This window comes from Mesorhizobium sp. IMUNJ 23232 (assembly GCF_044326205.1).
In the GTDB taxonomy this organism is placed as follows: domain Bacteria; phylum Pseudomonadota; class Alphaproteobacteria; order Rhizobiales; family Rhizobiaceae; genus Kumtagia.
In genome coordinates, this window is sequence record NZ_JBIRCY010000003.1 from 56,416 (window position 1) to 171,758 (window position 115,343).

Sequence of the window (115,343 nt, forward strand, 5' to 3'; positions counted from 1 at the left end):
CATATGAGCCTGCCGAGGCAGCGGTTTTCCGAAACCGTCGTGGCGCATCTGAAGCGCCTGCAACTCGCGCCGGGCGTGCTCGACGCCTACCCGCACGAGCTTTCGGGCGGCATGCGCCAGCGCGTCGCCATCGCGCTCGCCACCGTCTGCCGGCCGGATTTCATCATCGCCGACGAGCCGACGACGGCGCTCGACGTGGTCGTCCAGAAAAGCGTGCTGGAACTGATCCGCGAGGCGCAGCGCGAGATCGGCTCCTCGATGATCTTCGTCACCCACGACATGGCGGTCCACGCCAACATCGCCGATCGGCTCGGCATCATGTATGCCGGGCGACTGGTGGAGGAGGCGCCGACCGCCGAAATTTTCAGAAGCCCGAAGCACCCGTATTCGCAGCACCTGATCGCCAGCCTGCCGCGGATCGGCGACAATTCCGCCCGCCAGGCGCTGAGCGGCGCGCCGCCCAACATGGCCAACCCGCCGGGCGGCTGCCGGTTCCATCCGCGCTGCCCGCTCGCCATGGAGATTTGCAGCGAGCTGAACCCCGAGATGATCGCGACCAGCCAGAACCATCGCGTCGCCTGCCATGCGGTCAATCCCGTGGCCGGCGAGCAACGGGCATCCGGACCGGCGCAACGGATCGGGCTCGTCCAATGACGGGCGCATTGCTCAGCCTCGAAGGGGTCACGAAGGGCTATTCCACCGGCGGGCTGCTGGCGCGCACCGCGTTCAACGCCGTCGACGATGTGAGTTTTGCCCTCAATGCGTCGCAGCCGGAAATCTTCGCCATCATCGGCGAATCCGGCAGCGGCAAGACGACGCTCGCCCGCATGATCCTCAACACGGTCTTCGCCAGCGCCGGCACGATCCGTTTTCGCGACAAGCCGCTGGCGGCGGTGCGCGGCCGCAAGGCGCGGCTCGACTTCATGCGCCAAGTTCAGCCGATCTTCCAGAACCCGTACGAAGCCTTCAACCCGCTGAAGCGCGTCGACCGTTACCTCTACGCCACGGCTTTGCGCCTGGCGCGCGCCGGCAAGGGCGAGGTGGACGGCGTCTGCGACGAGGCGCTGCGAAAAGTCGGCCTGTCGCTGGCGGAAATCCGAGGGCGCTTCCCGCACGAGCTTTCCGGCGGCCAGTTGCAGCGCACCGCTATCGCCCGGGCGCTCATCCCGCGCCCGGCGCTGCTCGTCGCCGACGAGCCGGTCTCGATGGTCGATGCGTCGCTGCGCATGTCGATCGTTTACCTGTTCAAGACGCTGCGCGACGAGCTCGGCATGTCGATCGTCTACATCACCCACGACCTCGCCACCGCCTATTACATCAGCGACCGCATCATCATCATGCAGAAGGGCCGGGTGGTCGAGGCAGGCGATGCCCGCGCGGTGCTCGACAATCCGCAGCATCCGTATTCGAAACTTCTGAAAAGCGCGGTGCTTTCGGCTGACGGCGTGGGAGCCATGGAGCAGGTCACCGCAAGTGCCTCCAATCCGCGTGTCCTGCCCGCTGATATCCCGACGCTCTGAGTCACGACTCTGCCGTGGCGAAACCACGCGGGCAGCACTCATGCGAGTCGCTGTTAATTTTGACCGTCGGCGCCGCCGGTCAAGGCGAATGACCCCTGGTATCAGGACACGGTGAGGTCTTTGAAGCCGAACGCGAACGGCGTGTCGTGAAGCACGGCTTCCATGATTGCCAGCGCCAGCGGGAAGTTTTCGCGGTCAAGCGCATCGAGGCCGGGCGCCGGCTCCAGCCAGGCCGACAGCATGCGGGCGGTGTCGATCCCCTCGACCGTCTCGCCCTTGAGTTCCCCAGTCATCATGTCGGAGACCGTGCGACCGAACCCGAGGCCGTGGCCGAGTTTACTGTTGCGGCCGCCGCCGACGGTCACGTGCAGGTCGCCGATGCCGGCGAGGTCGAACGCCGTTTCCCGCCGCCCGCCAAAACGCTCACACAGCCGCGCCATTTCCAGCGCGGCTTGCGTGAAGGCGGCCGCAGTCGGGTTCTTCGACTGGCCGTCGGCGCGCGCTGCGTCGGGATAGCGTGTCTGCATGGCGGCGACGCCGATGGCATAGAAATTTTTCAGCGCCGCGCAGGCTTCCACGCCGGTGACGTCGTCGCTGGTCGACAGGCGGTAATAGCCGGTCGCCATCAGCTCCGCGAAGGCTTTTGCCGCCGTCTCGCCGTCCGCCGACGCATAGACGCAGGCTGTCGGGTTGCGGTTGGCGAGCTCGCGGGCGATGCAGGGGCCGCCAATGCCGATGAAGGGTTTCATCCCAAGCAGTTGCGACGGCAGGGATTCGGCCAGCGTCGACAGCGAGGCTCCTGCCCTGTCCAGCCCCTTGGTGACGAAAGCGACCGGCCGGCGACGGGTCATCAGTTGGTTGAGGCGACCGACCGCCCAGGGGATGCCTGGGCTGCTGACGCCGACCACGATGATATCGGCCGCCTCGACATGGGCGGCCGTCAGGTCCTTTTCCGCAAGCGGCGTGACGCGGGCCGGCAGCGGATGATCCAGTTTTGGATGCACCCCGCCGGGTTTTTTCATGCGCGCGACAGCCTCGCCGTCGAGCGGCGAGCCGACGAGCAGCACGTCGTGGCCGTTGTCGGCGCCCGGCACTGACAATGCACTTCCCATGACGCCGGCGCCGAGTATCAGGATCGTTGCCATTGGCGGCTCCTATGATTTCTCGTTAAACTACGGCCGCCTTCAGACGGGGGCGTCGCGCTCTACGCAACACCCCTCATCCGACCTCGCTTCGCTCGGCCACCTTCTCCCACAAGGGGAGAAGGGGGAGTTTCGCGTTTACCTCACCGCCAATCTCCTACGTTGGCGATTTGCAGAGGCGGAAATGCCGAGCTCCCCTTCTCCCCCTGTGGGAGAAGGTGGCCGCGCGAAGCGCGGTCGGATGAGGGGTGTTGGACGGAGTGCGACATGACAAACGCTCTTCACCAGTCCCAACGCCGGACCTCAGATGCGCGCCTCCGTCTCGGCGTCGAAGACATGAACCTTGGACGGTGGGATGGTGAAGCGGACCTCGCTGCCCTCCTCGAAACGCAGCGCCTTGTCGACGACTGCGACGAACCGGCCGTCGGGACCCTCGCAGAACAATTGTGCATCGTGGCCGAGGCGTTCGAGCAGCACGGCGCGCGCGGCGACTGGGCCGTCTGTCGCCACGACGACGTCGGTCGGGCGCAGGCCGAGCACGACGCGCTGGCCCGGCTTCACGGCGGAGTTGTCCTCCAGTTGAATGCGGCCGCTCGCGGTATCGACGGCGGGCGCCCCCGCCCCCGTCACCGCCGTGCCGGGCAAAAAGTTGATCGCCGAGGCGCCTATGAAATCAGCCACATATTTGCTGGCCGGCCGGTCGTAGACATCGTCGGGCGTGCCGATCTGCTCGATCTTGCCGGCGCGCATGACGACGATGACGTCGGCCATGGTCATCGCCTCGACCTGATCGTGGGTGACGTAGATGGTCGTGGTCTTCAGCCGGTTGTGGAGTTGCCTGATCTCGGTGCGCATATGCGCTCTCAGCTTGGCGTCCAGGTTCGATAGCGGCTCGTCGAACAGGAACACCGAGGGTTCGCGCACCATGGCGCGGCCCATCGCCACGCGCTGCCGCTGGCCGCCCGAAAGCTGTTTCGGATAGCGCTGCAGGTAGGGCGTGAGATTGAGAATTTCGGCAGCGCGCTCCACCCGCTGCTTGATCTCGGCCGGCGGCATCTTCGCCACTTCGAGGCTGAACGAGATGTTCTCGTAGACCTTCATGGTCGGATAGAGCGCGTAGTTCTGGAACACCATGGCGATGTCGCGGTCGCGCGGGTGCACGTCATTGACCCGCTTGCCGCCGATCAACAGGTCGCCCTCGCTGACGCTCTCCAGGCCGGCGGTCATGCGCAGCAGGGTGGTCTTGCCGCAGCCCGAGGGCCCTAGCAGCACGACGAACTGGCGGTCCTCGATTCGAAACGACACGTCGCGCAGGATGTTGACCGCGCCAAACGATTTGCCGATGCCCTTGTATTCCACTGTCGCCATGAAAAGCGCTCCACCCGTCGTCTGTCGCCGGCCAGTCGGCCGTCAATATTTCTGCCTGGTCGGCGTGATCACGATTTCCTGGACGATCGCCCGCTGCGGCAGTTCGTAGGCGTCGAGGATCAGTTTTGCCACGACATCGGCCGAGATGCCGCCGCCGATCGCCTGCTTGTTGGCCTTGTAGTTGGCGAGCGTGGTCTCGTCGCGCACCCCGTCCAGCACCTCGGTGTCGATGATGCCGGGTGACACCACGATGACGCGCACGTCATGCGGCGCCAGGTATTCGCGCAGGCTTTCCGAGATGGCATGGACGAAGAATTTCGTGCCGCAATAGACGGTATGGTCGGGATAGACCTTTCGGCCGGCGATGGAACTCATCATCACCAGCGTGCCCTGCCGGCGCGCCATCATGCCCGACATCACGGCATGCACGCTGTTCATGACGCCCTTGGTGTTGATGTCGATCATCTCGTCCCAGTCTTCCGGCGGCTGCCGGCCGATGTCGCCCAGCCGGGCGATGCCGGCATTGGCGAACATCATGTCGACTGGTCCGTGTTCGGCTTCCGCATCGGCCACGGCCCTGGCGAGCGCCACGCGGTCACGCACGTCGACCTGGCGGATGACAGCATTGGGCAGGCCGAGCGCGTTCAGGCGGTCCAACCTTCGCGCCATCAGCAAAACCGGATGGCCCGCTGCGGAGAAGGCGCGGGCTGCCGCCTCGCCTATGCCGGAGCTGGCGCCGGTGATCGCGACAAGGGGTTTCTCTGCCATTTCTTACCCTCCCGATGTCAATTTGCGGCCGGAGGCCGTGGCACGCTGGCCACGGCCTCCAGTCCTGGGAGCTATCCCTTCATCACCGCACCGACTTGCGTGGCGATGTCGTCCATGGCCTCCTTCGACGAGCCGTAGCCGCCGGCAAAATATTTGCCGAGCCCGACCGGGATCGTGTCGCTGGAGAGCTGCGCCCATTCGGGCAGGTCCGGCTCCGAGCCCATGTATTTGGCGATGGTCTCGCGCACCACCGGCAGGTGGCGCGTGGTGCCGGCGCCGACGCGGGCATTGGCCTTGACGCGCGGGTCGTCATAGACGCTGGCGCGGGTCGGACCGGTGCCGCCGCCGAGCACGGTGATCAGCGCCTGGGTGTCGGCGCAAGTCGCCCACTGCATGAAGATCCACGCCGCGTCCGGGGCCTTGGAGTATTTCGACACCGCCAGCGACGAGCCGCCCTGGTGGCCGACGCCGGGGATTTCGCCGTAGCCGGTGTCCTTGACGGTGCGCAGCGCGATCGGCTGCGGCGGGATGACCGCCTCGCACAGGCCCGACACCTTTGTCTGCGTCGGGTCGTCGAAATACGGGAAGAACTCGCCCCATGACAGCATCGAGGCTGCGACGCCCTGCGCCACCGCCTGGCCCTGGCCGTCCCAGGTCCAGCCGTCGACGCCCGGAGGCATGGTGGCCTTGAGCTTGGTGTAGTAGTCGAGCGCGGCGATGCCCTGCTCGTCATTGCCGGAGAAGGTGCCGTCGGTGCGGAAGATCGAGCCGCCATGGCCCCACAGCATAGAAGTCCATTCGCATTCCAGCGAATAGTGGCCCGACTTCATCTGGCCGGCGTAGCCGTAGAGGTTCGGACCCTTCTTGTCAGTGATGGCCTCGGAGTTGTTGTAGAGCTCCTCGAAGGTGGTCGGCGCCTTCAGCCCGAGTTCCTCATAGACGTCCTTGCGGTAGATCATGATGAAGATCGGGATGTCGTAGGGCACGCCGACCCAGTGGTCCTCGTATTTGGCGATGCCGTCCACCAGCGCCGGCAGGAAGTCGTCGATGTTGTAGTTCGGCATGGCAAGGTCCGGCTTGACCGAGATCTGCTCGCGCGGGTCGAACACGTCTTGGCTGAAACTCGCCGCCCAGCTCTGGTCGATGTAATAGAGGTCGTAGGTGCCGAGCGAGGAGGCGACGTCGAGCGTCAGCTTCTGCAGCACCTGCTCCAGCGGCAGCACCTCGATCTCGACCTTGATGCCGGTCGCTTCCTCGAAATACTTCTTGAGCTGCGAGTTGATCGCATTGGACGGCGGCGTCGATTCCGTCGCCAGCTTGAGCGTCGTGCCGGCGAACGGTTTGCCGACCTCCTTCAGCCAGGCGATCACCTCCGCCGAGGGCTGTACGGCTTCCTGCGCCTGCGCGCTGGAGACGCCGAGATACGGCCGCGGGCCGAGGCCCATGCCGAGCGCCCCGGCGCCGAGGCCAAGCTTGCCGGCGAGCCGCAGGAAGTCGCGGCGTCCCATCTCGCCACGGACGAGCTTGTCCGTGATCGAAGACAAATAGAGCTTTCTGTCCTTGTCTTTCATTCCTCTTCTCCTCCATTTTCCGGGCGGCGACCTCGCCTCCCGGGTTCATCAACTTCTACCGGCGGATGGACATCCGCCGGATCACTGCTTCAGCGATCCCATGGTGAGGCCGCGCACCAGATGGCGCTGCACCAGCATGATGACGATGAAGGCGGGTACGATCGCGGCCGCGCCAAGGGCTGCCATGTTGCCCCAGGCCGTGCCGATCGACGTCACGAAGGTCGACGACACCACCGGCACCGTCTTGATGCTGGTCTGGGTCAGCGTCAGCACGAACAGGAACTCGGTCCACGAGAAGATGAAGCACAGCACCGCGGTGGCGGCGATGCCGCCCTTGGCCATCGGCAGCACGATGCGCCTGAAGATCGTCCAGCGCGACGCGCCGTCGAGCAGCGCGCTCTCGTCGATCTCGGACGGGATGTCGTCGAAGAAGCTCTTCAGCAGCAGCACGGCGAGCGGCAGGTTCATCAGCCCGTGCACCACGATGATGCCGGTATAGGTGTCGAGCAGGTTGAACTGCTTGAAGATGAAGAACATCGGCACGGCCACCGCCACCGGCGGCATCATGCGTGTCGACAGCACCCAGTTGACGAACTGGTGGCGGCCGCGGAAATCCATGCGCGACAGCGCGTAGGCGGCAAGCGTCGCCACCACGATCGCCAGCACCGTCGACAGCGAGGCGATGACGATCGAATCCCACAGCCGCGGCGCCATGTAGAAATTGCCGCCACCGGGCGTCACCACGTCCTGGTCGCCGAAGCCAAAACCCAGCGAGATGCCGAACACCTGCTCGAAATTGCGCACCGTCGGCGGGAACTCGAAGAATTTCGGCGGCCAGGAGAAAATATCCTTGGCGTTGCGGAAGGCCACCGACGACCAGAAATAGATCGGGAAGAAGAACAGCCCGACCACCAGCCATCCGGCGATGGTGCGCAGCGTCCGCTGTCCGGCACTCATGTGCATGTCACCACCTCACCTTGAAGATTTTGATGAAGAGGTTGGCGAGCACCATGATGATGACCAGGCTCACCAGGCTGAGCGTGGCGCCGTAGCCCCATTTGATGAAGCTGAAGGTCTGCTGCCAAGCGTAGAGGCTGAGGCTGTAGGTGGCGGTGCCAGGCCCGCCCGAAGTCATGACGAAGACGTAATCGAAGACGCGGAACAGGTCGATGCCGCGCAGCAGCACCGCGACCGCGATCACCCGCGACATCATCGGCAGCGTCAGGCGGCGAAACATCTGGAACGACGAGGCGCCGTCGATCATCGCCGCCTCGTAGGGCTCGGCCGGCAGCGAGCGCAGGCCGGCAAGGAAGATCAGCACCATGAACGGCGTCCATTGCCAGATCTCCGCCAGCAGCACCCCAGCGAGCGCCGTCGACGAGGTGGCGAGGATCGGCGTCGTCTTGTCGAGCAGCCCGAGCGAATTGAGGATGTAGGTAAGCGCCCCGAACTGCGGGTCCTCCATCAAGAGGAACATCATGCCGGCGATGGCCGGAGGGATGACGAGGGTCAGCGACAGGATGGCGCGCAACGCGCCGAAACCCGGCAGTTCGTCGTCGAGCAGCAGCGCGATCGCCATGCCGAGCGCCAGCTCGATCACCAGCGCGATGGCGAAATAGGCGAAGGTGACGCCGAGCGAACTCCAGAACCGGGCGTCGTTCCACAGTTGCACCCAGTTGTTGAAGCCGACGAATTGCAGCGCCCGCTTGCGCGGCACGAATTCGTGAAAAGACAGCCAGATGTTGTAGATCAGCGGATAGATGGTGAAGACCACCAGCAGGCTGACCAGCGGCAGCAGCCAGGGCATCGGCGAATCCGAAATCGAGATGCGCTTGACCTGTGCGACGCTCATCCCATGCTCACTCCTCCACAGCCGCCCGGTCCGCTCCTTCGGGGTCCGTTCGGCATCCCATCTTTCTCCGCGCGGCTGCCCGCCCGGTTCACTCCACGTCTCAGCCCGCCTGCTTCAGCAACGATGCCACCATCTGCCTCCTGAAATCCTCCAGCCACGTGTCGAGCGCGGCGATCTGCTCAGCCGTCATATGCAGGCCCGATTTGGTACGCCGCCAGACGATGTCCTCTGCGCTTGCGACATATTCATGGGCGATCAGAAAACGCACCTCGGCCTCGCTGAGCGAGCCGCCGAAGTCGCAGCCGAGATCGGCCGCACTCTTCGCCTTGCCGAGGATGGCGCGTGCCTCGGTGCCGTAATGACGCACCAGCCGCCGCGCTGCGCGCTCGCCGAGAAACGGATAGTCCTGCCTCAGATGCCGGGTGAGCGTATCGGCCCCGTCCACCGGAAAATCGCCGCCGGGCAGCGGTTTCGTCGCCGTCCAGCCGGCGTGCGCAAGCCAGTCGGGAAATACCTCCGCCAGTCTCTCCAGAGCATCCTCGGCTAGGCAGCGGTAGGTGGTGATCTTGCCGCCGAACACCGACAGCAGCGGCGCTTCGTCGTTTCCGGCGTCGAGCGCCAGTACATAGTCGCGCGTCGTCTTCTGCGCGTTCGCCGCGCCGTCGTCGAACAGCGCACGCACGCCCGAATAGCTCCACACCACGTCGTCCGGCGCCAGCGCCTTGCGGAAATACGAGGAGGCCGCTTCGCAGAGATAGGCGATCTCTTCCCCGGAAGCCCGCACCGCGCCCGGCTCCCCGGCAAAGTCGCGGTCGGTGGTGCCGATGAGGGTAAAATCCTCTTCATAGGGAATGGCGAAGAAGATGCGGCCGTCCGGGTTCTGAAAAATGTAGCAGCGGTCGTGTTCGTAGAGCCGTTTGACCACGATATGCGAGCCCTGCACGAGCCGCAGCGCCCCAGGCGCCTTAACCTGCGCGACGGAGGACAGCACGCGTTCGGCCCACGGCCCGGCGGCGTTGACGACGGCGCGGGCCTGGATGGTGTAGGCCGGGCCGCCGTCGGCATCCTGCATCGTCAGCCGCCACAACCCGCTCTCGCGCCTGGCGGCGGTGCAGCGGGTGCGCGTGCGGATGTCGGCGCCCTTGGATTCGGCGTCGCGCGCATTGAGCACCACCAGCCGGTTGTCCTGCACCCAGCAGTCCGAATATTCGAAGCCGACCGACGAGACGTCGTGCAGCGGCGCGCCGAGCGGGTCGCTGGCGAGCCGCAGCGTGCGGGTGGCAGGCAGCAGCTTCCGCCCGCCGAGATGGTCGTAGATGAACAGGCCGAGCCTCAGCAGCCAGGCCGGCCGCAGCCCCTTGCGGTGCGGCAGCACGAAACGCAGCGGCCAGATGATGTGCGGCGCGATCGCCCACAGCCGCTCGCGTTCGGTCAGCGCATGGCGCACCAGCTTGAAGTCGTAATGCTCGAGATATCGCAGCCCGCCATGGATCAGCTTGGTCGAGGCCGACGACGTCGCCGAGCCGAGGTCGCCCTGCTCGCACAGGAACACGCTCAGTCCACGCCCGGCCGCATCGCGCGCAATGCCGCATCCGTTGATGCCGCCGCCGATGATGGCAAGGTCGTAGACGCCCGTCATGCGGCACCTGCCCGCGCGGCGCGCGCCGAAAGCAGCCGGTCGGCCACCTCGACGAAGCCGAAGCCGCCTTCGCGCCTAGTCACGTAGGCCGGCTCGGCCTCCATTTCGCCGCGGAATGTCAGCACGTTGGCCACACCGCAGGCATTGGGGAAGAATCCGAACATCGGCGCGTCGTTGGGGCTGTCGCCGACGAAGACGATGCGGTCACGATCCTGGTCGATGTCGATGCCCAAAATGTCGGCGGCGAAGCGCCGCGACATGGTGAGCTTGTCGTATTGCCCGAACCAGCCGTTGACATGGATGGAGGAGATCTTTGCGACGGCGCCCTCCTCCTCGAAAATCTCGCGGATGCGGACCACGTCGGCCTTGGCCAGCGCCGGCACGTCCTCGCAGAAATCGATGGCGAGATCCGCCTCGCGGTAGAGCTGGTCGGCCGACACCGCCGCGCCCGGCACCTCGCGCAGGATGCGTTCGCGCACCGCCTTCAGCCGCTCGCGGTCCTTCGCACGGGTCTCGGCGTCGATGGCAAAACTGCGGCGCATTTTTCGTGCCGCTGCGTCGTAGGAGAAATAGAAGGCGCCGTTCTCGCCGACCACGCCGGCGACCGGCCACATGCGGGCGATCATGTCGCACCAGCCGGCCGGGCGTCCGGTGATCGGCGCCACCGCGATGCCGGCTCCTGTCAGCGCCTCCAGCGCCTCGTAGGCGCAGGCCGGCAGCCGGCCTTCATGGGTCAGCGTGTCGTCGATATCGGCGAACAGCACCGTGACGCCGGCGGCCGTCTCGATCGGCATGTCGGCGACCGGGCGCATCGCTCAATGCTCCCCGGCCACAAAATCGTCGAGGATGCCGGCATCGGCGGCAAGGTCGAGGAACGAATAACGGTTGCGCATCTCGCGGCAGTGCAGCACCGCCTCGCGGTAGAAATCGACGGGCAGGCCGAGGTCGGCGGCGGTCATCGGCCCTTCGGCGGCGGCCAGCAGCCGGCCCATCTCGTCGACGGGAATGACGAAGGCCGACAGCTCACGCCTGAGATCAGGCCAAAGCGCTTCAAGCTTCGCGTTGATTTCGGCCACGCCCTTCTCGTCGAAAATCTTCGGCTGGATTTCAGCCCAGCATTGTTCGGCCACCCCGGCGCCCATGCGGTGGACCATGCCATCGCGGTCGATTTTTGTCGGCCTGATCACTGGCGGTTTGTCGCTGGAAAGCATGAGGCGCTGCAGCCTACCCATGGTGAGCACGCCGACGCCGACCTGCTGGCCGTGCAGCGTGCCGGGATGGCGGTCGCCCGCAAAACAGTCGATGTAGTGGGAAATCTGGTGCTCGCCCATTGAGCCGTGATGCGACATGCCGGTCATCGACACGCCGAGCCCGCACAGGGTCAGCACACGGTAGAGGTAGCCATGTGCGGCGATGTCGCCCTTGGGCAGCAGGCCGGCGCGGGCGTTCAGCGCCTTCTCGTCCTCGTCCTGGAGCGCGTATGGCGCGGTGGCGTAGAGTGAGCCGAGCAGCCGGTGCGACAGCCACCAGTCCACCTGCGCGACCGAGCGCACCAGGCAGTCGGCGAAGCCGGCGGCGGCAAGATGTTTCGGCGCGGCGGCCGACACGCCGAGATCGACGAAGAAGCCCGCCGGCGCCTGCGACGGCAGCGACACTTTCAGCCCGCTCTCCAGCGTGATCGAGGCGGTTGTCGAGGTGTAGCCGTTCATCGAGCCGGCGGTGCCGAACACGCAGTAGCGGCGGCCATGCTTGGCGGTGACGAATTTGCACAGGTCGTTGATGGTGCCAGAGCCGACGGCGACGACTGCCTCGCTCCGCGCCAGTTTTTCGCTGAGCAAGTCGATATCGGCCACGGCGGCGTGCGGGTGATCAAGGATGATGGTATCGACCGGGCCGAGCTTCGTCAGCGCCTTGGCAACGCGCGCGCCCATCGCGTCGAACGTGTCGGCGTCGGCGACGACGGTGAATTTTTCGCCGAGATCGAGCGCGGCCACCAGATCGGCTTCGGCGCCGTCCAGGCTCTCTTCGATGACGATGCTGTCATAAGGGACGGACGTCGCCTTGCCGGTGTCCGGGCTGACCCAGCGGCCGGCGAGCACGTCGTCGATCAGCGCCGTCCAGCCGCCGATCGGAGCATCGCTCTCCGCGCTTTTTTTCCTTGCCGTTTCCATGCCTGCAATCAGTCTTTTCTCGTCTTGCGGACAAATGACAGCAGGCAATGACAGTTGTCAAGACACAAGACAGAGGTCGTTGACAAATGTTATCGGGATGATCAGATAGGCCATGGCAAACGGCGGGACGGCAGCAAAAACCAGCGGGAATTCCGAGGCGAGATTGCCGACGGAATTCGACGATGCGGTGATGTGGGCGACGTGGCTCTATTATGCCGACCAGATGACGCAGAGCGAGATCGCCAAAAAACTCAACGTGTCGCGCGCCACCATCGTGAACCTTCTCCAGGAGGCCCGCGAACGCGAGATCGTCTCCATCCGGATCAGCCCGCAGGCCTTCGGCCGCACCGCTGTCGCCCGCGCCCTCATGGACAAATTCGGTCTGGACGGCGTCTTCGTCATCCCGAGCGGCGATGAGCAGAACCTCGTCGACCGGCTGGGCGATGCGGGCGCGCGCGTGCTGGCCGAACAGATCGAGGATGGCGACACGGTCGGCGTGGCCTGGGGCCGCACGGTGCTGGCGGTGGCCAACCAGATTTCGCTGCCGAAACCGGCGCGCAATGTGACGGTGGTCCAGGTCGCGGGAAGCTCGACCGGGGAGCCGGAATTCTCAGCGGAATTATGCACGTCGCTGCTGTCGAACCGCATTCAGGCGCGCTGCGTCAACCTTCTGGCGCCGGCGGTGCTGTCGACGCGCGAGTTGAAGGCGATGCTGCTCGCCGAGCCGGTGCTGGTGAAGCAGTTCGAGCTCATCCATTCCACCGACCGCATCCTGTTTGGCGTCGGCGATATCGGTGCGCGCAGCACGGTGCGCGTCTCCGGCATCGCCTCGAAGGCCGAGATCGACACCTATGTCGAGCAGGGAGCCGTCGCGGTCATCATCGGCCGCTTCATCGACACGCATGGCATGCCGATCGGCGGCGACCATGACGACCGCATGGTCGGCATCACGCTGGACGAACTGAAGCAGGTGAAAAGCCGCATCTGCGTGGCTGGCGGCCCGACCAAGACCGCCGCCATCACCGCGACGCTGGAGGCCGGCTACGCCACCCATTTCGTGACGGACATGGCGACGGGAGAAGCTTTGCTGTCCGGCTGAGGAGACGGACCGCGTCATTCGGGAGAGGCGCCGTCGACCGGGAATTGCCCGCCGCGACGGCGCGCGAGGAACGAAGCCGCGAGGAGGAGAACTGCATGCAGCCGCACGAAAATTATGTCGTGGGCATCGATTCATCGACCCAGTCGGTCAAGGCGATCGCCTGGACAGCGGACGGAACGCCGCGCGCCGAAGGCCGCGCGCCGCACGCGATCAGCACGCCCCAACCGCATCTTGCCGAGCAGAATGCCGAGGACTGGTGGACCGCCGCGATCACCGCGCTGACTGCCGTCACCCGGCAGGTCGATCCCCATCGCATCGACGGCATCGCCATCTCCAACCAGCGCGAGACCATGGTGCTTCTCGATGCCGACCGCAAACCGCTCGCCCCCGCGACGCTGTGGCTCGACAGCCGCGCCCGCGCCATGACCAGGGTGCTTTCGGCGGAGATCGGCGGCGAGCGGCTGCACCAAATCTCCGGCAAGCCGGTGGACGTCATCCCCTGCCTCTACCGGCTGCGCCACTTCAGAGAGCACCAGCCGGAACTGCTTGACCGCGCCGCGCAAATCCTGAGCGTGCACGACTTCCTGGTGCAGAAGCTGACGGGCGAAGCGGCGGCAAGCTGGACCAGCGCCGACCCCTTCGGCATCTTCGACATCCACAGCAAGTTATGGTCCAGCGAGATACTCGACCATCTCGACATTCCGCTATCGAAGCTCCCGCCCTTGCACCGGCCAGGTGTTCAGATCGGCCAAGTTACGCCGGCGGCTGCAGCGGCGACCGGGCTGCGGGTCGGAACGCCGGTGTTTGCCGGTGGCGGCGACGGACATAGCGCCGGTCTTGCCGTGGGGGCCACCAGTCCGGGCGTCGCCTATCTCAATCTCGGCACCGCCGTGGTGGGAGGCCTGTGGTCGGCCACGCCGGAGCTCAGCCGCTACTGGCGCACGCTGGTCTCGCCCACCGGCGACGGCTACCTGCTCGAAAGCTGCCAGCGCGCCGGCGCCTATTTCGTCAACTGGATGCTGGACAATTTTGCCGGCGGCCACGAGGACGCGAAAATATTCGAGCGGCTGGAGGCGCAGGCGCAAAAACTGCCCGTCGGCTCCGGCGGGGTCATGGTCTGCTCCTATTTGATGGGCTGCATGGACCCGCACTGGGACGAGAATGCGCGAGCCACCTTCACCGGCATGGGGCCGGAGGCGGGCATGGGCCATCTCTATCGCGCCTCGCTGGAGGCGATCACGCTGGAATTCGCCCGCGCGCTCGAGCAGATGCGCCGCCAGGATGCGAAGGTCGACCGTGTGCTGGTCATCGGCGGCGGCGCGGGCAGCCCGCTGTGGCTGCACATGGTCGCCGACTCCACCGGGCTTCCGGTCATCCGCAGCCTGTCGAACGAGGCCTCGGCGCTGGGCGCCGGCATGTGCGCGGCGATCGGCGCCGGCTGGCACGCCGACTTCGCCGCCGCTACCCGCGAAATGACAAGGGTTGCCGAGCAGATAGACCCCTCGCCTGCGGCATTTGCCGACTGGCAGGCGCTGTCGGCGAGGCAGGCGAAGGTTTATGAGGGCATGAGGCTAGCAGGCTCCGCCTGATCCTTCGGCACCGAGCTATTCCGCCAACCTGATCTGCAGTTTCACGTCGGCCGGCCGCGCTTCGACCGCGCGGTCGAACGCCACGACCGACTCCTCGAACGGGAAGGTGGCCGAGATCAGCGGCTTCAGATCCACGCGGCCCGAACCCATCAGCGCGATGGCGCGGTCGTACTGGTGGGCATAGCGGAACACCGTCTCGATGCGGATTTCCCGGGTCGAGGCGGTCGAGACGTCGAACGGGATCGGCGCCACCGGAAGCCCGACCGCCACCACGACGCCGCCCGGCCGCGGCAGGTCGAGCAGGGTCTCCCAGGCTTTTAGCGACCCGGAGCATTCGAAGACGATGTCGGCGCCCCATCCGTCGGTCAGGCGCTTCACCTCCTCGCCAAGATTCTTCTCGCGGATGTTGATGGGGATGACGCCTTGATAACCGGCGGCGATGTCGAGTTTGGGCTGGGCGAGGTCGGCGACGACGGCGCGGGCGCAGCCGCCGGCAAGTGCTGCGATGGCGACCATGGTGCCGATCGGCCCCGCGCCCAGCACGACGGCGGTGTCGCCCGGCGCGATCTTCGCCTTGGTGGCTGCTTGCATGCCAACAGCGAAGGGCTCCACCATCGCGCCCTCCGCAAAACTGACATTGTCCGGCAGCTTGAATGTATAGTTGGCCGGATGCACGACATAGGGCGTCAGCACGCCGTGGATCGGCGGCGTCGCCCAGAACGTCACGGCGGGATCGATGTTGTAAAGGCCGAGCCGGCTCGCGCGCGAGTTCGGGTCGGGAATGCCGGGCTCCATGCACACGCGGTCGCCGACCTTCAGATGCGTAACGCCTTCGCCAACCGCGACGACGGTTCCGGCGGCCTCGTGGCCGAGCACCATGGGGGCGTTGACGACGAACGGCCCGATGCGGCCATGCGTGTAATAATGCACGTCGGAGCCACACACCCCGACCGTATGAATCTTGATCTTGACCTCGCCGGGGCCGGCCTCCTGCGGCAGATCTATGTCGCGCATCGAAAGCTCGTGCTGGCGTTCGAGGACGAGCGCGCGGACTTTTGCCATTGTTCCGATCCTTTTCAAATCAAGACGCAGCAAGCGTTCTGTTCGTCGTCTTCGCGATTAAATGCAAGCACTTCGTTGGCGGCGATGAGCGGCAGCATGGGTCGGCCCCGCCGCCTGTCCCGGGTGGACATCGATCCCGGTCAGGCGAAGCTGCCTTCCCTAGCCTGGCACGAGATCGGCTCGGGGCGCGCGCATGTGCTGGCGATCGCCACCGCCTTGCGCGACTGCGACGAACGCTCGAAAGCGGTCATGACTTCGAGCGCATGGAAGGCGAGTTCGGCGGAGACACGGTGCGGCCTGCCGGCGGCGAGCGAATCCACCATCTCGGCCGCACCAAGGCCGCGCAGGCCGGCATAACCCGGCACGCCCTGCGTGTAGGGGTGATCGACGGACACCTCCTGCCAATCCGTGTCGCCGGCCCGGAAAATCTCGACTTTTCCTGTGAAATTGTTGGGGTCCGGCGTCACCATCGAGCCTTCCGAGCCATAGATCTCGATCTGGTTGTGCCGGTGCTTGACCACATCGAAGCTGGTGGCGATCGTGACCGTCGCACCGCTCTCGAACTCCATCACGCCGGTCAGATGCGTTGGAACCTCGACCTTGATGATCTCGCCGCGACGCGGCTCTGATTTCACCGTCCGCTCCAAACGCGTGATCTTGGCCGTGCCGAACACCTCGCGCACCGGCCCGAGCAGTGTGATCAGGTTGGTGACATAATAGGGTCCGACATCCAGCATCGGCCCACCGCCACGATGGTAGAAGAAAGCCGGATTGGGGTGCCAGTGCTCGTGGCCGGGCAGGAGCAGCATAGCCGCCGCCGAAACTGGTTTTCCAATGGCCCCCTCGTCGAGAAGCCGGCGCGTCAACTGGTGGCCGCCGCCGAGAAAAGTATCCGGCGCGCAGCCGAGCCTGAGATTGCCGGCCTTGGCAAGGGCCATCAGGTCCTCGGCCTCCTCCATCGAGACGCCGAGCGGCTTTTCCGAATAGACGTGTTTTCCCGCCTGCAAGGCCGCCTTGCTGATCGGATGGTGCGCGACGGGCGTCGTCAGGTTGATGACCAGCCCGATCTCGGGGTCGTCGAGCATTTTGCTCAACGACACGGCTTGCAGCCCGAATTTCTCGGCAAGCTTGCCGGCCGCTTCCTCGCTCATGTCGTGGATCGACTTCACCTCGAAGCCGAAGATTTTCTGCAGCGTGGCGACATAGGTGGCGCTGATGTTGCCCGCACCGACGATGCCGACCTTCATGGAAGTGCTCATCACAAAATCCTGTTCTGCTGGATGGAAATGCCGAGTTCGGCGGCGCGCTCGCCGAGATAGGCCATGCCCAGCCGCATCTCGCCGTCGAATTCGGGTGTGGCCTCGCGAAAATGCGTCCAGTGCGAAGCGCCTGGCGCGTCTTCGAGTTCGAGCGTGATCGGGCCGGCATAGCCGATGGTATCGAGAGCGGCGAAGATCGCCTTCCAGTCGATCTTGCCCCTACCCGGCCGCCAATGGGCGTTGGTGTGGCCTTCATTGTCGGAGAAATGCGTGTTGTAAATGCGCTCTCCCAGCGCCAGCACGACATAGTGCGGCATGTCGCCGGCAGGGAAAATGTGGCTCGGGTCAAAATTGAAGCCGAGATTTTGCGCGCCCGTTCGCTCGATCAGCCTCAGCATGCCCTGCCCCGAACTCACCCAGCGATAGGGATGCGGTTCGATGGCGACGCGGATGCCCGCGCCAGCAGCGATCTCGCAGGCGCCTGCAAAAGCGCCGACCACGACTTCATACTCCGCCGCCCAGTCCCATTGCGGCTCGACCCGCGCCGTCCATTCCTGCGAGGTCGGCCGCTGCAGGATCGGCCTGATGTCGGAACAGAACGGATAGGGCGTCATGGACGTGACGATCGGCGAGCCGAGTTCCGCGACGACTTCGATGCCGCGTTTGAACAGTTCGAGATCGGCACGCGAGGTCGCGGCATCGGCGTCGCGGCTGAACGGCACGTTGCAGAAGACGTTGGTGAGCTTGAGCCCCTCGCTGTCAGCCAGGCTCTTCAATTCCCGGATTTTCTCCGGCGTGTAATAGGCGAGCGTATCGGCCGACCATATCGGCAGCTCGAAACCCTTGCAGCCGGTCCGTGCGAGCCGGCGCAGTGCGTCCTCGTAGGGCGGATTCCAGTCGAAGGTCCAGATCGTGGACCCGAAGAACAATGGACCGACGGCCAATTCGCCCTCCCGTGCGATGTTCTGAAGTCAATGTCCGGATCGCGGCATCCGCGCTCAACGCGCCGCCCAGTTCATCCCCCGCCGCAGGATGGTGCGCATTTCGGGAACCGCAAATTCCGAGGCCTGATGGCCAAGCGACGAGTAAAACACCCTGCCCTTCCCGTATTTCCGCCTCCAGACGACGGGCATGACCACTCCGTCGATCCACCAGGCGTGGTCGCCGGAAAAGGTCGTCGTCGCCAGCACCTCGTTGGAAGGATCGGCGTGCAGATAATATTGCTCGGAGCGGTAGGCGAAGCTGGAAATGCCGTCCATCACCGGGTCGTCCGGCCTTATCACATCGACGCGATAGTCGATGATGTCGCCGGGATGCGCCACCCACTGTCCGCCGACCATGAAGTGGTATTGCACGCAATCGCGGAAGGAATCGGCCATGCCACCATGATGGCCAGCGAGCCCGACGCCGCTTTCGACGGCTGCGGCGAGATTGATTGCCTCCTGTTTCTCGATCTTCGACATGGTGATGATCGGGACGATGAGGCTGAATTCGTGAAGAGAAGGATCGGCGAATACCGCAGTCGTGTTCGCCACATTCACGGAGAAGCCATCCTCGGTGAGCCAGCCCTCGATAATGTGGGCACACTTTTCGGGATCGTGACCTTCCCATCCGCCCCAGACGATCAGTGCCTTGCGCATGTCAAACTCCTCCTTGGGGCGTCATTCCCACCACGATCGAGGCCCTGGCTCAACTGGATTGGCGAACCACGATCTCGGGATCGATCAATGTCACGATGGGCGCCGGGGGCGACGTCTTGCCGATCAGCGACAAGATTCGGTCGACCGCGTGGCGGCTGACCTCGGCGGCGGCATAGTCGATCGAGGTCATCGGCACCGAACTGAAATCCGCCGCCTCGGTGTTGTCGTAGCCGACGATGGCAAGATCACCCGGCACCGAAACACCCTGCTCGCGGCACCAGCGCAGCACGCCGATGGCGAGTGAGTCGGTCGTTGCGAACAGCGCCGTCGGGCGCCATTCGGCTTTCATCGCCTCGCCGATCGCGCGAAAACCATCGGTCGCGGTATGGCCGTCCGGTTTGATGACGATGAGCGCCTCCGCGGGGAGCCCCGCCTCGGCGATGGCGCGCACCGCTCCGTCATGCTTCTCGCTGTTGCGAACCAGTTGCGCCGCATCGAGCATGGCGATGCGCCGGTGGCCGCGTTCGATCAGATGCCGGACGGCCTTGTAGGCGCCGCTGCGGTCGTCGATCGCCACCACGTCGAGCCCGGCGAAGGGTATGTCGGCAAGCACCAGCGCCGGATAGCCGGCCTGCCGCACCGCTCTGATATGGTCGAGCCGGTTGTGGTTGGTCGGATAGATCAGGATGCCGTCGACCTGGCGCGACCGGAACACGTCCAGCGCGCTGACTTCCTTCGAAGAGTCGTGGTCGCTGGCCGCCAGCATCAGCGCGTAGCCGCGCTGCGCAAGTTCCTTTTCGAGAAACCTGGAGACCAGCGTCAGCGTCGGGTTCATGATGTCGGTCAGGATCAGCCCGATCGTGCGGGTTTCGCGGCTGACCAGCGCCTGGGCGATGGTGTTCGGGAAATAGTTAAGGCTGCGCGCCGCCGACTGGATGCGGTCACGCGTTTCCTCGGGAATGCGCGGGGAACCACGCAGCGCCAGCGAGACGGTATTCGCCGAATAGCCCGTGGTGACTGCGATATCTTTCAATCGGGTGCGGGTGTTCTGCAAGTCTGCGCCGTCTTGGCCGTTCGGGTCCGGGATAGCCGCCTCTAGGCCGGCAGCAGCCCCTGTTCGCGCAAGCGCTTCAAGCCGCGATATTGTAGGCAATCGGGATGCATTTCCATCAGTTCGATACGGTTGCCGTCGGGATCCTCGATCCACGCCTGCCGGTTGCCATCGGCGCCAAGCTTGATCTGTGCGGTCAGAGCCACGCCCTTGGCCTCGACCTCGGGACAGAAGGTGTCGAGGTTGTCGATCATCAGGCAGAGGTGGTTGACGCCGTTGGCGTTCCAGCTGGGCGCCCGGTCGTTCTCCGCGCCCGGAAAAATCTCCAGATACACATCGTCGGTGATCCTGAGATAGACCAGCCAGACGCTGCCGTCGTCCTTGTTGAGCCGCAGCATTTCCGGAAAGCCGAGCTTGCCCGAATAGAAGGCCAGGCTTGCATCGAGATCCTTCACCTTCAGGGCGGCGTGGCCGAACCCGTTGATACCCTTCATGGCTTTCTCCTTCCCGGTGTTTCCAAGCGTATGATCGCTAATACGGAATTGCGCCAAAGTGGTGGGTTTGTCAATCTATCGGCTTCCAACGCTCGCTTGCCATTTGCGATGACCAGGCATCCTGTTCAAATATGAACTCGTTGTCCTACAAGGGTTCAGCATATGAACTGGCGATTGACTCGCTCTCGGCTACATGATTGGTTTATCGATAATACGGCGGACCGGCCGCGGTTCACGAAGGGATGCCTTCGAGGGAGGAACCAGATGGCGTTCAGGTGGAGCAGGCTCTCCCCGCAGCTTGCGCTCGTTCCGGCCGTGACGGTCACGCTGGTGGCCTTCGCGGGCGCCATCGGCTGGACGATCTACATGTCGTTCACCCGCTCCCGGCGCTTCCCCGAATACGCGATCGACCCGGAACTCTGGTGGCGCCAATACGAGCGGCTGTTCGCCAACGCCGCCTGGGCGACCTCGCTGAAGAACCTCGTCATTCTGGCGATCGGCAGTGCGCTGGCCATCGTGTTCGGCTTCGTGCTTGCGGCGATGATCGAGAAGGAGAAGCGCGGCGAAGGATTTTTCCGGACGATCTTCCTCTACCCGCTCGCCGTGTCGCTGATCGTCACCGGCATCGTCTGGCGCTGGATGTTCAATCCGTCGCTCGGCATCGAAAACTTCCTGCACGGGCTCGGCTGGGAAAGCGCTGGCTTTAACTGGCTGGCGGACCCGGCGACGGCGATCTACGGCATCATCCTCGCCTCGATCTGGCACGGGCTGGGTTTCTACATGGCGCTGATGCTGGCCGGGCTGAAATCGATCAACCCCGAGATCTGGAGCGCGGCGAAACTCGACGGCGTCAGCTTCTGGCGCCTCTATGTCGAGATCATCATCCCGATGATGAAGTTCACCTTTCTCACCTGCGCCATCCTGCTGTCGCTGGGCGTGGTCAAGACCTACGACATCGTGCTGGCGATGACCAATGGCGGGCCGGGGACATCCACCTGGACGCCGGCCTATTTCACCATCAATGCCTATTCGACGCGCAGCAATATCGGCTACGCCTCAGCGGCGGCCGTGATCATGCTCTTGATCACCGCGGCGATCTTCCTGCCACTGGTGCTGCTCACCGCCTGGCAGGCGAGCCGGCGCGAGGCAACTGCCCGATGAGCGCCCTCGCCTGGGATACCGCGACGCCCGCTGCCAGGCCGGCGACGCGCGCCTATCCGCGCAGGCGCCGCAGGATCAGGGGATCGTCGATCGCCATCCTGGTGTTTCTGTCCATGTGCGCCGCGTTCGTGGCGGTGCCGCTCTACGTGCTGATCGTCACCTCGTTCAAGACGATGGACCAGATCGCGCTCGGCGACATCTTCTCACTGCCTACGGTGTGGACGCTGGAGGGCTGGTGGAAGGCCTGGGCGGAAGTCTGCTCCGGCATGACCTGCGAGGGTGTCAGCCACGGCTTCTTCACCTCGCTTGCCATCCTGTTCCCGAGCCTGTTCCTGTCGATCGCGCTTTCGTCCGTGACCGGCTACGCGCTGGCGCTGTGGAACGTCCGCTGGGCGAACAGTTTCCTGTTCATCCTCTTCCTGTGCGCTTTCGTGCCGTTCCAGATCATCATGATCCCACTGGTGGTGATGACCGCCACGCTCGGCATCTTCGGCACGATCTGGGCAATAGCGATCGTCCACGCCGTGCTGGCAATGCCGCTGCTGACGCTGATCTTCCGCAATTTCTACAAGGACGTGCCGGCCGAGATCATCAATGCCGCGATCATGGATTCCGGCAGCTTCTGGCGGATCTTCTTCGAGATCATCCTGCCGATGTCCGGCAACATCATGATCGTCGTGCTGATCCTGATGATCACCAGCGTCTGGAACGACTTTCTGATCGGGCTGACCTTCGGCGGCCTCGGCACGCAGCCGATGACCGTGATCCTGGCCAACACCGTCATCACCGAGCGCGGCGCGGTTCACTACAACGTCGACATGGCCGCCGCCCTTCTCACCGCCATCCCGCCGCTCGTCGTGTATTTCGGCCTCGGAAAATTCTTCGTCCAGGGCATCACCGCGGGCGCGATCAAAGGATAGCCAGTGCCGACCATCGAGTTCAAGAACCTCGTCAGGCAGTTCGGGCGCGTCACCGTGCTCGAAGACCTGAACCTCTCCGTCGGCGACGGCGAATTCCTCGTGCTGCTCGGCCCGTCCGGATGCGGCAAGACCACTCTTCTCAACCTGCTCGCCGGGCTTCTCGAAGTCACCGCCGGCACCATCACCATCGGCGGCCGCGACGTGACCGATTTGGACCCGAAGGACCGGGGACTGGCCATGGTGTTCCAGTCCTACGCGCTCTATCCGACCAAGACGGTGCGCGGAAACCTGAAGTTCGGACTTTCGGCACAAAGGCTCGACCGCGCCGAGATCGAGCGGCGGGTTTTATGGGCGGCGCGCCTGCTGCGCATCGAGGAACTGCTCGACCGCCGCCCGGCGCAACTCTCCGGCGGCCAGCGGCAGCGGGTGGCGATCGGCCGGGCGCTGGTCAAGAATGTCGACGTGTTCCTGTTCGACGAGCCGCTGTCCAACCTCGACGCGAAACTGCGCACCGAGATGCGGCTCGAGATCAAGAAACTCCATCATGACCTGAAGAAGACCGTCGTCTACGTTACCCACGACCAGGTCGAGGCGATGACGATGGCGACGCGGATCGCCGTCATGGACGGCGGCGTGATCCAGCAGATCGGCACACCTGACGAAATCTACGACCGGCCCGCCAACCTGTTCGTCGCACGCTTCGTCGGCTCGCCGCCGATGAATGTCTTGGCTGCCAGGATCGAGCTGACCGGCAACCGGGTCGTAGCCCAGCACGAACCGACCGGCGTCGAGATGGATCTTTCCGATTATGCCTTCGCGCAGAGACCGGAAAGCGGCAGGACCGTGCTGGTCGGGCTCAGGCCGGAACATTTCTCGATCGGCAAGCCGAACGGCAGCCAGCCGGCTGCCGTGTTCGACCTGCCGCTGCGCTACAGCGAAAAGACCGGCAGCGACGGCACGGCGTTCCTGGCCGCCGCCGACGACCTGCTCGCGGTGCGAGTCGATCATTCGCAGATCGGCGGTCTGCGCGACGGGGCGGCTGTAAGGGCGATGTTCCCGAGGGACAGGTTCAACGTTTTCGATGCCGGGACACGGCAGCGTATCTAGGCAAACAAACAATCAGGGAGGAAATGATGCTCAACAGGACTCTGACCGCCTTCGGACTGGCCTTGACGATCTCCGCCTCGCCCTTCGCGACGGCCGGCGCCACGGAACTGAAACTCTTCCACACATGGTCAAACGAGAGCGAGATCGGCGCGCTGAACGTGATCGTCAAGGAGTTCGAATCGCGCGGCAACACGATCACCGAGATGTCGGTGCCGCATGAGCAGGCGGGGTCCAGCCCGCTGGTCAGCCTGATCGTCGCCGGCACGCCGCCGAACGTGTTCATCAACTCCGAGCCGAGCCTCTACCGCGACCTCAGCAAGCGTGGACTCGGCCAGCCGCTCGACGCCACCTTTAACGAAATCGGCGCCACGCCGAATTTCCCGGAAACCGTGCTGAGGTCGATCACAGTCGACGGCGAGATCCGCAAGATACCGACCGGCGTGCATATCGACGGCATGATTTACTACAACAAGCACGTCGCCGAGCAGGCTGGCGTCGACCCGACCAAATGGACGTCGCTCGACGAGATGTTCGCCGACATGGAGAAGGTGCAGAAGGCCGGCTTCACCTTCATCGGCATGGGCGGCAACACCTTTCAGGCCGGCTATCTCTTCCACGCGCTGGTCGCGGCGGTCGCCGGTCCCGACATCTACAACCGTTTCTACCAGGAGAAGCCCGACGAGACCGTGTTCGACGAAAAGGGCCTGCGCGACGCGATCGACGTGTTCCGCAAGATCACCAATCAAGCCGACCCGGGCTGGGTGAACCGCCAATGGAACGAGACCACCAACACCGTGATCGCCGGCAAGACGCTCATGCAGATCCACGGCGACTGGATGAAGGGGCAGTGGCTCGCCAACAAGAAGGTGCTCGGCGAGGATTTTGCCTGCGTCAACATCCCCGGCACGAAAGCTTTGTCGGTTACGGTGGATGCGTTCGGCATATTGGGCGGCGTTCCGGAAGACCAACTCAAGGCCGAGCTCGAATTCGCCAAGATCGTCGTCGACCCGAAGATCAACGCCGAATTCGCTTCCATCAAGGGATCGAGCCCGGTACGGCTTGACGTTCCCTCCGACAAGTTGGACGCCTGCAATCAACTTGTGCTGGAGTCGTTGAAGAAGCCCGGCTTCAGCGTCCAGAATCCGTTCAACATTTCCGATCCGGATTGGCAGAACTCAGTCTGGAATACGATGTACACGTTTCAGGGCGATCCGGACATGACGCCGGACGACGTCATCGAGGCGTTCAAGTCCGAATACGCCGCGATCTTTCCATAGGCGCGGCATTCCGGGGCGGGCGCCCCCAGGCTGCCTGATCGAGGAAGCCGCTCGCCGCGGTCGTTCAAAAAGTCGCGGAATCGTCCGGCCAGAGCAGCAACGGCGCCCTGATCGGGTCGGCCAGCGGGCGCAGCCCATGCCAGGCCCGGTCGGCATAGACAAGCGTCTCGCTTTGCGGCGCATCGCGCCAGCCGGGCGAAGACTCGACCAATTCGGCAGTCGCCAGGCAGGCGCCCGGCGAAGCGAGCTTGCCACGGATGGCGGCACGGAACCATGTCTCGACCTGCGGATAATAAGGCTCGCCGGTCGCCAGCCGGTCCCACTCCACGCCGGGGCCGAAGCGAACCGAACCGCTCGTGGCGCAGAGCCGCGCGAGCTGCATGTTTGTCCGCCGGACGAAATGCACGACCAGCGTCTCGCACCTGGCCAGCGCCTTCGCGCTGGACGACGAGTCCGACAGCGAGAACGCCACCGTCGGCGGCTCGACGCCGACGGAAATCAGCGAGCTTATGGTCAGCGCGACCGGACCGTCGCCCGGATCCCCGGTCAGGATAGCCACGCCCGCGGGATGGTGGCGGAAGGCTGCGAGGAACGCTTTCGCCACCATTTCATCAGCATTCATCGCATCGCCTTCCCCGCCCGCCGCAACAGCGGACCTTGCCGATCCGGCCGCAGCCATCACTTCTTCTCGATCAGATCATAGAACTGCCACTTGCGGTCGCTCCAGACCCCGCCGATCTCGCGGCCTGCTGCCGTCACGATGTTGGCGTTGATGGTGAAGTGGTTGGCCGCCGTCAACATCTCCCGATAGATGCGCTGCATTACGCCCCTGCGCAAGGAGGCGCCGCCGGCCGCACGGTAGACGAACTGGCACGCATCTACGCCGGCCTCGTGCACCTCGGATTTGGCGAGATGAACGAGGCTGATCTGCCGCGTCGAAACGCGGTTGCCGGCCTCGATCGATTTTTCGACGTCGCGCCAGACCTCGAACAGGAACGCCCTCGCCGCGCGCACGCGGGCTTCGTTGCGGCCGAAATCGTACCAGAATTTCTCGCTCTCGCCGAGCAGGCCGGCGCGCCCGGTCTTGGCACGGGCGAATTTGGCCATCTCGTCCAGAATACGGCGCGACGCGCCGATCGCCCAGCCGGAATGGCCGATGGCCGCGAGGCCGACGACGCCGAGGCTGAAGAACTCCTTCAGCCGCAGGGGCGGCGCGGTCAGGATCGGAAACACCATGTCGTCGGCGATGAAGACGTCCTTGGCGCCATAGTCGATGCTGCCCGTGGCGCTGAGGCCCAGCACGTCCCAGTTGCCCAGAAGGTTGAAGTCTTCGACCGGGGCGTGGGCGCAGAGCACGATCACGTCGCCATTAGCGTCCTTGGCCGGGTGCCCGGCGCCATCGTCGAGAAGGGCTGCCGTGTGGGTGAAGGTGGCGTGATGGATACCGCTGGCATAGGACCATTTTCCGTTCAGCAGATAGCCGCCGTCGACCTTCTTCAGCATGCCGGTCGGCGTACCCTGCCCGGAGAAACGGTTTTCCGTGTCCGGCCCGTAGAGCCGGCCGATCGCGGTGTCGGGCAGGAAGGCCGCCGACATCGCGCCGATGCAGGCATGCACCATCGACACCCAGCCGGCGCCGCCGCTGTGATAGGTGATGGCCTCGATCAGCTCGAGCCCCTGCGTCGGCGAAAGCTGCGCCCCGCCGATCTTCTCCTCGGCGAAGATGTGCGACATGCGCAGCGGCTTCAGCGCCGCGAAGGTCGCCTCGTTCAACCGCCCGAGCCGGTCGTTCTCCTCGGCATTCTCCTCCAGGATCGGGCCGATCTTCTTCACATGCTCCAGCAGCCCGGCGAAGTCGGTCTCCGTGCCCCAATATCCCTTGCCGTGCGGCACCGAAATGTTCATGGTCTTTCCTCCTTGGGTTTTCGGTCGAGCGACGCGCCACTGCGCCCCGCCGTCAATCGATGTTCGTCCAGTCGCAGTCGGCGCGGGACCTATGCGGCGAGGAAATCGCCGATCGCCGTTACCGTCTTCGGGTCTTCCTGCATGGCGAAATGGCCGACACCGGGAACGATCAGCGTGCGGGCATTCGGGATTCTTTCCGCCCAGATCGGCGCCTGCGACGCCGGCAGCAAGCGGTCCAGTTCACCCCAGACGACCAGCGTGTTGTTTGGAATGCGGGAGAGCCAGCGGCCGAGATTGGGATGGCCGAAGCCGTGGACTTTTAGGACGTTTTGGAGCGCATCGCCTTCCTTGCCGCGGGCGGCGAGGAATTCTTCCAGCGGCGGACAGTGCGAGCCGCCGGGGAAGTAGCGCAGCGCCACGTCCACATTGTGCGCCAGGTATCCCGGCAGCGCCTCGGGACCGATCGCGGCGAGGTCGGTTGCCGGATGATCCGGAGGGTTCAGCCCGGCCGGCGCATTGAGCACCAGTTTTCCAAAACGCTCGCCGGCGACGACCGCCATCTCGGCCGCCATCCAGCCACCCATCGAATGGCCGACAAGGTGCGGGCGGTCGAGACCGAGGGCCGCAGCCAGCCTGAGATTGTGGACGATCATGTCCTGCATGCCTGTCAGGTGCGGGGCCGGATCACTGTCGCCGAACCCCGGATGATGGGGCAGGTAGACACGAAAGCGGTCTGCGAGGCCGCGCGCCCAGTCATTGCCCTCGATGGTGGCCGCTCCGTGAAGCGCCAGGACCGCCGGTCCGGCGCCAATCGCCTTCACCACCGTGCGAACGCCATCTATGTCGAGGGTAAGCGTTTCGAAATCCATTTTCGTCCTCCAGAACTGCCGGTCAGGCGGCGTCGGCCGCAATCAGCACCTTGCATTGGGTGGTGCGGCGTCTCAGCGCCTCGAAAGTCTCGGGAACCTCGCCGAAGCCGATGCGCCCGGTGACGAGCGCCTGCGGGCGGAATTTTCCGGGGCCGAGGGCTTCCAGCGCCGTGGCGAATTCCGCCATCGAGAAGAAGGCGGCGAACACGACCTGGATCTCCTTGGAAAGCGCGGCAAAAGGATCCCATTCGTCGCCGCCGACGCACAGGCCTACGCCCACGACCGTCCCATGCACCCGCACCAGCCGGCAGGCGAAGTCGATCAGCCCGCGCTTGCCCACGCATTCGAAGACGATGTCAGGCAGTCCGCCCATCAGGCCTTCGACTTCGTCCGCGAGTCCGGAGCCCGATAAGGCGAAGCCCGTGGCGCCGACGGCAAGCGCCCTCTCCTCCTGATGACGGTTGAGGTCGGCCACGACGACGTGCCGGGCGCCGAGCCGCCGAGCCCAGAAGGCGACCAGCAGCCCGATAGGCCCGGCGCCGAGGACGAGCACATTGTCACCCGGCTTCAGCCCGGAGCGCATGACGGCGTGGAGGCCGACCGCGACCGGTTCGGCCAGCGCGCCTTCCGCGGTCGGCAAATCGTTGGGCAGCAGGCGGCATTGCCGCGCGGCAACAGTCGCGAATTCGGCATAACCGCCGCCGATCAGCCGCATGTCGGGGCACCAGGCCGGCTCGCCGCGGCGACAGCTTTCGCAGCGTCCGCAGCCGCGCATCGGCGCGACGGCCACCCGGTCGCCCGGCCGCAGCCCGGTGACGGCGCTGCCGCAGCGCAGGATCTCGCCGGCGAATTCATGGCCGAGCACGAACCCCTCGCTCAGCCCAAAGGTCGCCGGATCCTCCGTCATATGCAGGTCCGACCCGCAGATGCCGCAGGCCGCAACGCTCAGCAGCACCTCATCGTCAGCCGGTTCGGGCATGCCGGACTCGCCGATGCGCAGCGGCTTGCCGACGCCCTCGAAGATCGCAGCTTTCATGGCCGGTCCTCCAGAAGTGTCCGCCGTGTCGGGAACCACGGGGCGTCGACCACCTTGCAGATCAGGCCCCAGATGCCGCCCCGCGCAAACAGCGCCATGAACAGGGTGAGCAGGCCGAGCACCACGAGGTAGGTCGCTCCATATTCACCGAACCATCTGTCGGCGAAGAAGTAGATCAGGGCGCCGATCAGCACACCTTCCAGCGAGCCCAGCCCGCCCACCATCACGATGAAGATCGCGACATTCGCCCAGTTCGGATCATAGGCCGAGGGCGGCGTGATGCGCAGTTGCGCCATGAAATAGATGGCGCCGGCAAGCCCGGTGCCGACGGCGGCGGCGATCCAGATGAGGAAACGCAGGCGGCCGACATTGACGCCCTGGCTTGCCGCCGCGACCGGGTTGTCGCGGATGGCGGTCAGCGCCAGGCCGTAGCGCGAGCGCAGCAGCAGATAGCTGCCACCGACGGTGACGAGCAGCATCAGCGCCGTCAGCAGCGAGACGCCGACGGCGCGCTCATTGGCGGAATAGCTGGTCATGACGCGCAGGCTCATGCCGGCGCCGGCATTGACGTAGACGAAGGTGGACGTGGCAAGCCGCATCACCTCCGCGATCACCCAGGTGCCGATGGCGAAATAGGGACCGTCGAGCCGGTGCAGGAGGCCGTAGGTCGGAACCGCGAGGATGGCGGGCGCGATCAGGGAAAGCAGCACGGCCAGGAAGGGGTTGATGCCCCAGAGCTGGGCGAGCACGAACATCATGTAGGCGGCGACGCCGACGAAAGCCTGCTGCCCGACCGAGACCAGCCCCGCATAACCCGCAAGCAGGTTCCACATCTGCGCCACGGCGATGTAGCAGCAGAGCTCGACCACGTCGCGGATCAGGCCCTGGCTGGCCCACCAGGGCATCGAGGCGATGGTGATCAGCACGCAGATGCCGATCGTCATCGCGACCATGCCCGAGGTCGTCTGCCGCTGCACGCGCACCGATGGCGGCTGCGCCGCGTCGACAGGAGCGGCTACGAGCGCCTCGTTCACGGTCTCAAATCCTTTCCAAGCAGACCCTGCGGCCGCAGGGCGAGAACAATCAGGAAAACCAGATGCCCGGCGAGGATGCCGAAGCCCGGATCGATGCGGAACCCGACGGACTGGCTGACGCCGAGCACCATGGCGCCGAGGAAGGCGCCCCAGATCGAGCCCATGCCGCCGATGATCACCGCCTCGAAGGCGTAGATCAACTGGAACGGGCCGTCGGAGGGAGCAACCGTCGCCCGCATCGACTGGAAGACCGCTGCAAAGCCGAGGATAGCGACCGCCACCGCCGTGGCGCCGGCATAGACGCCCTTTGGATTGACACCGGTCATCGCCGCCGCGTCGACATCGGCGGCGGCCGCCCGCAGCGCGCGGCCGAAGCGGGAAAAGCGCAGTACCGCGTCCAGGCCGCCGGTCAGGACCGTCGCGGTGGCGAGCACGATGATCGGCAGCACACCCACGAACAGCGACCCGATCTGGACGGAGGCCTGCGTGATGTCGCCGCCGCCGAGCGAGCGGATGTCGGCGGACCAGATCTGCAGCATCAGGTTCTGCATCGCCACCGACAGGCCGAAGGTGGCGATCAGCGACGGCAGCGGATCGGAGCCGACCACCCGGTTGAGGATGACGCGCTGCAGAAGCAGGCCGAGAATGGCTCCGAGCGCGACCAGGATCACCAGCACGGTCCACGGCCCGAGCGCGAAGGTTGCGGCGAGACTGATCCCGGTCAGGGACAGCAGGACCATCAGGTCGCCATGGGTGACGTTGACGATCCGCATCACCCCGAACATCAGGGCCATGCCGAGCGCATACTGGGCGTAGAGACCGCCCAGCAATATCCCCTGCACCAGGCCGTCAAGCCACTGCATGGGACGCTCCGAAATAGGCTTCGCCGATCGCGTCGCGGCTGATATCCGACGAGCGTCCGGTCAAGGTGATGCGGCCCTCCAGCATGCAGTAGAGCCGGTCCGAGGCGGACTGGGCGAGCCCGACATCCTGCTCGACCAGCACGATGGCGGTTCCGGTCTGCGAGATCGACGGGATCGACTGATAGATCTCGCGCACGACCTTGGGCGCGAGGCCGAGACTGATCTCGTCGCAGAGCAGCAGCCGCGGCTGGTTGAGCAGCGCCCGGCCGATCGCCACCATCTGCTGCTGGCCGCCCGACAGCGATTGTACCGGCGTGGCGCGCTTTTCCCTGAGCATCGGGAACAGGCCGAAAACCCGCTCCAGCGTCCAGCCCTGCTCGCGCGGGCGGGCGGCATGGTCGATGGCGACGCGCAGATTGTCCTCCACCGACATTCCTGTGAACAGGCGGCGGCCCTCCGGTACGATGGCGACGCCGTCGGCCACCATCTTGTGCGGCTTGGCGCCGCCGACCGGGCGGCCGTCGAGCCGCACCATGTCCGGCGCGACGCGCAGCAGGCCCATGATCGACTTCAGCAGGGTCGATTTGCCGGCGCCGTTGGCCCCGATCAGCGCCACGACCTCGCCGGCAGCGATCTCGAAATCCACCCCGTACAGCGCCTGGAAATCGCCGTAGCGGGCGACCAGGCCATGCGTGGACAGAAGCACCGCGCTCATGCCTCGATCCCCATATAGACGCGCCTGACCTCCGGGTCGTTGATGACCTCCTGCGGCCTGCCCTCGGCGATCTTCTCGCCGAAGCTGAGCACCATCATCCGGTCGGCGACGGCCAGCACGGCATGCAGCACATGCTCGATCCAGATGATGGTCACGCCGCGGTCGCGAATGCGTTTGATCAGCACCACCAGGGCCTTGCCCTCCTCGTCGGTAAGGCCGCCGGCAATTTCGTCCAGAAGCAGAAGTTTCGGGTCGGAAGCCAGTGCCCGCGCCAGTTCCAGCCGCTTGCGGTCGAGCAGCGTCAGCGAGCCCGCCGACCGGTTGGCCCTTTCGCGCAATTCGCAGTCGCGGAGGATCTGCGAGCACCACGCATAGCTCTCTGCTTCGGACCGCCCGCCGCCGAAGGAAGCGGCGACGAGCAGGTTTTCGAAGGTCGTCATCCCGACATAGGGCCGCGGGATCTGGTAGGTGCGCCCGATCCCCATCTGGCAGCGTCGGTAGGGCGGCTGCCCGACAAGCTTATGCCCGTTGAAGACGAGCCCGCCCCCGTCCATCCTGAGATCGCCGCTGATGAGGTTGAACAGCGTCGTCTTCCCTGCCCCGTTCGGACCAAGAATGCCCAGGACTTCTCCGGCGCGGACATCGAAGCCGACGTCATGCAGCACCCGAACCGCGCCGAAGGACTTGCTCAGTTGCCGCGCCTCGAGCAGCACGCCGCCAGCCATCCGCCTCCGCTCCCGGACCTAGGCCGACCACGGCAGCAGGATCATCTTCTGTTCCGGCTCGAACAGCTTGTTGACCGTGTTGTCGACGATCTTCAGGTCGTAGGGCCACTTCTCCCCCTTCACCCATTGCCCGCCGAAGATCGGAGTGGTCGACACATTCTTGTGCGGTCCCTTGGCGAAATTGACGTTGCCGATGAGCGTGTCGATGTTGGTCGCGACCATCGCTTCGAGGTTGGCGCCACGGTCGAGAGGATTGGACGACCGCTTGAGGATGTCGAGCGCCACTTCGAAGATCGCGTGGCTGTAGCCGAGCGGCTGCGTCCACTGCTTGCCGGTCTCGCTCTCCCATTTGTTGGCGACATCGCGGCTCACCTGGCCGGTCAGCGAGGATTTGAACGGGAACGCCGGGGTCCACCAGACCTCGGACGACATGCCGTCGCCGAGCGGGCCCATGGCCTGCACGCCGGAGGGAAACAGCAGCGCCGCCGCCACCGTCACCGCCTTCGGCTTGTAGCCCTGCTGGGCGCACTGGTTCACGAAGGTCTTCAAATCGTCGACATAGGTTATGCCGCCGACGATGTCGCAATTGGCCTGCTTGAAGGCGCTGATCTGGGCCGTGTAGTCGTTGGTGCGCGGTTGGAAGTAGCCGGGAACCACGATCTCGAAGCCGGCCTTCTGCGTCGGCACGGGCAGGCCGTATTCCTTGTTGCCCCAGGTTTCGCCATCGGCGTTCTGCGGAAACAGCATGCCGACCTTGCGGTTGGTCTCGATGGTGTTCCACAGGCCGACGAAGGTGTTCAGCGCTTCGTCAAGGCCCCAGAAGAAATGGTAAGTCCACTTGAACGGCTTGTCCGCGCCGCCGCGCGGGAAGATGATCGCCTGCCAGGGCGCGCCCGTTGAGATGCAGGGGCATTCATACAACTCGGCCTGGTCGGCCACCGGGCTGACCGTATCGGTGGTCGAAGACGGCACGATCAGATGGACTTCGTTGTTGAGGATCAGGTCGCCGGCCACCTCAGCCGCGCGGTTTGGGTCGGACTGCCCGTCCTTCACCAGGATCTCGACGTCATATTTCCCGGACGTGGTCTCCAGGCCGTTGGCCAGCAGTTGCTTGACCTTGTCCACCGCCCAGCCGTCCGTTTCGCCGAACGGCGCCAGCGGGCCGGTCGCCGGCGTTACGAAACCCACCTTGATGGTGCCCTTGGACTGGGCGCGCGCCACCATCGGCATGCCGAGCGCCGAAGCTGTAAGCCCGGCGCCAAAACCCTTCAGCACAGTGCGCCGCGAGGGCAGTACTAGACGATTCTTCAATTCCATCATGTTCTCCTCCCTTGATGTCTGTTCCATTCGACCGGACGCCGCCCCGCCCTCCTGCTGCATGGCGGCGCCTGGTTCCGGCTATTTGATGCGATGCATCGACCCTCCGTCGATGACGATCTGGCTTCCCGTCACGTAGGACGAGCAGGGCGAAGCGAGATAAAGCGCAAGGCCCTTGATGTCCTCGGTGTCGCCGATCCTGCCGATCAGGGATTGCGCTTCGAACGCCCGGCGGTCCGCCGCGATCTTCAGCCTTCCGCCGGCGATGTTGGTCATGAACGGGCCGGGAGAGATGCAGTTGACCAGGATGCCGTAAGCGCCCAATTCCATCGCCATCTGCCGGACGAAGTGGTCCACGCCCGCCTTGGCCGGCATGTAGGGTGTGCCGACGATCGCCTCGTTGATCTGCGCGGCGATCGAAGACGTGACGATGATCCGGCCGCCGCCGGTGCCTTTCATATGGCGGGCGGCGTGTTTTACGGTCGTGTAGACGGAACTGAGATTGATCTCGATCACCCGGTCCCAGTGATGGTCGTCAAGCACGTCGATGGCGCCCTCCGGGATCCGATGCCCTTCCGTCGACAAAAAGCCCGGCCCGGCATCGATGCCGGCGTTGGCGAAGACCACATCGATGCGCCCATGCCGGTTCGCAACGGCGTCGAACGCCGCCGCCATGCGGGCGCGGTCGGCTACGTCAAGCGCCTGGCCCCAGACATCGCCGCCGCCGGCCACCATTTCGGTGACGACCGTCTCAAGTCCCTTGGCGTTCATGTCGAAGATGCAGACGCGCGCGCCGTGGTCTGCCATGACCTCGGCATAGGCACGTCCGATGCCGCTCGCGCCGCCGGTCACGATGACCGACTTGCCCCGCACATCGAACATCTCCTGCAAAGTCGCCATCTTTCCTCCCGTGCCGCGACACTCATCCCCGACCGTTCCCGTGTCGCGGGGTCCATGGGACCCGTCCACGTTGTCGTCTGATGAGCGCCGCTCCTCCTGCGGCAATCATGTGCGGATTAGGGCGACAGGTCGTAGGCACCTGTCAAATCGCCGGCACAAGACAATCGAATTATCTCTGCCTTCTGGCCAATATGATCGAAAATTCAATCCGTTAGCTGAAGAATGGTGAACCGGTATGCGCTTATGCGCACAAGCCAGGTTGATGAAATGATGACAAAGGCTTGACGATTTGAGCAAGAGCCTGAAGTCTTGCGGCTGCGTCGCGCCGGGTGGAGGGCGCGGGAGGGGACGTCATGAAGGCACCGATTGAGCCATCGCGGCTGCTCGACCGCGGCAAGCCGACGGTTCGCGAACTGCTATCCAGCCTGGTCTTCAATCCGGTCGACGGCACCATCCGCATCAATGGCGACCGCGTCGTCATGCAGCGCGCCGCCGTCGGGGTCGAACTGCGGCGCGAACTGATCCGCCTCTTGGGACCGCAGGAAGCGCGTGTGTTCCTGGTCCGGCTGGGATTCCTTACCGGGCAGGCCGACGCGCGTTTCGTGCGGACGAACTGGCCCAACGTCGACATCGGCGACGCCTTCACTGCCGGCACGCGACTGCATACGTTCAGCGGCGTGGTCCGCGTCGAGACGGTCTACAACGACTTCGACTTCCGCAAGAAGCGCTTCGCCGGCGAGTTCCTCTGGCACGACAGCGTCGAGGCCGCCGAGTTCCGGAGGCTGCAGAGGACGACGGAGCCCGTCTGCTGGACCCAGTTGGGCTATGCTTCGGGTTATGCGAGCGAATTCTTCGACACCCTCATCGTCTACAAGGAGGTCGAATGCGCCGCCCAGGGTCATCGCCATTGCCGGGTGGTTGGAAAACCGGCCGACACCTGGGGTCCGGGCGACCCGGAAGTGATCCTTTTTCGCGAACGCATCACCGCGCCGCAGGACGGCACTTGGTCCGAGCCGCTCCGCAAGGTCGCAGCCCGCACCGCCGAGGGCGCGCTCTCCGAGCTCGACCGCCTGATTCTGGCGCCGGTGCGGGCGGACCTCGACAGGTTGGCGCGGATGGCGCTTCCCGTGGCGATCGTCGGCTCGCCCGGCACCGGGCGGACGCGCGCGGCGCGTTATCTCCACCGCGCCTCGGGCATGTCCGGCACCGATCCGCGCCGTGTCTTCGGCAGCCGGGTCGACCTCGCAATGTGCGAGGAAATCGCGCGGCATGGCAAGGCGGGACGCCGGGGCGCTTCCGGCGAAACGATCCTGATCGACGCCGCCGAACAGATCCCGTCCGAAATCCAGCCGCATCTCGCCCGCGCCATTGAGGACGGGATGCTGGTCGGCGGCCCTCGCGTCCTGGCGCTGCTCGGCTACGATCCATCGGCCAGCCCGCCCGGACCGCCGCCACTGTCTCCCGAACTCTGGTACGCGCTGTCGGCGCTCACCATTCGTATGCCAAAACTTGACGAGCGCGACGGCCAGCGCGCGGCAATCGCGCAGGCTATGGTTTCGGTGCTCGCGGCCAGGATGGGCATCGAGGCGCCGCAACTCGACGGTCCGGCCGCAAAATTGATCGAGCAGTCGGCCTGGTCCGGCAACCTCCGGCAGATGCGCACGGTGCTCAGCGCCGTGCTTGCCGCGCACCACGGCGGCCAAACCGTATCGCGTGCGGAAGTCGAACTGCAACTGCTCAGGTTCCCCTCCCCCGCCTCCGCGGCCGGCGAGGACACCGAAGGCAGACTGCGGCCGCTGCTGGAGCAATTGCTGGATGAGGGCGGCCTCACCTTGCCGGAGCTGGAGCAGTCGGCCTACCGGTCGGCCGTGGCGAAAGTCGGCGGAAACCTGTCCGCCGCCGCACGCCTGCTCGGCCTGACGCGGGCCCAGCTCGCCTATCGCCTCGGCGCCGGCGGCGATCCGAACTGATCCGCAGTCCTTGTGGACCACGACTCGCCGTTCCTGATCTTGAGAGGCATCCGATTTAACGAAGCCGTTAAGTCTGCAATCGGTGAGAAACTAACGTTAGCCGCACATGACTCGTGCCGCAGCTTTGCGCCTCGTTGCAGCCGTACGCATGAACGTTGCCGACTCCCCAAAGCAGCCACGCGGCGAGAAAAGTTTGCGTTGAGTCAGGCTTGCATCGCTAATGCGCCAAGGTTGTCACTATGGCGATTACACCTGCGATCAATGCACCCCAGCATATGGCAGCGAGCGCTATTCTCGCGGTTCGACCGAAATCTGGATCGGGCTGATTTCCAGCTGGGCGTAAGAGCATTTTTGGATACCTCTCAGACCTTCGAAATCGAGGGACCGGGTATCGAGTTGCGAACGCTCACGCGATTGTTATCGCGGTGTCAGAGCACGGCAATGCGCTGACGCTAACTCGATCCTCAAGGATCCCTGCCAACTTGGCAAAGCCCTCTATCGCGTTGCGGGCGGCCGAGATAGGTACGAGCCCGTCGTGCGCACGGCGACACACCCGTAGCGCTACTTCAGAGGCGGTATCCTTCAACTCGGCCGGCCATTCCTCAAGGAACTCGATCGCGTCGGCCGCATCCAATATCTCGCACACACTGCTTGGGCCGTCGGCCAAATAAACGGGCCGATCGAAGCATCGATTGATCTCTCGCATTATTTCCTCCGCTCAAAACCATTGGGGTAAAGCGCGGTCGATCTCCGGCCGCGCTTCAGTGCTACGCCGAAACTGGCTCGGGGACAGCGAACGCCGCACCCCCACCGCTTTTCGGCCGGATCGCTGCGGAAGCCGGACATGGAGGCGGATCATCATCATCGCCGGGCCTACGGCCGTAGCGTGCCCATTTCCGCAGGTCCCAGGTCCGGCGCCGGGTGAAAGTCCGCTGCCATGGCGGCATACGACTCCCATCGGCCGACACAACTTTGGCGCCTTCATCTAGCGCGCGCAGGGCACGAAGGATGTCCTCGACTTTAATAATTGAACCGTCGGGAAGCTGGCGCAGTGAAGGGACATGGGGAACGGCGTGGATATCCGACGCCCAGGACGCAAGCACTTCGCGCTTTTCTTGTGGAGTTAAACGGGCATCGTGCAGAACGTCGTCAGGCTGGCCGAGCACGACCAGCGCGATGTGCGGGTGTTCGTTCGGATGATTGCCGTTAGGTAAGCTGTGTGAGTTGCTCATCTCCATTCTCCGCAATCTGTCGCCTCCCGGTGGCGCCGGGAGGCGGACCGCAGTGTTGAGGGTGGTTGTGCCGTCAGGCCGCTCTGCTTCGCGGCTTGATATCCTGGTTGATTTGTTCGAGCTCACTGGCACCTTGGATTGAAGCCGGACCCGCCGTTGAAGTTACGGCGATGCGCCGAGGCTTCATCTCCTCGGGAATTTCGCGCGCCAATTCGATAGACAGCAAGCCGTTTTCCAGAGAGGCACTCGCAACCTTCACATAATCAGCCAGCTTGAACGCCTGCTTGAAGTTGCCGACCGCCAGTCCTCGATGCAGAATCTGCCGGTCATTGTCGTCCGGTTTCTTCTGGCCGGTCACCGTCAGTTCGGGGCCGTGCTGCGTCAGTTCGACTTCGTCGGCACTGAAGCCGGCGACGGCCATGGTGATGCGGTACTCGTTCTCGCTCTTCTTCTCGATGTTGTACGGCGGCCAGTCGGTCCGCACGCTGTTTTCGAGCATGTCGAAGAGACGGTCAAATCCGACCGTCGATCGGAAAAGGGGGGCGTATTCAGGGCTTCTCATAGCCATATCCTCCGTAAAGCAACATGGGTTACAAGCAGCGCCGCAGCGTCTTCTGCGACGCCAAGGTGTCGAGCCGAAGCCTCGACGAAAATGAGTTAGAAACCGGCCAAAAACGCTTCAAGACCCTCCGACGAAAATTTTTTTGTACCCGCTGATGAAGGATAATGTGCTGCCTTCCGGGGCCTTCTTCGACAAGGGCGATTAATGGAACCTAATGGTATTGCTCGACTTCGGGGCATCCCCAGGTGTTAGCCCTAACAAGTGGTCACAGCCCACTTTGGGATCATCTGCTTCCTGCGCCTCATGACTGGAGCCGGATCGCTCTTTTCGATGGCAAGCTTGGGTTGGTCGCGATCCCTCGTTCGCGAATGTCTGCCTGCTGCTGGAATCGCAAGGCATGGGCTCGCCCGGCGGTCACTGTCAGCATTTGTCATGAATATATTCCTAGGATTATTTACCCTGCATCCGATACGTGCGATAGTAGCGCCAGCCCTGTCTGGAGGGGGCTGTGGTGGAATGGACGGATTGGAATGCGGCAGTCGAGAAGAACCGGGAGGCGCTGAAGCGCGTCCTGGCCACGCTCGTCGGCATGGCCGGGCCGGGTTCTGACAGACGGTTTTTCCTGTTCCGGTGGAAACGCTTCGGCAGTCCGGAAACCGGACAGGCCGAAAAAGGGAAACTGTCCCCGGCGCTTACCCTTCCCCGCCATCTCCACCGCGCCATGCTGATGTTGCTGCTTCCGGCTGAAGCCGCCGCCCGGCGACTGATCATCGCGGCCGCGCGTGGCCTCGTGGTAGCCATGCCGCCGCGCACGCCGGAGCCCATAAGCACGGAGCTGCCGCAGCGCAGCCCCGGCATCGCCGTCATCATGTCGCCTGCCGATTTTGTCGGCGCCGCCGAAGCGAAGCCGGCCGCCGCAATCCGTGCCGACCGCCCGCGCACAATCAGCCTGCCGCTGCTCGATCCGCTCAGAAACCCAACCAGCGTCCACCGCCATTCTGTGCCCGCGCACGCTGTGCAGCGCATCATGCCGTTCGGTGACGGCTGGCCGTACCGCTTCCTGCCTCCGCCTCCGTCGCCGGACGATCCGATCGATGCGGCGCGGCTGTCGTTGCGGTTGCAGGCGCTCGCCGCCGCACTCGACGACCTGCCGGCCCAGGCAAGACGTTTCGGCCGCTGGAAGGCGCGCAACGACTTGCTGATTGCGCAACACGGGCCGGATCGCCTCGCGGTCGCGCAAGACAGGACCCACGACACGGCGGCCGCGCAAAACACGATCCGCCACACCGCGAGCGTGCAAGGCAAAAAGGCCGATACGCCAGTCCGGTTTCGCCGGACACGCCCGCTGAAGCCTGCCCACCCGCCGGGCTGGCGGCTAAAACCCGCCCATCAGGCGCACGAGGTTTTGAAAATCGTCCACGGATTTGCCTTCCCGGCGCGAGAACCTCCCGACACATCCTAGACGCCGCCGGCCTCGCCGGACGTGAAAAGAGCAGGGAATCGACGGCCAGCGCGGATTTTTTCCGCCCCTTGGCGACGATCTGTGCTGCCCGCGAGTAGCGGTCGGCAAACACCGCGGTCGGATCAAATATGTCCGAAAATCCCGCCTTCCGGTGGTTCACGCTGATTTCACGAGCAACCCACGAAAGTATCACCCATCAACCGCACTCTGCAGGAGGCGAGCATGCCCAATCCGAGAACCTACCTGTTCGATCTGCCGGCCCAATCCAGACCTGACCCCGTCAGCATTCCGGAAATGTGGTATCCCGGCGTCCAGAATTTCTGGGCAAGCTCAACCTCGTCGCGGATTTTCGACCCGATCCTGGGTGTGCGGGCAGTCGTCATCCACGCGACCGCCGGCAGCAGTTCGGCCGGCGCGATGTCTGTCATGCAGGCCGGCAATGCGAGTTTCCACTGGCTGGTTCCGGACGAGAACGAGCCCCAGCACGGACAGATCGTCTGGGCGTGTGCGCCGGAAGCGCGCGCCGCCTGGCATGTCCGCAACGACAAAAGCCATCCGCGGGTGAATGGCGGCGCGACGCGCGTCAACCACTGGAGCCTCGGCATCGAAATCGTCAACACACAGGATGACGACAGTTTTTCCGACTGGCAGGTAGAAGTCACGGCCCGCATCGTCCGCTACTGCTGGGCGAAATATCCCAATCTCAAGACCATCGTGTCCCACGCGGCGCTCGACCCGGAACGGCGCAGCGATCCGGGGACCGCTTTCGACTGGGGCCGGTTCCGTGACCTTGTCCTGGTGCCGCAAGGCGTGGAGGCGATCTCGCCGATGATGGCGGGCGTGACGCCAATGGGCAGCCTAGCCGCGACCGGCATGGAGACCTGCTGCGCCGGTCACTAGGATCTAACGGCCTGTAGGAAGTCGCAGCGTAGCTCCATAGACCGGTTGCCGGGACGGATCGTGGCCTCCCACACGATCCGTCCCATCCATCATGCCGCCGTTTCCGTTCAGATCGACCGGACGGCGGCAAACACAACGCGAGACCGGCAACCCATCCGCCGGTCCGTTCAGGAAATCCGCAAGGTTTCCACCGCCTCGCACGATAGCGAGTCGGGCGGTCAACTGTCGTCACAGGGTCGCTTTGCAATGCGCCCGCCAGGCCCGTGCCAAGCGATTCATCTCCGGCGCGAATCGGCCGGGCGACAGTGACAGAGCGCAGTCGCGCAGGGCCTCAAACGGAGGTCTCGACATCGCGCGAAATCATCCGGACCTCGGCCGGAGCGGTCGCCAATCGGGTGATCGCCAGCTTCGAGGCCGAGTTCGGCTAGCCGACCAGCCGGGCAGTCGCGAAAGGAAGACAGGACATGTATCGCCAATTCCTCAAGGCGGCCGCCGACGCCACTGCCGGTTCGACTTCTCAAAAGCTGACGCCTGGCATCATCCGGTTCACGCTCGAATATCGTGACGTCCCCGACCCGGAAATGACGAGGAGAAAGCTCGCTGAGGTCATCGGCAGCGATTGTTTCGCTTACTTCCCGCTTCCGCCCGGGGAGGATCCGCTCGTTCATGTCCTGCAATTCCCCGGCGTGATCCGCCGCCAGTCCGCCGGCTTCCTCTTCGACGTCGCGCAGAATCTCGTTGATGATTGCGGACTGGTCTCCTGCGTTCCGGACGTCGATCCGGGCTGGATCACGGACGATGAGCTCGGCCACTTCCCGCCGGAATCGGTGGGCGGCATCGTCTGGACGCTGTGCAAGTCGCACGCGCCGCCGCCGCCGGCGGCGCGCTGGGCCGTCTCGGCCGTGAAGGCGGACAAGGCCTGGGCAACCTTCGGCACCACCGGCCAGGGCATCGTGATCGGTCAGCCGGATACGGGGGTGGCCGACCACCGCGAGCTGGACGGTGCGATCGACATCCGCAGAGGCACGGATATCCTCGCCGGGGGCGGCATGCCGATCGATCCGCTGTGGCCGACGATGGGGTCTCCCGGCCATGGCACGGCCACATCGAGCGCGGTGGTGAGCCAGCCGTCGCTGGAGATCGTCGGCGTCGCGCCTGGTGCTACCCTTGTGCCGATCCGCTGCGTCGATTCCGCTATTATCGGCAGCGGCGCCGCCGTCGCCGCCGCGATCGACCACGCCCGCCTGACGGGATGCGACATCATCTCGATGAGCATCGGCGGGCCGATAGAAGGCGCGGACGTGCGCCGCGCCATCGAGCGGGCGGTCAAGGCCGATATGATCGTGCTCGCCGCCGCCGGCAATTGCGTGCACGCGGTCGTATACCCCGCCTGGGACGCCAACGTCATCGCCGTCGCGGGCGTGGATTTCAATGATCGGCCCTGGAAAGGGTCGTCGCGCGGCCCCAAGGTCGACGTTTCCGCACCAGCCGAGAATGTCTACGTGGCGCGGCGGCGCTGGCCGTCCGATACCGACAAGTCGCTTGTCGAGCCGGGCCAGGGCACGTCCTTCGCGGTTGCCATAGCCGCCGGCTGCGCGGCGTTGTGGCTGGCCAGGCACTCGCCGGACGCGGTCCGGGCAGAGGCGCGCAAACGGGGCGTGACTGTCCAGGAACTGTTTCGCTCGGCGATCAGGAAGACGGCACGCAAGCCCGGCCAATGGCCTTCGAAATCCATGGGCACCGGCGTCGTCGACGCCGAGCAACTGCTTGGTCTGCCGCTCGCCGAGATTCCGAAACCGTCGATGTCGAGCAACGCCAATCCGGGGCAGTCGATTCTGGATGCGACGGACAACCCTCAGCGCTTTGCCGCCGAAGCGGGCTTTCTTGCGCTCGATCGGGGCCAGCGGACGGACCCGAAACGCGTCGGCGCGCTCGAAAGCGCCGCCGCACCCCGTCCCAGCAGGGCGTTAGCGGCGGCCGTCAAAAGTACAGCGGCGGCTCTGCTCGAACCCGGATCGGCACCGACGGCAGCGACGCCTCTTACCGCCTTCGTCGGTCCACGCACGCCTTCGTCAGGACTTCTTCCGCAACGCCCCCTCCTCCAGGAAGGCGCTGCTGCTCTGCCGATTGCCGCTCGCACGACGCTCGCCTGTTCGGGCAAGAAGGACATGCTCGATCGTATCGAGAGGGCCCTTAAACGCTATGACACGCGGATGGACTCGACGGAAAAGGCGCGGAACGCTCGCGACGAAATGATGTCCCACGCCGAGCGAGTCGTCGATGCCTGGACCCGCGGCTCGGACATTCCAACCGAGTCGACCGGCGCGGCGCGCGCAACGGCGGAAGCGATCGTGCGCCTGACGGACAGGCCGGCGCTCAAGGTCGTCGCCGGCATGATCGATCCGCACGACCCCCAACTCGAATCCTGGGCGGACGATCTCGGTCCGCCGAGGACGGTTCTGAAACCACTGATCGACGCGGTCGGCCGCATCGATATCGACGGGCCGGACGGCCACACACATGTCGGGACCGGAACAGTCATCGCCAAGGGCCTCGTCATGACCAACCGTCATGTGGTCGAGGCCTTTTCCGAGCCGATCCCGTCCGCCAATGGACGCCAGAAATTTCTTCTCAATGCTAGGGTCTCGATCTGCTTCGACGAGGCGGCGAAGGACGAGGCTCGCCGGTTCGTCATCAAGAGTGTGCTGACCGCCGGCCCCTGGAAGATCGGCGAGGTCGCGGATGTCGGCAAACTGGACATCGCCGTCCTTGAAGTGGAAACGACCAACGCGGCCGGAGCAGACCTCCCGCGTCCGGCTCCCTCGGGGCCGCTCTTCACGGAATCGGCCGGGCAATCCAAGCTCGTCGTCGTCGGCTATCCGGCCAGGCCCGGACTTTCGTCCACCGTCGATCCCGACACCGGCGAAGCGTCGACCGATATCTGGGACCGCTTCCGGGAACTGTTCGGCGACGAATACGGGACCAAATATCTCAGCCCCGGCCGGATCGTGAACAAACCGGGCGAGATTGTCGGCGATCAGCGCAGCTGGGCGCTGAGTCACGACGCGACGATGCTTGCCGGCAATTCAGGCGCTCCGATCATCAGCCTGCGCAATCCCTATCGCATAGGCGGCCTGCATTTCGGCGGTCAGACACTGCGCCAGAACCTTGCCCACGACCTCTCCGGTATCCGCACCGAAGTCCGAGACGAAACGCAACTGCTCGACCTGACCGCTTTCGGAGGTTTTTTCGACGGCGCATGACAGTTGCGCGGCATTTGGCGGCAGCCGGAACCGGAAACGGTGGCCGCGATCGAGGCGCATGTCGAGCAAGGATGCCTCGGCCGAGCAGGTAGCGCGGCACAGTTAGAATAATGGAGCGCAACAACTTGCCACGCAGATTGAAGGCTCTGCGCTGTCCAGCTCGACGAGACGCGCGGCGCCGCAAAGCTTGATGCGATTGCGAGCGTAAATCGCAAACTGGCGGGGCCGTGTCGTCCGAAGCAGCCGTTTCGCGCGCCCTGCTTACCTCCCGTCAAACAGGTTCGAGCAATCCTGTCATCGATGGCGACAGGCGGCAGACCGCCGGGCAGGCCGGCGCCTGGAAAGGGCAGCGTCGTCCCGGCAGACGCCGGCGGCAGACGGCGTCGCGGCTGCGCATCGGGTCGTGCGAAGACATGCACCTTGGCGGCAAGAAAACCCTGCGGGGATTCTCCGGCATCTCCATCCTCCTCGCATATCGCGGCGGCGCCGAATTTCGGCCAATGACAGACGGAGCCGCCCGGCAGTTGGGGACGCCGAGCGGCTCCGTTGCTGCGCGACCAAGGTCAGACAGTCGCGCAAGGAAAATTATCTGCTCCCGCAGGACCGTGCTCCGAACGCATCGGTCAGTGTCACGGCGGAAACGGCCTCTTGCGAAGCGGCCGAACGGACTTTTGCGGTCGCTCCGTGAATTCATCGTGAGTTGGCGCCGCCGTTTCGATTCACGGTGAATTCACGCAGCGCGGGTGAAGATCGCTGCACTCGCGGGGAATGGGGATCTAAAACTCCATGACTCTTGCGAACGACAGGGGTTTCGACGGCATCGGCAGATCGCTTCATGGCATTGCAGGACGCGCGCCAGGCGATCTTGATTGTCGAAACGCTTCGCTACTACACTCTCGACCAGGCGGTGGACGCCGGTCCAGAGACCTTGATTGGGCAGTCCGTCGGGAGGGAACATGGGCGAGCACGGGGGAGTAAGGGGAGCCAGCCTCGCCGATGCGCGGCCGATTCAGCGAGAACGTGTGGCGGCACGTGCGGGGGCTGGCGGGGGGGCAGCCATATTGGCTTTCGCGCCGGCAGCGCTCGCCGAAGCGCCGGACGCGGTTCCCACACGCTTCCGCAATTTCGCAAGGGAGGGCTATGCCGATCCGGCCGAAACCTATTTCGGCCTGGGCGATGCATGGGCGACCCAGACCATGTTCGCCAAGCTGGCGCGTCGTCTCGCCAAGCCGCATCTGTTCAAGGACGGCGTGTCGTCCGACAAGGCGACCAATTTCAACCGGAAGATTCCAGCCGGCTACACCTATCTGGCCCAGTTCGCCGCGCACGACGTGATCCGCAACTCGGCGATTTCCGCGAGCCTCTCCTCGGCGGAGCAGGAGCGCCGCAATCTGCGGGAGCGGCCTCTGCTGCTGGAGGCTCTCTACGGGGCGGGCCCGGTATTCAGCGAATTCCTGTACGAGTTGCCGAAGAAGGGTGACGGCTACCGCACCATGCTCAGGACCGGTTCGATCGGCAAGCGGCCCGCTTCGGCGCCCAAACCTCCCGAGGGCGCCTGCCCGTTCCCGCATCGCGACATTCCCCGGTTCCGGCAGTCCGACATGAGCGATGGCGTGAAGTCCGGCCCGCCGGACATGCTCATTCCCGACGAGCGCAACGACGACAATGCGATGGTCGCGCAGGTCACCGCGCTGTTCCATCATGTTCACAATGCGGTGGTGACCGCCTTGCGGGCGCTGCCCGACATGCCGCCGTCGGATCAGACGGGGCCGCGGGGTTTGCATCTTTTCGAGAATGCGCGGCGCGTCACCACGGCGCTCTACCGCAACATCGTCAGGAACGACCTGCTCCGCAAGCTACTGCTCCCGTCGGTGCTGCAGCGCTACGATGCCTCGGGCTTCAGACCGCTGGCCGATATCGATGCAGCGGGGATACCGCTCGAATTCTCGCATGCGGCGTACCGGCTCGGCCATTCGATGGTGCGCATGTCCTACGTGTTCAACGACGAGCATCCGGAGGGCGAAGGCGTCCGCGACGTGCTAAGGACGACCTCGGCGCGCCGGCCTCACAAGCTGCCCCCCGCCACCAATTGGATCGCCGACTGGTCGAATTTTTTCGAGATCGGCAAATCCAAACCGCAGCCGAGCCGCCGCATCGGACCGTGCTTCAATGACGTGATGATCTCCAACGGCGACTTTGCCAACCAGCTTGTCGGGCCGGACGGCACCGAGCTGCTCGACCCCGCGCAGTTGTCGGCGGAGGATCGGGCGAAGCTCCCGAATACAAATTACTCTGGCCTGCTGCTTCGCGACCTGGTCCGCGGGACCGTCGGAGGCCTGCTTACGCTCCAGGCGCTGATCGACGCGCTGCCGCCGGCGATCCGCGACGGAGCGCCGCTGCTCGCTGATCCTGACCGGCGAGCAGCGGCGCTGCGAAGCTGGCTGTCCGGCACGGACGTCGCCTTTTCCGAAAGCGAGCTCGACCATCTCTCCGGCAATCCGCCCCTCATTCTCTGGCTGCTCTTCGAGGCCGCGGAAGACGCCAACGGCTGTAGTCTGGGAACGCTGGGGTCCGTCCTCGTCGGAGACGTCTTCGCCGCAGGCCTTTCCGCGTCGGCCGACGAGATCGAATCCGACCCGGCGACGAAAGTGCTGCTGCAACTGCTCTTCCCCGGCGGCGCCCCGCGGAAGATGCCGGGCCTCATCACCTTCACGGCCAAGGTGCTCGGCCTGGAGAACGCGACGCCCAGCTTCGTCACCCTGTCCGACTAAGTCGCTACCTCATAGGAGACCAACAAATGCCAGATCCTGTCGACGATCCTACAGCGCTGCCCGCACCGATGAAAATCCTGAATTTCCGTGAGACCGGGATGAAGGTCGTGCAATGGGCCCAGGATCCCAGCACGCGTCCACGCGACCTCGCCGAATTCAAGCAGCAGCTCGCCGGCCTCGTGCAGGTTCCTGATCGGTTCAAGGAAATCCAGATCATGCAGGGCTACGATCACGTCTTCTTCCTGCGGCTGCCACCCAAGAATCAGGTTACGAAATCTCACGAGCAGCTTGCCAACGAGACCGATGATCTGAATGAATATGGCATTCCGGATTTCTACTTCGACGCGATCAACAATCCGGACGACTTCAAGCGCGAGGATTTTTTCTTTTCACGCATCGCCGACTACACGATCCGCGGCTGCCGCTGACCGCGGCCTTCGCACGGTGACGCTGCGGCGATCACGCGACACAGGCAAGCCGGCGATCTCGAGGCCCCGCCGCAGATTGGCGTAGACGCGGGGCTTGGCGATCGGAAAGCTCTGCAGCAGCCATCGCGTGATCCTGTCGTCGTCTGGCGCCGGTTTCGCGAACCAGTTCGCCCGAACCAGCGCCAGGAATTTCCCGGCCTCGTCCCGCGCAGCCTCCACGTCTCCGGTCAGCGCACAGGCAGCGGCTTTCCAGGCCCGGATGTAGAAGACGATATCCTCGGCTCGGTCGGCAGCCTCGACGCTTCCGGCGAAATCGCCGAGGATGAATCGCACACCGGCCTGATAGCTCCAATGCAGCTTCGAGACGCCAAGGCCGATGTCGAGGGCGGCTTTGGAGAGCCGCTCGGCATTTTCGAGATCGTCGCAATAGGCAAGGCCCAGGGATGCGGATACGAGCGTCCATGGGTCGTTGGCATTGAGGTCGCAGGCCAGCAGAAAGTTGAGGCCGGCTTTGTCCGGGATGCCGTTCATCGCGTAGGACCACGCCAGATGGAGTTGGGTCCGCGAATCGATTGGATCAAGCTCGACGGCGATCTTGGCCAGACGCAGTGCTTCCGCGTGATCTTCCTCCGAGCGTAACAGGCCGGGAAAGATCAGGTGGCGCGAATTGAGGATCCCGGCAATGCCGGAATAGGCGGGGGCGAAATGCGGAGCGTCCTGGATGATCGACCGGAATAGCGCTTCTGCCTTGGCTTCGTCCTCGGGCCGCCACCGGAATATCATCTCCTGTCCCTTCAGCCACCGGTCGAACTGATCGAGCGACAGGTCGGGGATGCTCGATATGCGGGTCAGGCTTTCCGACGACATGCTGACGTCGAGCGCAATGGCGATGCGCCGGATGATGCTCTGCTGCGTGGTGAACCACGCCGTCGCTTCGATCGAGAACTGCTCGCTCCAGATGAAACGGCCGTTGCTCATGTCCTTCAGGGTGAGGATGAAGCGCAGCGAAGCGCGCTCCTCGAAAGCAGCCGCCTCGATCAGGAAGGCCGGCCTGCGTACGTCCGGCGGCATTTTCCCGTCGAGGTCGAGTACAGCCCAGTCGCGGAACCTGACCAGCGAGGCAACGAGTTCGTGGCGCAGCAGGCGCGCCGAGGCCAGCGCCGGCGAAGTCGAGACGCCGGTCGTTTCGAAGTCTCCGACGAAAAGGAAATAAGCCTCGGACGGCTTCGGCTGCGCCCCCGGGACGGCGATCAGGTTGAGAGCCGCGGCGCCGCGCTCCTGGCCTGATCGCGGCACGACCAGGTCATTGGATTGTCGCGGCGGCCCGATCCGTCCCATCTTGATCTCGAGAACGAGGTCCTTTGTCTTGTCCGAAGGCTCGCTGTCGAACTCCTCGTCCAATATGTCCCACAACGCCTTGTAGAGCCGCAGGGCGCCCGCCGTGTCGCCGAGACGGGCCGAGGCCTCCATGGCCGCCCGGCAGCCCACCTCGTTCGTCGGATCGAGGTTCAGCAGCGCCAGTCCGGCCTGCCGCAACTGGGGAAGATCCGGCGCTGCCGCCGCGAGCGCTTCCAGATTGCCGACGAGTTCGTTCTGGATGCATTGGCGCTGAACAAGAAGCCATGCCCGGAAGGCCGGATCGAGATCCTCGAAGCCAGCCAGGAAGGTTTCCGGAAGGCGGTCGCGATTGAGGAATACCGAATGGATTGCGCCCGCCTTCAGCCCGTCTCGAATATCGCGCAGATCGATTCGAACCTGCGGCAGTTGAAGAGTCACGCTGAGGCGGTCGGCGACGAAAGGCGGCTCGGCGAAGCCTGACAGGCAGGTCCTGAGATCGCTGATCGTCTGCCGCAGCGACGCCCGCGCCCTCTCCTCGGTCGATTCGCTCCACAACAGGCCTGCCAGCCGCTCGCGGCTCTCGGAGCCGTGCGTCGTGTTCGCAAGGTAGGCAAGCAGGGCCATCGATTTGCGATTGACGATGGCTACTTCCGTGCCGGCAAAATCGAATGCCGGTTTGCCAAAAGTGGTCAGCCCGTACATGGCGCTCGTACTTCCGGACATGTCTTGCCGCCCCAATTCGCCAAGCAGGATTTTGTGCTGCATGTCACTCCCGAACAAGCCGGGGAAGCGGATGCCTCAAAGCAGATCGATATTGTCGACAGGTAATGGCTTTTGCAACCAGCCTGCCGCTGCGTTAGCGACTCCGGCACCAAGAATGCGCGACGGATAGGGCCGCAACCCCGGCACAACCACCCGTGCCACCGGAATGCCGAATGCCGGCCGGGTCAAATCGACGGCATAGGCATGCAAGCCATTGAAAGTGAGCCGATCGAGCGTTTCAGCGAGGACATTCGCCTGCGCCGGCGAATCACCGCTGCGCAGCGACATCGAACCGAGAAAGCCGGCCGTAACGCCGGGACGGTCGACTGAAATGCCTCCGGCGCGGCGTTCCTGCGCGAGATCGGCTTCGGTCAGCGCGTCGGGGGGGAGGTGAGGGAGCTTGGCCGACGCCACCTCCCGCCCGAATTCCATCTGGCACATTTCAACGATCGCCCCCCGGCAGGCGCGTGCCGCGTCGAGATGGCAGGCATAGCCGCCGGCGAACCGTCCTCCGGACCGGTCGAACGATACTGCGGCAACACAGGGAATGCCGATATCTCCCGATATGTCGAGCAGCGTCGTGATTCGCTGCCGACTGTCCCGCCTGGCTTTGGCAAGGAATTCCAACGCCCCCAGCTCGGCCAGGATTTCGAGCGCTATGGGGCCGCCGCCACGCCCGCCTTTCCACCACATCGCCACGGCGTCGCGCTCGATGAGTTCGAACAGGGCGGAGGCAACCGCGGCGGCCCAGGTCGGTCCGGCCGCGCAGCCGCTGCTCAAGGCGAAGCGCTCGTCGCCGGGCCGCACCAACGCTGAATCGCGCACCACGATGTTCGCGGGCAGCCATTGCGTTGTATTGTCGCACATGTCCTTGGCGGCGATCCAGTCGATGCCATCCGGCGCGGCGGCGCCGGCAAGATCGAGCAGCGACTTCGTGACGGCGTCGCCGTTCCATGCTGCGGCACCCAGAGATGAGCCGACTACGATCTCGTCAGCTTCGTGCCGGAACTGCGACAGATATTCGACGCCCTCCCCCACGCAGGCCTCGAAAGCCTGCCGGGGCGTTTCTCCTGCGCCGACGAGGCTTGCCCGAAGTTCCGTTGCCCCGGGGCGGGCAGCGCCTGGATCGGCGGTTCCACCGAAGAACGTCAGGCCAGGCGCGGTGCGGGAGTGCAGCCTGAACAGGTTGAAGCCTACAGCGGCGCGAAGCAGCGCCACGCGATTTTGCGTCGTCGCCTCGGCAACATCCGCATGCGCCCCGACCGGCACATAGTCGAAAACATCAAGGAACTTCTCGATCCTGGCGACCAGTGCGGCATCGAGACCGCGCTCTCCGGAGAGATACCGGGCCGCCGGCTCGAATATGCCCTGGCTCCCTTTGGTCTCCAGCGGTCGATCCATGCCCAACGCTTTCAATTCGCCATCCCCGGCCAGCCCAGCATCGCGATGGCGATGTCCGATCCTGCCATGATCGGGACACCGGCATTTGCACCACACTCCCGGTATCCATCCCATGTTCCGAGGACGGAAGCGACGGTCTTTTCACGCTGGGTTCACGCGGTCCGCCGGACAATCCGCAAGGTTTTTGGCCGGGATCAGACAGCCGCTCGACCCGCCGGCCAACTGGAGGTCTATCAATGTCCCGATCTGCGGCTCCACGGTCTTCCTCATGCGGACGGCCACCGAATTCGGCCGTGAGCGCGATTTTCAGGGCGCCGGCCCGGTCGACGTCCCGCGTGCCCTCCGGTCCGTCTGAGGAGAACCCAAATTGGTCGTTTTCGAAGCTCTGAACGCGCTGCACGGTGACTGCCTCATCCTTCGATACGACGATGCACAGGGCGAACGGCGCACCTGGATCATCGACGGCGGGCCGCGCAGCGCTGAGGTAAACGGCGAACCAGTGTCCGTTTTGCGGGACGTCCTCCTGCCGCGGCTCAAGCAGATCGATCCATCAATGCCATTTGCCGTCGACCTCGGCATGGTCAGCCACATCGATGACGACCATATCGACGGGCTGGGCAGGCTCGCCGCCGATCTCGCCGCGAAAGCGCCGCTTCCGGGCGATGTGCGGTTTCGCCGCTTCTGGTTCAACGCGTTCGACGACCTCGTCGGCCCGGCGCCCGCCTGCCTGGCGCAGTCGAGCGGCGCGATCGCCCTGCAGCTTTCCAACCCGACCGCCGGGCGGCTTGCGCCGGGCGCGCTGGGGCGTGGCGGCGATGCGATCCTGCAGAGCATACCGCAGGGCAACAAGCTTGCCGCCAGCCTGCGCTCGCTCGGGTTGGACGGGAATGTTCCGACGAGCGGCTTCGTGGCCGCACGGCCGGGATCGGCGCTCATGATCGACGGCGCCAAGGTGACCGTCCTCGGCCCGCTGCAGCGGCGGCTGGACCGGCTGCGGGACGATTGGAGCAAGGCGCTCTCGGCGCCGAGCGAAGCGGCACGGGCGGCGGCGCTTGCCGACCTGTTCGCCACGCGGCTCGACACGTCCGTTCCAAATCTGTCGTCGATCGTCGTCCTGGTCGAGGTCGGCGGCCGGAGCCTGCTGTTGACCGGCGACGCCCGCGGCGACGACATCGTCACGGCGTGGGCCGAACTCGGCCTGCCTGATGCGGCCCGCAAGATCGATCTGCTGAAGGTTCCGCACCATAGCAGTTCCGCGAACAACCCGAGCAGCTTCCTGAGGTTTTTCGAAGCGACGCACTATGTGTTTTCCGCCGACGGCCGTCATGACAACCCCGACCCGTCGGTCGTCGAAGATTTGATCGGCATTCACGGCCACAGGCCCATGGTGCTGCATTTCACCAATGCGGACATCGCGTGGAGCAAGCCATATACTCTGGCGAGAGGTGGTGCGGTCGTAAAGAACCTGCCGGACCTGATCGGCTCCCTCCACGCAGCTTATCCGGGACCGTGGACGTCCGAATTCCGCCTCGACGACAAACACTCGATCGAGATCGTCCTGCCGGACGTTTCAGCTTGACTGAGCATGTCGGTATCGGCCGCCATGCGGCGTTGGGAACGCCCGCGCCATCGTCCTTTCAGGCAACCCATGATCGCTTCCGGGGCCGTGACCACGCGGGAATCCAATCTCCATGCGCCCCAAGCAGGTCGTCGACCAGACTCCAGATCTGGTCGAGGTCGAGCTCGGCCGCCGTATGCGGGTCCATCATTGCGGCGTGGTAGAGATGCTCACGGTTCTCCGTCATCAAAGCGGAGACGGTTAGCTCCTGAACATTGATGTTGGTCCGGATGAGGGCCGTGAGCTGCGGCGGCAGCGCGCCTATGTGGGTCGGCTGGATGCCGGAAGCGTCGACCAGGCATGGCACCTCGACGGCGCAGTTTTCGGGCAGCGAGGTGATGCAGCCCTTGTTGCGCACATTGCCGTAGATGACGGAGGGCTCGCCGGTCCACACCGAGTTCATGATGGAGGAGGCGTATTCCCTGCTCGGCTCGACCTCGATGGTCTCGGCCTCGCGGTAGCTGTCGGCTATACCTTTCCACCGCGCCACCTGCTCGACGCAGCGCTTCGGATATTCATCCAGGGGAATGCCGAATTTCTCGATCAGGTCGGGCCGGCCCTCCTTGATGAAATAGGGCGTGTATTCGGCGAAATGCTCGGAACTCTCGGTGACGAAATAGCCGAGCCTGGTCAGCATCTCGTAGCGCACCTTGTTCGGGCAGCGCGGGTTCCAGTGGCTGGGCTTCGGGAAGCGGCCTTCACGGTAGCCGCGAACCAGGTCCGGATAGAGGTTGCGATAGCTGCCGTCCTTCTCGCGATGCTCGAATTTCAGGTAGAACGCCATATGGTTGATGCCAGCGGCGCGGTAGCGGATGTCCTCGACGGGGATGTCGAGATCGCGCGCCAGTTCCCAAGCGGTGCCCTGTACAGAATGGCACAAGCCAACCTGCCGGATTGCCGGATATTTTTCGGCGATCGCCCAGGTGTTGATCGCCATCGGGTTAACGTATTGCAGCAGGATGGCATCGGGGCAGATTTGGAGCATGTCCTCGCAGATCGACCAAAGGTGCGGCACGGTGCGCAGCCCGCGCATGATGCCGCCGACGCCCAGAGTATCGGCGATGGTCTGGCGCAGTCCGTATTTCCTGGGCACCTCGAAATCGGTCACCGTGCAGGGCTCGTAGCCGCCGATCTGGAACGCGACGACGACGAAGTCCGCCCCTTCCAGCGCTCGGCGCTGGTCGGAATAGGTCTCGACCTTCGCGCCGACCCCAAGCGTCTTCGCCAGCTTGCCCGCGACGACCTCGCTCTCCTCCAGTCGCTGCGGATTGATGTCCATCAGCGCAATGGTAGCGCCGGCGAGCGACGGGCGCTGCAAAACGTCGCCGATGATGTTCTTCATGAACACCGTGGAGCCGGCGCCGATGAAAGTGATCCTGGGTTGTCTGGCCATGCTGCTATGCCTTTGCTTGGAAGAATGCTGCGGACCTACGCGGCGACCTGGAACGCGGCGCGCACCAGCCTCTCCGTGTAGGCGGTCTTGGGATTGGAGAGGACTTCGGCGACAGGCCCCTCCTCGACGATCTTGCCGTGCTGCATCACCATCACGCGGTGGCAGAGTGCGCGCACGACCTTGAGGTCGTGGGAAATGAACAGATAGCTCAGGCCGCGCTCGTCCTGCAGCTTGCGCAACAAGTCGATGATCTGCGCCTGCACCGACAGGTCGAGCGCCGAGGTCGGCTCGTCGAGCAGGATGAATTCCGGCTCCAGCGCGATGGCGCGGGCGATCGCGATGCGCTGGCGCTGGCCGCCGGAGAATTCGTGCGGAAAACGCGACAGGATGTTGCCCGGCAGCCCGGCGCTAACCAGCGCGTCCCGGACCCGGTCGATCCGCTCGGCGCGTGTCGCACCGAGCCGGTTGACGATCAGCCCCTCCTCGATGATCTGGCCGACCGACATGCGCGGATTGAGCGACGAGAACGGGTCCTGGAACACCACCTGCATGCGCGAGCGCAGCGGCCGCATCTGCTCGCGCGACCTGGCCTCGATCTGCTTGCCGTCGAAGACGATCCGGCCGGCGTCGATTTCGATCAGCCGGATCAGCGCCTGGCCGAAAGTGGTCTTGCCCGACCCGGATTCACCGACCAGCCCCAGGGTCTCGTGCCGGCGCAGATGGATGCTGAGATCGTTGACGGCGAGAAGCTCGGTATATTGGGCGTTGAAGAAGCCACCCTTCTTGAGCGTGAAGGCGACGCGCACACCCTCGCCTTCGAGGATGACCGGCGAACCCTCCGGCAGCGGATTGGCGGCACCGCGCGGTTCGGACTCAAGCAGCTTGCGCGTGTAGGGATGCGCCGGATTCGCAAACAGCGCCTCGGTCAGATTGTGCTCGCGCACCTCGCCCTCATTCATCACATAGACATAGTCCGAGAACTGGCGGACAACGGTGAGGTCGTGGGTGATCAGGATCACCGCCATGCCGAGCTCGCGCTGAAGACTGCGGATCAGGTTGAGGATCTGGGCCTGCACCGTCACGTCGAGCGCCGTGGTCGGCTCGTCGGCGATCAGCACGTCGGGATTGTTGGCGAGCGCCATGGCGATCATGACGCGCTGCCGCTGCCCGCCGGAGAGCTGATGCGGGTACTGGTTGAGGCGCGCCTCCGGATCGGGGATCTGCACGTGCCTCAGCAGTTCGAGCGCCCGCGCCTGCGCCTCCTTGCGGCCCATGCGACGGTGGATGCGGATCGCTTCGACGATCTGGGTGCCGACCGTGTAGATCGGATTGAGCGAGCTCATCGGCTCCTGGAAGATCATCGAGATGCGGTCGCCGCGCAGCGCCCGGCGCTGCCTGTCGGAAAACTTCAGCACGTCCTTGCCGTCATATTCTATACGGGCGCGGCCGCTGATCGTCGCGCGCTTGGACAAGAGGCCCATGACGGTGCGCGCCGTCACCGATTTGCCCGAGCCGGACTCACCGACGATGGCTACCGTCTCGCCGCGGTAGAGCTGGAAGGAGACGTCCTTGACCGCCTGCACCTTGCCGCGCTCGACGGTGAACTCGACGCCGACATTGCGTGCATCGATGACCGGCCTGCCCTTTTTCGCGGCGAGATCGCGCCGCTCCTCGGGGGCCATGCTGTCGAGCGCTTCGGAAGCCATCCCTGCCCTCCTCAATACGGGTCGATCGCGTCGCGCAGGCCGTCGCCCAGCGCGTTGAACGCAAAGACCGTGATCAGCACGGCGCCGACCGGCGAGAGAATCCACGGATAGGAGCCGATCGCCGAATAGTTCGCCGTATCCTGCAGCATCAGCCCCCAGGAGATCAGCGGCGGCTTCACGGCGAAGCCGAGGAACCCGAGGAAGGATTCCAGCAGCACCACCTGCGGGATCGCCAGCGTCACCGCGACGATCACGTGGCTCATCACGTTCGGAAAGATATGCTGGAAGATGATGCGCCGGTCGGTCGCGCCGATGGCGATCGCCGCCCGCACATAGTCGACACGGGCGAGCGCCAGCGTCTTGCCGCGAACCTCGCGCGACAGTTGCGCCCAGCCCAGCGCCGACATGACGATGACGACGAAACCGATGAACACGTTGGTCGGCGCCGTGACCGGGATAAGGGAGGCGAGCGCCAGGTAGAGCGGCAGTTGCGGGAAGGCGAGCACGAGTTCGACGAAGCGCTGCGTCCAGGCATCGAAGCGGCCGCCGAGATAACCCGACACCATGCCGACCGTCGTGCCGACCAGCGTCACGATGAAGACGACGGTGAGTGCGATGATCAGCGAGATGCGCGAACCGTAGAGGATGCGCGACAGCACGTCGCGGCCGAACTTGTCGGTGCCGAGCAGATGCACGGGCGAACCGTCGACGGCGCCGAAGAAATGGCGCTCCGCCGGGATCAGGCCGAACAGCCGGTAGGGCGCGCCCTTGACGAAAAAGCCGAGTATCTGCGGGTTGTCGTAGTCAGGGCCGACGATTGGCTGGAAGGTGATCGGATCGAGTTCCTGCGTCTCGCGTACGGGATAGCTGCGCGGCGGGAAAACAAAATTGCCGTCCCTGTCGTGCATGCTGAACGACTGCGGCGGCGCAAACGCGATATCGGTCGCCTTCGGATCGACCGGCGCCAGGAAATCCGCGAACACCGCCATGACGATGAGAAGGCTGACGAGGACGAGGCCGATCATGCCGGTCCAGGAACGCCGCAGCCGCCGCCATACAAGCGCGGAATAGCTTTCGTGATGTTGCTGCGGCTTTTCCTCCGGCTGGGCCGCGACCGGAACGGTGCCGTGAACGTCGACGGTCATGATCACGCGCCTCCTCCAATTCTCACCCGCGGGTCGAGCGCGGCAAGCAGCAGGTCGGCGATGATGTTGCCGACGATCAGCGTCGCCGAGAGGACCAGCATGAAGGTCGCGGTCACATAGACGTCGCCGACCCACATCGAGCCGACGATCGCCGGCCCGACGGTCGGCAGCGCGAAGATGATCGCCGTCTCGATCTCGCCGGTCAGCATGTAGGGGAGCACGACGCCCTGATACATGACGAGCGGGTGCAGCGCGTTGGGAACGGCATGCCGCAGCACGACCGCGCCCTCGCTCAACCCCTTGGCGCGCGCCGTCTCGACATATTGCGCGTTCAGCGTGTCCATTAGGTTGCCGCGCATGACGCGCATGTTGTAGGCGAGCCCGCCGAATGTCGCGATGGCGACCACCGGCCAGACATGCTTCACCAGGTCGACGAACTTGTCCCAGGACCAGGGCGCGCCGCCATAGTGGGCGGAATGGAAGCTGTTGATCTCGCTCACATTGAAATGGAAGACGAGGACGTAGACGATGATCAGCGCCATCAGGAAGCGCGGCACCGTCATGCCGAGGAACGACACCGCCGAAAGCACGCCGTCGATCCAGGAATATTGCCGCGTGGCGGCGAACACGCCGAAGGAAATGCCGATGACGGACGCCAGGACATGGCAGACCAGCGCCAGCGCCAGAGTGCGCGGCAGGCGCTCGCCGACCACGTCGGCGACCGGCTTGTTGTAGAACAGGCTGTGACCGAAATCGCCGCGCGTCAGGATACCGGTCATCCAGTTGACGTATTGCACCGTCAGCGGCCGGTCGAGGCCATGCTCCTTGCGATAGGCCTGCGCCTGCGCATCGGCCTCTTCGAAGGACGCTCCGCCCTGGTTGATGAGCTGCGAGCGGATATAGTCGCTGTAGTCGCCGGGCGGCGCCTGGATGATCGCGAAGGTGACCACGCTGAGCACGAACAGCACCGGAATGGCAGAGGCGATGCGGACAAGCAGAAATCTGAGCATGCCGTTTCCTTCTGTCGGTTCTGGATCACGCGGTCCTCTGTGACGCGCGCCGTGGTCGCTTGGGAAGATATCCTGCCGGCCCGGCGGGAGAGAACCGGGCCGGCAGGGACGGCGAAGCCTCAGTTAATCGGGCCGGCTTCGCCGGGTTTTCCCGGTAGTTGCTCCGGATAGAGTTCGAAATCTCCCTGCTTGTCGGCCGCCACGAACACGCGTTCGCGGATGATCGTGTCCTCGGCCCAGTTGAACATGAAGATCGGCGCGCCGGCCGGAATGTTGGAGAAGCGCTTGTTGATGATCAGCGCGCCCGGATATTCGGTGAGGCCGACGGTGTCGACGTTGGTCGTCGAGACCTTCTGGAATTGCTTCATCAGTTCGGCCCGCTCGGCATTGTCATTGCTGGCGATGAATTTGTTGACGAGGTCGACGAGTTCCTGCTCGTGCGGCAAGAGGTCGACCTTGCCACTCTCGGGCGCGCGGTGATGCCAGCTCGTACGCGGACCGGTCGGGGCAAGCTGGGTCGTGTTCTGCACGACCGAGGTCAATTCCTGTTCGTTGCGGCGGATCAGCCAGTCGAACCTGCCGGCATATTGCGTCGCGTCGCGCTTCGTGCCGTCGACCGAATTGAGCACGACCTTGATGCCGAGTTGCTCCATCTGCCCGACCACGCCTTCCGCGAGGTTGCGGTCGGTGCCGTAGTCCGCGTTGACCAGCATCACGATCTGCACGTCCGCGCCGCCGGCTGTCCCGGCCGGGAAGTTCACGAAACCGTTGCCATCGGTATCCTTCAGACCCACCTTCTCAAGCAGCGCCTTTGCGCCGTCGAGATCGTAGGGATAGTAGACCGTCGACTGCCGGTCGTAGAAGCTCGTACCGGACGACAGTCCGCCCGGATAGATCGCGGTGAAGGGCCCCTTCACCAGCGCTTCGCCGAGCTTCTTGCGGTCGACCGCCATGGTCACGGCCTTGCGGAAATCCAGGTTGCGGTTGAGCTCGCGGACCGCCTGGGCGCGTTCGTCCGGCTCGCCCCAGCCATTGGCGGAATAATTCATGCGCAGATTGTAGCCAATAAGGCGTGCGCCGAAGGCAAGCCGCGAAGGGGCTGCTTCATCGGCCGCGCGCTTCAGCGACTCGACGAAATTCTCCGGCTGCTCCAGGTTCGAGAAATCGCCCGATCCGGCGATCGCCTGCACGTCGCGGTCGGCCCAGGTCGACAGCTTGTAGTGGAGCTCGTTGAGGTAGGGCAACTGATTGCCGGCCTCGTCGACCTTCCAGTAATAGGGATTGCGGCGCAGCACGATGATGTCGTCCGGCCGGTAGGCGACCGGCGCCCAGGCGCCCATGACAGGCATGTTCAGATATTCCGGCGGAAAGCCGTTCTTGTACTGGTCGTAAGTCGTGCCGGCATATTTCGGGTGCTTGGTCTTGAGGATATGCGACGGGCCGGGGCAGAAGGTGCCGTAGGCCATGGCATAGAGATGCTGCCGCGGGAAAGCCTCCTTGAAGGTCCATTCGACCGTATACTGGTCGACTTTCTTGAGCGTCGTTCCCTCGCCGAAGGTTTCGGGCGTCGCGCCGTTCAGCGGCGAGACGTTCGGGTCGACGACATTGTCGTCCCAGTAGAACATCACGTCCTCGGCGTCGAAAGGGTCGCCGTCCGACCATTTCGCCCCTTCGACGAGATGCATGGTGAGCTTGTGGCCGTCCTGCGACCACTCCCAGCTTCTGGCGAGGTTCGGCAGCGGCTCGACGTCGGTCGCCTCGACCTGGAACAGCGGCGCGGTGCGCGTCAGGCATTCCGACATGCCGATGTCGATTCCGCCCCAGCCCTGCGTCTGGCCGGCGCTGTAGTTCCAGCCTTCCGGCCGCCCGCCGATGACATGACGCATGGTGTCGCCATAGACGCCGACACCGTCCGGCATGTTGCCGGTCTTGAAAACCATCGGCTCCTTGGGTAGCCGCTCGGCCACGGGCGGCAGCTTGCCGGTCTTGACGAATTTTTCCGTGACCCAGGCGGGTTCCTTGTATTCGGGCAGCGCCTTGAACTCGATAATCGAGTCGCGCGGCACATAGGTGATCTTGCCTTGCGCCGGGAATGCCGGCTGCTCCGGAACCACGGTCGGCTCCGACGCATACGCCGCCTGCGCGAGGGCCGAGACACCAAGAAGCAGCATCGCTGCCCTGGCGAAACCATGTTTGATCGTCATCGATTTCTCTCCCATTTTGCCGCCGGCGCCTGGCCGGCATCCTCCTCCCGACCGCGGCCAAAAACGGCCGCGGCGATCACTCCGCGGCCTGCTTTTTCGCCTTTTCCGCGCGCAATTCCTCGACCGAGCGCACCTTGCGGCGGGCAACGCCCGCCCAGTCGCGTGTCTTGACCGTGGCGCGGCCGAGCCGATCCTTCGCGGCATCGACGGCGTCAGCGTATTGCGGCAGCCACTCGGCCTGCGCCACCACCATCTCGTCGACCATCTGCCAGACCTCCTCCGGCGTGCAGATGGCGCCCACCAGCGGGTCGTGCAGGACGGCGAGTTTCAACAGGTCGATGTCGCCGGAGACGGCGGCATGGACCGACATCCGCTGCACGTTGATCGACGATATGCAGGTGGCCGCGCAGGCTTCCGGCAAGGTGATGCCGGCCGCCATGTTGACGCCGAAGCGATCGACGAAGCCGGGGGATTCGATGATCGCGTCGGCCGGCAGGTTGGTGATGACGCCGTCGTTCCGGACGTTGAAATGCCCGCGATAGACGCGGCCCGTCTCCAGCGCCTCCAGAATATGGCTGGCGTGCTCGTTGGAGCGCTTTTTCGGATCGACCGGCTTCGACGCCTGTTCGAGGAAGACCGGGAACTCCGTCTCGAACCAGTTGCGGTTTTCCGTGGAGTAGCGCAGGTAGCCGCCGGTCTCGCCATGGATCCAGTCCGACATGTCGATCCATTTGGCGGTCTCGTCGGGCCGCTTGCGATACCAGGGCAGATATTCCGACAGGTGCCCGTTGCTCTCTGTGGAATAGACGCCGAAGCGCTTCAGCACGTCGATGCGCAGCTTTTCCTGCTGCGAGAACACCGGATGCGCCTCGAAGGCGGCGACCAGCTCGTCCTTGCCGACCTTGCGGCCGTTGAGGCGCACGTCGATGAACCAGGTCTGGTGGTTGATGCCGGAACAGATGAAGTCGAGCTCTCCCTCCCCGGCGCCGAGCACCTCGGCGATCTGCTCGCCGCCATGCTGCACGCCGTGGCAAAGGCCGATCGTCTCCACCTTGCCGTACTCGATCGCCGCCCAGGTGTTCATCGCCATCGGGTTGGCGTAGTTCAGGAACCTGGCGCCGCTTTCGGCGACCTCGCGTATGTCCTTGCAGAAGTCCAGGATGACCGGGATGTTGCGTTGGCCGTAGAGGATGCCGCCGGCGCAGATCGTGTCGCCGACGCATTGGTCGACGCCGTATTTCAGCGGGATGCGGATGTCGTCGGCATAGGCCTCCAGCCCGCCGACCCGCACGCAACTGATGACATAGCGCGCGCCTTCGATCGCCTTGCGGCGGTCGGTGGTTGCGGTGACCCTGGTCGGAAACCTGTTGGCCTCCACGATCCTGTCGAGGATCGATCTGATCATGTCGAGATTGCGCTCACTGATGTCGGTCAGCGCCACCTCGATATTCTGCAGTTCCGGCACGCTCAGAATGTCGATGAACAGCTTTTTGGTGAAGCCGATGCTGCCCGCGCCGATGATGGCGATCTTGAAATTGCTCATGATTTCCTCTCGACCATTGGGCCGGACTTCAGAGACTGGGTAAATTGATGCGCGCTCGGCCGGCATTGCGCAGCCGATGGGCGTCTTCCTCCGCTTGCGCTTTGCCGCCATCCGGCAGCACGCATTCTTCTCTTTCGGCGGATTATGCGCATAATGGCGGCAGAGCCTAGAGGCCGATTGTGCTATCGCGGGTAAATTTGTGCTCAGCCGCCTGATCGAACATGGCCCGACGATGAAGACCGTCTCGCTGCCACGAGGGCGACAGCGCCTGCACACCATGCCGACCAGCACCGGCTACGAGATCCGAACCGACGGCACCTACAACTGGGACGGGCGTAAGCGTGGCAATTCGAGCTTTACGGTGCTGCAGCACACGATCGCCGGCGCCGGCAATCTCCGCTACGAAAGCCGCGCACATCGCGTCCGGCCAAGCGAGACTATGCTGCTGATCCTGCCTCACAATCATCGCTACTGGCTGGAGGATGGCGGCAGGTGGGAGTTTTTCTGGATTTCGATGCATGGCGAGGAGGCGCTGCGCATCCACCAGGAAATCCTGAACGTCACCGGTCCGGTCTTCAGGCTCCAGGCCGACACGATCGACCATTTGGCCGACTGCACGCTGCGGCTGATCGACGGCGGCGCGGACCGGCCCGGCAGCGCTTCAGCCATCGCCTATGAAGCTGCGACGGCGCTCTACGACGATGTGTTTGGTTCGCACCCCGTCGCCAGCCGGGAAAGCCGCGCGATGCAACATGTGCTCGACCATATCAGGGCCAATCTCGACAAGCCACTGCCGGTCGAGGAACTTGCACAGGTGTCGGGCATGAGCCGCGCGCATTTTTCGCGGGTGTTCGCGGCCAGTGAAGGCATGCCGCCCGCCGAGTTCGTGTTGCATAAGCGGCTGCTGCAGGCCGTCAAACTCCTGGCCAAGAACACGGTGCCGGTCAAGGACGTTTCCATCCAGTGTGGCTTTCCGGACCCCAACTACTTTGCCAAGGTTTTCCGTCGCGTCTACGGCGCGAGCCCGACTGAATTTCGCACCAGCGGAATGTATCTCAGCGTCTGATGCGGTAATACAAGAACCGGTTCGCCCGACTGTCCGCATGATAGCGTTTTGTAGGGCCGAACGGCTGACGCCTACCCCTTGACCGCTGAGCCGACGATCGAATCGACGAAGAAACGCTGCAGGACGGCGAACAGGATTAACGGCGGCAGCACCGCCAGTGTGGCGCCGGCCATGACGAGACCGGTGTTCATGGCGCCGCGGTTGTAGCTGAGCAGGCGGCTGAGGCTGATGACGATCGGATAGTTTTCGGAATTGCCCTGCAGCACGGTGAGCGGCCACAGATAGCTGTTCCAGTGGTAGACGAAAGCGAACAGGGCGAGTGCGGCGATCGCCGGCGTGATCGTCGGCGCGACGATGCCGAACAGGATACGCATCTCGGAAGCGCCGTCGAGCCTTGCCGCGTCGATCAGTTCGTCCGGCACGCCGGCGATGAACTGGCGCAGCAGGAAGATGCCGAATGCATTGGCGAGGTTGGGCAGGATGACGCCGGCCAGGCTGGCCGACAGGCCGATCGACCCGATCATCCTGTAGAGCGGGATCAGCGTCACGATAGGCGGCAGGAACATGGTGGCGATCAGCACCGAGAACAGGATCGTGCGGCCCCGGAAATAGTATTTGGCGAAGGCGTAGCCGGCCATCAGGCTGGTCACGAGAATGCCCGCCGTGGTGATCGAGGCGATGATCAGGGAATTCCACATCGACCGCCCGACATTGACCACGCCGGCGACCTTTTCGTAGGCCTCGAGGGAGGGCGTGCGCGGAATCCACACTGGCGGTAGCTGCATGGTCTCGGCCGGCGTCTTCAGCGAAGACAGGAGCATCCACACCAGCGGGAAGGCCGACACCACCGCCGCCAGCAGGATGAGCGTCACCAGCAAGGCGCGCGGTGCGAGCGCCCTGCGCCTCGGTGCGTCCGCGTCGGCTACGGCGCTCATTCGGCGTCCTTGCGGTTTGTGAAGGCGAACAGCGCGGCGATCACGACGATCAGCGACAGCATCAGCATCACCGCCATTGCCGACCCGAGACCGCCCTGCGCGCGCTCGATGCCGACGCGGCGGATATGATAGGTGAGCACGTTGGTGGAACCTGCCGGCCCTCCCTGGGTGATCAGCGCCACCGGCTCGAAGACCTGCACGGCATTGATGATGGCAATCACGGCGCTGAACAGCAGCGTACGCCGCAACAGCGGCAGGGTGATGCTGCGGAACTGCTGCCAGCCATTGGCGCCGTCGATGGTGGCCGCCTCGTAGAGGCTGCCGGGAATCTGGGTGAGCCCGGCGACGGCCAGCACCGTGAAGTAGCCTACCTGCTGCCAGACGTTCAGCAGCACGATCGAGACCAGCGCCGTGTCCGGCGAGGACAGCCAGGGCTGCGGTGCGATGCCGACGAGGCCGAGCATCTGGTTGAGCGGCCCCTCGGTCGGCGAATAGAGTTTCGACCAGACCAGCGCGACCGCGATCATCGGCACCATGTAGGTCGAGAACAGCACCGTCCGCAGCGCCGTGCCGCCCGCCACCCGGCGCTGATAGACAAGCAGACCGAGCGCCACCGACAGCGGCAGGATCAGCACGACGGACAGGAGCGTGTAGAGGGCGGTGTTGACCAGGGCGCCCTTGAAATCGCGGCCGACCGAAGTGGGACCGAATATTTCGCGAAAATTGTCGAGGCCGGCGAAGGTCGCCGTCGCGAACGGCGTCTGCGTCGACCAGTCCTGCAAGGCGAGCCACACCGTCAGCAACATCGGCACTAGGATGAAGGCGCCGATCAACGCGACCGCCGGCGCCAGCATCGTTGCGAACGAGGCGGTGGAAGTCCTAGCCTGCATGGCTCACCAGGGATGCGGCCCGCGCCAGCCAACGGAAACAGTCGAGGCTGCGGAGCGGCAGACGGCCAGGAGCGCCGCTGGTTGCGGCGCGTCGGGGCCGCGGGAACGAAGCGGCCGCGGCGCCGCCGTGCTTTACCGGCATGCCTATTTCGCCGCCTTCTCCAAAATAGCGGCCGCGTCGGCCTGCGCGCTTTTCTGCGCATCGGCGGCAGTGACCTGGCCGTATTGCAGGGCTTCCAGCGTCTGCTGCAGCGACTCGCTGAACTCCTGCCCGCCCGGCACGACCGGGAACGGCTTGGCGTCGGCAAGCACGCTGACATAACCCGACAGGAATTCGGTGCCGAGCTTGTCCTTGTAGGCCTCGACGTCGGAGCCGCGCGACGGCAGGATGCCCATCGACATCAGGATGCCGGACATGGCGGAGCCGCCATTCTGGCCGGATTGCGGGCTGTTCAGCCAGGCGAGGAAATCCCATGCCGCCTTCTGCTCCGCCTCGCCGGCGCCGGCATTGACCACCGTCATCCACGAATAGGAGATGGAGCGCGGCTTGTCGCCGCTCGGCCCGACCGGGATCGGCGCCGTGGCGATGTCGGCGAATTTGTCGCCCATACCGCCCTTCAGCGCGCTTTCCCACCAGTTGGCCATGATGATCATGCCGGTCTTGCCGGAGACGAAATTGTCGAGGAACGGCCCGGTCGTGTTGGCGTCGGCCGTCGCCATGCCGGGATCGCTGGCGCCGGACTTGATCAGTTCCTCGTAGAGCGCGAAGGTCTCGCCGGCCTGCTTGGAATCCAGCGCCGGCTTGCCGTCGACGACGAGATCGCCGCCATTGGAGACAAGCAGCGAGGCGAAGGGATGCACCACGCCCGCCGCCCAGGAATTGATCATGCCAAAGCCCTGCTGGCCGGCATCCTTCTTCGTCAGCTTCGCGGCCGCGTCCTTGAACTCCGCCCAGGTCTTCGGCGGTTCAGCGATGCCGGCCTCCTTGAACAGCGCCTTGTTGTAGTTCAGCGCGTAGACGTCGATCTCGTTGGGGATGCCGTAGAGCGTACCGCCGACGCTTGCCGCGGAGACGACGCCGGCCGGCCAGGCTTGCTTGACCTCGGCGGCCACGGCCTCCGGCGCCGGAGCGACGAGCTTGTCGCGCACCAGTTCCGGCAGCCACAGGTCGTAGATGCCGGCGATCGTCGCGCCGCCGCCTGCGCCTTGCGAGCGCAGTGTCGTCAGCAGGTCGCCGAAGGGAACCGCGCGCACCGTCACCGTCACGTCCGGATGGGTCTTGGCAAAATCCTTCGCCGCGGTCTCGAGCAGCGCGACCGTCTCCGGCGACCAGTGCGTGAGGTAGGAAATCTCCGCCGCCTGAGCCGTGGCGAGGCCGGACAGCAGCGAAAGGCTCACGCCGACAGCGTATTTCAACATTCGCACGCGCATCATTGTCGTCTCCCATTGGTTCTTGTTTGAGCCATGAGGTTATGACAACTTTGTCTCAACGCGCAAGCGGGATTTCACAGCGATGTGTCGAGCCCAGCATGAGCGACGTGGGCGTCATTATCGTCGAGGGTATGTAGCAATAAAATTTAGTGAATGATTTCAGATAGCTTTGTACACCGCCAGTGGCCTTCACGGGCACTGGCGCGTGAAAGGCGCTTGCAAAAGCATCATGCTGCTGCGAACATAGTCATTATAACAACATGGACTCTCTGTGGCACCCACTGTAAGCCAAAGGAAGACGCTGCGTAAAATCCCGCCGGCCGCGCCTGCGCCGGGAAAGACGAAGCCGTGACCCGCGTTCTCGCCGTCGATCTTGGAGGCACCAACCTGCGCGCGGCCCTGCACAGCGGCGATCTGCGCGCCTTGCAGCCGATCGCGCAGGAGTCCGCGCCGCCAGGCCGCGACGCCTTTCTCCGGCGCCTCGGAGCGCTCATCGAGGCGACCGGCGCGGATGCGCTCGGCATCGCCGTGCCGGGCCTCGCGGAGGGCACGGTCTGCCGCTGGATCCCCAACCTGCCCTTCCTGGACGGACTGGACCTCGCCGGCGCCTTCCCATCACTGTCGATCGGGCTCGGCAACGACGCGCAGATCGCCCTTTTGGCGGAAGCGACGGCCGGGGCGGCAGAGGGGATGACCGACGCCATCCTGCTTGCGGTCGGCACCGGCATCGGCTCGGCGGTGCTGAGCGGCGGCACCATCGTGGCCGGCACTTCCGGCGCCGCCTGCTCATTCGGCTGGGCCTGCGCCGATCTCGCCGACAAGGGCGAGGATCGCAGCGGTTGGCTGGAGCGTGCCGCCTCCGGCCGCGCGCTCGACCGCATTGCCACCGGACACGGCCTTGCCGACGGCAGTGCCCTGATCGCCGCCGCCCGGCAGGGCGACACGGCGGCCGTCGCGGCGTTGCAAATGCCCGCCAACGCGCTCGGCACCGCGCTGGCCGGCGCCGTGGCGCTGCTCGACCCGCAGGCCGTGCTGATCGCCGGCGGCCTCGCCGAGGCGCTCGACGTGCTCGGACCCGCGATCCGTGACAGCCTGCAACGGCATCTGCCGCCTCATCTGCGCGGCATAGACTTGCGCGCCGGAACGTTCGGTCCGCGCGCCGGCCTGGTCGGCGCGGCCGTCGCCGGGGCGCGCGGCGGGAGCTGGAGGCACATGCGATGAGCGAGGCCGGGTTCACGCAGGCCGACCGCCGCCGCCGCGAGCCGCTATGGTTCCAGGTGGAGCAGGCGATCCGCGACGCCATCGCCAAGGGCGAATGGGCGATGGGCACACAACTGCCGGCGGAGGATCGGCTCTGCGCCCTTTTCGGCGTCAGCCGCATCACGCTCAGGCACGCGCTGCGCAATCTGGAGGAGGCCGGCCTGCTGCGGCGCGAGCACGGGCGCGGCACCTTCGTGCGCAGCACCATGCTGGTCGCCGGCACGCGCGAGCTCACCTCCTTCACCCAGGAAATGGGCGCGCGCGGCCTGACGGCCGGATCGCGGCTGCTCGAATGCGGCCTCGCCAGGGCGGACGCGGCGGCAGCGGCGGCGCTCGAGATCGAGGAGGGCGAGCAGGTCATCCGCATCCGCCGCCTGCGCCTCGGCGACAATGCGCCGATCGGCATCCAGACCGCGCAACTCGCCGCCAGCCGCGCGCCGGACTTCCTCGACCTGTGGACGCCACAGGGCTCGCTCTACGAGGCGCTGCACAGGCATTACGGGCTGACGCCGGTCGAGGCCGGCGAGGTCTACCGCGTCGCCGCGGTCAATGCCGCCGACGCCGAGCTCTTGGGGCTGACGCCCGGCGATCCCGCCTTCGTGGTCGAGCGCATCACCAGCGACGAGCGCGGGCCTTTCGAATTCACCGTCTCCGTGATGCGCGGCGACCGCTACGAAATCCGCTCCACGTTGCGGGCTGGCCGTGTGCCGGCCAACGACCGGGGCTGACCTAAAAACACTGACAAAGCAGGAGTTCAAAACGTGTCAGATCTCTACATATCCCGCCTCGCCGCGCTCGCCGAAAAGGCGGCGAAAGCCAACGGAACGGCCTTCGACCAAGCGGCCGAAAAATTTGCCGACTCCCTCGCCAATGGCGGGCTCGTCCATCTCTATGGCTCCGGCCATTCCGTACTGCCGGTCCAGGAAATCTTTCCGCGCTACGGCAGCTATGTCGGCTTCAATCCGCTCACCGACCCGCGCGTGATGTGGCACAACGTGCTCGGCGCCGGCGGCGTGCGCGAGCTTTTGTGGCTGGAGCGCACGGAGAACTATGCCGAAAAATTCCTCGACCACCAGCCGCTCAACCCGGGCGATTCCATCATCATCTTCGGCCATAGCGGCCGCAACGCCTCAGGCATCGACACGGCGCTTTACTGCAAGGAGCGCGGCATCTTCGTCGTGGCGATCACCGCCAAGGCCAATCTCGACAAGCCGGCCACCCATTCCTCCGGCAAGCGGCTCGCCGACGCCGCTGACCTCGTCATCGACACCGGCGCGCCGATCGAGGACGCCATCGTGCCGGTCGAGGGCTGGAGCCGGCCGGTGTCGGGTTCGTCCACCGTTCTTGCCATGATCATGGCGCACGAGTTGGTGGCGCGGACCGCGCAGGCACTGTCGAAGCGCGGCGTGGAGCTGCCGGTGTTCGCCTCGCCGACGATCGCCGGCGTCACGCTGCACGATACCGACATCATCTATGGCGTCTATCGCGAGCGCATGCTGGAGGCGCAGAAAAAACACCTGCCCGCCTTCCAAAAGCGCATGCAGGGCAAGTAGCCCGCGGCCATTTTCGAAGGTCGAGCAATCGGGGGATATAGCCCCCTGCCCTTCCGCCGCGATATCGGGCGGCGGAAGGTTTCGCGCCGACGGACTGGATCAGCCCGCCACGAGTTCGATGTGGCGGCGAGCCTGACGCAGCGCGGCTATCAGCCGGTTCTGGCCGCGCACAAGCTGTGTCTTGGCAAAGCCGATCGTGTTCTCGTCGAACTTGTCGAGTTCCGTTGCCGCGGCGATCGAAGGCAGCGGCGGGATCGTCAGCGCCGGGTCGTGCCGGAACCGGTTCACGCGGGTAAAATTGATCGGCACCAGGATGCGCGCCAGATCCTGGATCACGGTGTTGGCAGCCGCCGGCTTCACCTTGCCTGCCTTCACGCGGGCGTAGAAATCGTCAAGCGCGGCAGCCAGCTCGGCCACGGCTTCCTTCGATTTGGTCAGGTCGAAACGGCTGCCCGCCTTGCCCTGATACTCTGCAACTGTCGCGGCAAATTCCTTTGCTGTCGCCCGCCAGTCGAAGGGGAGAATTTCGACATTGGCATTGCGGATCACGGCAAGCAGGTAAACCTTGATGTCGCGCAGCAGGATGTCGCGGTCGGCAATCTCCAGCGTATCGTTCTCGGTGTGCCAGGCGATGTTGGCGCCGCATCCACCCACCGTATAGTAGCCCTTCTCCTCGCGCAGCACGTCCGGCATGGTCGAGGAGAGCATCAGGTAGGACGAAATGCCGATGTTGTTGAAGGAGTAGTCGCCGGCGCGGTGCGGGCGCTCGCCCTCGGCCGCCTTGCCCGCGACTTCCCTGATCACCTCGGCGAGAAAGTCCTCGGTCTCGCTCATGCGCGACAGGTTGATGAACTCGGTCGCCCAGCGGCAGCCGGGGCTGTCGCAATTGACCTGCACCACCGCGTTCTGCTCCAGGTCGAGCGCGAAAGCGTCCGAGAACCAGGTCGACCCGGCATAGCGGCCGGTCGAATGGCCCGGCCACCAGCAGATACGCACCGAGCGCTTCAGCTTGTCGCGATTTGCCCACAGCACGCGTGCGATCTCCAGCATGGTCGCGTCGCCGGTGGCATTGTCGCCAACGCCGACGTCCCAGCTATCGAGATGGCCGTGCAGGAAGACGTATTTTTCCGGCTCCTCGGTACCGCGAATGAAGACTTCCGGCAGTTTCGAGCTGAACCAGCCCTCTTCCATCGACGTGAAGATCGTTACCTCGCCGCCCTTGTCGGCAATCTCGATCAGCGCGTCGCCGTCCGGCTTGTTGACCGCCACGGCGGGAATCTTCGGCTTGCGCGGCAGGTCGTCGAGGTCGGGAGTTCCCCAGACGGTCGTGCAGATTCCCCAGTGGATGTCGACGCCCGGATTGATGCCGATGACGCCGATGGCGCCGAGTTCCTCGAACTGCGAGACGAGGCCGGGGCTGGCAAAACCCTCCGACATCACGATGTTGCCGCGGACTTTTGCCGCGACCTCGGCCGTGCTCTCGACCTTCTGCTCGAACATATCCTCGATCATCGCATTGTGGCGCGCGCCGACATAAACGAGCTTGCCTTTCATGCCAGTGCGGGCGTTGCGGCTGTATGCCGGCGGTTTGGCGCGGAAGGTTTTGCCACCCGCCTCCACCCGGGCGAGGCCGGGAAGGCTGAGATAGAGGCTCGGCTCATGGACCGTCACCTCCACGCCATGCTTCCTGAGCCGCGACACAACCTCGTCCATGCCGCGATTAACGTCCGTCGGATGCTCGCGCTTGTAGGTCGAGAAACTCTCGACCAGGGCCCAGGGCTCGTCGAGCGTCACTTGCGACAGGATATCGGATTCGACCTTGTTCATTCGGAACTCCCTTTGTGTTTTACTGAATGAAACATCGTTTCGAGATTTTAATCAGGCTAACAGAGAGGTTTCCCGCTCGCAAGCAGGATGCGCGATCGATCCGAATCACCGATCTGGCCGTGCGACGACGCACGCGGCGAAATGGCCGCACGGAGCACGACGTTGCGTCTGGTTCTTAAGAAGGGAAATTCGACAGGAAAGCGCCTTGGGCAATCGATGACGGCCCAGGAATCTATGTCAGCCCGACGATCGCGCCGCCGGACCGGCGCTCACCGGATCACTGCGATGCAAGTGCAGTTTCGAGGAGATTTCAGCGGCCGCGTCCAATGCAGCGCGGATGTAGCGCTCCCGGCGTTCTTCATCGAAACGCACCATGGCGCCCGCGACCGAGATGCAGGCAATCGCCGTATCGTCCGAACCGAAGATCGGCGCCGCAACCGAGAACGCGCCCTCGTCGAGGTCATTGAGCGCAATATTGTAACCATTGGCGCGGATGCGGTCGAGCGTCTGGCGCAATCTGTCCCGGTCGGTGATCGTGTAGGGTGTAAAGGCTTCCAGCGGATTGGAGAGCACCGCCTCAACGATGGCGGGATCCGAATAGGCAAGAATGCAGAGCGAGCCGCCCCCGGCATGAAGCGGACCGTGGCGGCCAGCCTGCGCGAACAGGCGTATCGAATGATGCCCCGACCGGGTCGCCAGCACCAGCGAACGCAAACCCTCCCGCATCACCAGATTGACGTTTTCCGACGTGCGGTCGCGCAGGGCGTCCATGACCGGCCGTGCCGCGACAAGCAGACTTCCCTCGCGTCCGACCCGTTCGCCGAGCACGCCGATCCGGTAGCCGAGGGAATAGACGGCGTGGTCGGGGTCGCGGAAAACGAAACCGCGATCTTCCAGGGTCTGCAGCAGGCGGAAGACGATCGACTTGGTCATGGAGAGCGACTTGGAAAGCTGCGTCACGCCCTGCCCCGGGCGGTCGGCAAGCGCTTCCAGCACCAGTAGCGCCCGGTCGACCGCCGCGATCGTGTAATCCTTGGCCCCATTCTGCCTGGCCTCTTCGTCGTCCATGAGACCATCCTCCCGCGGCGATTATCCTGCAATGATAGCCTGTTGCAATATTGCAGATTTGTGCTTTACTCAATCGATAAAAGAAACGACGTTTCAGTGAGTGAAACAAAGGGCTGCTCATGCGTATCGCCTATGTCGTGCCGGGACCAATGTCGAAAGGCCCCATGGGGCTTAAGGAGATGCGGCGCCGCGAGGCCCTTCTGAATTCGTGGGCCTTCGAGGGAACAACCGTCTCGGTGGTCGACGTGCCGAACGGGCCGATCTCCATCGAAAGCGCCTATGAGGAGGCCCTCTGCGTTCCCGCCACGATCGACCTGATCCTGCAATGCGAGCGCGACGGGTTCGACGCAGTAATCATCGGCTGCTTCGGCGACCCCGGACTCGAGGCGGCTCGCGAGCTGACGAAAATCCCGGTCGTCGGCCCGTGCGAGAGCTCGCTGCTGCTCGCAGCCGGCCTCGGCCATAAATTCTCGGTGCTCACCGTCTTCGACAGCCTGATCGCCGGTCAGGAATTGCTCGCCCACAAGGCGGGCGTCGCCACCAAGCTCGCATCCGTGCGGGCCACCGGCATCCCGGTGCTCGATCTCATGAAAGATCCCGAGTTCACCAGAAGGCGGCTGATCGAAGTCGCCGAAACCTGCGTCAGGCAGGATCGTGCCGACGCCTTCCTGTTCGGCTGCATGACGATGTCGTTCCTCGACCTCGCGGACGAGATTTCGGCCGCGGTCGGCGCTCCCGCCGTCAATGCAGGCAAGGCCGCGCTCAAGCACGCCGAAATGCTCGTGTCCATGGGCCTGTCGCATTCCAAGACCGCCTATCCCTACCCTGCCAAAATGCAGGCCGGACTGCCTTTCGAGGCGCTGCGGGTCGCATGAAAGCGCTCCGCCAATAAACATCAGAAGACGCGAAGTCGCATCGTTCCAGAGGAGAAGAAGGAATGAAGACCATTTTCAGGGCGGTCATGGCGACCGCCGCCGTGGCGCTGGTCACCGTTTCGCCGGCGCTTGCCGGCGATCAGATTCGCAAGCTCGAAATCCTGACCAGACCACAGGCAGCGCAACCGCAGGAATTCCAGTCCGTGCAGTTGATCGCGCAGGAATGGCGAAAGCTTGGCCTCGATGTCGACGTCAAGGTGATGCCATGGGAGCAGATGTCCGATGTCGTTTGGTATGAGCGCGACAAGTGGGATTCGACCGCCTGGCAGATGGTGGGCAGGCCGGAGCGTTCTGATCCGGACGAGATCGTCTACAACCTGTTCCATTCCTCGACCGCCGAAAAGGGCTACAACTTCATCGGCTACATCAATCCCGACTACGATGCCGTGGTCGAGGCCCAGCGCGCCGAGATCGATCCGGAGAAGCGTAAGGAACTGATCTACAAGGCGCAGGAAATTCTTGCCACCGACCAGCCCAACATGATGCTGGTGCACCCGAAGTCGACCTTCGCTTTCGACAAGACAGTCTGGAAGCCGGAATCGGTCGTCAACCAGAGCGGCATCGGCATCCGCAACACCTGGACGTTCATGGCGATCGAGCCGGCGGGCGACAAGAAGGACATCATCCTCAACTCCGGCGACAACGTGCAGGCGATCAATCCGCTCTACATCTCGGGCGGCGTCGATTCCTGGGTGTTCGAACTCATCTACGACCGCCTTGCACGTGTCGGGCCGGACGGACTTCCAAAACCCTGGGCGGCCGAGAGCATCGACGTCAAGGACGACAAGACCATTCAGGTAAAGCTGCGGCCGGGCATGAAGTGGCACGACGGCAAGCCGGTGACCGTCGAGGACGTCAAGTTTTCGTTCGAGGCGGTGACGTCGGGCGAAGCGCCGATGTATGCGCCCTTCGCCGCCAATATCGAGACGATCGAGATCGCCGACGACTCCACGCTCACCTTCAAGCTCAAGAAGCCGTCGGCTTCCTTCGTCACGTCGAGCCTGGCCAAGATCAACCTGATCCCCAAGCATATCTGGGAACCGGTGATCGCGGACCTCAAGACCAAGGAAACCAACGCCGAGAGCTATCAGGAACAAGTTCCGATCGGCTCCGGCCCCTACAAGTTCGAGCGCTGGCTGACCAACGAGGAGATCGTTCTCAACGCCAACAAGGAGCACTTCAATGCACCGAAGGCCGATCGCTGGATCCTGCGCATCGTGCCGAACGTGGAGGCGGCGCTCGGCATGCTGCGTTCCGGCGAGATCAACTTCATGGGCGAGTTTTCCGGCGATCCTCAGGTGCTCATCGATGCCGCCGCGCAGGATGGCGACCTCGAAGTCGTTTCGACCGTTGACATGGGCTTCCGCTACGTGGCGTTCAACGAACGGCGACCGCCCTTCAACGACCCGGCGTTCCGCAACGCCCTGTCGCGAGCCGTCGACCGCCGGCTAATCGTCAAGGCCGCCTTCCGCGGTTTCGCCGAGCCGTCCAACTCGGTCGTTTCCCCCGCACTCGGCTTCTGGCACGACGACGCGGTGGTCAGCGGCATGACCACTGGACAGGATGTAGCCAAGAAAATCCTGGAAGACGCCGGCTACACGCTTGATGGCGGCAAGCTTCACTATCCAGGCGACACGAAGGAAACGCTGGCCAACTAAGGCCGGCGCGCGGCGCGTCCCGGGGCCAGGGGACGCGCCGTTTCTCGCACGGGATTCCGTCCAGGACGGTACAACCGACGTTGTTTGACGAACCCGTGCGAGAAATTCGCCGAGACGGGGGAAAAATTCTTCATGTCGCATTTGAAGGCCGCAGCCAGCCGGACGCTCCAGCTCGTTCTCGTGCTCTGGGCCGTGGTTACGATCCTGTTCCTGATGTTCCGCCTGATGCCGGGCAACCCGCTGGCCGCTTATATCGACCCCACCTTCACCGCCGAGCAGCAGGACGCGCTGATGGCGCAGTTCGGGCTCGATAAGCCGCTATGGGAGCAGTATTTCATCTACCTGGGCAATCTGCTGCAGGGTGAACTGGGTCAGAGCTTCCGCTATCGCGAGCCCGTGGCCGAACGCATCGTTGCGCTCCTGCCCAACACGCTGATCCTGACCTTTTCCTCGCTGATCGTCGCCTATGCCTTCGGCATCCTGGCCGGCGCCTACCTGGCTTGGCGCCGGGGTACCGTCGTGGAGCAGGCCGCTATCCCGCTGGTGCTGACCACCCGCGCCATGCCGGAATTCTGGCTGGGCATGGTGCTGCTTGCGATCTTCTCCTTCTGGCTCGGCTGGTTTCCGGCCGGCGGCACGCGGCCGGCCGGCACCAGCTACGACAGCCTGTGGGCGCTCTACACGTCAAAGGACTTTCTCACCCACCTGACGCTGCCGGCGCTCACCCTTGCCATCTACAGCCAGGGGCTGCCGCTGCTGCTCATGCGCTCGAACATGCTCGACGTGATGAAGGAGGACTTCGTCACCATGGCGCGCATCAAGGGCCTTTCCAACTGGACCGTGGTCGTGCGTCATGCCGCGCGCAACGCGCTGCTGCCGGTGATGACCTCCTTCGCCATCGCCGTAGGCTACCAATTGCAGGGCAACGTCGTGGTGGAAGCGATCTTCTCGTGGCCGGGGCTCGGACGCGAACTCGTCAACGCCGTCTCGGCCTCCGACTACCCGCTGGCGCAGGGTGCGTTCCTGATGATTGCGGTGGTCGTGATCCTGATGAACCTGATCGCCGACATGCTCTATGCCCTGCTGGATCCGAGGGTCAGCCATGCCTGAGCTAGCCATCGGAGCCAATCGTCCGGGCCTCGTCAGCCGCCTGTTCCGCGCGCTGCGGCTACCCTTCAACGATCCCTTCGCGGTGTTCGGTCTCGCGATCTACGCGGTCTTCCTGCTGACGGCGATCTTCGCCGACCAGATCGCGCCCTACGACCCGACCGAAATCCTCTACACGCCCGACTACGACCTCGCCGCCGACCTGCGGCCAGGCGAGGAAGGTTTCATCCTCGGCACCACCAGCCTCGGCCGCGACATCTTCTCCCAGATCGTCTACGGCACACGCTCGGCGCTGCTGATCGGCGTGACCGCGGCCTTCATGGTGGCGCTGATCGGCTCGATCGTCGGCCTCGTCTCCGGCTATTTCGGCGGCTGGGTGGACGCCGTGCTGATGCGGCTCGCCGACATCGCCTTCGGCATCCCGTTCCTGCCCTTCGTGATCGTGCTTGCGGCGTTCCTGGAGCCGTCGATCTGGAACGTGGTGCTCGCCATGGCGCTGGTGCTGTGGCGCGACACCGGCCGCGTCATCCGCAGCCAGGTGCTGACGTTGCGCTCGCGGGGCTATGTCGATGCTGCCCGCGTCTCGGGTTCGTCGGACTTCAAGATCATCCTGCGCCACATCGCGCCCAACATCCTGCCGCTCTCCTTCCTCTACGGCTCGATCGCCATCGGCTGGGCCATCCTCACCGAGGCCTCGATCTCCTTCCTCGGCTTCGGCGATCCGGAATCGATCAGTTGGGGCTACATGCTGCAGGACGCTTTTGCCAGCCAGGCGCTCGCCAAGCAGGCCTACTACTGGTTCGTGCCGCCCGGCATCTGCATCATCCTCGTCGTCTCCGCGGGCTTCTTCATCACCCGCGGCTACGAGAACATCCTGTTTCCGAAGCTGGGCCGATGAACGAGACGCTGCTCTCCGTCCGCGACCTCAAGGTCAGCTACAAGGTCGGCCACATGTCCTTCGAGGCCGTTGATGGCGCGAGTTTCGACGTGCCGCGCGGCTCGATCGTCGGGCTGGTCGGCGAATCCGGCTGCGGCAAGACAACGGTCGCCCGCGCGCTGACTCGCGTCATGGCCGACAATGCGACGATCTCCGGCGGGCAGATGCTGTTCGGCGGCCGCGACCTCGTTGCCCTGCCCGAGCGGGAGATGAATGCGCTGCGCTGGCGCGATATCGCCTTCATTCCGCAGAGCGCGATGAACTCGCTCGATCCGGTCTACACCGTCGAATACCAGCTCAACGAGGTGCTGCGCCGGCGCGGCGGCATGGATCGCGCGCAGGCCCGCAGGCGCTGCGAGGAACTGTTCGAGATGGTCGGCATCGAACCCGGCCGGCTGCGCGACTTCCCCCATCAATTCTCCGGCGGCATGCGCCAGCGCGTGGCGATCGCGCTGGCGCTGGCGCTGAACCCTAAACTGGTCATCGCCGACGAACCGGTGACCGCGCTGGACGTGATCGTGCAGCGCCAGATTCTCGACCAGTTGCGCGAGTTGCAGCAGCGACTCGGCATCTCCGTCATCCTCGTCACGCACGACATCTCGGTTGTCGCCTATATCTGCGATCGCACGGTGGTGATGTATGCCGGCCGCGTCGCCGAACAGGGACCGATGGAGGCGACGCTGACGCGTCCGTCGCATCCCTATACGATGGGCCTGCGCAACGCTTTCCCCGACCTCCAAGGTGCGGCGAGCGGCGTGCTGACGCCGATCGACGGCGCGCCGCCCAATCTCATCGATCCGCCGCCGGGGTGCCGCTTCGCGCCGCGCTGCCCGTTCGCCATCGAGATCTGCACCTCGGTATCGCCGGAGACGATCGAGGTCGAGCCAGGTCACGGCGCCGCCTGCCACCGCGCCGGCGAGGCGCCGGTGCTGCGCAAGCACGCGGCGCTGACCGAAACCTGGATGGCCGAGGCATGAGGGCGCCCACGACGAACAGGGCCGACGCGCTGGTGTCGATCCGCGATGCGAAGCTGCATTACCGCGTCGGCGGCGCTTTGTCGGCATTGCGCGGCCGCTCGAATGTGGTGAAGGCGGTCGACGGCGTGTCCTTCGAGATCGGGCGCGGCGAGAGTGTCGGCCTGCTCGGCGAATCCGGCTGCGGCAAGACCTCGATGAGCCGGCTGCTGCTGAAGCTCGAAACCGCCACAGGCGGTGAGATCGTCTTCGATGGCGCCGATGTCTCGCAGCTCAAGGGCAAGGCGCTCAAAAATTATCGCGCCCGCACGCAACTGATCTTCCAGAACCCGTTCGACGCGGTGAACCCACGCTTCTCGATCCGTTCCATCCTGGTCGAGCCGCTGGAGAACGCAGGTATCCGCAAGGCCGAGCACGAGGCAAAAATTATCGCCGCACTCGAACTGGTGCGGCTGCCCCAGCCGGCGCAATATCTCGACCGTTATCCGCACCAGCTTTCGGGCGGACAGCTTCAGCGCGTCGTCATGGCGCGCGCGCTCATCCTGCAGCCCGACTTCGTTGTCGCGGACGAGCCGGTGTCGATGCTCGACGTGTCGGTGCGCGCCGGCGTGCTCAATGTCTTCCGCGACGTGCGCGACCGGCTCGGCCTCACGGCGATCTACATCAGCCATGATCTGGCGCTGGTGCGCTACGTCTGCGAGCGCACCATAGTCATGTATCTCGGCAAGGTGATGGAGGACGGTCCCACCGAGGACATCGTCCAGGAGCCGCTGCATCCCTACACCCGGGCGCTGGTGGCTGCCGTGCCGGTGCCGCATCCCGACCAGAGCCACGACCCGCTGCCGATCGGCCGCGGCGCGCCCGACCCGCGCAACCCGCCCTCGGGCTGCGTGTTCCGCGACCGTTGCCCGAAGGCGTTCGACCGCTGCACCCGCGAAGTCCCGGCGTTGCGCGACGCCGGCACCCGCAAGGTCGCCTGCCATCTGTTTTGACCAGAGACATCACATGCTTGCCGTCACCTACACAAGAACCGGACCGGCCGCCGAGGTGCTGAGCGTCCGCCGGCAGCCCGATCCGGTTCCCGGCGCCGGCGAGGTGCTGGTGCGTGTCCATGCCTCCGGCATCAACCCAGCCGACGTAAAACGCCGCGCCGGCTGGAATGGCATGCGGGTGGAACATGCGCTGGTCATCCCCCACACCGACGGCGCGGGCGAGATCGTCGAGGTCGGCGCTGGTGTAGACCGTGCCCGCATCGGCGAGCGCGTCTGGCTGTGGAATGCGCAGGGCGGTTACGGCACCGCGGGCCGCGCCTTCGGAACCGCAGCCGAGCTGATCGCCATCGATGCCGGACAGGCGGTGCGGCTGCCCGACGAATTGGATTTCGTCGCCGGCGCCTGTCTCGGCGTGCCAGCCATGACCGCGTTTCGGGCGGTCCATGCCGACGGCCCCGTCGACGGCCAGACCATCCTCGTCAACGGCGCGGCCGGCGCGGTCGGTCATTGCGCGGTGCAGATCGCGGTGGCGGGCGGCGCGCGCGTCATTGGCACTGTGAGCAGCGAGGCTGCGGCCGAGCACGTGATGGCCGGCGGCGCCTTCGCCACCATCAACCGCAAGCGCGAGGACGTGGCCAAGCGCGTCATGGACCTGACGGAAGGGCAAGGCGTCGACCGCGTCATAGAGGTCGATTTTGCATCGAACATGGTGCTCGACGCGGCGGTGCTGAAGGCCAACGGCACTGTCGCCTCCTATTCGTCGAGCAGCAATCCGCAGCCCGTGCTGCCCTACTACGCCTTCCAGTCCAAGGGCGCCAACCTGCGCTTCATCCAGGGTTTTGCCATTCCCGCCGCCGCCCGGTCCGAAGGGGAGGCGCTGCTGGCGAAACTCGCCGCCACAGGAAAGCTGTCGATCGCCGTAGCAAAAACCTATCCGCTCGCCGAGATCGCGCAAGCCCATCTCGACGTCGAGCGCGGCGGCAATCTCGGCAACATCGTCCTCACCGTCTGAGAACTTCCAAGATACCTCCCAAGGACCAACCATGCACCAACCCCTCAGAACCGCGCAGGCGCCCGATCCGATCCCGGACCGGCCGATCTGCGATCCCGTCTCGCTGGAGATCATCCGCGGCGCCATCGCGGCCGCGCAGTCGGAAATGGAGGGGCTGCTGGAACGCACCGCCATCTCTGCCTTCATCCGCGAGAAGAAGGATTTCTATACCGCCCTGTTCGACGAGAACGGCGTCATGGCCGTGGGCTCGATGGTGCCGATCTTCGGCGACATGACGAGCCCGGTCTTCGACCACTTCCCGGCCGACACGATGAAGCCCGGCGACCTCTACTGGTACAATGACTGTTACGGCTCGCGCGGCGCGGTCTCGCATTCCAACGACCAAGTGCTGCTCGCCCCCGTCTTCAAGGACGGCAAGCGATGCGCCTTCGTGATGAGCTGGGCGCACTTCGCCGACATCGGCGGCATGCGTCCCGGCTCGATCAGCCCAGATGCGACCGACATCTTCCAGGAAGGCATCATCATCCCGCCGACCAAGCTGATCGACGGGGGCGTCACCAACGAGGCGACGCTGGCGATCTTCCACCGCAACTCGCGCTTTCCAGAGCAGAGTAACGGTGACATGCGCGCGCTGATGGCGAGCGTCGAGCTCGGCGTGAAGCGCGTCGGCGAAATCCTCGACCGCTTTGGCGCCCTGGTGGTGGGCGACGCCTTCGCCCAGCTTCTCGCCCGCACGCGGCGGCTGGTGCGCACGAAACTCGCCGAAACCTTCGATTACGGCACGCACCGCTTCACCGACGCGATCGATGCCGACGGCCATGGCAACGGCCCCTTCAAGATGCGCTTCGCGCTGACCCGCGAGAGGAGCGCGGATGGTGAGGACAGGTTCATCTTCGACGCGACCGAAAGCGACGACCAGGCGCCGGGCCCGGTCAACTACCTGATGAACCGCGGCGTGCCCGGCATGGCGCTCGGCCTGTTCTATCTCGGCGGCGACCCGGCGCAGGTTTGCAACGCCGGCGGCCCGAACGCCCTCGACGAGGTGCGCCTGCGCGAAGGGTCGTTCCTGCTGCCGAACTGGCCGGCGCCGCTCGGCATGCGCGGGCTCACCGCCATGCGCACGATCTCGGCGATCGGCGGCCTCGTCAATGCCGCCGGCGGCAACGCGCCGGCCGCCAACTCGGCCTATGTCATCACCATCATGCGCGGCAATTTCCGCAACGAGAACGGCGACCTCGAGCGCTTCCTGCTCGCCGACGGCATCGGCGTCGGCTATGGCGCGCGGCCCAATGCCGACGGCATCGACGCGGTCTACTTCGTCGCGCAGGAAAACTATCCGGTCGAGTTCCTCGAAAACGGCTATCCGGTGCGCTTGCTGCGTTACGGCGTCGTGCCGGATTCGGGCGGGGCGGGAACGCATCGCGGCGGCTGCGGTATCGTTCGCGAGTACGAGATCCTCGCCGAGGACGCGCTGCTGGCCGTGCGCATCGACAGCGTCAAAAATCCGCCCTGGGGCATCGACGGCGGCATGGGTGGCGGCACCGGCCGGGCGGTCGTGAACCCCGGCACCGACAAGGAGCGCGTTCTCAAGCCGCTGTCGGACGGCAACAAGCTGGTGCGCGGCGACATATTGCGCATGGAGACGGGCGGCGGCGGCGGTTACGGCCACCCGTTCGACCGCCCCGCGGCACGAGTGCTGGAGGATGTGCTGAGCGGCTATGTCGGCCGCGAGGCAGCCGAACGCCTCTATGGCGTGGTCCTTTCTGGCAACACGGTGAACGAGCTTGCGACGGCGCGCGCCCGCGCTTCGCGTCCAGCCGTCCGCCGCTTCCACCGCACGGAGTATGTCGATGTCCTTGCCTGACTCCCCGCTCGCCATCGCCGTCGACATCGGCGGCACCTTCACCGACATCTCGCTGATCGACCGGGCCAGCGGAAAAATCTGGCGCGCCAAGACGCCGAGCGTGCCGTCCGATCCTTCGGAAGCTTTTCTCAACGGCATACGCCTCGCGCTGGCCGAAGCCGGCGCCGATGCAGCCTCGCTTGGCCAGGTGCTGCACGGCACCACGGTCGCGACCAACATGATCCTCGAAGGCAAGGGTGCCCGCGCGGCGCTGGTCACCACGCGCGGCTTCCGCCATGTGCTCGACATCGGCCGGCAGGATATTCCGCGCAAGGCGAACCTCTATACCTGGACCAAGCCGCAGCGGCCGGTGCCGGCCTCGCGCATCGTCGAGGTGGATGAGCGCGTCGCGGCCGGCGGCGACATCCTCGAACCGCTCGACGAAGAGAGCGTCCGCAAGGCCGCGGAAGCGTTACGCGGCATGGACGTCGAGGCGGTGGGCGTCTGTCTGCTGCACGCCTTCGCCAATCCGGCGCACGAGCGCCGCGCCGCCGAGATCTTGCGCGAGGAACTGCCCGGCGTCGCCGTGACGACCTCGTCCGACGTGCTGCCGGTGGTGCGCGAATACGAACGTTCGCTGACGACCGTACTCAACGCCAGCGTCATGCCCGGCGTCACCACCTATGTCGGCCGTATCGAGCAGCGTCTCGCGGATGAGAGCGTGGCCGCGCCGCTGCTCCTGATGCAGTCGAATGGCGGCGTCGCGGGTGCCGCCGCAATCCGCCAGGCGCCGGCTCTCACCGCGCTTTCCGGTCCCGCCGCCGGCGTCGTCGGCGCCAGGGCGATCGCTGCCGCCTGCGGCATCAGTGACCTCATCACCGTCGACATCGGCGGCACCAGCGCCGACATCTGCCTGATCAAGGACGGCAGGATCGGGCTGACCCAGCATGGCAAGGTCGGCGAATGGCCGCTGCCGCTGCCGATGGTCGATATGGTGACGATCGGCGCCGGCGGCGGCTCGATCGCCGCCGTCACGGACGAGACGCTGACCGTCGGGCCGAAGAGCGCCGGAGCGCGGCCCGGGCCCGCCGCCTACGGTCTTGGCGGCCGCGAGGCAACGGTGACGGACGCCCATGTCGTGCTCGGCCACCTTCCGGCAAAACTGCTCGGTGGCCGCATGGCCCTCGATGTCGATGCCGCGAGGGTCACGATCCGCGACCGGGTCGCCGGGCCGCTCGGCCTGTCGGCGGAGGACGCCGCGCGCGGCATCCTCGCCATCGTCGACAACCACATGGTCGGCGCGGTGCGTGTCGTCTCGATCGAGCGCGGCCATGACCCGCGCCAGTTCACGCTGGTGCCGTTCGGCGGCGCGGGGCCGCTGCACGGCACGGCGCTGGCCGAGCTGCTTGATATCTCCAGCGTCATGATTCCGCCGGCGCCCGGCATCCTCTGCGCCGACGGGCTGCTCGCGGCCGACCTCAAGGCCGAGTTCAGCCGCGCGCTGCCGCGCGCCGGTGCGATCGATGTCGCGCAAGCGGAAGGCATCTTCGCCGAACTCGAAACGCAGGCGCAGGACTGGCTTGGCGTCGAAGGCGTCGACCAGCATCTGCGCCGCACGGCAAAAGTCGCGCTGCTGCGCTACCACGGCCAGGGCGGCGAGCTGGCCATCGGCTGGACCGGCACGCGCGAGGCGACCGAAACCGCCTTTGCAACCGAGCACCAAGCGCTCTACGGCTTCACGCTGAATGCGGCGATCGAACTCGTCACGCTGCGGATCGAGGCGACCGGATTGACCGCGCAGCAGCCGGCGATCAGGCTGCCGGCGTCGGACAAGGTCGAAGCCTACGACCACGTGCCCGTCCATTTCGGCGGCGGGCTGACGAAGACGCCGTTGGTCGACCGCGCGGCGCTCGGCGCCGGCGCCTCCTTCTCCGGACCGATGATCCTGACCCAGCTCGACACCACGACGCTTGTGCCGCCCGGCTGGTCGGGCACGGTGCACGAGACCGGCGCCATACTCCTCACGCGCCATGAAGGAGGCGTGCAATGACGGCCGCCGACCCGAATCTGCAACAGGTCTTCGACCACATCGAGGCCAACCGCGACTCCTTCATCGAGCGGGTGATGGACTATGTCCGCCATCCTTCGATCAGCGCCCACAATATCGGCATCCGCGAGGTCGCGGCGCTGCTGGTCGAGACGCTGAAGGGCCTTGGCATGGAAGCGGAGGCGATGCCGACGGCCAACCATCCGATGGTGCTCGGCCGGCGCGACGTCTCGCCCGACAAGCCGACGATCATGCTCTACGGCCATTACGACGTGCAGCCGCCGGACCCGCTGGATCTGTGGGTCAGTCCGCCCTTCGAGCCGACCATCCGTGACGGGCGCATCTACGCGCGCGGCATCGGCGACAACAAGGGGCAGCATTTTGCGCAACTGCTGGCGATCGAGTCGCATCTGGCGGTGCATGGCGACCTGCCCTGCAACATCATCTTTTTGCTGGAGGGCGAGGAGGAGATCGGCAGCCCACAGATCGCCAGCTTCGTCAGGGAACATGCCGGCCGGCTGAAGGCCGACCTCGTCGTCACCTCGGACGGGCCGCTGCACGAATCCGGACTGCCGGTGATCACCTTCGGCGTTCGCGGCGTCGCCAGCTTCGAACTGCGCTGCCGGACGGCGAGCCGCGACGTCCATTCCGGCAATTTCGGCGGTATCGTGCCCAACCCGATCTGGAAGCTGGTGCAGCTTCTGGCCACCATGAAAAACCCCGACGGCGTGATCACCATCGAAGGCATCAACGAGCCGGTGATCCCAGCCACCAATTTCGAGCGCGAGGCCGTGTCAAAACTGCCGCTCGACCTCGACCAGGTGAAGGCCGACCTCGGTCTTGCCGAACTCGACGGCCCGAAGGAGCGCGGCTACTATGACCGGCTGATGTTTCATCCGACGCTGACGATCAACGGCTTTCACGGCGGCTACGGCGGGCCGGGCTCGAAGACTGTGCTGCCCTGCGAGGCTCTGGTGAAATGCGACATGCGCCTCGTCGAGCCGCTGACGCCCGACTATGTCTACGAGAAGATACGGTTGCATGTGGAGCGCCACGCGCCGGACGTCGAGTTCGTGCCGCTGAACGCCATGCTGCCGTCGAAGACGCCGATGGACTCGCCCTTCGCCGCGCCGATCCGGCGGGCGGTCGAGGCAGCGCGCGGCGTCGAGCCGCTGCTCTATCCGACGGTCGGCGGCAGCCTGCCAGAATATGCGTTCACAAAAATCCTCGGCCTGCATTCGTTCGTGGTGCCTTACGCAAACGCCGACGAGGCCAACCACGCGCCGAACGAAAATCTTGAGATCGTGCGCTTCGTCGACGGCATCCGAACCGGCGCGGCGCTGCTGTGGGAGATCGGCAGGCTGGATCGCTGAGGAGCGGCCAGCTTTGCCAATGGATGGAATGGTGTAAGCGCGGGGCGCAAACGCCGGGGACAGTTTACTTTTTTCCGCCCGCGCCAGCCTTGAAGCGGCTGCGCCCTTGTGCGGAAAAAAGTAAACTGTCCCCTGTAGGCAGCCATCTTCGCCGCCACGCCCGGACTTTTCCGGCTGGCCATTAAATCATTGAGATATTTTGCTTTTCGAGAACCGCCGGTCCTGCCGGCACGCGTCATGACGTATCGCGCCGCGGCGGCTCCAGCGCGTAGTAAGCCATCGCATTGGCATGCGCCAGAATCTCGTCGACCTCGCGGATGTTCTTGCGTTTCGGCGCGTCCGGATCGAAACGCGGCAATCTTCCGCCCGGCGGACGCCCGCGCCGGAGCGGCGAAAAACGCCGGAACCGCACCGGACCAGGCTTGCCCTGCGCTGCCGCCGCGTCGCGAGCCGCTTTGTCGCGTGCAAGGCCTGCGTCGTTGCGCGCCTTCCAGCGGGCAAAACGTTGCGCCTGGCCGGGAAGATCGTCGAGTGCCTGACCCAGCGCATCCAGCCTGAGCGTCAGTTTCGCCGCATTGATCGGATCGTTCTGCGACGGCGGCGGCGGCAGGGGGATGCGTGGCGCGTCGTCGTCGAGCGACCGGATGCGCGGCACGGCATGCGCCGGCACATAGTTGCGGCGGATGCGGAACGGATATTTGAGCGCGTCGAGCAGCGGCAGGTTCAATGTGCGCGGGCGAGAGGCGCGGCGTTCGGCGGCTTTCCGCTCGGCTTCATAGCGGGCAAAGTCTTCTCTCGACAGGCTGACGGCGAGGCCGAGGCGGCGCATGGCGGCCACCGTGTCGGAAATTTTTGGCTTGAGCTTTCGCGGACGCAACGGTGGCAGCACCACCACGATGCCTTTCGCCGCCGCGATGATCAGGCGGCGTGCGGCGGATTCGGCCGGGCGCAGCAGCAGAAGAATGGCGCGGTAGAGATGGCGTGGCAGGCAGAGCGGCGGAGACGGTTTGTTCCTCCCGGTCTTTCCCGCCCGTCCTGGTCTCGGCGCGACAGCGGCTTCCCCAAGCACCAGCGACAACGGCCTGCCGAACCCCATCTCGGCCATGCCGACGAGCATCAGCAGGATGTGCTTCAGCGCCTGCCGGTATCGCTCGATTGTCGTACTCGCGTCTCCAAACTCCACTGCCGTCCTCCTTCGAACACAGGCGGCGGGGATTGTAGCACCGGTCGGCAACGATGTAAATAATCCTAGGATAATAATCCTCTAAACATCCTGAACTTCTGCACAACACATTGGAAAAACTCGACTTTTCGAGGCATAGCGGCCTGCCCCGCTAGCTGTCCGGCTGGACACCAAGCTCGGCCCCGAAAAATGTCATGCTTGGAAAAGCAAGGAGAATCAGAGCTTTGGCCGCACGCCTGGTGGATTTTGGCGTAACAGGCATGACCAAGGGCCAGCGACTTTCAGATGGACAGTCCCTCCTCCACCATCTGCGCGAATCCGTCCAGCGTCCGCAGACGATTTTTCGAACTTGCGCCAACGCTGAATCTCGCGGATGGAGTTGGATAGGTCCGCTTGCGACCCTAGGTAAATCATTCAGGCTGGGTTGCGGAGCGCTCGAAACCTGCCGCTTGTTCAGCGCAGTTCGGCCTAAGCGGGGCCGACAGCGGACTGGCAGTTCTCGACCACGGAAGTGAAGAAGCAATGTCGCGCCGCGCAAGCTTCTTCTAACCGCTAATCACCCGTAGAGTGCCCCATAGCTCGTCAAGGACAGTGATTGCCATGTTAAGCCCACAACATCACCGGCCGCCCCCTCAATAGCAGTCCGCGAGTGAGGCGTCGCTTGCAGTTTGCTCGCACTTGTAGTTCTCTTTGTCAAACACGGGGAAACGCATGAAGGACTGGGAGAAGATCGTCGCCACCATCGCCGCTGCCGCGTGCCTGTGTATGATTTTTTATCTACTGTGGCGAAATGAAGATGTTAGTCCGAACTTAGTCGTCATGGTGCGTGCAGTCATGGCGCTCGCCGGGGGCATATTCGGCGCGACGATTCCAGGGATAGTGAACGTTAGATGGGATGCTGGCGGATTTGCCATCCGCGCGGGCGGTGCCCTCGCTCTCTTCGTTATTATCTTCTTCGGGAGTCCGACAGTACTGCCGCCGCCGGAACAGAAACCCGATGCGGTTATCGGACCCGGCTCGCGTGCGCCTGCACTTAGCGAATGCTGGGTTACGTGTGCGGCTGCGGCCGAGCTTCCCGACACAACAACCCCAGTGCACTACGCGTTTCGAATGGATGGCGAGAACCTTGTCATCGACACAGTAAATCTTTATCGGGACCTCTTTCTTTCGGGGCGACCACTACCGTTAGGAATTGGAGTGTTCGGAGAGCGGGGTCATATCTACCCAAGTATTCGTGTGAGCGTGAGTAATCCTACAGCCCGCGACCTTTTGGTGGACAGGACCCTTGTTCAGATCATTCACTTCGTTCCCGACAATGAACCTGTATTGTGGCTTACCTCCTCGGAGCCTTGGCTGACGCCAGAATCCCCGATTTCATTTGTGAACGGCGGAGGGGGAAGCATGTACTTTACCCAAGTCACCGTAAGTCTTTTCGATATCGACGTATGTGAACCAATTAACGGGGACGATTTTGAAAGATTCTATTTAGAAGGACACGATGAACTTTGGAATTTGAAGGAAGAAAATCTTACCGATAGAATCGCCGTTCTAGAGTACCAGCGAAAAATTGAATGGTTCACTAAGGCCGAATTCCCGACTGCCAATCCACTAGTAGTGCGTCATACAGATCTCGGCACTGTTGAAGAGAACATTGAACTTTTTGTTTTCGATGGCGGCCCATTTAAATCTACAGCATACTGCACGACAATCGCATTCGAATACAAAACTAAAGACGGACACGCAAGAAAGGCTACGTTCTTTGGATCGATTCATGAACCCGCCGGTTCGGGTGGTGGGATAGGCTCCGAGGATACGTATGCCGCGCAACTCGATCCAAGCAAGATTGGCCAGAATATCGTGGTCCCTGGCGCTCAGCGACGGCTAAAGGCAGGAGAAACCGACACCTACCAAGTAAAACTAAAGCCTCTGGACCTCGGAACTTACGAAATGGAGGCAAGTGTATTCGCGGAGAACAGGGAACTGCGAAAATCGGTTGTAGTCTTAAATTACACCCCACTTAAATACCCGAGCAAGCGTAGTGTGGCGCCGATAGAGTTAAATGATGAGGAATTCGAAGCGCTACAGGCGGAACGACTAGAGAATATTAACAATCAAGTATGGCAACAGATCTTCCCTAGGCCCTAATATAACCTCGGCGGGACGGTCGAAGCTCGTTTTATTGATCAAGGCAACTTTCCGGGGTTGATCGCCCGAAAACGGTCATTCTGCTTCCCACCAATAGCTGAAATTCGAACGACAAACCCCTCCCGCAATTCCGGCCTCACCGCACAGCACCGCACGCAAATCCGCTTGACTCGCCACGGCCTTCGCATCTTAATGGTAAAGCGCTTTACTAAACCGCTTTACCAAGCAACCTGCGATTGTCGAGATGTCGAAGGAGCGAGCCACGAGTCTGAAGGACGTCGCCGTCGCGGCCGGCGTGTCCGTCACCACCGTGTCCCGACTCCTCAACGGCTCGCTCGAACTCCCCGCCGAGACACGCCAGCGCATCGAAACCGCCATCCGCGATCTTCGATACGAGCCGAACCCGCACGCCCGCAGGCTGAGCCGCGGCCGCTCGGATACGATCGGCCTGGTCGTTCCCGACATCGCCAATCCGTTCTTCGCCACCCTCGTCGCCGCCGTCGAACAGAAGGCGGATGGCGAGGCCAAGGCGCTGTCGCTCTATGCGACGCTGAACCGCTCCGGCCGCGAGGTCGCCTATCTGCGCATGCTGGAACGCAACCATGTCGACGGGCTGGTGTTTGTCACCAACCACCCCGACAATGGTGAACTGGCCGGCCTTATCAACCGCACCGGCAAGGTCGTCGTCGTCGACGAGGACGTGCCGGGTACCACCGTGCCGAAGCTTTTCTGCGACAATGTGCAGGGCGGCTACCTGGCCGGCAGGCACCTGGCCGAGAACGGCCACCGCAACGTGCTTTATATCGGCGGCGCCGAAGGCATGATCAGCACCCGCCGCCGCTTCCAGGGCCTGGAAAAGGCGATGATGGAAGGAACCGGTGGAGCCGCGCGCCTGTTCCGGTATGGCGGCGAATACACGACCGAGTTCGGCCGGCGGGCGGCGCGGCGCTTTCTCGACGAAGGTTTACCGGTCACCGCCATCTTCGCCAGTTCGGACGAGATCGCCATCGGCCTGATCGAGGTGCTGCGGGCGCAGGGCGTGTCGATCCCGCAGGATCTGTCGATCATCGGCTTCGACGATGTCGGGCCGCTGCATCTGTTCGCGCCGCCGCTGACCGCCATCCGGCAGCCGGTGCGCGCCATTGGCGAGCGCGCGCTGGCGCTTCTTCTCGAAACGGATTGGGAGCAGTCCGAAACCTCGCATGGCGAGGAACTGCTGCCCGTGGAAATCGTCGTGCGGAGCTCCGTTGCGCCGCCGCCGAAACAATAAATGCAACGGAAAACGGATCAACCAACCAGAGGATAAATCGATGACCTTCACCCGCAGAACCATCGCAGCCGCCTTGGCGGCGACCGCGCTCGCTGGCCTCACCTTCGGCCCGGCAATGGCGCAGGACAAGACTTTCGCCCTCGTGCAGATCAACCAGCAGGCATTGTTCTTCAACCAGATGAACGAAGGCGCCCAGAAGGCGGCCGATGCGGCCGGCGTCAAGCTGGTGATCTTCAACGCCAACAACGATCCCGCGGCACAGAACAGCGCCATCGAGACCTACATCCAGCAGAAGGTGGCCGGCATCGCCGTCGTCGCCATCGACGTCAACGGCATCATGCCGGCGGTGCAGCAGGCGGCGGATGCCGGCATTCCGGTCGTCGCCATCGACGCCATCCTGCCGCAGGGCCCGCAGAAGGCGCAGATCGGCGTCGACAACGCCAAGGCCGGCGCCGACATGGGCGCGTTCTTCCTCGACTATGTGAAGGCCAACATGGACGGCAAGGCGAAATACGGCGTCGTCGGCGCGCTGAACTCCTTCATCCAGAACGTCCGGCAGGAAGGTTTCGAGAAGGCGCTGGGCGGCGCCGCCGGCATCGACAAGGCCGGCGTGGTCGACGGCCAGAACATCCAGGACAACGCGCTTGCCGCCGCGGAGAACCTTATAACCGGCAATCCCGACATGAACGCCGTCTACGCAACCGGGGAACCGGCGCTGATGGGCGCCATCGCGGCGATAGAAAGCCAGGGCAAGCAGGGTAGCGTAAAACTGTTCGGCTGGGACCTGACGGCGCAGGCGATCGCCGGCATCGACGCGGGCTACGTCGCGGCCGTCATCCAGCAGGACCCGGGAGCGATGGGCGCTGCCGCCGTCGACGCACTGAAGAAGCTCTCCGAGGGCGGAACGGTGGAAGCCAACATCGCGGTGCCGGTGACGATCGTCACCAAGGAGAACGTCGAGCCTTACCGGGCGATCTTCAAGTGATGCCTGAGGCAACGCAGCCAAACGCCGGGGCCGGGGGAGAAAAACTCCCCCGGCAGCCGGGCACGCAACGGGTGCCGCGCGTCTCGCTGCGCAACATCCGCAAGACCTTCGGCTCGCACGAGGCGCTGCGCGGCGTCGACCTCGATCTCTATCCCGGCGAATGCCTCGGCCTGGTCGGCGACAATGCGGCGGGAAAATCGACGCTGACCAAGATCGTCTCCGGCACCTACCTGCCGGATGGCGGGACCATCGCCATCGACGGCGAGGAGGTGCGCCTCACCGGCCCGGCCGACGCGCGCGCCCGCAACATCGAGATGGTGTTCCAAGATCTGAGCCTTTGCGACCATGTCGACGTGGTCGGCAATCTTTTTCTCGGACGCGAGCCGACGAAAGGGCCATTCCTCGACCGGTCGCGCATGTTGAAGGAAGGGCGCGCCATGCTCGACGCGCTGGAGATCCGCATTCCCCGGCTCTCCGCCAAGGTCGAGAAACTCTCCGGCGGCCAGCGCCAGGCGATCGCGATCGCGCGCGCCGCATCCTTCAACCCGAAGGTGCTGATCATGGACGAGCCCACGTCGGCGCTCGCCGTGGCGGAAGTCGAAGCGGTCCTCGCGCTGATCAATCGGGTGAAAGCCAAGGGCGTGTCGGTCGTGCTCATCACCCATCGCCTGCAGGATCTCTTCCGCGTCTGCGACCGCATCGCCGTCATGTATGAAGGCACCAAGGTCGCCGAACGGGACATTGGAAAGACCGACCTCGAAGATCTCGTAAAACTCATCGTCGGGGGAGAACGCCATTGACCGCCTATACCGAACGCGCGGCAGGCTCGCCGCTTGCCGACTTCATAAGCGAGCACGCGCAGGTGCTCTCCATCACCGCCTTCTTCCTCGGCTGCCTCATCTACTTCTCGGCCACGACCGACACGTTCCTGACGGCGGGCAACATCCTCAACGTGATACGGCAGGCCGCACCCATCCTCGTCGTCGCGGTGGCGATGACCTTCGTCATCATCACCGGCGGCATCGACCTGTCGGTGGGGTCGCAGGTGGCGCTGGTCAACGCCGTCGCAGCGATCGTGCTCGCCATGGGCACTCCCTGGCCGGTCGTGGTGGTGGGCATGATCGCCTTCGGCGGGCTGATGGGCATCCTTCAGGGCTGGTTCGTTGCCTATCAGGGCATACCGGCCTTCATCGTCACTCTGGCGGGGCTGTCGATCGTGCGCGGCTTCGCGCTCTATCTCACCCAGGGTTATTCGATCCCGATCAACGGCGTTCCGGGCTTCCTGGCGCTCGGACGCGGCGAATTTCTCGGCATGCCCGTCCCTGCCCTCATCGCCGCCGCGGTCGCTGTCGTCGGCTACGTGGTGATCGCCTCGACGAAGTATGGAAGGCAGGTCGTCGCCGTCGGCTCCAACCTCGAGGCCGCGCGCCGCGTCGGCATGCCGGCGAAGTGGATCGTCGCCTCGGTCTACCTCGTCTCGGGCGTAGCGTGCGCCATAGCGGGGCTGCTGATTGCCGCGCGTCTCGGCTCCGGTTCCTCGAACGCCGCGGTCGGCTTCGAACTGCAGGTGATCGCGGCGGTGGTTCTGGGCGGCACGTCTTTGATGGGCGGGCGTGGCAGCATCCTGGGCACGATCCTGGGCACGCTGACCATCGCCGTCATCGGCAACGGGCTGATCCTGATGCACATCTCGCCGTTCTTCACGCAGATCGTGACCGGCGCGATCATCCTGGTGGCGATCTGGCTCAACACGCGCATCTTCACCACCAATTTCCGCCTCGGCGGCAGAAAACGATGACCATGGCGAGCGATCGTTCGGAAGCCCACACACGCTCGGGCAAGGTGATGACGGTGGCGGGGCCTATCGAGGCCTCGGCGCTCGGCGTCACGCTGATGCACGAGCACATACTGAACGACTGCCGCTGCTGGTGGCATGCGCCGAAGACGCCGGAACGGCAACATCTGGCGACCAGCTTCGTCTGCATCGAGATCCTCGGCGAGCTGCGCCAAGACCCTTTCGTCAACAAGCACAATATCACGCTGGACGACGAGCCGCTGGCGATCGCCGAGCTGAAGGATTTTGCGACACTCGGCGGCCATACGGTGGTCGAGCCCACCTGCCAGGGCATCGGCCGCGACCCGGCCGCACTGCGGCGCATCTCGGAAGGCTCGGGCCTGAACATCGTCATGGGCGCCGGCTACTATCTGGCCGGCTCGCATCCGGCCAAGGTCGCTGCGATGAGCGTCGACCAGATCGCCGACGAGATCGTGCGGGAAGCCACAGTCGGGGTCGACGGCACGGATATTCGGATCGGCCTGATCGGCGAGATCGGCGTTTCCTCCGACTTCACGGCTGAGGAAGAAAAGTCTCTGCGCGGCGCGGCCCGCGCGCAGGCGCGCAGCAGCTTGCCGCTGATGGTGCATCTGCCGGGCTGGTTCCGGCTCGGCCACAAGGTGCTAGACATCGCGGAAGAGGAAGGAGCGGACCTGCGCCATACCATCCTCTGTCATATGAATCCCTCGCATGGCGATCTCGACTATCAGAGCGAGCTCGCCGCGCGTGGCGCCTTCATCGAATACGACATGATCGGCATGGATTTTTTCTACGCCGACCAGCAGGTGCAATGCCCGAGCGACGAAGAGGCGGCGCGCGCCATCGTCAGGCTGATCGAGCGCGGACACCGCGACCGCATCCTGCTCTCGCACGACGTCTTCCTGAAGATGATGCTGACGCGCTACGGCGGCAACGGATACGGCTATATCCTGCGCCATTTCCTGCCGCGGCTTCGCCGCCACGGACTGGACGAAAAGAGCCTCGGCATCCTCATGCGGGACAATCCGCGATCGGTCTTCGAGGCGAGACGCTGAAGCAGGCGACACGACGGAACATAAGAAACGGAAAACACGATGACCAAAAAAGTCCTTCTCGTCGGCGAAAGCTGGGTCAGCTCGGCCACGCATTACAAAGGCTTCGACCACTTCGGCAGCGTCACGTTCCATCTGGGCGCGGAGCCGCTGGTGAAGGCGCTGGAGGGCAGCGCGTATGACCTCACCTACATGCCTGCGCACGAGGCGGTGGAAAAGTTCCCGTTCGATATGGCCGGGCTCGACCCTTACGACGTCATCATCCTCTCCGACATCGGCGCGAATTCGCTGCTTCTGCCGCCTGCCGTCTGGCTCCATTCGAAGACGGTTCCGAACCGGCTGAAACTCATCAAGGCCTGGGTCGAGAAAGGCGGGGGCCTGCTGATGGTCGGCGGCTATTTCTCCTTCCAGGGTATTGACGGCAAGGCCCGCTGGCGGCGCACGCCGGTGGAGGACGTGCTGCCTGTCAAATGCCTGCCCTACGACGACCGCGTGGAAATTCCGGAAGGTGCGACCGCCGTGGTCACCAAGCCGGACCATGCCACGGTGGCCGGCCTCGGCGGCGACTGGCCGTTGCTGCTTGGCGTCAATGAAGTCGAAGTGCGCGAGCGCGGCGACATTGAGATTGTCGCGCGCCTGCCCGACGACCAGGGCGGGCACCCGCTGCTCGTCACCGGCAGCTTCGGCAAGGGGCGCACCGCTGCCTGGACTTCGGACATCGGCCCGCACTGGCTGTCGCCAGCATTCTGCGAGTGGGAAGGTTATGGCCGCCTGTGGAAGAATATTTTGGGCTGGCTCTCGGACGCACGCTAAACCGCGCCGCTCATCGTGCGAGGATGTCTTCCAGCTCCTGGCGGGTCGGAAAGGCGGACCGGGTTCCGCAGCGGCTGACGGTCAAGGCGGCGGCGGCGGACGCATGGGCGACGGCACGCCGGTCGAGCGTAACGCCGCGCAAAAGGGCCGAGGCAAGCGCAGTCGCCATGAAGGTGTCGCCGGCGCCGGTCGTATCGACCGCCCGGGCCGCCACGGCGGGGATCGGCTCGACTCCAGTGTCCGAGCCGAGCAAGGCGCCGTCGCCGCCGAGCGTCAGCACGACGCGGCGCACGCCGGCCTGCATCAGGCGGGAGACGGCTTCGGCGCCCGACGTGCCGGCAAGCTGCTCCGCCTCGCCCCTGTTGAGGAATGCGATGTCGACGAGCGGCCAGAGGCCGGTGAAGTACGGCCGGAGCGGCGAGGGATTGAAGGCAGTGACCATGCCCCGCTCTCTCGCCGCAGAGAGAATGCCGCGGGTCACCTCTTCGCTGAGGTTGCCCTGCAGGACCGCGAGGTCGCCCGGTTCGGCGGCGGCAAGGGCGAGGAGCGCATCGTCGAGCGAAAGCGCACCGGCCGAGTCGGTCGTCGTGACGATGGCGTTCTCGCCGTCGGGAGTGGTGAAGATGATGGAGAAATCGCTGGCGCGGCCGGCAAGCGCGACAAGGTGCGCATCGACCGGTTCTCCCGCAAGCTGCTCGCGGATCGTGCCTGCGCGAAAATCGTCGCCGACGGCGGCGACAAGCGTGGTGGGAACGCCGCTGCGGCCCATGACGACCGCCTGGTTAGCACCCTTGCCGCCGAGATCGCGGGTCTCCTCGCTGCCGAGAATGGAAGCGCCGGCTTCGGGCATGGAGGAAACGGCAATGGTTTCGTCGATGGCGACGTTGCCGATCACATAAGAACGCATGTCAGACTTTCGAAGAGAGAAGGCAAATGCAGACGATATCCGACAATAATTCAGGCGCCATAAGGGAAATCTTCGGGCGCGACAAGGCGCTGATCGGAATGATCCATTGCCCCCCCTTCCCCGGTGCGCCGCGTTATCGCGGAACATCGTTGGATGCGGTCTACGACGACTGCATGCGCGACGCGGAGGCGCTCGTCGGAGGCGGCCTGCATGGGCTGATTATCGAGAACCATGGCGACATCCCGTTCTCGAAGCCCGAGGATATTGGCCCCGAGACCGCCGCCTTCATGTCGGTGGTCACCGATCGCATCGCGCGCGCCGTGGGTGTGCCGCTCGGTATCAACGTGCTCGCCAACGCGCCTATACCCGCCTTCGCGATCGCGATGGCCGGCGGCGCGAAGTTCATCCGGGTCAACCAGTGGGCGAATGCCTATGTGGCGAACGAGGGTTTCATGGAAGGGCGGGCGGCGGAAGCGATGCGTTACCGCTCGCTGCTGAGGGCCGAGCACATCAAGGTGTTCGCCGACAGCCATGTCAAACACGGTGCGCACGCCATCACCGCCGACCGGACGATCGAGGAACTGACGCGCGACCTGGCCTTCTTCGACGCGGATGCCGTGATCGCTACCGGCCAGCGGACCGGAAACACCGCCACCATGGAGGAGATCGAGCAGATCGGCGCCGCGACGCATCTGCCGCTTCTGGTCGGTTCGGGGGTCGACAAGTCCAACATCGCCGAGATCCTGAAACGCACCAACGGCGTCATCGTCGCGTCGTCGCTGAAGAAGGACGGCGTCTGGTGGAACCCCGTCGATCCGGACCGGGTGAAAGCTTTTGTCGAACAGGCACGTCCGGCGCTGGAACTTTGAAATGAGCGAAACCCTGTCCGAACAGATTCTTCGCGAGAATGCGGACGTGCTCGATGCGATGGTCAATCATCGTTTCATAAACGACATCAAGGAGGACCGCCTGCCGAAAGAGGCGTTCGAGCGTTATCTCGTCTTCGAGGGCGCTTTCGTCGATACGGCCATATCGATTTTCGCCTATGCGGCGGCCAAGGCCGGCACGATCGAACAGAAGCGCTGGCTGGTCGGCGTGCTCGACGCGCTCGCCAACCAGCAGATCGCCTATTTCGAGAAGACATTCGCCGCCCGCGGCATCGACCCGTCGGCTTTCGATACGAACATTCCGCAGGTCGCGGCTTTCCGCGACGGGATGCTGGAGATCGCACACGACGGCTTCTATCTCGACACCGTCGCCGCCATGTTCGCCGCCGAATGGATGTACTGGACGTGGTGCCGTCAGGCGAGCGAGCGCCGCATCACCGATCCGCTTCTGAGGGAATGGGTAGACCTTCACGCGCATCCGGATTTCGCGGCGCAGGCGCTATGGCTGAAAGCGGAACTCGACGCGGCCGGCCCTCGTCTGGAGCCGACCGAGCGAGCGCGCCTCAGCGCCATCTTCGGCAGGGCGCAGCGGCTGGAGATCGACTTTCATGACGCGCCTTACCCTTGAGGACGCGTCCGGGGTCGCCCACGACCGCCACCTTCGCAGATAAGCCATCGTGAACTTTGCATGAGTACTTCCCCTAAGGACAATATCGTCTCAAAAAAACCGCGTGGTATACCTTCCCATGGGTAAAGACGGCCTTTTACATCCGCCTATCGCCCCCTGTGATGACAGGTATTTTATACAATTTTTGCAATACACCCCCCAAGGAAGGAAACGGCTATGAAACATCTCGCAATTGCAGGAATTGCACTTTTGCTGTCAGCCGGCGCAAGCGCCGCTGCCGACATTCCGCAGGTGGCGGTCGACACCTGCCTCAAACATGCCGACGCCTATACTGGAGCCGCTGCTGGCACCGCGAAGTCGACCGGCAATGTCGAAGCTGACGTCTCCTGGTTCGGCGGCCCCGGCGGCAATTTTCGACTGGCAGTAGATGCGGGAGGTACTGCCTTGAGTTGCGTTGTCAGCCCGGACGGCAAGCTGATTGCGCTTGCACCAGCAAACTAGTTAGCCACGTCATCCGGTCGCGCCCATGTGAGGAAGGCAATCTCTGGGCGCGACCGAGCATTTCCGCATTTATCGACTGCAAGGGCATGAGGCACTGCCGAGCACTCACCGTGATCGTTCCGCTTCGACCATACGGCGCGATCCTGGGGCAGTGCGCGTGCCGTTGCCAGCTTCGTCTCCAGCGCGGACGCATCATCCGTCGGCAGCGCCGCGATATGCGCGCGGTCGAAGGCTTGCACGACTTCGATCATCCTCTTCCCCTTACTTTGCCGAGGTGACCGCCTCCAGCACAAATGCCGTCCGGTCAGCCAGTGCGGGGATCCTGGCCAGATAGTCTTGATAATGCGGCGCCTGCCGATGCGCCTCGACCGCGGCGGCGTCCCGGTAGAGCTCGTCGAGTATGTAGCGCTCGCCCTGCGCCTGGTCGCGCCAGACATCCCAGCGCAGATTGCCGGGTTCGGCCCGGCACAGCGGCGCCATACCAACGAGCAATGCTTGCAAGTCGGCCGCCTTGCCGGGATGAGCCGTCAGGATGGCGGTGATCTTGGCCGGCGATTGCGTCATACCGAAGGCTCCCGATGAATTGCGCGAATCCTGCCTTCATGTCGGGTCACGCCGAAACGGCCGCCCGGTCGAGGGCTTCGACCAGTTTCGCTGCGAGCGGATGATCCGATCGCGGGTTCTGGCCAGTGATCAGCTCGCGGTCCACGACGACATGGGGCGAGAAATCGACCGGGGTCGTGGTGACATCGCCACCTGCCCTGCGCAATGCGTCGGGCATGGTGAAATACAGTTTGCCGTGCAGAATCTGTTCTTCGATCGGCTTTTCCTCGCTGGCGGAGAACACCGTCATCTTGTAGCCGGCATATTGCCAGCCCTTCGCCAGTTCAGACGCTTTGGACAGGTCGCCGGCAATCAAGGCGGCCCGATATTCCCTAGCTCTTGGCAGTGCGGCAAGCGAGGCGATCGGCCCGTGGCATAGGAAGGCCGTGGGTTTTCCGCGCACGTGGAAGTGGCGCAGGATTTCGCCGAGATCGGCATCCTGCATGAGATCGACGACCGGTGCCTGGCCGCCGGGCACGAAGACGCCCGCATAGTCGTCGAGCCCGCCGTCGATCACCGATCGCAACGTGCGGACATCGACCATCGCGGGATAGTCATCGAAGAAGGCGCGCCCGCGCTGGTGAGCGGTTACGTCACCGTCGAAATGCTGTGCAAAGTCCGACACCGGGTCGATATACGGCTTGGTGCCGTCGGGCGTCGCCAGCACGATTTCATAACCTGCCTCGACAAGGGCCATGGCAGGCACGACGGTTTCGTTGAGATATTGGCCGGTCGGCCCCGTGCCGCCTCCCTGAATCTCGATCCGCGTGGCATTCGAACCGACGACAAGCACTTTACCCTTGTTCATGAAATCCTCCTGAGGTGATCGGCAAAATGACTGCTTGCTATCCAATGACAATCGGAGCTGATGCATGCATCCGGCCATCGCAAGGCGGCGCGCTTTACTTCCGCCTCGCAGGCTGTCGCCCAGTTCAGCCCAGACACCTGCGAGTTTCAGCGCCAATGCCCTGACTGACGCCATTTCAGCATCACCACTTCATCACGGCTCTGCCGACGATTTCTCCGGCCCTTATCCGATCGAGGTATTCGTTGATCTGTTCGAACTTGAAGAGGTTGGTCGTGTGGCGAACCTTGTCCTGGGCGGCCAGCGACAGCACTTCCGCGAGATCGACATTGTTGCCCCAGTAGGATCCGTGGAACGTCTGCTCGCGGTTCACACGCGGAAGCAGCGGCACGCTGATGCGCTCACCGACCAATCCGACATTGGCGTAGTGTCCGCTGATCCCAAGAATGCTGAAAGCGAGTTCCATCATTTCCGTGGCACCTGCGCAGTCGATGATCGCGTCCAAGTCCTTCTGGCCCACCGCCTTCTCGAGCTCTGCCGCGATCGTATCGGAGGTTTTGTTCTTGACGGCGATGACGTGGTCGGCGCCGTTCTCCTTCGCGACGGCCAGCTTGTCGGCGTTGCGAGCGAACGCGACAACCTTGGCGCCTGCGCCAAGCAGCTTCGCGTACTGAACCGCGTAGGCGCCTAGTCCGCCGATGCCGAAAACGCCGATGACCCTGCCAGGCCCGAGCGCGCCAGCGTCGCGCAGCTTCTTGATGCCCCGATACGGGGTCAGGCCGGCATCCGTGAGGGGAGCGATCTGTTCGAACGTCAGGCGTTTGTCCGCCTTGACGAGGTAGCGGGCCGGCACCGGAATATACTCGGCAAATCCACCATAAGGGCCGAAGCCCGGCCAGCGCACGTTCGGGCAGATGTGGGTGTTGCCCACGAGACAGTGACGACAGATTCCGTCGCCCCAGCCCGGCGCCACGCCGACAGGGTCGCCTTCCTTGAAGCCCGAAATCGTCGGGACATTCTTGCCGATCTTATAAACGGTGCCCGAGATTTCGTGGCCGATCGTGATCGGCGTCGGGATATCTGCAAAGGGGCGGAAGTAGCCGTCGATGAGCTGCGCATCCGAACGGCACATGCCGCACGCTTTCACCTGGACGAGGATTTCGTCCGATTCGATGTCCGGGATCGGCACGTCTTCGAGGACGACAGGCTTTCCATATTCATGGATGCGGGCGGCTTTCATGTGCTTCTCCTCTTATCGATAGTTCAGCTCGCACTGACGACCGCCGCGGCAGCCTCCGCCACGGCGATGTCCTGCCCGAGCGTCCTCGCGCTCGCGCCGCCGGCGCCCACGATCGTGCCGCCGACCCGGACCGACCTCTCAACACTGTTCATGCGCCGGACGCATGCGCCGCAGCGTGGCTGCCTGGGCGGCCATCGTTTGAAGAACAGGATTTGCCTGATCGACTGGACTTGCCCGGACCGGGCACAAGCCATTGTCGCTTACCAGTCTGAGTACCACCGAAAGCGCCAAACCGGTGGTAAAAATAGGTAATTAGATGGTGGGCCTGCCTGCGAAGCTCGATGGCCGCTTGAGGCGCATTTGCTGTCAACGCAGACGGTGGCTTCCGGCGCCAACCGGGGCACGTCGACCCTATTCTTTACAAGTTAGACCGGCCGCCCGGCCTGGTTCTTTGAAACTGGAATTGGACGCTGTCGGGGCGTGGGCACCCGATCACGCGAAGGAGAGCTTTTTGTCGGCCAATAGCCGGAGTGTACGAAGACGCGCACGCGCCTCCTTCAAATCCGCGAACGCGCCGTCCTCACGAAACTTGGCACAACTCGCTTCGAGAAGGTTGAACGCTTCGGCGTGGTGACCGTCCCCTTCCAGCTTCGCAGAGAGTGAAAGCGCTGCACGAAGCTCCAGCGTCAAAGCACCGATCGTCGAGGCTTCCGCGATCGAACGCCTGAGCAATCGCTCAGCTTTGCCCGCGTCGCCGGACCGCAATTCCACCAGACCGGCGATCCGCAAAATCTCGGGCAGGCACCAGTTGGCAACCTGCTCGGTTGCGAGCGCATGGGCGTTCTCGATAACGACCCTCGCGTCCTTCAACGCCCCTGCATCGAGAAGTGCCTCCGCAACCATGCTGTAGTGCATCGGAGCACGCAACAGGTTCCGTGCCGCTATGAGGTCGTCGAGCCTTGCCTTCATTTCCGCCGCGGCACCAGGCTCTTGCCGCTTGGCGCGAAGCGCGCTCTTGAAGAAATGAAACCACTCCCGCCAGATGCCGATATCCTCGCGCCGGCCATTTTCCTCGAGCATGACGAGGAACCTGGCACAGCTCTCGTAGTCGCCGGACCACAAGGTGATAGGAACCGCAAAAACGGCCAGGGCATTCGATTGCGAGACCACATGCCCCGAAGCGTCGGCTCTCTCGACCGCCTCCCGCGCCACCTGCATGGCCCTGCCCGGCTCGCCGGATACCCATAGGACGAGTGCCAGCGAGCACCCGATCGCCACGCCCCGCTCCGCCTGAAAGCGAGCGAACCGCACAGGCTCGCTAGGCCTGTGATACCGTGCGGCGAGTATCTCGAGCCGCTGCCTGGCGCTCGATACTTTGCCGACATACATCTCTGCCAGCGCCATCATACGTTGCCCTTCGTCCACCGCCGACCAATCGGCTTGCGCCTCGGCGAGAGCAATGAATTGGCGGAGCCGGTCGATTCCTTCGAGTGGCCTGCCGACGTAGATAAGATGCGCCGCCAGTCCCCAGAGGCCAAAGAGCTGATATTTGATGTTTTTGGCTTCGACGCCGAGCGTATAGCATTCGTTCCAGGCCGCTTCGGTGGAAAGCGCGAGGTGCTGCGCAAAGCTCATTCCGGACGCCCGCGCCGCAACCAGCTTCATCGTAAGATCGGTTGGACAATCGCCGAGTTCGCGTGCCGCAAGCAGCGCGCGCTCCACACGGGATTGCATTTCAGACAGCGACGACAACTCGTACCATAGGGGTATCGCGGCCGCCGTCAGCCGGATTCCAAGCATCCGATCGCCCGTCTTGCCGAACGACCAGGACATCGCATTGCGCAGATCGTCCACCCGGTCTGCATAGTCGGCCATCCAATCGCGCTTCTCGCGCGATTCCAATTCCTCTGCAGCCCGCTCGAACAAGGCGAGGATATGCCGGGCGTGCCGCCGCAAACCGCTGTCCCGCTCGCCCGCATCCTCAAGCCTCTCGGCCGCATAGGCTCGGGTGCTCTCAAGCAACCTGTAGCGTATCGAACCGTCTTGATAGTCTGCGTATACGAGGGATTTGTTCGTCAGCCGCTCGAGGGCATCGATCGTCTGCGTCGCATCGAACGCTGCCACCTCGGACATGGCGATGGCGTCCTGCAACCGGAACACGCCCGCGAAGACGGACAGAAGCCTGAGCAGGGCGGCCTCATCGTCAGACAGCAGCCGGTAGCTCCAATCGAGGGTCGCCAGGAGGGTCTGCTGACGAAGCGGCGCCAGCCGCTCACCGTTGCTCAGCAGGAGGAACCTCTGCTCGAGCATGGTGAGCAAGGTCGGTACGCCGAACGTGAACGTTTTGGTGGCCGCCAGTTCGATGGCGAGCGGAATGCCGTCGAGGCGACGGCAGATCGCCGAAACCAACGGCGCATCCGCATCGCTCAAGACATACTTGCCGCGCTGCTGCGCGCGGGTGACGAACAAGTGAACTGCGCCGAATTCGAGGGCGCTTTTCGCAGTCACACCTTGATCCGCCGGCGGCACATCGAGGCTGGGCAGACGGTGAACTTGCTCGAACACGCTTCGCAGCGGCTCGCGACTGGTGGCGAGCAAGGTGACTGTGGGCAGGCTTTCCAGCAGGCGGTTGACGATCGCCGTCATTGTTGAAGACAGGTGCTCGCAATTGTCGAGTATCAGCAGCATCTGCCGATCGTGCACGAGTTCGATGATTTCCGAGAGTGTATCCTCGGAGCGCTGCCGGGCACCCACGCCGGCGGCTATTGCGGCCGTCGCGTATTGAGGATCGCCGACTGTCGACAGATCGATAAAGCAGACGCCGTGCGGATAGTTGGCCAGCACATGATGGGCAACCGCAAGCGCAATGGTGGTTTTGCCCACCCCGCCGGGGCCGACGATCGTGACGCAGCGGGTGTTGGCAAGTTTCGTGGCGAGGCACTCGATCTCATCCGATCGGCCGATGACGGTGGGATGCTTGAGGAGCGGTCTCGCCGGTGTGGCGACCAGTCGAGCCGGAGCAGGAGCCTCCGTCTGTTCGACATCCACATGTGCGACGAAGCGGTATCCGCGACCGGCGACCGTTGCAATGTAGGATTCCGTACCTCCCTCGGAGAGGACACGGCGCAATGCCGCAATATTGACTTTGAGATTGCTCTCATGGACGAAAGTGCTGGGCCAGCAGAATTCCAGCAGCTCGGTCTTGCTGACGACCTCACCCGATCGGTGCGCGAGCAAAGTAAGGATATCGAGCGCCCTTCCGCCTATCCTTACGGGGAGACCTTCGCGCAGCAGAAGCTGCCGCTTGGGCAGAAGCCGAAACGGGCCGAATATATAGGTCTTGTTATCAGGTTCGGGGCTAGGTGATACCATGTCCTGCAATGACCCTTATGCAAGCAGCCGCCCAAATCTCCCTTGAAAGCGCGATCGCGGCTCGTGCCGCGGGGGATCCGCAGCCTGATCGTCGGATCCTTCTCAACGAACTATTTCTAAGGTTGTGCTTGCTGCAAGTCCACAGTCAACGACCGCCCATGGCGAGGATTCCATGCTCGGCGAATTCATCGCAGGCGGGTAGTGCAGCGGTTTCAACAATTTAGAGATAGTACCGGAAAGGAAGCGAGGCCGTACCCTTTCACCGATTTTTACCTTAATTAACCTCCGTCGCAGCATGGTCGCATTATGCTCGATCGTTCCGTCCTCGACGTCCGACTAACGTTCCTTTGGAATAAGAAATGACGACGTCTCGCCGAGACGCCTTGAAAATCCTGGTTGGCTCGGCGGCCCTGTTGCCGGCTTTCCGCGGCAGCGCCTTCGGCCGGCCGCCCGAGAAGTTCGTTTTTGCGAACAACACCCTATACGACACCCTCGACCCTCACACGCTCTTCGACGCTTCGCGCGCGGCGGTGCGGTTCAATCTCTATGACGGTCTCTATCGTTGCGTCGACAACCCGCCCAGGCTGATCCCATGGCTCGCCGAAAGCCATGCCGTCTCCGCAGACGGAAAGGCCTACACCTTCACGCTCAGGCGCGACGCCACGTTTCACGACGGCTCGCCTGTGACCTCCCTCGACGTGGTCTATTCGATCGAGCGCATCATCGCCCTGAAGAAAGGCCCGGCAAGCCTCTATCTCGGCGCGATCAAGCCGGGCACGACCGAGGCGCCCGATCCGCATACGGTCGTTTTCAATCTGGCGAGCCCCTCGGCGATCTTTCTGGTGACGGTGCCGGACATCCTGGTCGTAAACAGCGCGCTGGTGAAGGGCCACGAGGTCGATGGCGACTGGGGGGAGGCTTGGCTGGCGCGCAACGAGGCCGGCTCGGGATCCTATGCGCTGGACCGCTACGATCCGGCCGTCGGATGGACCGCGCATCGCTTTGCCGAGCACTTTGCCGGTTGGGCGGGCGACCCGATCGAAGAACTCGAATGTCGCACTGTGCTGGAGACGAACACCCGCGTGCTCGGGCTGATACGGGGCGACCTCCAGGGGGCGGAGGGATCGATGCCCTTCGACCAGATCCGGCGGCTCCGTCAATCGAAGGACGTGCAGATCATCGAGCAGGAGTCGATGCGTGTCTTTCTGCTCGCCCTGAACCATAGCAAGCCGCCGCTGAACGACGTGCATTTCAGGCGCGCGCTTGCCTATTCCTTCGACTATGACGGATTCATCGGCAGCATCATGGGCGGATCGGTTTCGCGCAACCCCGGCCCGATCCCGAACACCATGTGGGGCACGCCGCCCGGGCTGAAGGGGTATCGTTTCGACCTCGACAAGGCTCGGGAAGAGTTGAAGCAGGTGAAGCAACCGCTCCGGACGCTCACCATCAACGCGCTCGCCGGATTCAGCGATTCCGAGCAGGCCGCCATCCTGTTCCAAAACACGCTGCGCCAGATCGGGATCGAGGCGGAGGTCGAGGTTTCGCCTTGGTCGGTGGTGGCGAACCGCCTCTCCAGCGCGGACACCCGCGCCGACATCGTACCGCTTTTCCGGAGCACCTTCTATGTCGACCCCAACAACTGGGTCGGCGAAGGTTTCGGCACGCGTTACCACGGGCAGCGGTCGCTGTCCTACTACAGCAATCCCGAGTTCGATAAGCTTCTCGACCGGGCGCTTGTCTCGGACAGCCAGCCGGAACGGCAGACACTTTACGAAAAGATGGTGCAGATCGTCAGCGACGATGCCGCGGGCATCTTCGTGTATAACACGCGCTGGTATGGGCCTTACTCGAGCAAGGTTTCAGGGATCCGTTTCTCGCCCGTAAGCAACGGGCAGGATTTCCGCTGGGCTTCGATGAAGGGTTGAGAGCCGGAAGCGCGTGAGGCTGGAGGAGTTTGATGAACTGGCTCTCGCTGGCGACGAACCGGCTGATATGGTTTGCGCCAACTCTGTTCGGACTCCTTGCCTTCGTTTTCGTGCTGTCGCGTTTGGTCCCCGTGGATCCGGCCGTACTGGCCGCCGGCGAGAATGCGTCGGCGGCGCAGATAGAGGAGGTTCGCCAGAGCTTCGGTTTCGACGAGCCGCTGCCGTCGCAATTCTTCCGCTATGTGCGTGACGTCGCGCGAGGCGATCTCGGGATCAGCGTCTATACGCAGCAGCCGATTGCCGACGACCTCCTGGCCCGGTTGCCGGCGACGCTTGAGCTGACGATTGTCGCCGTGCTGCTCGCCGCGCTGATCGGCATCCCTCTCGGCGTGCTCTCCGGCCTGCACCGCAATTCGTGGCTGGACCATGTCCTGCGCGTGGCGACGGTCTGCTGCATGGCGCTCGCGTCATTCTGGATTGCGATCCAGCTCCAGCTCCTGTTCTCGATGGCGTTGAACTGGCTTCCATTGTCGGGCCGGATCGACGGCTTCCCGCCCGGCACCGTGACCGGTCTGGTCGTCGTGGACGCAGTGATCGGGGGTGACGGCGAGTTGCTCGTCTCAGCCTTGGCACATCTCGTGCTGCCGGCCCTGACCCTGGCCCTGCCCGCCGCGGCGACGATACTGCGCTTCACGCGCAACAGCGTGATCAACGTCATCGCTTCGCCCTCGGTCGCTTACCAGACGGCGATGGGGCTGCCGCGTCGCGTGATCATCTGGAAATATGTGCTGCGCATGGCTCTGGCCGCGACGGTCACCCAGCTCGGGCTCATTTTCGGCATTCTGCTGACCGGCGCATTGGTGGTCGAAACCGTCTTCGACTGGCCCGGGCTCGGCGGCTACGCCGTACGGTCGATCCTGTACTCCGACTACAACGCCGTCATGGGCGTCACGCTGTGCACCGGCGCGCTCTTCGTCCTTCTCAACCTCCTGGTCGACCTGCTGCAGGCGGCGATCGATCCTCGCGGGGCAGCATGAGCCGCCTTGTCACGCGCCTCGCGCGCGATCCCGTGGCTTTGCTTGGCCTCGTCCTGCTTGCGCTCCTCGTCCTGGTCGCGCTGTCGGCACCGCTGCTCGCCCCGGCCGAATTCGACATCAAGCAACGGCTGATGCCGCCCTCTTCCGGCGCGCCGTTCGGCACCGATCGCATGGGGAGCGACATTTTCACGAACGTTGTCTTCGGTGCGCGTGTCACGTTGCTGATCGCGAGCGTCACGGTCACCATGGGCGTCTTGATCGGCGTGCCGATCGGCCTCGTCGCCGGCTACTATCGCAACTGGATCAGCGACGCGCTGATGCGGATCGCCGACATCGCGCTCGCCGTGCCGCAGATCGTGCTTGCGATCGCGATCACGCAGACGCTCGGCCCATCGATCGAGAGCGTCGTCCTGGCGCTCTCGCTCACCTATTGGCCGTTCTGGACAAGGCTGGTCTATGCGGAGACGCGCTCGATCCGCAACGAGGTCTTCATCGAGTCGGCGGTGGCGCTGGGCGCTTCGCCCTGGCGGGTCATGGTCCTGCATATCCTGCCGGCCATCGCCTCGTCGATCGTCGTGCGGACCTCGATCGGCGTGGGCGCGACGATCCTGGCCGCCGCGACGCTCGGCTTCCTGGGGCTCGGCGCGCCACCACCCACGCCGGAATGGGGCCGCATGATCGCGGAAAGCCGCGACTACCTGCCGGAGGCGTGGTGGTATCCGCTTGCGCCCGGCATGGCGATCTTCCTGACCGTTCTCGGCTTCTACCTGTTCGGCGACGGCCTTCGCGACATCCTCGACCCGCGAGCCGGGCCGTCCCTGTGAGACGATGACGCCAGTCCTCGACATTGGCGAGTTCTCCCTCGGCTTCGGGACCACTCAGGGGCCGGCCCGTGTGCTGGACCGTGTCGATCTCGCAGTCGGCCCCGGCGAGATCGTTGGGCTCGTCGGTGAATCGGGCTGCGGCAAGACCACGCTGGCCCGCGCGATCCTGGGAATGCTCCCGGAGCATCAGGCCCGGATCGACGGCGGTCATATCCGGCTCGACGGCATCGACATGCTGCAGAATAGCGAGGCCGCGCGTCACGCTCGCGGTCGCCTTGTCACCCTGGTGCCGCAGGATCCGTATGCGAGCTTCAATCCGCTCTTTCGCGTCGGCACGCAGATCGCCGACTTGATGCGCTGGACGGCGCCCACCCGGAAACGGCGACGCTTCGGCGGCTCGCGGCGCATCGACGAGGCGGCGGCCCTGGAGATGCTCGCTGCTGTCCAGCTACCGCAACCGCGCAAGATCCTGGCCCGGTATCCGCACCAGCTCTCCGGCGGCCAGCGCCAGCGCGTAATGATCGCCATGGCGCTCCTGCCGCAGCCGCGGATCATCATTGCCGACGAGCCGACCGCCGCGCTCGACGCGATCGTGCAGGCACAGATCCTGAGGCTGCTGCGCCGCATCGCGGCGGAGCGCGGCGTCGCTATTCTGTTTGCAACGCATAACCTCGGAGCGGCCTGGGAGATCTGCGACAGGATCGCGGTGCTGTATGCCGGCCAGATCGTCGAGGCTGCGCCCCGCGATGCCTTTTTCGCAAGGCCGCGCCATCCTTATACGCGGGGCCTTCTCGCCAGCATGCCGGAGCCCGGCCGTGATCCCGTGGGTATCCCGGGCGATGTGCCGAGCCCTTTGTCCCCGTCCCTGGGGTGTCCTTTCAGTCCCCGCTGCTCCCGCGCTTCCAATATCTGCCGGGATGCCCGGCCGTCGCTCGGTGAGGAAGAACCAGGGCACTGGGTGGCCTGTCATCACCCCGCCGCCGCCCCTTTCGCCTCCGTCTAGGATTTGCACCTGCTCAACGTCGAATACCTTGCCTGCCATTTCCCCATCCGCGGCCTCCTCGGCCGCCGGATCGGGACAGTTCGAGCGCTCGACGGCGTCTCGTTCAGTGTGGCCGCGGGCGAGGTGCTCGGCATCGTCGGCGAGTCGGGCTGCGGGAAAACGACGCTTGGAAAGACGATTGCGGGCATCCACGACCCGACGGAGGGCTCGGTTGGCTTCGCCGGCGAGCAGATCGCATCGCCCGATCGGAAACGGCCGGTGGCTGTGCGCGCGCGGCTGCAATATGCCTACCAGGACCCCGGCGCTTCCCTCGACCCACGCTGGACCCTGCGGCGCTCGCTGCATGAGCCGCTCATCATCCACACGGACTGGCCGCGCCAGCAGCGCGAGGCGAAAGTGCGGGAGATCGTCGCGGCGCTCGGCCTGCCGCAGGCCCTTCTTGAGCGATATCCGCATGAGATCAGCGGCGGCCAGCAGCGGCGCGTCGGGCTCGCGCGCATCCTGGTGCTGGCGCCGCAGGTCATCATTCTCGACGAGCCGACCGCGGGGCTCGACGTGTCGGTGCAAGCGAACGTGCTGGCGCTGCTCCGCGATCTCCGACGCATGTTCAATCTGACGTATCTCATGATCAGCCACGACATTGCGGTGGTGAGTTCGATGTGCGATCGGATCGCAGTGATGTACCTCGGCCGCATCGTGGAGATCGGGCCAACGAAGCAGGTTCTCGCCGGCCCGCGGCATCCATACACCCGGGCCTTGCTGGCAGCGTCGCCGAGAATCGGCGGCCCACGATTGACCGACAGGCTTCCGCCGCTGGACGAGACCCCCGACCCGACGGAGGTCGAATCGGGCTGCCGATTCAGGGCTCGCTGTCCGATCTCAATGCCGGCCTGCTCGACAGTCGACCCACGACTGATCGTCGAGGACGGGCATGGGGCGGCTTGTCTGCGTTGCGGTGATGAGGCGACCTGAGCGGACTTCTGCCGGATCATTTCGGACACCAGTTCATTCGGCGAAGTTCCGGACCGTTCGGGATGCCCTGGTGCCAGTCCGATCATTTTACCTGATTTTACCGATCATAACCCCCGTGGCGGCACGTAGCAGCTTATGAATCGTCGGTCACTTTCCTCGACGCGACTGCAACGGAGAAGGTCATGAGACCGGTGGCGGCCGGTGGACCCTTTCGATCACACCCTGGAGACACGGCAATGAAATGCATAGGGACAGGATTGCTCGCAGCCATGATCACAACCGCTTCCGCGCTCACCGCGCCGGCCGCCGAGAAGGCGGTCTCCATCGTACTCGTGCACGGCGCCTTCGTCGATGCTTCCGGCTGGCAGGCCGTATACGACATCCTGTCGGCGGACGGTTACGACGTACAGGCCGTCCAGAATCCGACGCTCACCCTGCAGGGCGACGTGGAGGCCACGCGGCAGGTCATCGCCAGGGCCGGCAAGCCGGTCGTCCTGGTCGGCCATTCCTATGGCGGCGCGGTCATCACCGAGGCGGGCGGCCTGCCCAACGTGCAAAGCCTGGTCTACCTCGCGGCCTTCGCGCCGGAGGCCGGCGAGTCGGTGTTCGACCTGGCGACCGCGCCCACGCCGGGCGAGGACAAGGCGCCGCTGCTTCCGCCAAGCGACGGCTTCCTGCTTGTCGATCCGGAGAAGTTTCCCACCGCCTTCGCAGCCGACGTCGATCCCGGGAAGACACGGTTCATGGCGGACTCGCAGGTCCCGTGGGGTCTTGGCGCCGTGGAAGCGAAGATCACCGCCCCAGCGTGGAAGGAAAAGCCAACCTACTTCATGATAACGACGAAAGACCACATGATTCCACCCAGCCAGCAGCGTTCCATGGCCACGCGCGCCGGTGCCAAGATCGTCGAGATAGACAGCAGCCACGCGGTGATGCTGTCGCATCCGCGAGATGTCGCCGATTTCATCGCCGGCGTGGCGGACCCGTCGAACTGACGGCATCGCTCGTTGCCGCAATCCTGTCGTGGCGGGCCACCTTGACGGGATGCCGATGAGGGCGAAGCCCATTCCGTCGGGTCCGGCAACGCGATACGAAGGGTTCGGAGGCTACGTCTCGACCGAAGGCACTCCACGATGGGAAACATGACGAACCCGACCCGTCACGCCCGCCATGACCAGATGTTCCCAGTTCTGGAGCCGCGCGACATCGAGCGGATACGGCGCTTCGGCACGCCGGTGGCCTATCCAGCCGGGACGCGGATTGTTGAGGCCGGCACTCTGGCGCCGGGCTTCGTCATACTGCTTTCGGGCAAGGTGGACGTCAGCCAGCGGACGGCACTCGGTTCGCGCCAGGTAATCGTTACCTACGGAGCCGGTCAGTTCACGGGAGAGTTGGCCCAACTGTCGGACCGGCCGGCGCTGGTCGACGGGGATGTGGTTGAAGATGCCGAGGCGTTCATCATTGCGCCGGACCGCTTGCGCGACGTGCTCGTGCAGGAAGCCGTGTTGGGCGAGCGCATCATGCGGGCCCTAATCCTGCGGCGTACCAATCTGCTGGAAATCTCCGCTGGCGGGCCGATCATCATAGGACGGTCCGGCGGGGCTGACGTCATGCGCCTGCAGGGGTTCCTCCGCCGCAACGTCCAGCCTCACCGCATCCTCGATCCCGAACGCGATCCCGACGCAGCGGCCTTGATCGAACGCTTCAACATCGACATCCACCATCTGCCGATCGTGCTCTGTCCGAACGGCAAGATGCTGCGCAATCCGGGCGAGAATGAACTCGCCCGCTGCATCGGCCTGGTCCGGCGCATGGACGAAACCAGGATCTACGACGTTGCGATCGTCGGATCGGGACCGGCCGGGCTTGCAGCCGCCGTGTATGCGGCGTCGGAAGGTCTGTCGACGGTCGTTCTCGATTGCCGGGCATTCGGCGGCCAGGCCGGCGCGTCCTCGCGCATCGAGAACTATCTCGGTTTCCCCACCGGGATCTCCGGCCTGGCGCTGATGGCGCGCGCCTACAACCAGGCGCAGAAGTTCGGCGTCGAGACGGCCATCCCCGAGGAGGTGCATCATCTCGGCGCGGAGCGGGATGGCGCGGACTCGATCTACAGGCTCGAAGTCGGCGACGGCGAAGGCGTGAGGGCGCGCGCCGTGGTCATCGCCAGCGGTGCACGCTACCGCAGGCTGGATCTCGCCAACATTGCCCAGTTCGAAGGGGCATCGGTGCACTATTGGGCTTCACCCATCGAGGCGCGCCTTTGCGAAGGCCAGGAAGTAGCGTTGGTGGGGGCCGGCAATTCTGCCGGCCAGGCCGCCGTCTACCTTGCTGGCCAGGTCAGCAGGGTCCGGCTGATCGTTCGCGGCGCCGGCCTGGCAGCCTCGATGTCGAGCTACCTGATCGAGCGCGTCAAGGCGCAGCCGAATATCGAAGTCGTGCTTCGCACGGAAGTGACGAGCCTGGAGGGCGATGAAACTCTGACCGGTGTGAGCTTGCGCAACGTGGACACGGGAGATGAAACAAGGCACCCGCTCCAACATCTCTTCCTCCTCATAGGCGCCGATCCCCATACGGAGTGGCTGGCGGGCTGCGGCGTCGCATTCGACCAGAAGGGTTTCGTGAAGACCGGTAACGGCAGCCATCCTCTCGAGACGAATCTTCCGGGAGTTTTCGCGATCGGGGACGTCCGTGCCGGATCGATCAAGCGGGTGGCGTCCGCGGTGGGAGAGGGCGCCCAGGTGGTCGCCGCCATCCACGAGTTCCTGGCGCAGAGGCGCGCTGAACAGGCATCTGCAAAGGGAGTTTCATGATGGCCTTCGAATGTCGCCACGCTGAAGAAATCAAAGATGTGACGCCGAGCGCCCTGGGCTGCGAGGAATGCCTCCAGACAGGCTCATGGTGGGTGCATCTGCGCCTCTGCAGAACCTGTGGCCATGTCGGTTGCTGCGATAGCTCGCCAAACCGCCACGCCACGGCACATTTCCAGTCCACCGGCCATCCCGTGATCGAAGGCTACGATCCGCCGGAAGGCTGGGGATGGTGCTACGTCGACGAGGTCTTCATCGACCTCGGTGAGCGTACGACACCGCAGCGGAAGCCGATACCGAAGTTCGACTAGAGTATGATCCCGAAAAGTTGCAGACTTTTCGGACAAAGATCATACGACAAAACAAAGAGATAGAGCGGAATGCTGATTCGTCTTGATCGCATTCCGCTCCAGAGCCAATCGACAATCAGCCAGATAGGAAGCGTTCCCTCTGCCTGCTGCGAAGCAACCGGCGCGCGGCATTTGCGGGCCGGCTGACGGACCTCCATGGATCGAGGCCGATGAAGCGCCGCGCACGGCTCGTGACCAGCGACCCACCTGTTTTTACCTGTTTTAACGCCCTACGAGACGGTGTCGGGACTAAGCTTCCTGTCTATCGACCCGACAGGAGCAAACCATGTCCGACCATCTGGAAACCGCGGATCAGTTGCAGGACCCGGATCGCCGCGCCGTCCTGTGCGCCGCAGGCGGCGTAGCGATCAGCGGAATTGCCGCCGCGCTTGCCGCCAGTGCGCCAGCCCGTGCCCAGGACGCGGCCGCGGAAGCCCGCGATCCGAACTCGCTTGGCGCAAGGCTCCGCGGGGTGCAGCATTTCGGGCTCACCGTGCAGAACATGGAACGCGCCTACGAATTCTACACCGAGGTGCTCGGTGGAACGGAAGTCTTCCGCCATGGCGACTTCCAGGGCGACGCCGTCCAGAACACGCTGCTGGCCGACCAGGAAATCCGGGCGAACGAGCTTGGGGTCAATCCCCGGACCATCGGCGTTCCCGACCTCAGGGGCGGCGCCCAGCGCCTCGATGTCCGGTTCATCCAGTTCGACAATGTCGTGATCGAACTCCTGCAATATCGCGACGCCGACCAGCCGATGGGCGGCCCAAAAGCCTTCGCCGAACCCGTGCAGCATATGAGCCCGGCGTTCCCGCGTATGATGCACATCTGCTTCTACGTACGTGACGAAGTCGACTTCAACCAGTTCATCACCGATCTCGAAGCCGAGTCGGCGCGCCGCGGCATGACCCAGGTGCGGGCGAACCGCATTGTCCGCGTTTCGACCGAGGAGGAGCGCAGGGCGGCTCCGCAGGACGCCAATACCAACAAGGTCACGGTGGCGCCGTCGGACGGCTGGGAGCTGATTTACTGCAAGGGCCCGGAAGGGGAACAGCTCGAATTCGTCAAGGCGCTCGGACCGGTGAAAAAGCGCTTCGACGATGCCTTGCAGGCGCACCTGCGGCTTGCGAGCGCCAACTGAGTCCAGCCGGACATCGGCGTTTCGTCACGTCAAGAGCCGGTGACCAATTGCTGGCCGCCGGTGCATTCCACGGTCGCCCTGACCAGGAGAAGTCCCATGAACAGAATGATACGGCTGCGTTCCTCCGCCATGTTGCTGGCGGGATTTGTTTGTCTTGCAGGATCGGCGGCAGCAGTTGCGCAGGACGGTCCGGGCAAGGGTTATGCGCAGATTCCCGGCGGAGCCTATTCGGTCGTCGCCGAGGTCCGCGCCAAGCCCGGCAAGGAGGCCGAACTGCGTGCCGCCACCCTTCCCCTCATCGACCTCGTCAGGGGTGATCCGAAGAACCTCGTCTATTTCCTCCAGGAGAACCGGGAGGCTCCCGGTCATTTCATCTTCTACGAGATCTTCGCCAACGAAGCCGATTTCGAGGCACACAACGCGATGCCCTACGTGAAGGAGTGGTTCACCAAGCTGCCGGAACTCGCCGACGGCGGGGTGAAGGTGATGCGGATGGAGATCCTAGCTCCGGTGGGGAACTAGAAGTGCGCGACGGTCATCGGCGCCCCGGTTGTGACACTGGTCGCGGCACAGTTGAACCGGCGGAAACTGCTTCTGTACCCCATGGCGCTGTTCATCCTCGGCAATGTCCTGTCGGCCTTTGCCGCCAATCCCGGAATGTTCGCGCCGGCGCGCTGGGCGCGTGGACAGGGAGGCACGAGCCGCGCCTCCCTGGCTGCTACTGAATTGCCTTGATCGCCTCCCAGTCCGACTTCTTATATATCAGATGTCGAATACACGCATATCTATGACGGACGGAATTCAGCTTAACCGCGGAAGCGCGGCTCGGGCAGGCCGGGAACCTCGAGGTCGATGGCAAGGAGGGAGCCCGCGAGGGGCTGGCGGGACAGCGCTTCGCCTTCAAGGTCCCAGATCGCCGTCGTCACATAGAGCGTCTTGAGATCGGGGCCGCCGAACATGCAGCTCGTCGGCTTCTGAACCGGCAGGTCCACGATACGGTCGATCTTTCCGTCCGGCGCATAGCGCACCAGGCGCCAGCCGTCCCACTGCGCGTTCCACAAAAAACCCTCGGCGTCGATGGTCGAGCCGTCGGGAGCGGCGGCCGAGCCTTTTGTCGAGGCGAACAGGCGTTTTCGCGAGATGGTCCCGGTGTCGCGGTCGAAATCATAGGCATGGATGGCGCTGTCCATCGTGTCGGCGAAATAGAACGTCTTCTCGTCGGGGCTCCAGGCAAGCGAATTGGAGATGCCGATGCCCGTCTCCATCTGCGTGACTGTCAGGTCGGCGTCGACCCTGTAGAGGGCGGCCGTATGCTCACTGAGCCGGTCGTCCATGGTGCCGACCCAGAAACGGCCCTGCCGGTCGCATTTGCCCTCGTTGAAGCGGTTGCGCGGGATGTGCCCCTCCGGTCTGGCAATCCAGTCGATGCGGCCGGTAGCCGGGTCGAAGAAGACGATGCCGCTGGCCAGCGCGCAGATCAGGCCGCCGCGTTCACGCAGCGCGAAGGAGCAGATGCGCTCGGCAAATGTCCATTCGTCGACCCGTCCCGAAGCATGGTCGAGCCGGCGCAGCCGCCGGCCCTCGATGTCCACCCAGTAGAGCGCCTGCTCCGCGACGTCCCAGACGGGAACCTCCCCGAGCTTGTCCTTCGTGGCAAAAACCTCGCGCACAACAGTCATTTCACGACCTCCCCGACGACATCCGCCTCAGCCAGCGTCCCGCCGCACCTTGGGCCGCATCCCCGCGCAAGGCGAAGAAACACACCGCGACGAGCGTCAGCGCCCCGGTCCAGACATATTGCCAATAGGCCGAGACGTGGAGCTGGTTGAGCACGTTCTGGATGAGCATGACGAGCAGCGCGCCGACGAAAGTGCCGGACGCCGTGCCCGATCCGCCGAAGATCGGCGTGCCGCCGACGACCACCGCCGTCACCGACGCCAGGGTGAAGGCAGAACCCGCCTGCGGGTCGCCCGATCCGATGCGCGCCGCGATGATCAACCCGGCCACCGAGGCCGCAAGCCCGCTGAAGGTGTAGGCGGCGATGCGCACGCGGCCGGGCGAGATGCCGACGACCTTGGCGGCCTCCGGGCTGGCGCCGGTGGCATAAAGGCGGGCGCCGGCGCGGCCCCTCAAAAGGAGGAGCTCGAACGCCAGGGCGAAGAGCAGCGCGGCCAGGAAGACGAGCGGCAAATAACCCCAGCGTGCCAGGATGGCGGCGCCGAGATCGGCGTTGAACCCTCCGCCCGGCGCCGGACGCACGATCAGAGCGAGGCCCTGGACCACGGAAAAGGTCGCCAGCGTGGCGACGAGATCCGGTATTTTCAGCTTCTCGATGATCAGGCCGTTGGACAGGCCGACCAGCAGCCCCGTCGCCAGGCAGGCCGCCAGTCCGAGGGGTATGGGCAGGCCGGAATCCGGCGCCAGCAGGTGCGAGGCGATGGCCGTGACCAGGCTAATGACGGGACCCACGGTCAGGTCGATGCCGCCGAGCAGGATGACGGCGAGTTGTCCCAGCGCCGCGATGATCAGCGGCGCGGACTGATTGGCGATCGAGGCAAAATTGCGCGGCGTCAGGAAATAGGGCGTGGCCATCGCGGTCGCGGCCACGATGGCCAGCGTAAGGGCGGCGAGAATCAGCGTCGGCGCGTAACGCGAAAACATCGGGCGCGTGGCGCGGCGGCGCGGCTTTGCCGGCGTGGCGTCGGTCCTCATTGCCGCAGCGCCGCGCGTAAAACCGGCGACCAGCCGCTCTTCCGTCGCCTCGGCGGCCGGAAGCTCGTCGACGATGTGGCCTTCGGAGAAGACGAGGATGCGGTCGGACAGGTTGATGAGTTCGATCAGATCGGCCGAGACGACGACCACGCCCGCGCCCTGCGCGGCAAGCTGGCGGATGAGCCGGTAGAGTTCGAGTTTCGTGGCGACATCGACGCCCTGGGTCGGTTCGTCGAAAATGTAGACGCGCGGGGAGGACAGGAACCAACGCGCGAACACGACTTTCTGCTGGTTGCCGCCGGAGAGCGTGACGACGGCCTGTTCGATCGACGGCGCCTTGACGGCGAGGCGCGTCGTCTGCTCGGTGACCGCCGCGCGCTCGGCGGCCGCGTTCAGCAGTCCCGCCTGCGCGAAGCGTGCGATCTCGGGCAGCGCGACATTTTCCCGGATCGTGTGATGGAGGAACAGGCTCTCGGCCTGCCGGTCGGCCGGGACGTAGACCACGCCGGCGGCAATCGCCTCCGCCGGAGACGACGGCGCATAGGGCTTGCCGTCCAGCGTCATGTCGGAAGCGACGCCGCCCAATCCGAACAAGACGCGCGCCACGCCCTGCTGCCCGCCACCCTGGACGCCGGCAAGCCCGAGAATTTCGCCGCTCCTGACGGCGAGCGACAGTTCGGGCGACCGGTCGTCGA

The 115,343-nt window shown here is 64.5% G+C and carries 102 protein-coding genes (2 of these 102 only partly in view); 51 read left to right on the top strand and 51 right to left on the bottom strand.

Going from position 1 to position 115,343, the window contains the following annotated elements:
* A protein-coding gene (locus tag ACH196_RS03100; protein WP_396644854.1) for an ABC transporter ATP-binding protein crosses the window boundary here: on the top strand, positions 1-654 show its 3' portion. It extends 408 nt beyond the left edge of the window; only the last 654 of its 1,062 coding nucleotides appear in the window; its start codon lies beyond the left edge, outside the window; the stop codon is at positions 652-654.
* Complete coding sequence (locus ACH196_RS03105) at positions 651-1,520, top strand: ABC transporter ATP-binding protein (protein WP_396644856.1); 870 nt, start codon at positions 651-653, stop codon at positions 1,518-1,520. The genes ACH196_RS03100 and ACH196_RS03105 overlap by 4 nt, the downstream gene beginning before the upstream one ends.
* Positions 1,521-1,621: 101 nt before the next feature.
* Here ACH196_RS03105 and ACH196_RS03110 read toward each other — a convergent pair whose 3' ends face one another.
* The 9 genes from ACH196_RS03110 to ACH196_RS03150 all read right to left on the bottom strand — a co-directional run bounded on the left by ACH196_RS03110 (position 1,622) and on the right by ACH196_RS03150 (position 12,031).
* Positions 1,622-2,665 (bottom strand): glycerol-3-phosphate dehydrogenase, encoded by a 1,044-nt coding sequence (locus tag ACH196_RS03110; RefSeq protein ID WP_396644858.1) that lies wholly within the window; start codon positions 2,663-2,665, stop codon positions 1,622-1,624.
* Positions 2,666-2,965: 300 nt separating this feature from the next.
* A complete protein-coding gene (locus ACH196_RS03115; RefSeq protein WP_396644860.1) occupies positions 2,966-4,030 on the bottom strand; it encodes an ABC transporter ATP-binding protein in 1,065 nt (354 codons plus the stop codon).
* Between the two features lie 42 nt (positions 4,031-4,072).
* On the bottom strand, positions 4,073-4,798 hold the full coding sequence (locus ACH196_RS03120) for an SDR family oxidoreductase (protein ID WP_396644861.1): 726 nt from the start codon (positions 4,796-4,798) through the stop codon (positions 4,073-4,075).
* 71 nt (positions 4,799-4,869) lie between these two features.
* Positions 4,870-6,369: an ABC transporter substrate-binding protein gene (locus tag ACH196_RS03125; protein WP_396644862.1), complete on the bottom strand. Its 1,500-nt coding sequence runs from the start codon at positions 6,367-6,369 to the stop codon at positions 4,870-4,872.
* 81 nt (positions 6,370-6,450) lie between these two features.
* A complete protein-coding gene (locus ACH196_RS03130; protein WP_396644863.1) occupies positions 6,451-7,332 on the bottom strand; it encodes a carbohydrate ABC transporter permease in 882 nt (293 codons plus the stop codon).
* Position 7,333: 1 nt separating this feature from the next.
* Positions 7,334-8,221 (bottom strand): carbohydrate ABC transporter permease, encoded by an 888-nt coding sequence (locus tag ACH196_RS03135; protein WP_396644865.1) that lies wholly within the window; start codon positions 8,219-8,221, stop codon positions 7,334-7,336.
* Between the two features lie 100 nt (positions 8,222-8,321).
* On the bottom strand, positions 8,322-9,860 hold the full coding sequence (gene glpD, locus ACH196_RS03140; RefSeq protein WP_396644866.1) for a glycerol-3-phosphate dehydrogenase: 1,539 nt from the start codon (positions 9,858-9,860) through the stop codon (positions 8,322-8,324).
* Positions 9,857-10,672: an HAD-IIB family hydrolase gene (locus tag ACH196_RS03145; RefSeq protein ID WP_396644868.1), complete on the bottom strand. Its 816-nt coding sequence runs from the start codon at positions 10,670-10,672 to the stop codon at positions 9,857-9,859. Before ACH196_RS03145 ends, glpD begins: the two co-directional genes overlap by 4 nt.
* Before the next feature lie 3 nt (positions 10,673-10,675).
* Positions 10,676-12,031: an iron-containing alcohol dehydrogenase gene (locus ACH196_RS03150; RefSeq protein ID WP_396644869.1), complete on the bottom strand. Its 1,356-nt coding sequence runs from the start codon at positions 12,029-12,031 to the stop codon at positions 10,676-10,678.
* Between the two features lie 112 nt (positions 12,032-12,143).
* Between ACH196_RS03150 and ACH196_RS03155 the strand changes: the two genes are divergently transcribed.
* Together ACH196_RS03155 and ACH196_RS03160 are read left to right on the top strand one after the other, a co-directional pair.
* Positions 12,144-13,130, top strand: a complete 987-nt coding sequence (locus tag ACH196_RS03155; protein WP_396644870.1) for a sugar-binding transcriptional regulator — start codon at positions 12,144-12,146, stop codon at positions 13,128-13,130.
* A gap of 95 nt (positions 13,131-13,225) precedes the next feature.
* Positions 13,226-14,719, top strand: coding sequence for an FGGY-family carbohydrate kinase (locus ACH196_RS03160; RefSeq protein WP_396644871.1), 1,494 nt, complete (start codon positions 13,226-13,228; stop codon positions 14,717-14,719).
* Positions 14,720-14,734: 15 nt separating this feature from the next.
* On the opposite strand, the gene ACH196_RS03165 is transcribed toward ACH196_RS03160, so the two are convergent.
* From ACH196_RS03165 to ACH196_RS03190, 6 genes are all read right to left on the bottom strand, one after another.
* Positions 14,735-15,781, bottom strand: a complete 1,047-nt coding sequence (locus ACH196_RS03165) for an NAD(P)-dependent alcohol dehydrogenase (protein ID WP_396644873.1) — start codon at positions 15,779-15,781, stop codon at positions 14,735-14,737.
* A gap of 140 nt (positions 15,782-15,921) precedes the next feature.
* On the bottom strand, positions 15,922-17,040 hold the full coding sequence (locus tag ACH196_RS03170) for a Gfo/Idh/MocA family protein (RefSeq protein WP_396644874.1): 1,119 nt from the start codon (positions 17,038-17,040) through the stop codon (positions 15,922-15,924).
* Positions 17,040-17,984: a sugar phosphate isomerase/epimerase family protein gene (locus ACH196_RS03175; RefSeq protein WP_396644876.1), complete on the bottom strand. Its 945-nt coding sequence runs from the start codon at positions 17,982-17,984 to the stop codon at positions 17,040-17,042. Before ACH196_RS03175 ends, ACH196_RS03170 begins: the two co-directional genes overlap by 1 nt.
* A gap of 54 nt (positions 17,985-18,038) precedes the next feature.
* Positions 18,039-18,680: a ThuA domain-containing protein gene (locus tag ACH196_RS03180; protein WP_396644877.1), complete on the bottom strand. Its 642-nt coding sequence runs from the start codon at positions 18,678-18,680 to the stop codon at positions 18,039-18,041.
* A gap of 49 nt (positions 18,681-18,729) precedes the next feature.
* Positions 18,730-19,713: a LacI family DNA-binding transcriptional regulator gene (locus ACH196_RS03185; protein WP_396644878.1), complete on the bottom strand. Its 984-nt coding sequence runs from the start codon at positions 19,711-19,713 to the stop codon at positions 18,730-18,732.
* Between the two features lie 62 nt (positions 19,714-19,775).
* Positions 19,776-20,225: a VOC family protein gene (locus ACH196_RS03190; RefSeq protein ID WP_396644879.1), complete on the bottom strand. Its 450-nt coding sequence runs from the start codon at positions 20,223-20,225 to the stop codon at positions 19,776-19,778.
* Positions 20,226-20,489: 264 nt separating this feature from the next.
* Here ACH196_RS03190 and ACH196_RS03195 point away from each other — a divergent pair, with 264 nt between their 5' ends.
* From ACH196_RS03195 to ACH196_RS03210, 4 genes are read left to right on the top strand one after another with little or no spacing between them, the layout of a single operon-like run.
* On the top strand, positions 20,490-21,386 hold the full coding sequence (locus ACH196_RS03195) for a carbohydrate ABC transporter permease (protein ID WP_396644880.1): 897 nt from the start codon (positions 20,490-20,492) through the stop codon (positions 21,384-21,386).
* A complete protein-coding gene (locus tag ACH196_RS03200; RefSeq protein WP_396644882.1) occupies positions 21,383-22,306 on the top strand; it encodes a carbohydrate ABC transporter permease in 924 nt (307 codons plus the stop codon). Before ACH196_RS03195 ends, ACH196_RS03200 begins: the two co-directional genes overlap by 4 nt.
* Positions 22,307-22,309: 3 nt before the next feature.
* A complete protein-coding gene (locus ACH196_RS03205) occupies positions 22,310-23,413 on the top strand; it encodes an ABC transporter ATP-binding protein (protein ID WP_396644884.1) in 1,104 nt (367 codons plus the stop codon).
* A gap of 26 nt (positions 23,414-23,439) precedes the next feature.
* A complete protein-coding gene (locus ACH196_RS03210) occupies positions 23,440-24,690 on the top strand; it encodes an ABC transporter substrate-binding protein (RefSeq protein ID WP_396644886.1) in 1,251 nt (416 codons plus the stop codon).
* A gap of 64 nt (positions 24,691-24,754) precedes the next feature.
* Here ACH196_RS03210 and ACH196_RS03215 read toward each other — a convergent pair whose 3' ends face one another.
* From ACH196_RS03215 to ACH196_RS03260, 10 genes are all read right to left on the bottom strand, one after another.
* Positions 24,755-25,312 carry a flavin reductase gene (locus ACH196_RS03215; protein WP_396644888.1) on the bottom strand — a complete coding sequence of 186 codons (558 nt, stop codon included), beginning with the start codon at positions 25,310-25,312 and terminating at the stop codon, positions 24,755-24,757.
* A gap of 56 nt (positions 25,313-25,368) precedes the next feature.
* Entirely contained in the window at positions 25,369-26,595 is a 1,227-nt protein-coding gene (locus tag ACH196_RS03220; protein ID WP_396644890.1) for an acyl-CoA dehydrogenase family protein, read from the bottom strand.
* An 89-nt stretch (positions 26,596-26,684) separates the two neighbouring features.
* A complete protein-coding gene (locus ACH196_RS03225; protein ID WP_396644892.1) occupies positions 26,685-27,464 on the bottom strand; it encodes an alpha/beta fold hydrolase in 780 nt (259 codons plus the stop codon).
* Positions 27,465-27,486: 22 nt separating this feature from the next.
* Positions 27,487-28,500, bottom strand: a complete 1,014-nt coding sequence (locus ACH196_RS03230) for a zinc-binding dehydrogenase (protein WP_396644894.1) — start codon at positions 28,498-28,500, stop codon at positions 27,487-27,489.
* Positions 28,497-29,534, bottom strand: coding sequence for a branched-chain amino acid ABC transporter permease (locus tag ACH196_RS03235; RefSeq protein WP_396644896.1), 1,038 nt, complete (start codon positions 29,532-29,534; stop codon positions 28,497-28,499). The genes ACH196_RS03230 and ACH196_RS03235 overlap by 4 nt, the downstream gene beginning before the upstream one ends.
* A complete protein-coding gene (locus ACH196_RS03240; protein WP_396644898.1) occupies positions 29,531-30,397 on the bottom strand; it encodes a branched-chain amino acid ABC transporter permease in 867 nt (288 codons plus the stop codon). Before ACH196_RS03240 ends, ACH196_RS03235 begins: the two co-directional genes overlap by 4 nt.
* On the bottom strand, positions 30,384-31,112 hold the full coding sequence (locus ACH196_RS03245; protein ID WP_396644900.1) for an ABC transporter ATP-binding protein: 729 nt from the start codon (positions 31,110-31,112) through the stop codon (positions 30,384-30,386). The genes ACH196_RS03240 and ACH196_RS03245 overlap by 14 nt, the downstream gene beginning before the upstream one ends.
* A complete protein-coding gene (locus ACH196_RS03250; RefSeq protein WP_396644902.1) occupies positions 31,109-31,837 on the bottom strand; it encodes an ABC transporter ATP-binding protein in 729 nt (242 codons plus the stop codon). The genes ACH196_RS03245 and ACH196_RS03250 overlap by 4 nt, the downstream gene beginning before the upstream one ends.
* 18 nt (positions 31,838-31,855) lie before the next feature.
* Positions 31,856-33,154 (bottom strand): ABC transporter substrate-binding protein, encoded by a 1,299-nt coding sequence (locus ACH196_RS03255; RefSeq protein WP_396644904.1) that lies wholly within the window; start codon positions 33,152-33,154, stop codon positions 31,856-31,858.
* Between the two features lie 81 nt (positions 33,155-33,235).
* Complete coding sequence (locus ACH196_RS03260) at positions 33,236-34,054, bottom strand: SDR family NAD(P)-dependent oxidoreductase (protein ID WP_396644906.1); 819 nt, start codon at positions 34,052-34,054, stop codon at positions 33,236-33,238.
* A gap of 353 nt (positions 34,055-34,407) precedes the next feature.
* Between ACH196_RS03260 and ACH196_RS03265 the strand changes: the two genes are divergently transcribed.
* Positions 34,408-36,024, top strand: a complete 1,617-nt coding sequence (locus ACH196_RS03265) for a XylR N-terminal domain-containing protein (protein WP_396644907.1) — start codon at positions 34,408-34,410, stop codon at positions 36,022-36,024.
* Positions 36,025-36,430: 406 nt separating this feature from the next.
* Here ACH196_RS03265 and ACH196_RS03270 read toward each other — a convergent pair whose 3' ends face one another.
* The 3 genes from ACH196_RS03270 to ACH196_RS03280 form a co-directional block, all read right to left on the bottom strand.
* The gene (locus ACH196_RS03270; RefSeq protein ID WP_396644908.1) at positions 36,431-36,730 is read right to left on the bottom strand and encodes a DUF982 domain-containing protein; all 300 of its coding nucleotides are present in this window, start codon (positions 36,728-36,730) and stop codon (positions 36,431-36,433) included.
* Between the two features lie 61 nt (positions 36,731-36,791).
* Positions 36,792-37,256, bottom strand: a complete 465-nt coding sequence (locus ACH196_RS03275; protein ID WP_396644909.1) for a hypothetical protein — start codon at positions 37,254-37,256, stop codon at positions 36,792-36,794.
* Between the two features lie 73 nt (positions 37,257-37,329).
* Positions 37,330-37,818: an Hsp20 family protein gene (locus ACH196_RS03280; RefSeq protein WP_396644910.1), complete on the bottom strand. Its 489-nt coding sequence runs from the start codon at positions 37,816-37,818 to the stop codon at positions 37,330-37,332.
* A gap of 511 nt (positions 37,819-38,329) precedes the next feature.
* Between ACH196_RS03280 and ACH196_RS03285 the strand changes: the two genes are divergently transcribed.
* The 5 genes from ACH196_RS03285 to ACH196_RS03305 all read left to right on the top strand — a co-directional run bounded on the left by ACH196_RS03285 (position 38,330) and on the right by ACH196_RS03305 (position 46,642).
* Positions 38,330-39,280 carry a hypothetical protein gene (locus tag ACH196_RS03285; protein WP_396644911.1) on the top strand — a complete coding sequence of 317 codons (951 nt, stop codon included), beginning with the start codon at positions 38,330-38,332 and terminating at the stop codon, positions 39,278-39,280.
* A gap of 222 nt (positions 39,281-39,502) precedes the next feature.
* Positions 39,503-40,180 (top strand): N-acetylmuramoyl-L-alanine amidase, encoded by a 678-nt coding sequence (locus ACH196_RS03290; RefSeq protein WP_396644912.1) that lies wholly within the window; start codon positions 39,503-39,505, stop codon positions 40,178-40,180.
* Between the two features lie 464 nt (positions 40,181-40,644).
* Positions 40,645-43,443, top strand: a complete 2,799-nt coding sequence (locus ACH196_RS03295; protein WP_396644913.1) for a S8 family serine peptidase — start codon at positions 40,645-40,647, stop codon at positions 43,441-43,443.
* A 1,022-nt stretch (positions 43,444-44,465) separates the two neighbouring features.
* Complete coding sequence (locus tag ACH196_RS03300; protein WP_396644914.1) at positions 44,466-46,214, top strand: peroxidase family protein; 1,749 nt, start codon at positions 44,466-44,468, stop codon at positions 46,212-46,214.
* A gap of 26 nt (positions 46,215-46,240) precedes the next feature.
* On the top strand, positions 46,241-46,642 hold the full coding sequence (locus ACH196_RS03305) for a hypothetical protein (protein ID WP_396644916.1): 402 nt from the start codon (positions 46,241-46,243) through the stop codon (positions 46,640-46,642).
* Here ACH196_RS03305 and ACH196_RS03310 read toward each other — a convergent pair.
* Together ACH196_RS03310 and ACH196_RS03315 are read right to left on the bottom strand one after the other, a co-directional pair.
* Positions 46,604-48,703, bottom strand: coding sequence for a BTAD domain-containing putative transcriptional regulator (locus ACH196_RS03310; RefSeq protein WP_396644918.1), 2,100 nt, complete (start codon positions 48,701-48,703; stop codon positions 46,604-46,606). The genes ACH196_RS03305 and ACH196_RS03310 overlap by 39 nt on opposite strands.
* A 75-nt stretch (positions 48,704-48,778) precedes the next feature.
* Positions 48,779-49,960: a YcaO-like family protein gene (locus tag ACH196_RS03315; RefSeq protein WP_396644920.1), complete on the bottom strand. Its 1,182-nt coding sequence runs from the start codon at positions 49,958-49,960 to the stop codon at positions 48,779-48,781.
* On the opposite strand from ACH196_RS03315, the gene ACH196_RS03320 reads away from it, so the two are divergent.
* Complete coding sequence (locus ACH196_RS03320) at positions 49,913-50,440, top strand: hypothetical protein (protein ID WP_396644921.1); 528 nt, start codon at positions 49,913-49,915, stop codon at positions 50,438-50,440. The two genes, ACH196_RS03315 and ACH196_RS03320, sit on opposite strands and share 48 nt — an antisense overlap.
* Before the next feature lie 70 nt (positions 50,441-50,510).
* Positions 50,511-51,722, top strand: a complete 1,212-nt coding sequence (locus ACH196_RS03325; protein WP_396644922.1) for a hypothetical protein — start codon at positions 50,511-50,513, stop codon at positions 51,720-51,722.
* Positions 51,723-51,780: 58 nt separating this feature from the next.
* On the opposite strand, the gene ACH196_RS03330 is transcribed toward ACH196_RS03325, so the two are convergent.
* The 6 genes from ACH196_RS03330 to ACH196_RS03355 form a co-directional block, all read right to left on the bottom strand.
* Positions 51,781-53,154: an alpha-glucosidase/alpha-galactosidase gene (locus ACH196_RS03330; RefSeq protein ID WP_396644924.1), complete on the bottom strand. Its 1,374-nt coding sequence runs from the start codon at positions 53,152-53,154 to the stop codon at positions 51,781-51,783.
* 35 nt (positions 53,155-53,189) lie between these two features.
* Positions 53,190-54,860 carry an ABC transporter ATP-binding protein gene (locus ACH196_RS03335; protein WP_396644925.1) on the bottom strand — a complete coding sequence of 557 codons (1,671 nt, stop codon included), beginning with the start codon at positions 54,858-54,860 and terminating at the stop codon, positions 53,190-53,192.
* An 11-nt stretch (positions 54,861-54,871) separates the two neighbouring features.
* On the bottom strand, positions 54,872-56,005 hold the full coding sequence (locus ACH196_RS03340) for an ABC transporter permease (protein ID WP_396644927.1): 1,134 nt from the start codon (positions 56,003-56,005) through the stop codon (positions 54,872-54,874).
* 2 nt (positions 56,006-56,007) lie between these two features.
* On the bottom strand, positions 56,008-57,015 hold the full coding sequence (locus ACH196_RS03345; RefSeq protein ID WP_396644929.1) for an ABC transporter permease: 1,008 nt from the start codon (positions 57,013-57,015) through the stop codon (positions 56,008-56,010).
* A 119-nt stretch (positions 57,016-57,134) separates the two neighbouring features.
* On the bottom strand, positions 57,135-59,219 hold the full coding sequence (locus tag ACH196_RS03350; RefSeq protein WP_396644931.1) for an ABC transporter substrate-binding protein: 2,085 nt from the start codon (positions 59,217-59,219) through the stop codon (positions 57,135-57,137).
* Between the two features lie 76 nt (positions 59,220-59,295).
* Entirely contained in the window at positions 59,296-60,762 is a 1,467-nt protein-coding gene (locus tag ACH196_RS03355) for an alpha-glucosidase/alpha-galactosidase (RefSeq protein ID WP_396644933.1), read from the bottom strand.
* Positions 60,763-60,994: 232 nt separating this feature from the next.
* Between ACH196_RS03355 and ACH196_RS03360 the strand changes: the two genes are divergently transcribed.
* Positions 60,995-61,828, top strand: coding sequence for a helix-turn-helix domain-containing protein (locus ACH196_RS03360; RefSeq protein ID WP_396645025.1), 834 nt, complete (start codon positions 60,995-60,997; stop codon positions 61,826-61,828).
* A 71-nt stretch (positions 61,829-61,899) separates the two neighbouring features.
* Here ACH196_RS03360 and ACH196_RS03365 read toward each other — a convergent pair whose 3' ends face one another.
* The 3 genes from ACH196_RS03365 to ACH196_RS03375 form a co-directional block, all read right to left on the bottom strand.
* On the bottom strand, positions 61,900-62,763 hold the full coding sequence (locus tag ACH196_RS03365; protein WP_396644935.1) for a carbohydrate ABC transporter permease: 864 nt from the start codon (positions 62,761-62,763) through the stop codon (positions 61,900-61,902).
* Positions 62,760-63,653, bottom strand: coding sequence for a carbohydrate ABC transporter permease (locus tag ACH196_RS03370; RefSeq protein ID WP_396644937.1), 894 nt, complete (start codon positions 63,651-63,653; stop codon positions 62,760-62,762). Before ACH196_RS03370 ends, ACH196_RS03365 begins: the two co-directional genes overlap by 4 nt.
* A 144-nt stretch (positions 63,654-63,797) precedes the next feature.
* Positions 63,798-65,087, bottom strand: a complete 1,290-nt coding sequence (locus tag ACH196_RS03375; protein WP_396644939.1) for an ABC transporter substrate-binding protein — start codon at positions 65,085-65,087, stop codon at positions 63,798-63,800.
* A 345-nt stretch (positions 65,088-65,432) separates the two neighbouring features.
* Here ACH196_RS03375 and ACH196_RS03380 point away from each other — a divergent pair, with 345 nt between their 5' ends.
* Genes ACH196_RS03380 through ACH196_RS03390 form a run of 3 tightly spaced genes read left to right on the top strand, consistent with a single transcriptional unit; the run spans position 65,433 to position 67,897 of the window.
* The gene (locus tag ACH196_RS03380; protein WP_396644941.1) at positions 65,433-66,305 is read left to right on the top strand and encodes an ROK family protein; all 873 of its coding nucleotides are present in this window, start codon (positions 65,433-65,435) and stop codon (positions 66,303-66,305) included.
* Complete coding sequence (locus ACH196_RS03385; RefSeq protein ID WP_396644943.1) at positions 66,302-67,072, top strand: GntR family transcriptional regulator; 771 nt, start codon at positions 66,302-66,304, stop codon at positions 67,070-67,072. The genes ACH196_RS03380 and ACH196_RS03385 overlap by 4 nt, the downstream gene beginning before the upstream one ends.
* A 33-nt stretch (positions 67,073-67,105) precedes the next feature.
* Positions 67,106-67,897, top strand: a complete 792-nt coding sequence (locus tag ACH196_RS03390; RefSeq protein ID WP_396644945.1) for a sugar isomerase domain-containing protein — start codon at positions 67,106-67,108, stop codon at positions 67,895-67,897.
* A 99-nt stretch (positions 67,898-67,996) separates the two neighbouring features.
* On the opposite strand, the gene ACH196_RS03395 is transcribed toward ACH196_RS03390, so the two are convergent.
* Together ACH196_RS03395 and ACH196_RS03400 are read right to left on the bottom strand one after the other, a co-directional pair.
* Positions 67,997-69,724 (bottom strand): M28 family peptidase, encoded by a 1,728-nt coding sequence (locus ACH196_RS03395; protein ID WP_396644947.1) that lies wholly within the window; start codon positions 69,722-69,724, stop codon positions 67,997-67,999.
* A 237-nt stretch (positions 69,725-69,961) separates the two neighbouring features.
* The gene (locus ACH196_RS03400; RefSeq protein ID WP_396644949.1) at positions 69,962-70,792 is read right to left on the bottom strand and encodes an IclR family transcriptional regulator; all 831 of its coding nucleotides are present in this window, start codon (positions 70,790-70,792) and stop codon (positions 69,962-69,964) included.
* Positions 70,793-70,911: 119 nt separating this feature from the next.
* Here ACH196_RS03400 and ACH196_RS03405 point away from each other — a divergent pair, with 119 nt between their 5' ends.
* From ACH196_RS03405 to ACH196_RS03450, 10 genes are all read left to right on the top strand, one after another.
* The gene (locus ACH196_RS03405) at positions 70,912-71,667 is read left to right on the top strand and encodes an aspartate/glutamate racemase family protein (protein ID WP_396644951.1); all 756 of its coding nucleotides are present in this window, start codon (positions 70,912-70,914) and stop codon (positions 71,665-71,667) included.
* 62 nt (positions 71,668-71,729) lie between these two features.
* Positions 71,730-73,385, top strand: a complete 1,656-nt coding sequence (locus tag ACH196_RS03410; protein ID WP_396644953.1) for an ABC transporter substrate-binding protein — start codon at positions 71,730-71,732, stop codon at positions 73,383-73,385.
* A gap of 132 nt (positions 73,386-73,517) precedes the next feature.
* The gene (locus ACH196_RS03415) at positions 73,518-74,495 is read left to right on the top strand and encodes an ABC transporter permease (RefSeq protein WP_396644955.1); all 978 of its coding nucleotides are present in this window, start codon (positions 73,518-73,520) and stop codon (positions 74,493-74,495) included.
* A complete protein-coding gene (locus tag ACH196_RS03420; RefSeq protein ID WP_396644957.1) occupies positions 74,488-75,390 on the top strand; it encodes an ABC transporter permease in 903 nt (300 codons plus the stop codon). Before ACH196_RS03415 ends, ACH196_RS03420 begins: the two co-directional genes overlap by 8 nt.
* On the top strand, positions 75,387-76,406 hold the full coding sequence (locus tag ACH196_RS03425; RefSeq protein WP_396644958.1) for an ABC transporter ATP-binding protein: 1,020 nt from the start codon (positions 75,387-75,389) through the stop codon (positions 76,404-76,406). Before ACH196_RS03420 ends, ACH196_RS03425 begins: the two co-directional genes overlap by 4 nt.
* Positions 76,403-77,395, top strand: coding sequence for an ABC transporter ATP-binding protein (locus ACH196_RS03430; protein ID WP_396644960.1), 993 nt, complete (start codon positions 76,403-76,405; stop codon positions 77,393-77,395). Before ACH196_RS03425 ends, ACH196_RS03430 begins: the two co-directional genes overlap by 4 nt.
* A gap of 13 nt (positions 77,396-77,408) precedes the next feature.
* Positions 77,409-78,407 (top strand): NADPH:quinone reductase, encoded by a 999-nt coding sequence (locus ACH196_RS03435; protein WP_396644962.1) that lies wholly within the window; start codon positions 77,409-77,411, stop codon positions 78,405-78,407.
* Positions 78,408-78,438: 31 nt separating this feature from the next.
* Entirely contained in the window at positions 78,439-80,271 is a 1,833-nt protein-coding gene (locus ACH196_RS03440; RefSeq protein ID WP_396644964.1) for a hydantoinase B/oxoprolinase family protein, read from the top strand.
* Positions 80,258-82,300 (top strand): hydantoinase/oxoprolinase family protein, encoded by a 2,043-nt coding sequence (locus ACH196_RS03445; protein WP_396644966.1) that lies wholly within the window; start codon positions 80,258-80,260, stop codon positions 82,298-82,300. The genes ACH196_RS03440 and ACH196_RS03445 overlap by 14 nt, the downstream gene beginning before the upstream one ends.
* A complete protein-coding gene (locus tag ACH196_RS03450; RefSeq protein WP_396644968.1) occupies positions 82,297-83,670 on the top strand; it encodes a M20/M25/M40 family metallo-hydrolase in 1,374 nt (457 codons plus the stop codon). Before ACH196_RS03445 ends, ACH196_RS03450 begins: the two co-directional genes overlap by 4 nt.
* 235 nt (positions 83,671-83,905) lie before the next feature.
* Here the strand turns inward: ACH196_RS03450 and ACH196_RS03455 are convergent, their stop codons facing one another.
* Positions 83,906-84,853: a hypothetical protein gene (locus ACH196_RS03455; protein WP_396644969.1), complete on the bottom strand. Its 948-nt coding sequence runs from the start codon at positions 84,851-84,853 to the stop codon at positions 83,906-83,908.
* A 711-nt stretch (positions 84,854-85,564) separates the two neighbouring features.
* Between ACH196_RS03455 and ACH196_RS03460 the strand changes: the two genes are divergently transcribed.
* The 7 genes from ACH196_RS03460 to ACH196_RS03490 all read left to right on the top strand — a co-directional run bounded on the left by ACH196_RS03460 (position 85,565) and on the right by ACH196_RS03490 (position 92,931).
* On the top strand, positions 85,565-86,998 hold the full coding sequence (locus tag ACH196_RS03460; protein ID WP_396644971.1) for a hypothetical protein: 1,434 nt from the start codon (positions 85,565-85,567) through the stop codon (positions 86,996-86,998).
* 244 nt (positions 86,999-87,242) lie between these two features.
* Complete coding sequence (locus tag ACH196_RS03465; RefSeq protein WP_396644973.1) at positions 87,243-88,268, top strand: LacI family DNA-binding transcriptional regulator; 1,026 nt, start codon at positions 87,243-87,245, stop codon at positions 88,266-88,268.
* 40 nt (positions 88,269-88,308) lie between these two features.
* On the top strand, positions 88,309-89,253 hold the full coding sequence (locus ACH196_RS03470; RefSeq protein ID WP_396644975.1) for a substrate-binding domain-containing protein: 945 nt from the start codon (positions 88,309-88,311) through the stop codon (positions 89,251-89,253).
* On the top strand, positions 89,253-90,053 hold the full coding sequence (locus ACH196_RS03475) for an ATP-binding cassette domain-containing protein (protein WP_396644977.1): 801 nt from the start codon (positions 89,253-89,255) through the stop codon (positions 90,051-90,053). The genes ACH196_RS03470 and ACH196_RS03475 overlap by 1 nt, the downstream gene beginning before the upstream one ends.
* Complete coding sequence (locus ACH196_RS03480; RefSeq protein ID WP_396644978.1) at positions 90,050-91,051, top strand: ABC transporter permease; 1,002 nt, start codon at positions 90,050-90,052, stop codon at positions 91,049-91,051. The genes ACH196_RS03475 and ACH196_RS03480 overlap by 4 nt, the downstream gene beginning before the upstream one ends.
* 2 nt (positions 91,052-91,053) lie before the next feature.
* The gene (locus tag ACH196_RS03485) at positions 91,054-92,121 is read left to right on the top strand and encodes a phosphotriesterase (protein WP_396645026.1); all 1,068 of its coding nucleotides are present in this window, start codon (positions 91,054-91,056) and stop codon (positions 92,119-92,121) included.
* A 39-nt stretch (positions 92,122-92,160) separates the two neighbouring features.
* On the top strand, positions 92,161-92,931 hold the full coding sequence (locus ACH196_RS03490; protein ID WP_396644979.1) for a glutamine amidotransferase: 771 nt from the start codon (positions 92,161-92,163) through the stop codon (positions 92,929-92,931).
* A gap of 10 nt (positions 92,932-92,941) precedes the next feature.
* On the opposite strand, the gene ACH196_RS03495 is transcribed toward ACH196_RS03490, so the two are convergent.
* A complete protein-coding gene (locus ACH196_RS03495) occupies positions 92,942-93,838 on the bottom strand; it encodes a PfkB family carbohydrate kinase (RefSeq protein WP_396644980.1) in 897 nt (298 codons plus the stop codon).
* 26 nt (positions 93,839-93,864) lie between these two features.
* Here ACH196_RS03495 and ACH196_RS03500 point away from each other — a divergent pair, with 26 nt between their 5' ends.
* The 3 genes from ACH196_RS03500 to ACH196_RS03510 all read left to right on the top strand — a co-directional run bounded on the left by ACH196_RS03500 (position 93,865) and on the right by ACH196_RS03510 (position 95,854).
* A complete protein-coding gene (locus ACH196_RS03500; RefSeq protein WP_396644981.1) occupies positions 93,865-94,707 on the top strand; it encodes a BtpA/SgcQ family protein in 843 nt (280 codons plus the stop codon).
* A gap of 1 nt (position 94,708) precedes the next feature.
* Positions 94,709-95,353 carry a TenA family protein gene (locus ACH196_RS03505; protein WP_396644982.1) on the top strand — a complete coding sequence of 215 codons (645 nt, stop codon included), beginning with the start codon at positions 94,709-94,711 and terminating at the stop codon, positions 95,351-95,353.
* 216 nt (positions 95,354-95,569) lie between these two features.
* On the top strand, positions 95,570-95,854 hold the full coding sequence (locus ACH196_RS03510; RefSeq protein ID WP_396644983.1) for a hypothetical protein: 285 nt from the start codon (positions 95,570-95,572) through the stop codon (positions 95,852-95,854).
* Here ACH196_RS03510 and ACH196_RS03515 read toward each other — a convergent pair.
* The 6 genes from ACH196_RS03515 to ACH196_RS03540 all read right to left on the bottom strand — a co-directional run bounded on the left by ACH196_RS03515 (position 95,851) and on the right by ACH196_RS03540 (position 101,874).
* On the bottom strand, positions 95,851-96,105 hold the full coding sequence (locus tag ACH196_RS03515; protein ID WP_396644984.1) for a hypothetical protein: 255 nt from the start codon (positions 96,103-96,105) through the stop codon (positions 95,851-95,853). The genes ACH196_RS03510 and ACH196_RS03515 overlap by 4 nt on opposite strands.
* 10 nt (positions 96,106-96,115) lie before the next feature.
* Positions 96,116-96,418: a putative quinol monooxygenase gene (locus tag ACH196_RS03520; RefSeq protein WP_396644985.1), complete on the bottom strand. Its 303-nt coding sequence runs from the start codon at positions 96,416-96,418 to the stop codon at positions 96,116-96,118.
* A gap of 46 nt (positions 96,419-96,464) precedes the next feature.
* A complete protein-coding gene (locus tag ACH196_RS03525; protein ID WP_396644986.1) occupies positions 96,465-97,265 on the bottom strand; it encodes a type 1 glutamine amidotransferase domain-containing protein in 801 nt (266 codons plus the stop codon).
* 181 nt (positions 97,266-97,446) lie between these two features.
* On the bottom strand, positions 97,447-98,502 hold the full coding sequence (locus tag ACH196_RS03530; protein ID WP_396644987.1) for an NAD(P)-dependent alcohol dehydrogenase: 1,056 nt from the start codon (positions 98,500-98,502) through the stop codon (positions 97,447-97,449).
* Positions 98,503-98,525: 23 nt separating this feature from the next.
* Positions 98,526-98,654 (bottom strand): hypothetical protein, encoded by a 129-nt coding sequence (locus tag ACH196_RS03535; RefSeq protein ID WP_396644989.1) that lies wholly within the window; start codon positions 98,652-98,654, stop codon positions 98,526-98,528.
* A 340-nt stretch (positions 98,655-98,994) separates the two neighbouring features.
* Positions 98,995-101,874 carry an ATP-binding protein gene (locus ACH196_RS03540; RefSeq protein WP_396645027.1) on the bottom strand — a complete coding sequence of 960 codons (2,880 nt, stop codon included), beginning with the start codon at positions 101,872-101,874 and terminating at the stop codon, positions 98,995-98,997.
* Between the two features lie 359 nt (positions 101,875-102,233).
* Between ACH196_RS03540 and ACH196_RS03545 the strand changes: the two genes are divergently transcribed.
* The 11 genes from ACH196_RS03545 (at position 102,234) to ACH196_RS03595 (ending at position 112,671) form a co-directional block, all read left to right on the top strand.
* A complete protein-coding gene (locus tag ACH196_RS03545) occupies positions 102,234-103,802 on the top strand; it encodes an ABC transporter substrate-binding protein (RefSeq protein WP_396644990.1) in 1,569 nt (522 codons plus the stop codon).
* 32 nt (positions 103,803-103,834) lie between these two features.
* The gene (locus ACH196_RS03550) at positions 103,835-104,839 is read left to right on the top strand and encodes an ABC transporter permease (RefSeq protein ID WP_396644991.1); all 1,005 of its coding nucleotides are present in this window, start codon (positions 103,835-103,837) and stop codon (positions 104,837-104,839) included.
* Positions 104,836-105,663, top strand: a complete 828-nt coding sequence (locus ACH196_RS03555; protein ID WP_396644992.1) for an ABC transporter permease — start codon at positions 104,836-104,838, stop codon at positions 105,661-105,663. Before ACH196_RS03550 ends, ACH196_RS03555 begins: the two co-directional genes overlap by 4 nt.
* Positions 105,664-105,667: 4 nt before the next feature.
* Positions 105,668-106,666 carry an ABC transporter ATP-binding protein gene (locus ACH196_RS03560; RefSeq protein ID WP_396644994.1) on the top strand — a complete coding sequence of 333 codons (999 nt, stop codon included), beginning with the start codon at positions 105,668-105,670 and terminating at the stop codon, positions 106,664-106,666.
* 3 nt (positions 106,667-106,669) lie between these two features.
* Positions 106,670-107,638 (top strand): oligopeptide/dipeptide ABC transporter ATP-binding protein, encoded by a 969-nt coding sequence (locus ACH196_RS03565; protein ID WP_396644995.1) that lies wholly within the window; start codon positions 106,670-106,672, stop codon positions 107,636-107,638.
* 269 nt (positions 107,639-107,907) lie between these two features.
* Positions 107,908-108,633 carry an alpha/beta hydrolase gene (locus ACH196_RS03570; RefSeq protein WP_396644996.1) on the top strand — a complete coding sequence of 242 codons (726 nt, stop codon included), beginning with the start codon at positions 107,908-107,910 and terminating at the stop codon, positions 108,631-108,633.
* Between the two features lie 138 nt (positions 108,634-108,771).
* Positions 108,772-110,448, top strand: a complete 1,677-nt coding sequence (locus ACH196_RS03575) for an FAD-dependent oxidoreductase (protein ID WP_396644997.1) — start codon at positions 108,772-108,774, stop codon at positions 110,446-110,448.
* Entirely contained in the window at positions 110,445-110,756 is a 312-nt protein-coding gene (locus ACH196_RS03580) for a UBP-type zinc finger domain-containing protein (protein WP_396644999.1), read from the top strand. Before ACH196_RS03575 ends, ACH196_RS03580 begins: the two co-directional genes overlap by 4 nt.
* 325 nt (positions 110,757-111,081) lie before the next feature.
* Positions 111,082-111,936, top strand: a complete 855-nt coding sequence (locus ACH196_RS03585) for a VOC family protein (protein ID WP_396645000.1) — start codon at positions 111,082-111,084, stop codon at positions 111,934-111,936.
* 96 nt (positions 111,937-112,032) lie between these two features.
* Positions 112,033-112,458 (top strand): putative quinol monooxygenase, encoded by a 426-nt coding sequence (locus tag ACH196_RS03590; RefSeq protein WP_396645002.1) that lies wholly within the window; start codon positions 112,033-112,035, stop codon positions 112,456-112,458.
* A gap of 30 nt (positions 112,459-112,488) precedes the next feature.
* Positions 112,489-112,671, top strand: coding sequence for a hypothetical protein (locus tag ACH196_RS03595; RefSeq protein WP_396645004.1), 183 nt, complete (start codon positions 112,489-112,491; stop codon positions 112,669-112,671).
* 71 nt (positions 112,672-112,742) lie between these two features.
* Here the strand turns inward: ACH196_RS03595 and ACH196_RS03600 are convergent, their stop codons facing one another.
* Together ACH196_RS03600 and ACH196_RS03605 are read right to left on the bottom strand one after the other, a co-directional pair.
* Complete coding sequence (locus ACH196_RS03600) at positions 112,743-113,615, bottom strand: SMP-30/gluconolactonase/LRE family protein (protein WP_396645005.1); 873 nt, start codon at positions 113,613-113,615, stop codon at positions 112,743-112,745.
* A 1-nt stretch (position 113,616) separates the two neighbouring features.
* Positions 113,617-115,343, bottom strand: the 3' portion of a protein-coding gene (locus ACH196_RS03605) for an ATP-binding cassette domain-containing protein (RefSeq protein ID WP_396645007.1). It continues 790 nt past the right edge of the window; 1,727 of the gene's 2,517 nt are visible here — the last part of the coding sequence; the start codon falls outside the window, past its right edge — the gene reads right to left on this strand; the stop codon is at positions 113,617-113,619.

Excerpts from the sequence above, each read along its gene's own strand:
- glpD (WP_396644866.1), bottom strand. The coding sequence starts at position 9,860 with ATGACGGGCGTCTACGACCTTGCCATCATCGGCGGCGGCATCAACGGA.
- ACH196_RS03290 (WP_396644912.1), top strand. The coding sequence starts at position 39,503 with ATGCCCAATCCGAGAACCTACCTGTTCGATCTGCCGGCCCAATCCAGA.
- ACH196_RS03340 (WP_396644927.1), bottom strand. The coding sequence starts at position 56,005 with ATGACCGTCGACGTTCACGGCACCGTTCCGGTCGCGGCCCAGCCGGAG.
- ACH196_RS03200 (WP_396644882.1), top strand. The coding sequence starts at position 21,383 with ATGAGCGCCCTCGCCTGGGATACCGCGACGCCCGCTGCCAGGCCGGCG.
- ACH196_RS03440 (WP_396644964.1), top strand. The coding sequence starts at position 78,439 with ATGCACCAACCCCTCAGAACCGCGCAGGCGCCCGATCCGATCCCGGAC.
- ACH196_RS03425 (WP_396644958.1), top strand. The coding sequence starts at position 75,387 with ATGAACGAGACGCTGCTCTCCGTCCGCGACCTCAAGGTCAGCTACAAG.
- ACH196_RS03445 (WP_396644966.1), top strand. The coding sequence starts at position 80,258 with ATGTCCTTGCCTGACTCCCCGCTCGCCATCGCCGTCGACATCGGCGGC.
- ACH196_RS03250 (WP_396644902.1), bottom strand. The coding sequence starts at position 31,837 with ATGGCTGGCGGCGTGCTGCTCGAGGCGCGGCAACTGAGCAAGTCCTTC.
- ACH196_RS03255 (WP_396644904.1), bottom strand. The coding sequence starts at position 33,154 with ATGGAATTGAAGAATCGTCTAGTACTGCCCTCGCGGCGCACTGTGCTG.
- ACH196_RS03405 (WP_396644951.1), top strand. The coding sequence starts at position 70,912 with ATGCGTATCGCCTATGTCGTGCCGGGACCAATGTCGAAAGGCCCCATG.
- ACH196_RS03580 (WP_396644999.1), top strand. The coding sequence starts at position 110,445 with ATGATGGCCTTCGAATGTCGCCACGCTGAAGAAATCAAAGATGTGACG.
- ACH196_RS03535 (WP_396644989.1), bottom strand. The coding sequence starts at position 98,654 with ATGAACAGTGTTGAGAGGTCGGTCCGGGTCGGCGGCACGATCGTGGGC.
- ACH196_RS03240 (WP_396644898.1), bottom strand. The coding sequence starts at position 30,397 with ATGCAGTGGCTTGACGGCCTGGTGCAGGGGATATTGCTGGGCGGTCTC.
- ACH196_RS03165 (WP_396644873.1), bottom strand. The coding sequence starts at position 15,781 with ATGGCAAAAGTCCGCGCGCTCGTCCTCGAACGCCAGCACGAGCTTTCG.
- ACH196_RS03450 (WP_396644968.1), top strand. The coding sequence starts at position 82,297 with ATGACGGCCGCCGACCCGAATCTGCAACAGGTCTTCGACCACATCGAG.
- ACH196_RS03215 (WP_396644888.1), bottom strand. The coding sequence starts at position 25,312 with ATGAATGCTGATGAAATGGTGGCGAAAGCGTTCCTCGCAGCCTTCCGC.
- ACH196_RS03495 (WP_396644980.1), bottom strand. The coding sequence starts at position 93,838 with ATGCGTTCTTATGTGATCGGCAACGTCGCCATCGACGAAACCATTGCC.
- ACH196_RS03515 (WP_396644984.1), bottom strand. The coding sequence starts at position 96,105 with ATGATCGAAGTCGTGCAAGCCTTCGACCGCGCGCATATCGCGGCGCTG.
- ACH196_RS03365 (WP_396644935.1), bottom strand. The coding sequence starts at position 62,763 with ATGAGCGCCGTAGCCGACGCGGACGCACCGAGGCGCAGGGCGCTCGCA.
- ACH196_RS03520 (WP_396644985.1), bottom strand. The coding sequence starts at position 96,418 with ATGACGCAATCGCCGGCCAAGATCACCGCCATCCTGACGGCTCATCCC.
- ACH196_RS03530 (WP_396644987.1), bottom strand. The coding sequence starts at position 98,502 with ATGAAAGCCGCCCGCATCCATGAATATGGAAAGCCTGTCGTCCTCGAA.
- ACH196_RS03560 (WP_396644994.1), top strand. The coding sequence starts at position 105,668 with ATGACGCCAGTCCTCGACATTGGCGAGTTCTCCCTCGGCTTCGGGACC.
- ACH196_RS03305 (WP_396644916.1), top strand. The coding sequence starts at position 46,241 with ATGCCAGATCCTGTCGACGATCCTACAGCGCTGCCCGCACCGATGAAA.
- ACH196_RS03545 (WP_396644990.1), top strand. The coding sequence starts at position 102,234 with ATGACGACGTCTCGCCGAGACGCCTTGAAAATCCTGGTTGGCTCGGCG.
- ACH196_RS03370 (WP_396644937.1), bottom strand. The coding sequence starts at position 63,653 with ATGCAGGCTAGGACTTCCACCGCCTCGTTCGCAACGATGCTGGCGCCG.
- ACH196_RS03230 (WP_396644894.1), bottom strand. The coding sequence starts at position 28,500 with ATGAAAGCTGCGATCTTCGAGGGCGTCGGCAAGCCGCTGCGCATCGGC.
- ACH196_RS03430 (WP_396644960.1), top strand. The coding sequence starts at position 76,403 with ATGAGGGCGCCCACGACGAACAGGGCCGACGCGCTGGTGTCGATCCGC.
- ACH196_RS03245 (WP_396644900.1), bottom strand. The coding sequence starts at position 31,112 with ATGAGCGCGGTGCTTCTGTCCACGCATGGCCTGGTCGCCCGCTACGGC.
- ACH196_RS03345 (WP_396644929.1), bottom strand. The coding sequence starts at position 57,015 with ATGCTCAGATTTCTGCTTGTCCGCATCGCCTCTGCCATTCCGGTGCTG.
- ACH196_RS03180 (WP_396644877.1), bottom strand. The coding sequence starts at position 18,680 with ATGCGCAAGGCACTGATCGTCTGGGGCGGATGGGAAGGTCACGATCCC.
- ACH196_RS03470 (WP_396644975.1), top strand. The coding sequence starts at position 88,309 with ATGACCTTCACCCGCAGAACCATCGCAGCCGCCTTGGCGGCGACCGCG.
- ACH196_RS03105 (WP_396644856.1), top strand. The coding sequence starts at position 651 with ATGACGGGCGCATTGCTCAGCCTCGAAGGGGTCACGAAGGGCTATTCC.
- ACH196_RS03415 (WP_396644955.1), top strand. The coding sequence starts at position 73,518 with ATGTCGCATTTGAAGGCCGCAGCCAGCCGGACGCTCCAGCTCGTTCTC.
- ACH196_RS03260 (WP_396644906.1), bottom strand. The coding sequence starts at position 34,054 with ATGGCGACTTTGCAGGAGATGTTCGATGTGCGGGGCAAGTCGGTCATC.
- ACH196_RS03350 (WP_396644931.1), bottom strand. The coding sequence starts at position 59,219 with ATGACGATCAAACATGGTTTCGCCAGGGCAGCGATGCTGCTTCTTGGT.
- ACH196_RS03585 (WP_396645000.1), top strand. The coding sequence starts at position 111,082 with ATGTCCGACCATCTGGAAACCGCGGATCAGTTGCAGGACCCGGATCGC.
- ACH196_RS03150 (WP_396644869.1), bottom strand. The coding sequence starts at position 12,031 with ATGGAAACGGCAAGGAAAAAAAGCGCGGAGAGCGATGCTCCGATCGGC.
- ACH196_RS03510 (WP_396644983.1), top strand. The coding sequence starts at position 95,570 with ATGAAACATCTCGCAATTGCAGGAATTGCACTTTTGCTGTCAGCCGGC.
- ACH196_RS03145 (WP_396644868.1), bottom strand. The coding sequence starts at position 10,672 with ATGCGCCCGGTCGCCGACATGCCGATCGAGACGGCCGCCGGCGTCACG.
- ACH196_RS03550 (WP_396644991.1), top strand. The coding sequence starts at position 103,835 with ATGAACTGGCTCTCGCTGGCGACGAACCGGCTGATATGGTTTGCGCCA.
- ACH196_RS03400 (WP_396644949.1), bottom strand. The coding sequence starts at position 70,792 with ATGGACGACGAAGAGGCCAGGCAGAATGGGGCCAAGGATTACACGATC.
- ACH196_RS03490 (WP_396644979.1), top strand. The coding sequence starts at position 92,161 with ATGACCAAAAAAGTCCTTCTCGTCGGCGAAAGCTGGGTCAGCTCGGCC.
- ACH196_RS03385 (WP_396644943.1), top strand. The coding sequence starts at position 66,302 with ATGAGCGAGGCCGGGTTCACGCAGGCCGACCGCCGCCGCCGCGAGCCG.
- ACH196_RS03155 (WP_396644870.1), top strand. The coding sequence starts at position 12,144 with ATGGCAAACGGCGGGACGGCAGCAAAAACCAGCGGGAATTCCGAGGCG.
- ACH196_RS03135 (WP_396644865.1), bottom strand. The coding sequence starts at position 8,221 with ATGAGCGTCGCACAGGTCAAGCGCATCTCGATTTCGGATTCGCCGATG.
- ACH196_RS03600 (WP_396645005.1), bottom strand. The coding sequence starts at position 113,615 with ATGACTGTTGTGCGCGAGGTTTTTGCCACGAAGGACAAGCTCGGGGAG.
- ACH196_RS03475 (WP_396644977.1), top strand. The coding sequence starts at position 89,253 with ATGCCTGAGGCAACGCAGCCAAACGCCGGGGCCGGGGGAGAAAAACTC.
- ACH196_RS03275 (WP_396644909.1), bottom strand. The coding sequence starts at position 37,256 with ATGAGCAACTCACACAGCTTACCTAACGGCAATCATCCGAACGAACAC.
- ACH196_RS03435 (WP_396644962.1), top strand. The coding sequence starts at position 77,409 with ATGCTTGCCGTCACCTACACAAGAACCGGACCGGCCGCCGAGGTGCTG.
- ACH196_RS03220 (WP_396644890.1), bottom strand. The coding sequence starts at position 26,595 with ATGAACATTTCGGTGCCGCACGGCAAGGGATATTGGGGCACGGAGACC.
- ACH196_RS03130 (WP_396644863.1), bottom strand. The coding sequence starts at position 7,332 with ATGCACATGAGTGCCGGACAGCGGACGCTGCGCACCATCGCCGGATGG.
- ACH196_RS03125 (WP_396644862.1), bottom strand. The coding sequence starts at position 6,369 with ATGAAAGACAAGGACAGAAAGCTCTATTTGTCTTCGATCACGGACAAG.
- ACH196_RS03465 (WP_396644973.1), top strand. The coding sequence starts at position 87,243 with ATGTCGAAGGAGCGAGCCACGAGTCTGAAGGACGTCGCCGTCGCGGCC.
- ACH196_RS03190 (WP_396644879.1), bottom strand. The coding sequence starts at position 20,225 with ATGAAGGGTATCAACGGGTTCGGCCACGCCGCCCTGAAGGTGAAGGAT.
- ACH196_RS03395 (WP_396644947.1), bottom strand. The coding sequence starts at position 69,724 with ATGAACAAGGTCGAATCCGATATCCTGTCGCAAGTGACGCTCGACGAG.
- ACH196_RS03505 (WP_396644982.1), top strand. The coding sequence starts at position 94,709 with ATGAGCGAAACCCTGTCCGAACAGATTCTTCGCGAGAATGCGGACGTG.
- ACH196_RS03355 (WP_396644933.1), bottom strand. The coding sequence starts at position 60,762 with ATGAGCAATTTCAAGATCGCCATCATCGGCGCGGGCAGCATCGGCTTC.
- ACH196_RS03575 (WP_396644997.1), top strand. The coding sequence starts at position 108,772 with ATGGGAAACATGACGAACCCGACCCGTCACGCCCGCCATGACCAGATG.
- ACH196_RS03280 (WP_396644910.1), bottom strand. The coding sequence starts at position 37,818 with ATGAGAAGCCCTGAATACGCCCCCCTTTTCCGATCGACGGTCGGATTT.
- ACH196_RS03485 (WP_396645026.1), top strand. The coding sequence starts at position 91,054 with ATGGCGAGCGATCGTTCGGAAGCCCACACACGCTCGGGCAAGGTGATG.
- ACH196_RS03525 (WP_396644986.1), bottom strand. The coding sequence starts at position 97,265 with ATGAACAAGGGTAAAGTGCTTGTCGTCGGTTCGAATGCCACGCGGATC.
- ACH196_RS03120 (WP_396644861.1), bottom strand. The coding sequence starts at position 4,798 with ATGGCAGAGAAACCCCTTGTCGCGATCACCGGCGCCAGCTCCGGCATA.
- ACH196_RS03115 (WP_396644860.1), bottom strand. The coding sequence starts at position 4,030 with ATGGCGACAGTGGAATACAAGGGCATCGGCAAATCGTTTGGCGCGGTC.
- ACH196_RS03500 (WP_396644981.1), top strand. The coding sequence starts at position 93,865 with ATGCAGACGATATCCGACAATAATTCAGGCGCCATAAGGGAAATCTTC.
- ACH196_RS03360 (WP_396645025.1), top strand. The coding sequence starts at position 60,995 with ATGAAGACCGTCTCGCTGCCACGAGGGCGACAGCGCCTGCACACCATG.
- ACH196_RS03540 (WP_396645027.1), bottom strand. The coding sequence starts at position 101,874 with ATGGTATCACCTAGCCCCGAACCTGATAACAAGACCTATATATTCGGC.
- ACH196_RS03410 (WP_396644953.1), top strand. The coding sequence starts at position 71,730 with ATGAAGACCATTTTCAGGGCGGTCATGGCGACCGCCGCCGTGGCGCTG.
- ACH196_RS03225 (WP_396644892.1), bottom strand. The coding sequence starts at position 27,464 with ATGGATTTCGAAACGCTTACCCTCGACATAGATGGCGTTCGCACGGTG.
- ACH196_RS03590 (WP_396645002.1), top strand. The coding sequence starts at position 112,033 with ATGAACAGAATGATACGGCTGCGTTCCTCCGCCATGTTGCTGGCGGGA.
- ACH196_RS03420 (WP_396644957.1), top strand. The coding sequence starts at position 74,488 with ATGCCTGAGCTAGCCATCGGAGCCAATCGTCCGGGCCTCGTCAGCCGC.
- ACH196_RS03210 (WP_396644886.1), top strand. The coding sequence starts at position 23,440 with ATGCTCAACAGGACTCTGACCGCCTTCGGACTGGCCTTGACGATCTCC.
- ACH196_RS03195 (WP_396644880.1), top strand. The coding sequence starts at position 20,490 with ATGGCGTTCAGGTGGAGCAGGCTCTCCCCGCAGCTTGCGCTCGTTCCG.
- ACH196_RS03295 (WP_396644913.1), top strand. The coding sequence starts at position 40,645 with ATGTATCGCCAATTCCTCAAGGCGGCCGCCGACGCCACTGCCGGTTCG.
- ACH196_RS03570 (WP_396644996.1), top strand. The coding sequence starts at position 107,908 with ATGATCACAACCGCTTCCGCGCTCACCGCGCCGGCCGCCGAGAAGGCG.
- ACH196_RS03460 (WP_396644971.1), top strand. The coding sequence starts at position 85,565 with ATGAAGGACTGGGAGAAGATCGTCGCCACCATCGCCGCTGCCGCGTGC.
- ACH196_RS03375 (WP_396644939.1), bottom strand. The coding sequence starts at position 65,087 with ATGATGCGCGTGCGAATGTTGAAATACGCTGTCGGCGTGAGCCTTTCG.
- ACH196_RS03170 (WP_396644874.1), bottom strand. The coding sequence starts at position 17,040 with ATGAGCACTTCCATGAAGGTCGGCATCGTCGGTGCGGGCAACATCAGC.
- ACH196_RS03330 (WP_396644924.1), bottom strand. The coding sequence starts at position 53,154 with ATGGCCAGACAACCCAGGATCACTTTCATCGGCGCCGGCTCCACGGTG.
- ACH196_RS03110 (WP_396644858.1), bottom strand. The coding sequence starts at position 2,665 with ATGGCAACGATCCTGATACTCGGCGCCGGCGTCATGGGAAGTGCATTG.
- ACH196_RS03310 (WP_396644918.1), bottom strand. The coding sequence starts at position 48,703 with ATGTCCGGAAGTACGAGCGCCATGTACGGGCTGACCACTTTTGGCAAA.
- ACH196_RS03265 (WP_396644907.1), top strand. The coding sequence starts at position 34,408 with ATGAAGGCACCGATTGAGCCATCGCGGCTGCTCGACCGCGGCAAGCCG.
- ACH196_RS03555 (WP_396644992.1), top strand. The coding sequence starts at position 104,836 with ATGAGCCGCCTTGTCACGCGCCTCGCGCGCGATCCCGTGGCTTTGCTT.
- ACH196_RS03160 (WP_396644871.1), top strand. The coding sequence starts at position 13,226 with ATGCAGCCGCACGAAAATTATGTCGTGGGCATCGATTCATCGACCCAG.
- ACH196_RS03335 (WP_396644925.1), bottom strand. The coding sequence starts at position 54,860 with ATGGCTTCCGAAGCGCTCGACAGCATGGCCCCCGAGGAGCGGCGCGAT.
- ACH196_RS03270 (WP_396644908.1), bottom strand. The coding sequence starts at position 36,730 with ATGCGAGAGATCAATCGATGCTTCGATCGGCCCGTTTATTTGGCCGAC.